The organism is Pseudoalteromonas sp. T1lg21, assembly GCF_002964625.1.
In the GTDB taxonomy this organism is placed as follows: Bacteria; Pseudomonadota; Gammaproteobacteria; order Enterobacterales; family Alteromonadaceae; genus Pseudoalteromonas; species Pseudoalteromonas gelatinilytica.
In genome coordinates, this window is sequence record NZ_PQBX01000061.1 from 403698 (window position 1) to 495761 (window position 92064).

At 41.1% G+C, this 92064-nt stretch carries 86 protein-coding genes and 3 pseudogenes (1 of these 89 cut by a window edge); 45 read left to right on the forward strand and 44 right to left on the reverse strand.

Annotated features, from left to right (window positions below):
- From glgC to rluF, 6 genes are all read left to right on the forward strand, one after another.
- Positions 1 to 267, forward strand: partial view of a glucose-1-phosphate adenylyltransferase gene (gene glgC / locus C2M25_RS18495; RefSeq protein ID WP_105181826.1) — the final stretch only. 1035 nt of this gene lie to the left of the window's left edge; only the last 267 of its 1302 coding nucleotides appear in the window; its start codon lies off the left edge, out of view; its stop codon occupies positions 265 to 267.
- A 122-nt stretch (positions 268 to 389) separates the two neighbouring features.
- A complete protein-coding gene (locus tag C2M25_RS18500) occupies positions 390 to 1928 on the forward strand; it encodes a glycogen synthase (RefSeq protein WP_105181827.1) in 1539 nt (512 codons plus the stop codon).
- A gap of 91 nt (positions 1929 to 2019) precedes the next feature.
- Positions 2020 to 3234, forward strand: coding sequence for an EAL and HDOD domain-containing protein (locus C2M25_RS18505; RefSeq protein ID WP_063707588.1), 1215 nt, complete (start codon positions 2020 to 2022; stop codon positions 3232 to 3234).
- Between the two features lie 7 nt (positions 3235 to 3241).
- Positions 3242 to 4324 (forward strand): DUF418 domain-containing protein, encoded by a 1083-nt coding sequence (locus tag C2M25_RS18510; RefSeq protein WP_082874131.1) that lies wholly within the window; start codon positions 3242 to 3244, stop codon positions 4322 to 4324.
- Positions 4325 to 4367: 43 nt separating this feature from the next.
- Positions 4368 to 5459, forward strand: coding sequence for an ABC transporter substrate-binding protein (locus C2M25_RS18515; protein ID WP_234003610.1), 1092 nt, complete (start codon positions 4368 to 4370; stop codon positions 5457 to 5459).
- A gap of 89 nt (positions 5460 to 5548) precedes the next feature.
- Positions 5549 to 6493 carry a 23S rRNA pseudouridine(2604) synthase RluF gene (gene rluF, locus C2M25_RS18520; protein WP_105181828.1) on the forward strand — a complete coding sequence of 315 codons (945 nt, stop codon included), beginning with the start codon at positions 5549 to 5551 and terminating at the stop codon, positions 6491 to 6493.
- Between the two features lie 72 nt (positions 6494 to 6565).
- Here the strand turns inward: rluF and C2M25_RS18525 are convergent, their stop codons facing one another.
- The 3 genes from C2M25_RS18525 to C2M25_RS18540 form a co-directional block, all read right to left on the reverse strand.
- Positions 6566 to 7108 carry a hypothetical protein gene (locus C2M25_RS18525; RefSeq protein ID WP_063707579.1) on the reverse strand — a complete coding sequence of 181 codons (543 nt, stop codon included), beginning with the start codon at positions 7106 to 7108 and terminating at the stop codon, positions 6566 to 6568.
- A gap of 602 nt (positions 7109 to 7710) precedes the next feature.
- Entirely contained in the window at positions 7711 to 10782 is a 3072-nt protein-coding gene (locus C2M25_RS18535) for an efflux RND transporter permease subunit (protein ID WP_105173533.1), read from the reverse strand.
- Entirely contained in the window at positions 10782 to 11867 is a 1086-nt protein-coding gene (locus C2M25_RS18540) for an efflux RND transporter periplasmic adaptor subunit (protein WP_063707563.1), read from the reverse strand. The genes C2M25_RS18535 and C2M25_RS18540 overlap by 1 nt, the downstream gene beginning before the upstream one ends.
- A gap of 117 nt (positions 11868 to 11984) precedes the next feature.
- On the opposite strand from C2M25_RS18540, the gene C2M25_RS18545 reads away from it, so the two are divergent.
- Both C2M25_RS18545 and C2M25_RS18550 read left to right on the forward strand, forming a co-directional pair.
- On the forward strand, positions 11985 to 12896 hold the full coding sequence (locus C2M25_RS18545) for a LysR family transcriptional regulator (protein WP_063707562.1): 912 nt from the start codon (positions 11985 to 11987) through the stop codon (positions 12894 to 12896).
- The gene (locus C2M25_RS18550; RefSeq protein WP_063707554.1) at positions 12880 to 13188 is read left to right on the forward strand and encodes an MGMT family protein; all 309 of its coding nucleotides are present in this window, start codon (positions 12880 to 12882) and stop codon (positions 13186 to 13188) included. Before C2M25_RS18545 ends, C2M25_RS18550 begins: the two co-directional genes overlap by 17 nt.
- On the opposite strand, the gene trhA is transcribed toward C2M25_RS18550, so the two are convergent.
- A complete protein-coding gene (trhA, locus tag C2M25_RS18555; protein ID WP_105181829.1) occupies positions 13185 to 13814 on the reverse strand; it encodes a PAQR family membrane homeostasis protein TrhA in 630 nt (209 codons plus the stop codon). The genes C2M25_RS18550 and trhA overlap by 4 nt on opposite strands.
- Positions 13815 to 14072: 258 nt before the next feature.
- On the opposite strand from trhA, the gene C2M25_RS18560 reads away from it, so the two are divergent.
- The 15 genes and pseudogenes from C2M25_RS18560 to C2M25_RS18630 all read left to right on the forward strand — a co-directional run bounded on the left by C2M25_RS18560 (position 14073) and on the right by C2M25_RS18630 (position 25284).
- A complete protein-coding gene (locus C2M25_RS18560; protein WP_063707548.1) occupies positions 14073 to 14351 on the forward strand; it encodes a hypothetical protein in 279 nt (92 codons plus the stop codon).
- 220 nt (positions 14352 to 14571) lie between these two features.
- A complete protein-coding gene (locus C2M25_RS18565) occupies positions 14572 to 15150 on the forward strand; it encodes an LON peptidase substrate-binding domain-containing protein (RefSeq protein WP_063707545.1) in 579 nt (192 codons plus the stop codon).
- A 62-nt stretch (positions 15151 to 15212) separates the two neighbouring features.
- Positions 15213 to 15836, forward strand: a complete 624-nt coding sequence (locus C2M25_RS18570; protein WP_063707542.1) for a sigma-70 family RNA polymerase sigma factor — start codon at positions 15213 to 15215, stop codon at positions 15834 to 15836.
- Positions 15829 to 16479, forward strand: coding sequence for a ChrR family anti-sigma-E factor (locus C2M25_RS18575; RefSeq protein ID WP_105181830.1), 651 nt, complete (start codon positions 15829 to 15831; stop codon positions 16477 to 16479). Before C2M25_RS18570 ends, C2M25_RS18575 begins: the two co-directional genes overlap by 8 nt.
- 10 nt (positions 16480 to 16489) lie before the next feature.
- On the forward strand, positions 16490 to 17443 hold the full coding sequence (locus C2M25_RS18580) for a YbgA family protein (RefSeq protein ID WP_105181831.1): 954 nt from the start codon (positions 16490 to 16492) through the stop codon (positions 17441 to 17443).
- A complete protein-coding gene (phrB, locus tag C2M25_RS18585; protein ID WP_105181832.1) occupies positions 17443 to 18834 on the forward strand; it encodes a deoxyribodipyrimidine photo-lyase in 1392 nt (463 codons plus the stop codon). The genes C2M25_RS18580 and phrB overlap by 1 nt, the downstream gene beginning before the upstream one ends.
- A 1-nt stretch (position 18835) precedes the next feature.
- Complete coding sequence (locus tag C2M25_RS18590) at positions 18836 to 19282, forward strand: nuclear transport factor 2 family protein (protein ID WP_105181833.1); 447 nt, start codon at positions 18836 to 18838, stop codon at positions 19280 to 19282.
- A complete protein-coding gene (locus tag C2M25_RS18595; protein WP_054562359.1) occupies positions 19282 to 19992 on the forward strand; it encodes an SDR family NAD(P)-dependent oxidoreductase in 711 nt (236 codons plus the stop codon). The genes C2M25_RS18590 and C2M25_RS18595 overlap by 1 nt, the downstream gene beginning before the upstream one ends.
- On the forward strand, positions 19989 to 21245 hold the full coding sequence (locus tag C2M25_RS18600; protein ID WP_105181834.1) for an NAD(P)/FAD-dependent oxidoreductase: 1257 nt from the start codon (positions 19989 to 19991) through the stop codon (positions 21243 to 21245). The genes C2M25_RS18595 and C2M25_RS18600 overlap by 4 nt, the downstream gene beginning before the upstream one ends.
- A complete protein-coding gene (locus C2M25_RS18605) occupies positions 21238 to 21987 on the forward strand; it encodes a DUF1365 domain-containing protein (RefSeq protein WP_105181835.1) in 750 nt (249 codons plus the stop codon). Before C2M25_RS18600 ends, C2M25_RS18605 begins: the two co-directional genes overlap by 8 nt.
- Positions 21988 to 21991: 4 nt before the next feature.
- A pseudogene (locus C2M25_RS18610) lies at positions 21992 to 23253 on the forward strand (class I SAM-dependent methyltransferase).
- Entirely contained in the window at positions 23231 to 23725 is a 495-nt protein-coding gene (locus C2M25_RS18615; protein WP_105181836.1) for a DUF2878 family protein, read from the forward strand. The pseudogene C2M25_RS18610 and the gene C2M25_RS18615 overlap by 23 nt, the downstream one beginning before the upstream one ends.
- A 55-nt stretch (positions 23726 to 23780) precedes the next feature.
- Positions 23781 to 24278 carry a chalcone isomerase family protein gene (locus C2M25_RS18620; RefSeq protein ID WP_105181837.1) on the forward strand — a complete coding sequence of 166 codons (498 nt, stop codon included), beginning with the start codon at positions 23781 to 23783 and terminating at the stop codon, positions 24276 to 24278.
- Positions 24271 to 24804, forward strand: coding sequence for a DUF3833 domain-containing protein (locus C2M25_RS18625; RefSeq protein ID WP_063707507.1), 534 nt, complete (start codon positions 24271 to 24273; stop codon positions 24802 to 24804). Before C2M25_RS18620 ends, C2M25_RS18625 begins: the two co-directional genes overlap by 8 nt.
- 204 nt (positions 24805 to 25008) lie before the next feature.
- A complete protein-coding gene (locus tag C2M25_RS18630) occupies positions 25009 to 25284 on the forward strand; it encodes an HU family DNA-binding protein (protein ID WP_036972004.1) in 276 nt (91 codons plus the stop codon).
- Between the two features lie 82 nt (positions 25285 to 25366).
- On the opposite strand, the gene ilvN is transcribed toward C2M25_RS18630, so the two are convergent.
- The 9 genes from ilvN to C2M25_RS18675 all read right to left on the reverse strand — a co-directional run bounded on the left by ilvN (position 25367) and on the right by C2M25_RS18675 (position 36784).
- Positions 25367 to 25864 (reverse strand): acetolactate synthase small subunit, encoded by a 498-nt coding sequence (ilvN, locus tag C2M25_RS18635; protein ID WP_063707505.1) that lies wholly within the window; start codon positions 25862 to 25864, stop codon positions 25367 to 25369.
- A complete protein-coding gene (locus tag C2M25_RS18640; RefSeq protein ID WP_105181838.1) occupies positions 25864 to 27588 on the reverse strand; it encodes an acetolactate synthase 3 large subunit in 1725 nt (574 codons plus the stop codon). Before C2M25_RS18640 ends, ilvN begins: the two co-directional genes overlap by 1 nt.
- 825 nt (positions 27589 to 28413) lie before the next feature.
- Positions 28414 to 29388 (reverse strand): transposase, encoded by a 975-nt coding sequence (locus tag C2M25_RS18645; RefSeq protein ID WP_105181839.1) that lies wholly within the window; start codon positions 29386 to 29388, stop codon positions 28414 to 28416.
- A gap of 278 nt (positions 29389 to 29666) precedes the next feature.
- Entirely contained in the window at positions 29667 to 30674 is a 1008-nt protein-coding gene (locus tag C2M25_RS18650; protein ID WP_063707498.1) for an isocitrate dehydrogenase, read from the reverse strand.
- Between the two features lie 215 nt (positions 30675 to 30889).
- A complete protein-coding gene (locus tag C2M25_RS18655) occupies positions 30890 to 32575 on the reverse strand; it encodes a hypothetical protein (RefSeq protein ID WP_158679748.1) in 1686 nt (561 codons plus the stop codon).
- A gap of 18 nt (positions 32576 to 32593) precedes the next feature.
- On the reverse strand, positions 32594 to 32977 hold the full coding sequence (locus tag C2M25_RS18660; RefSeq protein WP_063707493.1) for a DUF3192 domain-containing protein: 384 nt from the start codon (positions 32975 to 32977) through the stop codon (positions 32594 to 32596).
- Between the two features lie 71 nt (positions 32978 to 33048).
- On the reverse strand, positions 33049 to 33822 hold the full coding sequence (xni, locus tag C2M25_RS18665) for a flap endonuclease Xni (protein ID WP_105181841.1): 774 nt from the start codon (positions 33820 to 33822) through the stop codon (positions 33049 to 33051).
- Positions 33823 to 33833: 11 nt separating this feature from the next.
- Entirely contained in the window at positions 33834 to 35177 is a 1344-nt protein-coding gene (ppnN, locus tag C2M25_RS18670) for a nucleotide 5'-monophosphate nucleosidase PpnN (RefSeq protein ID WP_105181842.1), read from the reverse strand.
- Positions 35178 to 35248: 71 nt separating this feature from the next.
- Positions 35249 to 36784 (reverse strand): GGDEF domain-containing protein, encoded by a 1536-nt coding sequence (locus C2M25_RS18675; RefSeq protein WP_105181843.1) that lies wholly within the window; start codon positions 36782 to 36784, stop codon positions 35249 to 35251.
- A gap of 201 nt (positions 36785 to 36985) precedes the next feature.
- Here C2M25_RS18675 and C2M25_RS18680 point away from each other — a divergent pair, with 201 nt between their 5' ends.
- Positions 36986 to 38767 (forward strand): M61 family metallopeptidase, encoded by a 1782-nt coding sequence (locus tag C2M25_RS18680; RefSeq protein WP_105181844.1) that lies wholly within the window; start codon positions 36986 to 36988, stop codon positions 38765 to 38767.
- A gap of 20 nt (positions 38768 to 38787) precedes the next feature.
- Here C2M25_RS18680 and C2M25_RS18685 read toward each other — a convergent pair whose 3' ends face one another.
- The 4 genes from C2M25_RS18685 to C2M25_RS18700 all read right to left on the reverse strand — a co-directional run bounded on the left by C2M25_RS18685 (position 38788) and on the right by C2M25_RS18700 (position 41276).
- Positions 38788 to 39582 carry a glycosyltransferase family 25 protein gene (locus C2M25_RS18685; protein ID WP_105181845.1) on the reverse strand — a complete coding sequence of 265 codons (795 nt, stop codon included), beginning with the start codon at positions 39580 to 39582 and terminating at the stop codon, positions 38788 to 38790.
- A gap of 64 nt (positions 39583 to 39646) precedes the next feature.
- Positions 39647 to 39832: a DUF1289 domain-containing protein gene (locus C2M25_RS18690; RefSeq protein WP_063707487.1), complete on the reverse strand. Its 186-nt coding sequence runs from the start codon at positions 39830 to 39832 to the stop codon at positions 39647 to 39649.
- Positions 39833 to 39874: 42 nt separating this feature from the next.
- Positions 39875 to 40387, reverse strand: a complete 513-nt coding sequence (locus C2M25_RS18695; protein ID WP_105181846.1) for a hypothetical protein — start codon at positions 40385 to 40387, stop codon at positions 39875 to 39877.
- A 151-nt stretch (positions 40388 to 40538) separates the two neighbouring features.
- Positions 40539 to 41276, reverse strand: coding sequence for a DUF4097 family beta strand repeat protein (locus C2M25_RS18700; protein WP_105181847.1), 738 nt, complete (start codon positions 41274 to 41276; stop codon positions 40539 to 40541).
- 185 nt (positions 41277 to 41461) lie between these two features.
- On the opposite strand from C2M25_RS18700, the gene C2M25_RS18705 reads away from it, so the two are divergent.
- The 3 genes from C2M25_RS18705 to C2M25_RS18715 all read left to right on the forward strand — a co-directional run bounded on the left by C2M25_RS18705 (position 41462) and on the right by C2M25_RS18715 (position 44631).
- Entirely contained in the window at positions 41462 to 41884 is a 423-nt protein-coding gene (locus C2M25_RS18705) for a (R)-mandelonitrile lyase (RefSeq protein ID WP_063707484.1), read from the forward strand.
- 11 nt (positions 41885 to 41895) lie between these two features.
- On the forward strand, positions 41896 to 43077 hold the full coding sequence (locus C2M25_RS18710; RefSeq protein WP_105173517.1) for an NAD(P)-dependent alcohol dehydrogenase: 1182 nt from the start codon (positions 41896 to 41898) through the stop codon (positions 43075 to 43077).
- 165 nt (positions 43078 to 43242) lie between these two features.
- Positions 43243 to 44631, forward strand: a complete 1389-nt coding sequence (locus C2M25_RS18715) for a serine hydrolase domain-containing protein (protein ID WP_105181848.1) — start codon at positions 43243 to 43245, stop codon at positions 44629 to 44631.
- A 13-nt stretch (positions 44632 to 44644) separates the two neighbouring features.
- Here the strand turns inward: C2M25_RS18715 and C2M25_RS18720 are convergent, their stop codons facing one another.
- From C2M25_RS18720 to C2M25_RS18730, 3 genes are all read right to left on the reverse strand, one after another.
- Positions 44645 to 47809 carry a glycoside hydrolase family 2 TIM barrel-domain containing protein gene (locus C2M25_RS18720; RefSeq protein ID WP_105181849.1) on the reverse strand — a complete coding sequence of 1055 codons (3165 nt, stop codon included), beginning with the start codon at positions 47807 to 47809 and terminating at the stop codon, positions 44645 to 44647.
- A gap of 259 nt (positions 47810 to 48068) precedes the next feature.
- A complete protein-coding gene (locus tag C2M25_RS18725) occupies positions 48069 to 48416 on the reverse strand; it encodes a cyclophilin-like fold protein (RefSeq protein ID WP_105181929.1) in 348 nt (115 codons plus the stop codon).
- Between the two features lie 14 nt (positions 48417 to 48430).
- Entirely contained in the window at positions 48431 to 48922 is a 492-nt protein-coding gene (locus tag C2M25_RS18730; protein ID WP_105181850.1) for a (R)-mandelonitrile lyase, read from the reverse strand.
- Between the two features lie 176 nt (positions 48923 to 49098).
- On the opposite strand from C2M25_RS18730, the gene C2M25_RS18735 reads away from it, so the two are divergent.
- Positions 49099 to 50013 carry an AraC family transcriptional regulator gene (locus C2M25_RS18735; RefSeq protein ID WP_105181851.1) on the forward strand — a complete coding sequence of 305 codons (915 nt, stop codon included), beginning with the start codon at positions 49099 to 49101 and terminating at the stop codon, positions 50011 to 50013.
- 107 nt (positions 50014 to 50120) lie between these two features.
- On the opposite strand, the gene C2M25_RS18740 is transcribed toward C2M25_RS18735, so the two are convergent.
- The 9 genes and pseudogenes from C2M25_RS18740 to hisG form a co-directional block, all read right to left on the reverse strand.
- A complete protein-coding gene (locus tag C2M25_RS18740) occupies positions 50121 to 51083 on the reverse strand; it encodes an alpha/beta hydrolase (protein WP_105181852.1) in 963 nt (320 codons plus the stop codon).
- Between the two features lie 172 nt (positions 51084 to 51255).
- Positions 51256 to 51870, reverse strand: coding sequence for a bifunctional phosphoribosyl-AMP cyclohydrolase/phosphoribosyl-ATP diphosphatase HisIE (gene hisIE / locus C2M25_RS18745; RefSeq protein ID WP_054552013.1), 615 nt, complete (start codon positions 51868 to 51870; stop codon positions 51256 to 51258).
- A complete protein-coding gene (hisF, locus tag C2M25_RS18750; protein ID WP_054552014.1) occupies positions 51861 to 52640 on the reverse strand; it encodes an imidazole glycerol phosphate synthase subunit HisF in 780 nt (259 codons plus the stop codon). The genes hisIE and hisF overlap by 10 nt, the downstream gene beginning before the upstream one ends.
- A complete protein-coding gene (locus C2M25_RS18755; RefSeq protein ID WP_063707479.1) occupies positions 52622 to 53356 on the reverse strand; it encodes a 1-(5-phosphoribosyl)-5-[(5-phosphoribosylamino)methylideneamino] imidazole-4-carboxamide isomerase in 735 nt (244 codons plus the stop codon). The genes hisF and C2M25_RS18755 overlap by 19 nt, the downstream gene beginning before the upstream one ends.
- 27 nt (positions 53357 to 53383) lie before the next feature.
- Positions 53384 to 53974: an imidazole glycerol phosphate synthase subunit HisH gene (hisH, locus tag C2M25_RS18760; protein ID WP_105181853.1), complete on the reverse strand. Its 591-nt coding sequence runs from the start codon at positions 53972 to 53974 to the stop codon at positions 53384 to 53386.
- Positions 53971 to 55031: pseudogene (gene hisB / locus C2M25_RS18765) on the reverse strand (bifunctional histidinol-phosphatase/imidazoleglycerol-phosphate dehydratase HisB). The gene hisH and the pseudogene hisB overlap by 4 nt, the downstream one beginning before the upstream one ends.
- Positions 55028 to 56125, reverse strand: coding sequence for a histidinol-phosphate transaminase (gene hisC, locus C2M25_RS18770; RefSeq protein ID WP_105181854.1), 1098 nt, complete (start codon positions 56123 to 56125; stop codon positions 55028 to 55030). Before hisC ends, hisB begins: the two are co-directional and overlap by 4 nt.
- Positions 56115 to 57416 carry a histidinol dehydrogenase gene (hisD, locus tag C2M25_RS18775; RefSeq protein ID WP_105181855.1) on the reverse strand — a complete coding sequence of 434 codons (1302 nt, stop codon included), beginning with the start codon at positions 57414 to 57416 and terminating at the stop codon, positions 56115 to 56117. Before hisD ends, hisC begins: the two co-directional genes overlap by 11 nt.
- 6 nt (positions 57417 to 57422) lie before the next feature.
- Entirely contained in the window at positions 57423 to 58322 is a 900-nt protein-coding gene (gene hisG / locus C2M25_RS18780; RefSeq protein WP_054563881.1) for an ATP phosphoribosyltransferase, read from the reverse strand.
- Positions 58323 to 58666: 344 nt separating this feature from the next.
- Between hisG and C2M25_RS18785 the strand changes: the two genes are divergently transcribed.
- A complete protein-coding gene (locus tag C2M25_RS18785; protein ID WP_105181856.1) occupies positions 58667 to 58900 on the forward strand; it encodes a hypothetical protein in 234 nt (77 codons plus the stop codon).
- A gap of 90 nt (positions 58901 to 58990) precedes the next feature.
- Positions 58991 to 59956, forward strand: coding sequence for a sensor domain-containing diguanylate cyclase (locus tag C2M25_RS18790; RefSeq protein WP_105181857.1), 966 nt, complete (start codon positions 58991 to 58993; stop codon positions 59954 to 59956).
- Positions 59957 to 59983: 27 nt separating this feature from the next.
- On the opposite strand, the gene C2M25_RS18795 is transcribed toward C2M25_RS18790, so the two are convergent.
- From C2M25_RS18795 to C2M25_RS18815, 5 genes are all read right to left on the reverse strand, one after another.
- Positions 59984 to 61267 (reverse strand): cation:proton antiporter, encoded by a 1284-nt coding sequence (locus C2M25_RS18795; protein WP_105181858.1) that lies wholly within the window; start codon positions 61265 to 61267, stop codon positions 59984 to 59986.
- Positions 61268 to 61492: 225 nt separating this feature from the next.
- On the reverse strand, positions 61493 to 62572 hold the full coding sequence (locus C2M25_RS18800) for a mechanosensitive ion channel family protein (RefSeq protein WP_105181859.1): 1080 nt from the start codon (positions 62570 to 62572) through the stop codon (positions 61493 to 61495).
- A 65-nt stretch (positions 62573 to 62637) separates the two neighbouring features.
- Positions 62638 to 64170 carry a DHA2 family efflux MFS transporter permease subunit gene (locus C2M25_RS18805; protein ID WP_105181860.1) on the reverse strand — a complete coding sequence of 511 codons (1533 nt, stop codon included), beginning with the start codon at positions 64168 to 64170 and terminating at the stop codon, positions 62638 to 62640.
- A gap of 7 nt (positions 64171 to 64177) precedes the next feature.
- Complete coding sequence (locus tag C2M25_RS18810) at positions 64178 to 65218, reverse strand: HlyD family secretion protein (protein WP_105181861.1); 1041 nt, start codon at positions 65216 to 65218, stop codon at positions 64178 to 64180.
- A 13-nt stretch (positions 65219 to 65231) separates the two neighbouring features.
- Complete coding sequence (locus C2M25_RS18815; protein ID WP_063707468.1) at positions 65232 to 65657, reverse strand: MarR family winged helix-turn-helix transcriptional regulator; 426 nt, start codon at positions 65655 to 65657, stop codon at positions 65232 to 65234.
- 362 nt (positions 65658 to 66019) lie between these two features.
- Here C2M25_RS18815 and C2M25_RS18820 point away from each other — a divergent pair, with 362 nt between their 5' ends.
- From C2M25_RS18820 to C2M25_RS18840, 5 genes are all read left to right on the forward strand, one after another.
- The gene (locus C2M25_RS18820) at positions 66020 to 68215 is read left to right on the forward strand and encodes a M4 family metallopeptidase (protein WP_105181862.1); all 2196 of its coding nucleotides are present in this window, start codon (positions 66020 to 66022) and stop codon (positions 68213 to 68215) included.
- A gap of 69 nt (positions 68216 to 68284) precedes the next feature.
- On the forward strand, positions 68285 to 70147 hold the full coding sequence (locus C2M25_RS18825; protein ID WP_105181863.1) for a M28 family metallopeptidase: 1863 nt from the start codon (positions 68285 to 68287) through the stop codon (positions 70145 to 70147).
- A gap of 104 nt (positions 70148 to 70251) precedes the next feature.
- On the forward strand, positions 70252 to 72168 hold the full coding sequence (locus tag C2M25_RS18830; protein WP_063707466.1) for an ATP-dependent DNA helicase: 1917 nt from the start codon (positions 70252 to 70254) through the stop codon (positions 72166 to 72168).
- Positions 72169 to 72178: 10 nt separating this feature from the next.
- Entirely contained in the window at positions 72179 to 72871 is a 693-nt protein-coding gene (tsaB, locus tag C2M25_RS18835) for a tRNA (adenosine(37)-N6)-threonylcarbamoyltransferase complex dimerization subunit type 1 TsaB (RefSeq protein WP_063707465.1), read from the forward strand.
- A 76-nt stretch (positions 72872 to 72947) separates the two neighbouring features.
- Positions 72948 to 73271 carry a hypothetical protein gene (locus C2M25_RS18840; protein ID WP_062565644.1) on the forward strand — a complete coding sequence of 108 codons (324 nt, stop codon included), beginning with the start codon at positions 72948 to 72950 and terminating at the stop codon, positions 73269 to 73271.
- Between the two features lie 88 nt (positions 73272 to 73359).
- Here C2M25_RS18840 and C2M25_RS18845 read toward each other — a convergent pair whose 3' ends face one another.
- Positions 73360 to 74649, reverse strand: coding sequence for an alkaline phosphatase (locus tag C2M25_RS18845; protein WP_063707462.1), 1290 nt, complete (start codon positions 74647 to 74649; stop codon positions 73360 to 73362).
- Positions 74650 to 74759: 110 nt separating this feature from the next.
- Between C2M25_RS18845 and C2M25_RS18850 the strand changes: the two genes are divergently transcribed.
- From C2M25_RS18850 to rnd, 3 genes are all read left to right on the forward strand, one after another.
- Complete coding sequence (locus C2M25_RS18850; protein WP_063707459.1) at positions 74760 to 75611, forward strand: alpha/beta fold hydrolase; 852 nt, start codon at positions 74760 to 74762, stop codon at positions 75609 to 75611.
- Positions 75612 to 75728: 117 nt separating this feature from the next.
- Positions 75729 to 77390: a long-chain-fatty-acid--CoA ligase FadD gene (gene fadD, locus C2M25_RS18855; RefSeq protein ID WP_063707457.1), complete on the forward strand. Its 1662-nt coding sequence runs from the start codon at positions 75729 to 75731 to the stop codon at positions 77388 to 77390.
- Positions 77391 to 77438: 48 nt separating this feature from the next.
- Complete coding sequence (gene rnd, locus C2M25_RS18860) at positions 77439 to 78569, forward strand: ribonuclease D (protein WP_063707455.1); 1131 nt, start codon at positions 77439 to 77441, stop codon at positions 78567 to 78569.
- Positions 78570 to 78610: 41 nt separating this feature from the next.
- Here rnd and C2M25_RS18865 read toward each other — a convergent pair whose 3' ends face one another.
- Positions 78611 to 79057: a hypothetical protein gene (locus C2M25_RS18865; protein WP_063707452.1), complete on the reverse strand. Its 447-nt coding sequence runs from the start codon at positions 79055 to 79057 to the stop codon at positions 78611 to 78613.
- A gap of 387 nt (positions 79058 to 79444) precedes the next feature.
- Between C2M25_RS18865 and C2M25_RS18870 the strand changes: the two genes are divergently transcribed.
- The 6 genes from C2M25_RS18870 to C2M25_RS18910 all read left to right on the forward strand — a co-directional run bounded on the left by C2M25_RS18870 (position 79445) and on the right by C2M25_RS18910 (position 83891).
- A complete protein-coding gene (locus C2M25_RS18870; RefSeq protein WP_158679749.1) occupies positions 79445 to 79789 on the forward strand; it encodes a hypothetical protein in 345 nt (114 codons plus the stop codon).
- A gap of 209 nt (positions 79790 to 79998) precedes the next feature.
- Positions 79999 to 80784, forward strand: a complete 786-nt coding sequence (locus C2M25_RS18875; RefSeq protein WP_105181865.1) for a DUF2071 domain-containing protein — start codon at positions 79999 to 80001, stop codon at positions 80782 to 80784.
- Positions 80785 to 80897: 113 nt separating this feature from the next.
- Positions 80898 to 81233 (forward strand): hypothetical protein, encoded by a 336-nt coding sequence (locus C2M25_RS18880; protein ID WP_105181866.1) that lies wholly within the window; start codon positions 80898 to 80900, stop codon positions 81231 to 81233.
- Between the two features lie 1094 nt (positions 81234 to 82327).
- Positions 82328 to 82825, forward strand: coding sequence for a hypothetical protein (locus C2M25_RS18895; protein ID WP_158679751.1), 498 nt, complete (start codon positions 82328 to 82330; stop codon positions 82823 to 82825).
- A 311-nt stretch (positions 82826 to 83136) separates the two neighbouring features.
- Positions 83137 to 83403 carry a type II toxin-antitoxin system TacA family antitoxin gene (locus C2M25_RS18905; RefSeq protein WP_055199007.1) on the forward strand — a complete coding sequence of 89 codons (267 nt, stop codon included), beginning with the start codon at positions 83137 to 83139 and terminating at the stop codon, positions 83401 to 83403.
- Positions 83394 to 83891 carry a GNAT family N-acetyltransferase gene (locus C2M25_RS18910; RefSeq protein ID WP_058584181.1) on the forward strand — a complete coding sequence of 166 codons (498 nt, stop codon included), beginning with the start codon at positions 83394 to 83396 and terminating at the stop codon, positions 83889 to 83891. Before C2M25_RS18905 ends, C2M25_RS18910 begins: the two co-directional genes overlap by 10 nt.
- Before the next feature lie 128 nt (positions 83892 to 84019).
- Here C2M25_RS18910 and C2M25_RS18915 read toward each other — a convergent pair whose 3' ends face one another.
- The 8 genes from C2M25_RS18915 to C2M25_RS18945 all read right to left on the reverse strand — a co-directional run bounded on the left by C2M25_RS18915 (position 84020) and on the right by C2M25_RS18945 (position 91548).
- Positions 84020 to 84850 carry a sugar phosphate isomerase/epimerase family protein gene (locus C2M25_RS18915; protein WP_105181871.1) on the reverse strand — a complete coding sequence of 277 codons (831 nt, stop codon included), beginning with the start codon at positions 84848 to 84850 and terminating at the stop codon, positions 84020 to 84022.
- A 68-nt stretch (positions 84851 to 84918) separates the two neighbouring features.
- Entirely contained in the window at positions 84919 to 85674 is a 756-nt protein-coding gene (locus C2M25_RS18920; RefSeq protein ID WP_105181872.1) for a gluconate 2-dehydrogenase subunit 3 family protein, read from the reverse strand.
- Between the two features lie 2 nt (positions 85675 to 85676).
- Positions 85677 to 87356: a GMC family oxidoreductase gene (locus C2M25_RS18925; protein ID WP_105181873.1), complete on the reverse strand. Its 1680-nt coding sequence runs from the start codon at positions 87354 to 87356 to the stop codon at positions 85677 to 85679.
- A gap of 1 nt (position 87357) precedes the next feature.
- Positions 87358 to 87687, reverse strand: a complete 330-nt coding sequence (locus tag C2M25_RS22095) for a 3-keto-disaccharide hydrolase (RefSeq protein WP_325051049.1) — start codon at positions 87685 to 87687, stop codon at positions 87358 to 87360.
- On the reverse strand, positions 87642 to 88049 hold the full coding sequence (locus C2M25_RS22100; protein WP_234003611.1) for a 3-keto-disaccharide hydrolase: 408 nt from the start codon (positions 88047 to 88049) through the stop codon (positions 87642 to 87644). Before C2M25_RS22100 ends, C2M25_RS22095 begins: the two co-directional genes overlap by 46 nt.
- 24 nt (positions 88050 to 88073) lie before the next feature.
- On the reverse strand, positions 88074 to 89294 hold the full coding sequence (locus tag C2M25_RS18935) for an MFS transporter (RefSeq protein ID WP_105181874.1): 1221 nt from the start codon (positions 89292 to 89294) through the stop codon (positions 88074 to 88076).
- 34 nt (positions 89295 to 89328) lie between these two features.
- The gene (locus C2M25_RS18940; RefSeq protein WP_105181875.1) at positions 89329 to 90381 is read right to left on the reverse strand and encodes a sugar phosphate isomerase/epimerase family protein; all 1053 of its coding nucleotides are present in this window, start codon (positions 90379 to 90381) and stop codon (positions 89329 to 89331) included.
- 6 nt (positions 90382 to 90387) lie between these two features.
- On the reverse strand, positions 90388 to 91548 hold the full coding sequence (locus C2M25_RS18945) for a Gfo/Idh/MocA family protein (protein ID WP_105181876.1): 1161 nt from the start codon (positions 91546 to 91548) through the stop codon (positions 90388 to 90390).
- 163 nt (positions 91549 to 91711) lie between these two features.
- Here C2M25_RS18945 and C2M25_RS22105 point away from each other — a divergent pair.
- Positions 91712 to 92064: pseudogene (locus C2M25_RS22105) on the forward strand (PAS domain-containing protein); the annotation flags it as partial.

Below are 92064 nucleotides of genomic sequence, written 5' to 3' on the forward strand. Positions count from 1 at the left end.
GTGTATGTACATTCATTTTGTGAAATTCAAGAGTCTGTGATTTTACCTGGTGCAAAAATACAGCGAAACTGCCGAATTAGGCGTGCTATTATTGACCGCAATTGTGAGATCCCAGCGGGTCTTGAAATTGGTTACGATCACAAAGCCGACAAAGAAAATGGCTTTAGAGTTTCGAAAAAAGGGATTGTATTGGTAACTCGTGATATGTTGAATGAACTTGCAAAGAAGTTAAAGCAACAAGAGCAAGATAATAAACGACTTGCTTAAGCAATTACGCTAAATGAAAAAGGGAGGGCATGTCCCTCCCTTATTTATATTTGAATAATACCAATTCGTTAATTAAGTGGTAGTGCGGATTGGTATAACAGTTTTATGGAGTACTGCAAAGCATGCATGTATTGATGGTAGCTGCAGAGAATGATGCATTACCGAATGCAAAAGTCGGTGGTGTAGCGGATGTTGTTAGAGATTGCCCTAAAGCGTTAGTTGAAAAAGGCCTTAGTGTTGATGTAGTGATCCCTGATTATGGCTTTGATTATTTAGAGCGTCATCACATAGGTGTAGTGCATGTACCATTTGCAGGTCAAATGCAAAAACTGGATGTGTGGAAGCTTGCTAAGAGTGATGAAGGTGTAACGCAACTGCTTATATCTCATTGGGAATTTAGCCGCCATAACGGCGCTGTTTATTGTAATGATGAACCAGGTCGCCCGTTTGCTACAGACGCAAGTAAGTTTGCGCTTTTCAACGCTGCTGTTTGTGAGGCACTGCTGCAAGGACTTATTCGCACTCCTGATGTTGTTCACTTACATGATTGGCATAGTGCCTGTGTTGCTTTGTTACTTAAAACAGACAACCGCTATAGAAAGCTAGCGCATTTATTTTTAGCCTACACTGTTCATAACCTTGCATTGCAAGGGATACGACCTTTTAAAGGGGATAGCTCAAGCCTAGAAGCCTGGTTCCCAAGCTTAGGCTATAACGGCGAACGATTATGCGATCCGCGTTATTTTGATTGCTTCAATCCAATGCGTACAGCAATTAATCTGGTTGATAAAGTACACCTCGTTTCGCCAACCTATTGCCAAGAAGTATTGCGTCCAAGTGATGCTGAAAAGGGCTTTTTTGGTGGTGAAGGGCTTGAAGCTGACTTGCAAGCAGCCTATGAACAAGGCCGCGTAGTGGGCATTCTTAATGGTTGCGAATACCCAGGAATGAAGCTTGATGACATTAGCTTCGCGAGTCTTTATCAACATGCCGAAAATGCGTTATTTCAATGGATGGCAAAAAGCCCGGTATTAGATTCAAGCTATTACATCGCGCATCAACGCTTACTTAAATTTAAAACTCAGCCGTTTTCAGGGCCATTAGTAACCAGTGTGGGTCGTTTAACGGACCAAAAAGCACTGTTACTTCGCCAGCCTTATGATAAAGGACTGGTGTTAGATGAGTTATGTCAGCGCTTAAAACAACATAACGGCTATATGATTATTTTAGGCTCAGGGGATGCTGAACTTGAGCAAATTATGACATCAGTTATGGCTCGTCAAGAAAACCTGCTATTTTTAAAAGGGTACGCACATTTTGTTGGCGAATACATGTATCACTTAGGCGATTTATTTTTAATGCCAAGTTCGTTTGAGCCCTGTGGTATCAGTCAGATGTTAGCGATGCGAGCAGGTCAGCCATGTTTAGTACATGGTGTAGGCGGTTTGCGTGATACGGTAGAGCATCATGTGAGTGGTTTTAGTTTCCATGGTGAGAGTTTAGCATCACAAAGCTACGAACTTGTTACTAGTTTTAGCGATGCGCTTGAGCTTAAGAAATCACAACCAGAGCAATGGTGTGCAATATGTGAACAGGCTAAAAATGCCCGTTTTACGTGGCAATCCGTTGCAGAAGGCTATTTATCAGGCTTATATCAATAAAAAATGCGTGATTCATGGTAATTAAGTGACTTTTTTGTCAATTTCAGCTATTAATTACTTAGTGTGAGATAAAATATAAAAAGTAGGTAAAGTGGCTGTATTTGTTGCTAGGCAAGCGGTCTTTAATCGTCGTCAACAAGTTGTCGCCTATGAGCTACTATTTAGAGATAGTTTACAGAATAGTTTTCCTGATGTGTCTGAGAGTACAGCAACAGCTCGACTCATTATGGAAAACCAGCTCAATTTAGGTACCCGTCATATTACGTCGGGCAAAAAAGCGTTAATTAATATAGGTCCAGAGTCTCTGAAGCTGGACCTTTGCGCGTTTTTGCCAACTCAAGATGTGGTGATTGAGTTACTCGAAACCATGGAGCCTACTGACGAAAATTACGAATATTGTCGTGAGCTTTTTCATAACAACTATAAGTTGGCACTGGATGATTTTGTTTACCAACCCGAGTGGGATCGCTTTTTAAAACTTATTCGTCTTATCAAGTTTGATGTTCAGCAGACACCCTTTGAAGAAATTGCCCCTGTTGTAAATAAGCTTAAAAAACATAAAAAAATAAAGCTTTTGGCAGAAAAGCTTGAAACAGCCGATGATTACGACAAAGCCTATAAAATGGGCTTTGATTTCTTTCAAGGTTATTTCTTTGCTAAACCCAAAATGATTCAGCATCGCGATATTGATTACAACTACGCGCTGGTATTATCAATTTATGCTGAAGTCATGCGCCCAGATCCAAATATAAGTGAAATTGCGGGCTTGTTCTCGTTAGATACCGCACTTGCTTATAAATTGCTGCGCTTAATTAATAGCGGCGTGTTTCCTATTAAAAGCAAAATTGGCTCTCTAAAACAAGCGCTTGTCTATTTAGGTCATGAACGACTGAAAAAGTTTGTTAGCCTAATTATTACTGCCCACAGTGCCCAGTCAAAACCCGCTGAGCTTACTCGGCTTTGTGTTGTTAGAGCGCGATTTTGTGAACTTATTGCGCAGCGTGTTGCTAAGCAACAATCAGGTGAGGCATTTTTAACGGGACTGTTTTCGTTGCTCGATGCCATCTTAGATCAGCCAATGGAAAAGCTATTGGATCGATTGCCGTTTCCTGACGAAATTCATGCTGCTCTCATGCAAGAAAAAAATATCCTCTATTACATACTTGAAACGGTTAAAGCTTACGAAACTGGCAGTTGGTGGGCACTTGAACAGGCTGTTGCCTATTTAAGTATTGAAAGTGCTGACCTTCCCAAGATATACGAAAATGCGGTAAATTGGAGCGATAGCTGCAGACAGAACCTATAAGGGATTTATGCGCAATATAAATATGGATGTTTTACGGGGTATTGCAGTACTCGGCTTGATGTTTATGAACATCTACACTTTTGCTGTGTTCGAGTACGATTATACCCCAAGTGCTACGCCACCATTTTCAGATTCACTAATATACATTTTTAATACTGCTTTTATTGATGGGCGCTTTAGGAGCCTTTTTTGCTTGTTATTTGGTGCGTCTTTAGTTATTCAATGGCAGCTTTGGCAAAGCGTCGAGAAGCAACATAAGCGACTAAAAGTTTTGGCTTTTATAGGCCTTGCCCATGGTTTTTTATTGTGGGCTGGCGATATTTTGTTTATTTATTCTTGTGCAGGCTGGTTAACGCTTAAATTTAGCCAGCAAGATGACGAAAAAATACTGCGTATGGGCATGCTGTTTTTACTTCTTGGTGCCTTCATTTCATTTTTACTCTCCTTTATAGAGCCAGAGTTTAGCCCTGTAACGAGAAGCTCTGAGAGCTTTTTAATGGCGTATGATGCAGCTTATTCTTCTTATTTTGCAGGATTCGTCAGCAATTTTTTGATGTTTATCATAATGCTTATTGCTGTGCCACTCATCACAATGTGGATGGCTGCAGGGTTAATGCTGGTGGGTGTTTATTTATATAAACAAGGGGTATTTGTTCATGGTTTAACACACCCTCAGCTTAAGTTGATTACTGCTGCAGCGATAAGTTTTACGGCTCTGAGGTTGCTGATAAACTCGGATCAGAGCGTATTTATGTACGCGATTTTAGAACCGATTAATTGGCTGGCAGCTTTAGCCATGGCCATTTGTTATTGCCACATCATTGTGAAAATAGTTAAAAACTCTCCCAGTAACTGGTTGCTGCTACAGCAGGCTGGACGCATGTCATTGACGTTATATCTAATGCAAACAGTCATATTTATCCTGTTTTTTAAAGTCGCATACCCAACCGCAGCAGTTAATTTTGATCGCATAGATTATTGGTTGGTCATTGCTGTTGTGCTTGTTTTTCAATTGTTTTTTTGTAAAGTGTATAGTCAGTACTTTACACATGGTCCGTGTGAATTAATTTGGCGAAAATTGTCTAGATAATTCCTCGTATACTACAATCAAAGAAAAACAAAGCGGGGTGGTAATGCGAGTTTGCTTGTTGGTTTTTACATTGCTTTGCTGTTCACCACTTTATGCTGGCGAGCAATTCTCTGTGCTGTTAGTTAATCCCTCAGTTAAAACTGATTTGTTTTGGCAAAAAGTGACTAATGTGATGCAGGTTGCTGCAAAGCAAAATAATGTTTCTCTCACAACAATTTATGGCGGTGGAAATCGCCACATTCAATTAGCCGAACTCAAACAATACCTGCAATATAACCCTAAACCTGATTACGCCATTTTAATTAATTACCCAGGTGGCGCAGAGCAGTCAATGAGCTTGCTTGAACAACACAAAGTGAATTTTATCACTCTCGAAGAAACGATTGTTGGCGTAGAGCGTGACGAAGTGGGTAAACCCCGTCAGCGCTTTAAGTATTGGTTAGGTGAAGTATTTCACGATAACTTCAAAGCCGGTGAGCAACTTGGTAAAGCCTTACTTAATGAGGCAATAAATGCAAAGCAAACGCCTCACTTTGTTGCGATTAATGGTCATTATGGCACAGAGTCAGACACCCGCAGTGACGGCCTTGTTCATTATTTACGAAAACAAGATGTTGAGCTTGAGCAAGTTGTGTATGCCAGTTGGAATAAGCAAGAAGCCGAGAATAAAGTGAGCCGATTATTACAACGATACCCAGATACGAATGTGATTTGGTGTGCGTCTGATTTGATGGCGCAAGGTGCCCTAGAAGCAGTAAAAGGTAAAAAAGATAAAGCCTATTTCATAGGTGGCATTGATTGGCTTGATGATAATTTAGACTTAATAGAACAACAAAAACTCACTGCCAGTGTTGGCGGGCATTTTATGATGGGAGCATGGGCTTTAATTAGCGTGGTCGATCATCATAATGGTAACCCTTATTGGCAAAATCACGATGAGATTAAGTTTCAGCTTGGGGTGATCACAAAGCACAATATTCAAAGTTACAGCTGGCTAAGAAACATCAAAGATTGGTCGGTTATCCCTTTTGAAACCTTCTTACTGCAAAACAGCAAAAGCACTGAGTACGCCTTCGATTTTGATACGCTACATAGTTTATTGAGCGAAAAGCCCAAAAACGCAGCGCAACACTAAAAGTGTAGTCAAAGAGCCTAGATTCTACCTAGCTTGGTAAAGGCTTCTGGTATAAACTAGCGGCTTTAAAATCCAGACAGAAGTGTGCCATGACAGAGTTAAAGCGATTAAATAAATTTATCAGTGAAACAGGTTTTTGTTCACGCCGTGAGGCAGATAAATATATTGAAGAAGGTCGTGTTACTGTTAACGGCAACTTGCCTGAAATGGGCGTAAAAGTTAGTGACGCCGATGATGTACTTATAGATGGCAAACCTTTAAAAGCAAAGCCTAAGCTGGTTTATATTGCCTACAACAAACCTGTTGGCATTACTTGTACAACTGAGCGAAAAATCCAAAGCAATATTGTTAAAGCTGTTAATTACCCAGAACGTATTTTCCCGATTGGACGCTTAGATAGACCATCAGAAGGCTTAATTTTCTTAACTAACGAAGGCGACATCGTTAATAAAATTCTTCGTGCTGGTAATAATCATGAAAAAGAATACGTAGTAACGGTTGATAAGCCGCTAAACCGCCAGTTCGTGAATAAGATGGCAAACGGCATTCCTATCCTCGATACCGTTACTAAAAAGTGTAAGGTTAAACAAACAGGCCCGCAGCAATTTACTATAGTGCTAACACAAGGCTTAAACCGCCAAATACGCCGTATGTGTGAATATTTAGGCTATGAAGTGGTGACTCTAAAGCGCACACGAATTATGAACGTGACCCTAAAGGGTTTAAAAGTAGGGCAGTGGCGCCACTTAACCGAACAAGAAATGGCTGAGATCAATAATTCAATTGCCGACTCAGGTAAAACGGAAGAGCGTTCAATTGATGAAAACAAACAGCCAACCCAAGCTCGTGCTAAGCAAAAGCCACGTAATGAAGAAGAAAAAAAGCGCGACTTTTCTAAATACGTAAAAAAAGCACGCAGTGATGCCAAGCAAGGACAATCAAGATCTAAGGCTGGCAATTCACACTCATCAAAACCAAACCAAACGAAGCGTAGCAGTACTAAACGCATCGGCACATTAAGCCTGAAAAAGTAAACTTAGTGCATTAGAGCCCTGACTAGTCTTTACTGGTTTGCTTCAGGGTTCTAAATGATACAGATTTCAACCTTAGCCTTTATTAGGGTAAATGGCATCATCTTCCAAAAGGTCTCTTTTCGGTTTAAATTCTTTTTTAGAGAGTTTTTTCGCGATAATATCGTTAAGTTGATGTTTGTTTACAAAGAACAGCTCTTTTGTATTGTTATCTTCAAATAGTAATAGTGCTACTTCATTGTTTTTAACGCTTGCTTCAATCAATTTGAGTCCATTCACAATCAAGTTAGGTCTAAAATACAGAGCAACCTGGCTGTGTTGTGGAAAGTCATAATGAGATTCAACAGTGCGGTTTGAAACAGAATCACACTCGAGCTCTAAATCGGCTGATTGTTGCCCTTCACAAATATCTGCGATTGGCGTGCCTATTTCCCCAAAAATCCATCTTGAGTTAAATATCAATCCATTTTGTCCTTCAATTGCTAAAACAGCATCAGATAAACTTTCAACGGCAACATGAAAAGCTACATTAGACTCATGCTGATAGTGTGTATTTTCATTGGCGCTTAAGGTACCACTGAATATTGCAATCAATAAGTAAAGTACTTTTCTACGCATCTTAGCCCTTCAAGTATTAAATCAGCAGCAATAGGTTAGCACACAAGCTGATAGATTAATCATTAAATAGACACCCACTTTAAAGATAATCATTAAACAGACACTCACTTTATTTAAAACCACAACCAGAACATCAAAAATGGACACCCACTTTAAATGGACACCCACTCTAAAAGTAACTAGACACCCATCTTAAATAAAAAAATTTATTTTAGACACAGGCGAGCTCTCTGCATTCGACTTTACCGAGAATTATAAATAAGTTAATAATTGATAGCTGACCAATTTTGCACGACTCATAAACAGGGTTATCAATGGCTAGCTTTCAGAATGTATTTATCTTTATCGCATCCCTATTGTTTGTTGGTTATGGGGTGTTGGGGTTATTAACGAATAAAATTCGTGTAGGTAGCCGAAGTTATACAGGGAGCATTAGCACCATTTATAAGCACCAAGAACCAGTGCGCTTTTATTTTTGGTGTTGCTTATTTTCATTTGCTGGCTGTGGCGGATTTTATTATCTTTTTGTTTATTAAAATAAAAGGTAATAAAAAAGCCCTAACAATTTGCTGATAGGGCTTTTGGTTGAGAGTCAATCTGTATTAATTAGCGTGACGCTGTTTAGGTACTTTGATCTTAAACAGCATGGTATAAAGCACAGGCACAACAATCAGGGTCAGCACTGTGGCAAAACCAAGGCCAAACATAATAGTTACCGCCATTGACTGGAAGAACACGTCAAATAGCAGTGGGATCATGCCTAAAATGGTGGTAATCGCAGCCATCGCTACAGGACGCACACGACTTACACCTGAGTCAAACACAGCTTTGTAAGGGTCTTTGCCGCTATCGAGTTCAAGGTTAATTTGGTCAACTAACACAATGCCGTTTTTGATGAGCATGCCGCTTAAACTAAGTAAGCCAAGCAGGGCCATAAAGCTAAATGCTGCATTCATTAGTAATAAACCTGCCGATACACCGATGATTGCCAATGGCACCGTCGCCCATATTACTAAAGGTTGTTTAACCGAGTTAAACAGCAGCACTGTGATTGCGAACATGGCTAAGTAACCAAGTGGTAATGAACCAAAAATCGCTTTTTGTGCTTTGCTTGATGATTCAAATTCGCCGCCCCATTGCAATTCGTAGCCATGTGGGAGCTCAATTGCCTCAATGTTCTTTCGTACACGGGCAAAGAGTTTAGCAGGTGTTTCATCGCCAATGACATCGTGGTCGGCCATCACTGTGATGGTTCGCTTACGGTCACGTCGCATGATCAAGCTGTCTTCCCATTCAACAATAAAATCATCAACTACTTGTGTCACCGGTACAAACACACCTAACACTGGGCTGTAAATTTGTAAGTCTCGCAGGCTTTCAACGTTTAAGCGCTCTTCAGCAGGCGAGCGAGCAATAATTGGCAGCATTTGTGTGCCGTCTTTATAAACACCCACTTGTTTACCCGATAAGCTAGTGAGAAGCAGCTGATCAAGGTCTGATTTAGCAATTCCTAAACGACGGGCTTTTTGCTCGTTAAATTGCGGACGAATTAACTTCGAGCGAGCACGCCAATCGTCACGAATATTAAATGCTCCCGCATCTTGATGCAGAATATCTTTCGCTTGTTTCGCTAATTGGCGAAGTACCACAGGATCAGCACCAGAAAAACGCGCTTCAATTTTTGCATCTGTTGATGGGCCAATTTCCATACGTTTAACTTTAAGCTGAGCATCAAGTACATGCTCATGTTGGTAATCACGCACTTTTTTGATCATGGTAGTAACAGCTTCGCGGTCTTTAACACGAATAATCAATTGCCCATAGGCTGGGTATGATTTTTCAGGTGCGTAAGTCAGCATAAAACGCGGTGCACCTTGGCCAACCGTTGTGGTTACCTCTTCAACCAGTGGGTCTGCTTGTAAGAACTTTTCAAGCTTTGCGACGCCATCCATTGTAGTATGAATATCAGCGCCTTGTGTATGCCAATAATCAACGTAAAACATCGGTGTATTAGATGCAGGGAAGAACGACTGCTTGATAAATTTAAAGCCAAACACAGAGCTTACAAGCATGATAACCATTAGCAGAAGTGTCGTTTTACGATAACGCATTGCTGCATGTAACACGCCTTTATAGACATTAAAGATAACCCCTTGATAAGGGTCTTCATCATGATGCGGTTGTTTCTCCGTTGCCTGTTTAAACATTAAATCAGCGAAGAACGGCGTTAAGGTAATGGCGGTGATCCAGCTAAGTAATAATGAAATAAACAATACCCAGAACAAGCTGCCAGCAAATTCACCACTGGCATCTGAACTCAAGCCAATTGGCGCAAAGGCCGTAACGGCTATAACCGTTGCGCCTAGTAACGGCCACTTGGTTTGTTCAACGATATTGGTTGCTGCTTGCAGTTTTGTTTGTCCGCGCTTTAGGTTTATCAATATGCCTTCGGTTACTACAATGGCATTATCAACCAGCATCCCTAAGGCTATGATCAAGGCACCAAGCGAAATTCGCTGTAAATCAATGGCAAACAACTTCATGAAAATGAAGGTACCTAGAACGGTCAGTAGGAGAATTACACCAATCAATACACCGCTTTTAAAGCCCATAAAGACTAAAAGCACAATAATAACAATGGCAACGGCTTCAAGTAGGCTGATAATAAAGCCACTTACTGACTTTTCTACTTCAGCTGGTTGGTTATAAACGCTGTTTATTTCCATACCATGTGGTCGTTGATATTCCAGTGACGCTAAGTGGGCATCAATATTTGCACCTACATCAACAACGTTAACGCCTGTGCTAAACGATACGCCTACCAGTAATGCTTGCTGCTGGTTATAGCGAATAATATTGTTAGGGACTTCTGCATACTCACGAAAAACGGTAGCAACATCACCTAAGTAAATAAGCTCATTTTCACCTGGCTTAGAAATAAGTAAGTTTTCGAGCTCTTTTACGTCTTTAAATTCACCGGTTGGGTGTAAGCGAATTGATTCATCGCCAACGCGGACTTTACCTGCGTTCGACACGCTATTTTGAGTTTGTAAAAGCTGATAAATACGATTAGGCGAAATACCTAACTGGGCAAGTTTGCGGGTTGAAATCTCAACCATGACTTGTGCTTGTTGCTCACCACCCACGGTTACTTTACTAACGCCATCAACCAAAACAAGCTCACGTTTTAAGTAATCAACGTAATCTTTAAGCTCATCGTAAGAATAACCATCGCCAGTGACTGCATACATCACCCCGTATACATCCCCAAAGTCATCCATAATCTTGCTTGGATAAACACCAGAGGGCATCGACGATGCTTGATCGTTAATTTTTCGACGCAGTTCGTCCCATATTTGGCGTAAGTCTTGTTTACGATAATTGCTTTTCATCTCGACGGTAATTTGCGATTTACCTGGTGATGAAATACTGGTTACGTAATCAACATACGGTAGTTGTTGAATTGCATTTTCAATAGGGAAGGTGACTTCTTCTTCAACCTGCTGTGGTGACGCGCCCGGATAAAGGGTGATTACCATGGCTTTTTTTAGGGTGAATTCAGGGTCTTCTAGTTGTCCTAAGCCAAAGTAAGCGACCGTTCCACCAATCAGTAAAAACAGCGCGAACATCCAGCTAATGACTTTTCTTTCAATAGCGAGTGCTGCAAAGCTCATTATAAGCCTCGCTCTTTTTGCCATGGACGCACTTTCATGCCTTCTTCTAAAAAGTGCACACCAGCAGCCACAACGATTTGGCCTTCTTTAATACCTGAGAGTACTTCAATGCCATCACGATGTAATTGGCCAACTTCAACAGCTTGTTTGTGCACTAAACCAGTGTTTTCGTCATAAAGCCATACATAGCTGTTGTTGTTTTCAGACTCAGTAGGCTCTGAGAATACCGCCTCAACTGGCAGCAATGTATAAGGTGATTGTGAGCTGGTGATTTTGCTTAAATCTATATCAACGCGGCCAGTCATACCGGCAAGTAGATTAAAATCTTCTGGCACAGGTAATGAAAACACAACTTTATACGTTAAAGTAATTGGGTCGGCTTGGGTATCGAACTCTTTGACCGTTAATTGATATGACTTGTTTGGGTAACCATCAAATACAACATCAGGTTGGTAGTGAACATCTTTATCGATGCGTGCAATGAGTTTTTCGGGTACTTGAATAACCACGTCCATTAGGTCACGGGTTTCAAGGCGAAGGATGTTTTGTTTTGCTTGAATGTTTTCAAAGTTTTTCACAAACACCTTTGCCACAGTACCGGCGAACGGCGCGCGTAATTCACTATTATCTAGGTTGGTTTTGGCAATTTTAAGCGCTGACTCAGCAACCTGTTTATTAGCAAGCGCTTGGTCTAACTCAGATTGGCTGGCAATTGAGCGGTTAAATAGCTTTTGCACACGCTCAAGTTGAGATTCTGCTAGTTCATAGCGTGCTTTGCGCTCATCATATTGCAGTTGAAAATCTTCAGGATCGAGTTTGGCTAAAAGCTGGTCTTTCTCAACGTGTTGGCCCGCAAGAGCAGGGAACTCAAGTAACTCACCATTCACACGAAAGGCAAGATAAGAACCTTGGTTAGCAACCACTTCAGCAGGAAAGCTGCGAATGCTTTGCTCTGAATTATTGCCAATATTAAAAAGTTTAACAGGGCGAACTACCGGCTCTGCTTCACTTTGTTGTGCTTGCTCTGAACATGCCGCAAGTAACAGAAACATGCTGCTCATTAACACGGCGGGTGCCAATCTCATTGTCTTCTCCATAGATAAGAAAGCATAAATTTGCTGCAGGATACGCTGCAAAGATATAAAATAAAAATTATTAAATTTTAGAAACAGCATAAATTTTATTTATATAGTTTGCCATTAATGAATTTAAATCAATTAATCATTCTAGATGCTATTGTGCAAAGCTCTAGTTTGAGCCAAGCCGCACTTAAATTGCATAAGACTCAACCCGCGCTCACGTTAGCAATCAAAAAGCTAGAATCAGAGCTAGGGTTTGAGCTACTAGACCGCAGTCAATATCGGTTACACTTAACAGAAAAAGGCCGTATTTTTTATCGTGAGGCCCGCTTATTACTTAATGCAAACAGTGAGTTAAGCTCACTTGCTAAAGAACTGGCACTAGGGAATGAAGCCAATTATAAAATTTGCTATGAACAACTTTGCCATCAAAACAGTTATAACCAAGTGATCAGCAAAACCTTTAAACGTTTCGCCAGTACAGAGTTTAGTATTTCCTCAGGGAAGCGCTTTGTATCTCTTGAGCAGGTTAATAGTCATCAGGCTGATTTAGGAATTGGCCCTTGGTTTGATTTGTTTCATGCAACAGGGGATCTCGAAAGTTTACCGATTGGTAAATTTGATATCGGTATTGTCAGTGCACCTGATGTGGTGCCTAGTGAAATCAGCTTTTCAGATATTCAAAATTACCCGTGTTTGGCCATGTTTGAAAGCGACTTGAGTTTTGACAGTGATAGGCTTTCGTATACGCTAGGCTCTGCATTAATGAAAATTGACGATATAACCAGTGTTAAGTCGTTTTTACTTTCTGGTGCGGGCTGGGCAATGATCAGTTTGCAACATTGCCAAGCCGAAATCGACGCTGGTTTATTGCAGCAAATTAAAATTGTCGATCGTGAACACCAGTTTGGCGCAGAAATTCGAGTTTTTAGACAGCACTCGGTTCATCATGGCCCTGTTGCAAGAGCTATTTGGCAAGATTTTAGCGAGGTCAGTAAACACTATTTGGAGTCGAGTCGTGCAGCAGGCAACTAAAGAAGATTTAATTTATACCATTATTTGTGCCATTCCTGAGGGGAAAGTTGCCAGTTATGGGCAAGTAGCAAAGCTTGCAGGATACCCTAATAACTCAAGGTTAGTGGGCAGGTTATTAAAAGTAATGCCCGAAGGCTCAAACATTCCTTGGCATCGGGTAGTTAATAGCCAGGGTAAAATATCGTTTCCTGAAGGCAGCAATAAGCATCTGGAGCAACGACAAAAACTACTCAGTGAAGGTGTTACCTTTAATAAGGCTAAAATTAATATGCGCCTGCACCAGTGGGACTAATAAACATACAAGCTAATTGATAGATAATGACAAACACAGCCAACTAACACGAATACGTGCCAAATTGCATGGCTGTAATGGCGGGTTTTAGCGCTGTAAAACACTGTGCCTAAACTGTACGCAATCCCGCCAGCTAGCAGCCACCATAAAGCGCTTAAATCAAGGTTCAAATAAAGTGGATAAACAAGTGCTAATGCAAACCAGCCCATTAATAAATAGGTAGCGAGAGAGACTTTTTTATTCGTGTTTTTGACCAGTAATTTATATGCAACACCACCAAGCGCTAAAGACCAAATAAACACTAAAGCAGCAATTGCCCAAGCCCCAGATAACGAAATAACCAAATAAGGCGTGTAGGTTCCGGCAATAAGCAAGTAAATCGCACAGTGGTCACATTTTTTATAAATGGCTCGTATACGCTCTCTGGTACTAGCGTGATATAAGGTCGAGGCTAAAAATAATACCAGTAGGCTTGAGCCATACACGATAGCACTCACCGTAGCTGACAAAACTTTAGATTGTGAAATTAAGTCCCACAGCACATATACCGCAAACAGGACTCCCATACCGTGAGTGAGCACGTTAAGTTGTTCTTCTTGGCGTGAATAAGGGAGTTGTTGTGTCATATCTATCTACTAAAAATGAGTGAATAAAACAGTTTCAGTGTACAAGTGTGCGCTGAAGTTAGCAATGCTTATTTTTTCACTAAATGTTGGTCAAAATATTTAAATTCGTTGGTTTTATTAACCAAACCTGAATGCGGTTGAAAATTTAATTTATTTTTAAATCGTTAAAAATCAATAAATTAAAAAATATTTTCAGGGTGGCACAACCTTTGATTAAGTAATTACGACTAATTACTTAAAGAGACAAGGAATACCACTATGAATAACTCACTTAAATTAACTACTGCTGCGTTACTTGTATTAGGGTCAACTCAAGCAAGCGCTACTGACTTTGAATTAGATATCAGCAACACAATTACACAATCTGTTAAAAGCTATGTTCAACAAGCAAGCATTGAGTTGAAAGAAAGCGTAATGAACAGCATTGAGTTTGATGCTCAAAAGTTACTAGATACTTACATGAGTGAAGATGCAATTGCTTCGAAAGAAGACGAAGTAAAAATTGCTCAAGCTCCTAAAGCAACAAACAAGCAGTAAGGAAACAAGACAATGAGTAGTGAAATCAGCTTATTTTTACTTATGGTTGCACCGGTTTTGAGTTTACTCAGTGCGTATGCATCAATCGAATTATTTCGTAACGTTGCGCAATGGTTCAACTTCTAGAGTACAAAGTAGATATTAAGATTTCATGAAATATTGATCGGCGGATTAAAAACGCACGTAATTAAAGGCATGTGGTTTTAGAATAGTAGACTTTATGAAGCGTGCGATTTTTCCTTTACCGGTTTTTATTTTACCTGAAGGGTTCACCAAGCTAAGAATTTTTGAGCAGCGTTACTTAACGATGGTCAAAGAAGCTGTACAAAATAATACAGGTTTTGTGCTGTGCACTTACCAACACGACACAGATCTTAACTTGCCAGAAATGGGTTGTTTAGTGCAAATAACCGACTTCAATCAAGATGATAGTGGCCAATTATTAATTGATGTTTATGCTGAACATGCAGTGTCTATGCATAACGCATATCAAGATAAGCAGCAACTACGCCATGCCGACATCGAACTAATTACGTCGCCTTCATGGTATGTAAACACACCAATCAATGACGAAAACACCTTACTAAGCGACACGCTTCGTGCTGTGTTTGCAAATCAGCCTGATTTAGCAGGTCTATATAAAACCCCACAATTTGACAACCTTGCTTGGGTTGTTGCCCGCTGGCTTGAAATTTTGCCTATTTCATTAGTTAAAAAACAACAACTTGCCTTTAAATCTAATTTTGAAAATTTGCTAAGTTTCCTCCATACTCTAATTAACAACGAATTTACTGATTAATGTGATCTCACATCAACTTTTTGGCGTATAAATTCTTACGACAATAATTGGATGACACAAAGATGGTAAGTCAACAACTTCAAACAGGTTGTAAACCTAACACAGGTCAATACTCTGCCATGCCAGATACACCAAGCAAAGAGCTTGCTGATGCCTTATTTGCTGTTGCTGCGCACCGTGATAAACGTGCGTTTGCAGTGCTGTTCCAATATTTTTCGCCAAAAATAAAACGTTTTGGGATCAAACAATTTGGTTCTGAAGCGCAAGCGATGGAATTAGTTCAAGAAACACTAACCTCAGTTTGGCGTAAAGCGCATCTTTATCACAAAGAAAAAGGTGCGGCGACAACATGGGTATACACAGTAATGCGTAATGCTTCTTTCGATATGCTAAGAAAAATGAAGAGCAGCAAAGAAGAGTGTATTAGTGAAGATATTTGGCCATTGATAGATGAAGCCGAGCCGGGCCAACACGAATTTAGTGACCATTTAGAAGATAAACAGATTAAGCAATACCTTGATAAATTACCCCTTGCGCAACGAGAAGTTGTGCGCGGCGTATATTTTCAAGATATGTCGCAAGAACAACTTGCTGAACATTTAAACATTCCCGTAGGCACAGTGAAATCTCGTCTTCGCTTAGCCTTGCAGAAGTTACGCAATGAAATGGGAGATCACCATGATTAAGCACCATCCTAGCAATGAATTACTTGCCAAGTTTAGCGAAGGTAATTTACCTGCCACTTTGAGTGTTGCAGTCGCTATTCATGTTGAAATGTGCCCTGTGTGTCAAAAAGAGCTCGCTGCGCTTGAAGCCAAAAATGCAGAGACTTTATTTGCAGAATCCGCTATTGATATGGATGACATGTTTGATTCTAGTATGTTTGATGCGATCACAGCTGATGAAACTATTGATGAAGTTTACGAGCAATCACAGGTGTCGGTAGATGTTAAAGACAAAACTTACACATTACCTAGAGCGCTTACCCGGATTGGTCATAGTAAGTTTATGCAAATAGGTAAACTTGCCCGCTCTCGCATTGATTTAGAAGATGGCGCGTTACGAGCAAGCCTGCTCCATATTGATGCGGGTGGTGAAATTCCTGAGCACACACATACGGGTTTTGAGCTAACGTTATTGTTAGATGGTGAGTTCAGTGATGAAGACGGACACTATGCACCGGGTGATTTTATGATGCTTGATGGTCGTCATAATCACACGCCAAAAACTGAACAAGGTTGTTTATGTTTTACCGTAGTTAGCAGTGCGCTGCACTTCAACAAAGGTATTAGCAAACTCCTGAATCCAATTGGTAATCTTATTTATTAGTAGGGTTTATATGCAGCAATCAACAATAAAAATTGGTTTAAGTGCTTGCTTAGCAGGCGATAAAGTACGCTTTGATACAGGCCATAAAAAATCAAATTTCTGTATGGATGAGCTTGGCAAGCATGTCGAATATAAAAAGTTTTGCCCTGAAGTAGCGGTAGGGCTACCAATCCCCAGACCAACTATTCGTCAAGTGCGTGTTGGCGATACCATTAAAGTGTGTCGTCCAGATGGCACTGGCGATGTTGGTCCAAAACTTACTGAATATGGTAAACGAGTTGCGACAGAACAAACTGCAGAGTTAAGCGGCTTTGTATTTTGCGCCAAAAGCCCTAGTTGCGGAATGGAACGCATTAAAATTTATAACGAAGCGGGTACTGGCAATACCTCAGAAGGTATCGGCTTTTTTGCAGAGCAAATAATGGTACATAACCCATTGTTACCATGCGAAGAAAACGGTCGTTTAAACGATATGCACTTACGTGAAAACTTTGTGATGCGTGTGTATACCTACAAACATTGGCAAACACTCAATGAGCAGCCATTAACAGTTCATAGATTGACCCAGTTTCATGCCCAATATAAGTACTTATTGATGGCGCATAACTACGAAGCTTACCGTAGTCTAGGAAACCTACTTGGCACTTTTGATGGCGAAGATATCCAAACTTTGGCTGATGAATACATTTTAGGGTTAATGACAGCCCTTAAAAAACCAGCTTCTCGTAAAAATAACGCCAACACCTTAATGCATTTGCAAGGCTATTTTAAAAAATCGCTTTCTAAGATTGAAAAGCAAGAACTGCGAGATGCCATTGATGAATACCGTCAAGGTTTAGTGCCACTTTACGTACCTCTTACGTTAATTAAGCATCATTTAAAAGTGCATCCAAATGAGTACCTTGCGAAGCAAGTGTACCTTGACCCTTATCCGAACGAATTAAAACTACGCTACGGAATTTAATGAACACATTATTTTGGTTTAGGCGCGATCTGCGCCTTTTTAATAACGATGCCTTGTATCAGGCAATCGAAAATGGCTGCCGAAATGCAGTGTTTTTTATTACTGAAAAGCAATGGCAAAAGCATGATGTAGCTGCTATTCAGCTAGATTTATTAAAGCGTAGGCTTCACTTTTTAGGTGAGCTTTTAGCCAGTAAAGGCATTCAATTACATATTATTGATGCAGCCGATTACGCTGGTTGTGTTGAAAAATTAGCGTCATTTTGCGAGCAACATCAAGTAAAAAAAGTCTACGCCAACAACGAATATGAGCTTAACGAAGTAAACCGAGATAAAGCCTTTTTACAGCACGCTGACAGCAATGGGATTGCTTTTTACGCATACGACGGTGATGTGATTGCGCCGCCGGGAAGCATTAAAAATCAAAGTGGTGAGATGTTCAAAGTATTTACGCCATTTAAAAATGCATGGCTAAAAGTTTATCAAGATACCCACTTTTATTTTGCTGAACCACCGCAGATGTTCGAGCCCATTGAGTGGCAGCCAAGTGAGTTATTAGCTTCAGATGGCTGCTCAGAAAAATGGCCCGTTGATGATGACACGCTCAGCCACGTTTGCGCGCGGTTTATTGAAGAAAAACTCGTAACATATCAAGACCAACGAGATATCCCAAGCATTAAAGGCACCTCGGGTTTAAGCCCTTACTTAGCCCTTGGTATTGTCAGCGTTCATCAATTATTGGCACTGATCCAGCAGCGTCACCCTGATGTACTACGCAGCAGTAAAAGTAACTTATTTTGTTGGGTTAATGAGTTGATTTGGCGTGAATTTTACCGCCATCTTATCGCGATTTATCCAAACCTAAATAAATACGATAACTTTAATGAGAAATACAACGCCGTGAAGTGGCGTGATGATGAAAGCGACTTTAAGGCATGGTGTGAAGGTAAAACAGGCTACCCATTAGTTGATGCTGCAATGAGGCAGCTTCTGCAAACTGGCTGGATGCATAACCGTTTACGCATGGTGGTCGCGAGCTTTTTAACTAAGCACTTATTAATTGATTGGCGTAAAGGCGAGCGCTTTTTTATGCAGCATCTTATAGACGGCGACCTTGCCTCTAACAACGGTGGCTGGCAATGGGCTGCAAGTACGGGGTGTGATGCTCAGCCGTATTTTCGAATTTTTAATCCTATCACCCAAAGCGAGCGATTTGATCCAGATGGTGAATTTATCCGTAAATATTTACCAGAGCTGGAAAAAATACCTGCTAAACAAATCCATTTTCCGCATGGTTATTTAGCGAAACAGGGTAAGTCGAGCAGTTATTGGCCAGCAATTGTTGATCATAAAGCCGCGCGAGAGCGAGCGCTAAACGCATTTAAGGTGTGACATGGACAAGGCGATCCTTGATAGGTTTATTGATGTTTATCAATCACTCAATAAAGACAATTTACAGTTATTGGATGAAATTTATCATCCTGATATTCAGTTTGCAGATCCCTTGCATGCGGTAAATGGTCTTGGGGAGCTGCGTGACTATTTTAAAAACCTTTATGCCAATGTGCTTTCTTGCGAATTCGCTATCGAAGACAGCTATGTGACTGAAAATATTCAGAGCAAAGATGACATCGCGTTTATTTATTGGACCATGCATTATCGCCATCCAAAGCTCAATAAAGGCCAAGCAATCTCGGTTGCGGGTCATAGCCGTTTAAAATTTGCTGGCGATAAGATAATCAATCATCGCGATTATTTTGACGTAGGCGCTATGCTTTACAGGCATATTCCAGTACTCGGCTCAGCTGTGAAATACATCGACAAAAGAGCGAGTGCATAATGACGACATTAATTACAGGTGCTACCTCAGGTATTGGCGAGTCATTAGCAAAGCTTTATGCAGACAATAATGAACAGGTCATTGCATGCGGTAGAAATACAGAAAAGCTTGCTAAATTGAGCCAGCATCAAAATATAGAGTCTTGCCAGTTTGACGCAACCGACCTTCAAGATATTCGTTCGAGCACAGTCGCCTATACACAATTTGACCGGGTTATTCTAAATGCTGGCAATTGTGAGTACATTGATGATGCTCGTAATTTTGATAGCAGTTTGTTCGAACGTGTGATCACCACTAATCTACTCAGTATGGGCTATTGCCTTGAGGCATTACTACCAAAAATAAAGCCCGGTGGTCAGCTGGTGATCGTAAGCTCTAGTGTGACTTATTTACCCTTACCGCGCAGCCAAGCTTATGGCGCGTCTAAAGCCGGTGTAAGTTATTTAGCTAATAGCTTAGCGGTTGATTTAAAAGATATCGATGTCACTTTAGTTCACCCAGGTTTTGTTAAAACGCCGCTTACAGACAAAAATGACTTTCCTATGCCTATGGCTGTGAGTGCAGAAAAAGCGGCAAATTATATTTATAAAGGGGTCGCGAAAAGGCGCAAAGAAGTGCACTTTCCGCACCGTTTTACCTTCATTTTAAAATTTTTAAGAATGCTTCCTACGCCACTTTGGCTGAAGCTTGCAAAAGGATTATCACGTTGAAAAAAGTGGCTGTTATTGGATCTGGCATAGCGGGTTTAAGCTGTGCGCACCTATTGCATAAGCACTACGATGTAACCGTATTTGAGAAAAACGACTACATAGGTGGCCATACTGCAACCATAGACGTAAAAGTTGATGGCGTTGAGTACGCTGTTGATACAGGCTTTATTGTCTTTAACGACCGAACTTACCCATATTTTGAAAAACTACTTAAGCGCTTGGGCGTTGAGCGTCAGAAAACTCAAATGAGCTTTAGTGTGCATAACGAACAAACCGGCTTTGAATATAACGGCCATACTTTTTGGAGTTTGTTCGCACAAAAGCGCAATATCTTTCGCCCTAAATTCTGGAAACTTTTAAAAGACATTGTTCGCTTTAATGATGTATGTAAATCATTGCATGCTGAACAAAATTACAAGGAAAATCAAACCCTAGGTGAGTTTTTAGACGAGCATGATTTTAACGAGTTCTTCCGTTTTCATTATATCTTGCCGATGGGCGCTGCTATTTGGTCAACAAGCATTAAAGAAATGGCGCAAGTTGGCGTAGAGTTTTTTGTTAAGTTTTTTTATAACCACGGTTTGTTGGATATCACTAATCGCCCGCAGTGGTATGTTATTCCGGGTGGCTCTCGCGAATACATTAAACCTATGATCCAAGGTTTTGCTGATAAAATTCGTTTAAATAGTAATATCAGCTCGGTATCTCGAAAAGATGATAGTGTGCATGTCCATTTCGATGATGGCCATAGTGAAACATTCGACAAAGTTGTGTTTGCTTGCCACTCAGATCAAGCTTTAAAGCTGTTATTAGACCCTAGCGAAGACGAAAAAAGTGTTCTATCAGCGATACCTTATACGGCTAATTCAGTGGTACTACACACTGATACTACACTGCTACCAAAACGCAAAGCAGCATGGGCGAGCTGGAATTATCTGTTAAATAACAACACAGACAAAGCTGCTGTTGTGACTTATCAGATGAATATTTTGCAAGGCATTAAGGGCGACACGCAATTTTGTGTCACGCTTAATCACCTTGAAGGCATTAAAAAAGACAAAATTCTGCGTGAGTTTACTTATCATCATCCGGTATTTAATAAACAGTCGATTGCCGCTCAGCAGCAAAAGTCTCTTATTGACGGTAAAAATAATAGCTATTTTTGCGGTGCGTACTGGTACAACGGCTTCCACGAAGACGGTGTAAGAAGTGCTGTAAATGTGGCAAAGCAACTCGGAGTCGAGTTTGAATAGCGCCATATATGTAGGTGATGTTCGCCACAGGCGCTTTGCCGTCAAAGAGCATCACTTTAAATACCCGCTTTATATGATGTGGGTTGATTTAGCTAAGCCTGATGAACTTAATGGTGTTCACCCTTGGCTTGGCTTAAGTGGCTTTAAGGCGCTTAAATTTAATCAGAGCGACTATTTTAATTATCAAACCGATATGCAACTGCCACTCAAACAGCGTGCACTTAATAAAATTAAAGAGCTTGGCATTGACGATGAATTTACCCATGTTTTTATGCTCGGACAGGTGCGCTGTTTAGGAATTTATTTTAGCCCGGTTAATTTTTTCTTCTTTCAAACTAGTCATGGCGAGTTCACTCACATGCTTGCTGAAGTCAGCAACACGCCTTGGAATGAACGTCATTATTATGTCGTACCCCTTGAAAAAAAAGTGAACTTTAAAAAGGTTTTCTCCGTATCACCTTTCATGAACTTAGATATGAACTATCATTGGCATATTAGAATGAATTCTGATAACACCATGATTCATATTGAAAATAAAAAAGACGACACTCTTTTGTTTGATGCAACCCTGCGTTTGCAAAAGCACCCTCTCACGAAAGAGCAGGTTAGTGCCGTGCTTAAACAGTTTCCGGCTATGACGTTAAGTATTTTTAAAGGTATTTACCTTCATGCTTTGAAGTTGTTTTGCAAACGTGTGCCATTTATTGGCCACTCGGGTAAACAAGAGAATTCAACTAGGTGATGTGATGGAAAAAGTATCAAATTTAACACAAGCCCAAACGACCGGCTGGATGACAAAGCTATATAAAAAACTGGTGATTGGTGCATTCAACAGTATCAACATCGGTTGCATTACTCTTAAAGAGGGTAACCAAACAGAGCAATTTGGTGACATTAGCAGTGATTTACATGCAACGGTTACGGTAATGATCCTGCTATGTATAAGTCATTTGCGTTATCTGGCAGTGTGGGTGCCGGAGAGGCTTATATTCTCGGCTATTGGGATTGTGACAACCTCACTAAACTTATTGAAATATTTGCCCTTAATCAAGATCAGCTAGATGCATTCGAGAAAAAATTCGCTTTCTTAAGTGGCATTGCGCACCGAGTTAATCACATTAAAAATAAAAACTCAGCAAGCGGTTCAAAAAAGAACATTGCGGCGCACTATGATTTAGGCAACGATTTATACAGTGCATTTTTAAGTGACGAAATGTTGTATTCATGTGCTGTTTATCCGTCGAAACAAGCTAGCCTTGAACAAGCCCAAGAGCACAAACTAGCATTGATTTGTGAGCAGGTTGATTTACAACCCGGTGATTCGGTGATTGAGATTGGTACAGGGTGGGGCGCCTTTGCGATTTATGCCGCAACGCATTTTGACTGCCATGTAACGACGACCACCATTTCTGACGAGCAACATGCTTATGTGGAACAAAAGGTCAAGGAGCTTAATCTTGAGCATAAAATCACGTTATTAAAGCAGGATTATCGTCTTTTAGAAGGCAAGTACGATAAGCTTGTATCAATCGAAATGATTGAAGCTGTCGGTCATGAGTATTTGCCTGGCTTTTTTGCAAAATGTAAGTCTTTATTAAAAGACAGTGGTGCAATGCTTATTCAAGCAATCACCATAGCTGATCAGCGTTACAGCCACTACCTTAAAAATTCCGATTTCATCCAGCAGTACATCTTCCCGGGTGGTTGTTTGCCTTGTTTAGATGAAATGAATAAGCAAATAAAGCAGCAAACAGACATGGTTGTGCATAGTGTAAAAGATATTGGCGTTCACTATGCAAGAACATTGGCTGATTGGCGCGAGCGCTTTGTCGCTAGCTGGCCTGAAATAGATAAAGTCAAATTTGACCAGCGATTCTATCGTTTATGGTTATTTTATTTAGCTTACTGTGAAGGTGCGTTTAGAACCCGTGCTATCAGTACCGTTCATTTAGTTGCCCGTAAACCTCGTTTTGGCCATTCTGGCGATGATATCGCGCTCGATTATTAATTTCGCTTTGTTTCAAGGAGTCTGGTTTATGGCCTTACTCCTTGAACATAATTCTCTGATACCCGCTTTAGCTGTTGTCGCTTTGATGATTTACCTATCAAAGCAACGCCAGCAAGATAGTTGGCTACTCTTATGTGGCTTGCCTCTCGCACTGGGCTATGAATGGCTTGCCAGCAGCTTAAACTTACTTGCCTTTAAAGTTAGCCCCTTTCCCTTATGGCTTGCTGTACTTTGGGCTGCACTACTTTTAACCATTAATACTTCGATGCAATTCCTACAAAAGCTGCCTTGGTATATTGCTTGGGGTGTTTGCGCGTTATTTGCTCCTGCTAGTTACTGCGCTGGAATGCGCTTTGGAGTGCTTAATACTGAACTTGTTCTTTGGCAGTTTTGGTTTGTGTATGGCTTAGGTTGGGCAAGTATGTTTATGAGTATTATCGCTATTAATAAGCGATTTTTAGCGGCTAAATGATCAGGTTTAAGTGGTTTTTCGTAGTGTTTAATAATACAACTTTAAGGGTTATTTGATGAAACAATCACTTAATTTAAGTTTATTTGCTGCGTTATCGTTCTGTGCAGGTGTGTATGCAAATGGCTTTAAAACAGTGGGCCAGGCCAAGATGGAGTATCTGTTTTGGGATGTGTATAACGCCAAATTAGAGACCCCATCGGGCTCGTATCAGTTTGGCCAACACCCAAGCAAACTTACACTAACCTATTTGCGAGATTTCGATGCCAAAGACATCGTTAAGGCTACCAACGAGCAATGGCAACATTTAAAGCTTAATGACATGGTAGGCGCATTTGACGAACAATTATTAGCTCTTTGGCCTGATATCAAAAAAAACGATTCGCTGTCGTTTCAAACAAACGAGCAAGGAATTGGTACTTTTTACTTTAATGACAAAGAGCTAGGTCAGATCGATGATAATAAATTTGCTGACAACTTTTTAGCAATTTGGTTAAGCGCCGACACGTCTGAACCATCACTTCGTAAACAGCTTATTGGAGGGAAACATGATTAAGCTCAAAGCATTCTTTATTTTTGCTATGGTACTGTTAATTACCAGCTGCTCTGCACCAGATGTTGATTATTATCAGGGCACAGAGCCGAAGTTTGACTTTAAGCAGTTTTTTAGCGGTGAGCTCAAAGCCTACGGCGTTGTACAAGACCACAAAGGTGAATTAACCCGTAAGCTGGTAGTTGATATGCAAGCGTCTTGGAACGGCAATCAGGGAGTGATTGACGAGCAATTTGTTTATGATGACGGCGAAAAGCAAACGCGTACTTGGTATATCACCATTAATGATGATGGCAGTATCACAGGGACTGCATCTGATGTGATTGGCGAAGCAAAAGGTGACAGCAATGGCAGTGTGTTCCATTGGACATATTCTGTCGAGCTTCCGTACGATGATAGTACTTTAGTGGTAAATTTCGATGATTGGATGTACTTGGTAACACAATCACGCTTGATAAACCGTACCGCTATTGATAAGTTTGGCTTTGAGGTCGGGGAAGTTACCTTGGTTATCGAGAAAATTGAATGATGGTTTGGCTATCATAAATTTTTGTGATGGTAGTTAAATTAAGTCTTTATTAATACTGATGTCACTAACCTTGTGATTGATAGTTAAATAGTAGTCATTTTTGAATAAATTACGTAAAAATAGCAATTTGCTGTTGCTAACTTCTCAAAAATGCATAAAGATAGGTTTTGCGAAGGCAAAATAATAACGAATAGGAATCTAACAATGAATAAAGCTCAATTAGTTGAAAAAATTGCTACTGATGCAGAAATCTCAAAAGCGGCAGCAACTCGTGCACTAGATGCATTCACTGGCGCAGTTACTAACTCTCTTAAAGAAGGTAACTCAGTAGCATTAGTTGGTTTCGGTACTTTCTCAGTAAAAGAGCGTGCAGCGCGTACTGGCCGTAACCCACAAACTGGTGCAGAAATCCAAATCGCAGCAGCAACTATCCCAAGCTTTAAAGCGGGTAAAGGTCTTAAAGACCAAGTTAATCCTTAATAGGGTAACTTACTAATTATTGAAAAAAGGGCTTATAGCCCTTTTTTTGTATCTTGCGTTTTGTCGCGTTAGCGAAAAAGGCTTATGCCTTTAACGCTTTATCACCACGACCAATACCAACCGCACCTGAACGTACAACTTCAATAATGTCTGATTCGTGACGCAGGGTATCAAGGAAAGATTCAACCTTTTCTGTGCTCGCTACAAGTTGCAGTGTGTAACTGTGGCGACCCATATCTAAAATAGCACCTTGGAACACATCAGCAACACGCGTTACCGCTGCTCGAGTGGTTTCATCTTGGGCAAAAACTTTCACCAATAATAGCTCACGCTCGATATGCGCCATTTCGGTTAAGTCAATAATCTTAAGAACATCTACCAGTTTGTTAACTTGCTTAGTAATTTGCTCAACGATGCGATCATCACCCATAGTTGTAATGGTAATACGCGAAAGAGAATGATCGTCAGTCGTGCCAACAGTTAGGCTATCGATGTTGTAAGCGCGCTGTGAAAATAGGCCTACAATGCGCGATAACGAGCCAGGTTCGTTTTCTAATAAGATTGATAAAATACGGCGCATTATGCTTTTACTCCTTTACGTAACCACATATCATCCACTGCCCCTAGCTTGATTTGCATTGGGTAAACATGTTCTTTTTCATCTACACAGATGTCTAAAAATACCAGTCTGTCGTTAATAGACATGGCTTTTTCAATAGCAGTCTGAAGCTCATCAATATGATCAACACGAATACCTACGTGGCCATAGCTTTCTACTAGTTTTACGAAATCAGGAAGTGATTCCATGTAAGATGATGAGTGACGACCTGAATACATCATATCTTGCCATTGGCGTACCATGCCCAGTGAACGGTTATTCAACGACACAACTTTCACAGCCAAATTGTATTGTAAGCAAGTTGATAGCTCTTGAATGTTCATCTGAATTGAACCATCACCCGTTACACAGATAGACTCTTTATCAGGGAAGGCAAGCTTAACGCCCATTGCTGCAGGTAAACCAAAGCCCATGGTGCCTAAGCCACCAGAGTTGATCCATTGGCGCGGATGTTTAAACGGATAATACTGAGCAGCAAACATTTGATGCTGACCTACATCAGAGCTAATGTAAGCATCCCCATTGGTTGCTTTGTAAATGGCCTCGATAACCGCTTGTGGTTTGATTTTATCGCCATCCGTGCTGTAACTTAGGCATTTTTGTTCACGCCAGCTAATAATTTGACGCCACCAGTCTTCTTGTGCTGAGCGATCAATTGAAATAGGGCTCTTATCAATCGCCGTTTGTAACTGTTCAAGCACTGTTTGTAAGCAGCCAACAACCGGGATGTGCGCTTTAATTGTTTTAGAAATTGAAGTTGGGTCAACATCAACATGAACAATCGTGGCATTAGGGCAGAATTTTTTAACATTATTCGTTACCCGATCATCGAATCGAGCACCTAAAGCTAAAATAACATCAGCGTTTGCCATGGCTTTATTTGCCTCAAGGCTACCATGCATACCTAACATACCAATAAAGTTAGGGTGAGTACCGCTGATACCACCTAGACCCATTAAGGTGTTAGTGATAGGCGCGTTTAATGATTCAACCAAGTGAGTTAGTTGCTCAGAGGTATTTGATAGAATAATGCCGCCACCTGAGTAAATAACCAACTTTTTAGCTTCTAAAATAGCGTTCACTGCTTTACGAATTTGTTTTGAGTGACCTTTAGTATTCGGGTTATAAGTTCGAAGCTCAGTGGTTTTTGGAAATTCGAATGGGAACTTTAGCTCAGGATTAAGCATATCTTTTGGTAATTCAACCACAACCGGACCAGGGCGGCCTGTGCTGGCTAAGTAGAAAGCTTTTGCTAAGATGGCAGGGATCTCTTTTGCACTTCGACAGTTATAGCTGTGTTTTACGATAGGGCGAGAACAACCAACAATATCAGTCTCTTGGAATGCATCATCACCAATTAAACCAGTAGGAACTTGGCCAGATAACACCACCATTGGAATAGAATCCATATAAGCAGTCGCGATACCAGTAATACAGTTTGTAGCCCCAGGGCCTGAAGTTGCAAGCACCACACCGACGTCACCAGTAGCACGAGCATAACCATCAGCCATATGAGTTGCGGCTTGTTCGTGACGTACTAGGATATGTTCAATATCTTCTTGTTGAAATAACGCGTCGTATAAATCAAGAACTGACCCACCTGGGTAGCCAAAAATATATTTAACATTCAATTCTTTAAGTGCCCGAACAACTAGTTCGGATCCATTGTATTCAGTTGTACTCATCCTCATTCCTCTGTGTGTGCAAGCATAAATGCATAAAAAAACCCCCGCATATGGCGGGGGTTTTTTAAAAAGCGTGCTTTCACCTTTTAATAGCCTCCCGCTGGGCTTGTAACTAAGACCAGTACGAGAACGTTGACGACTAAAAGGTGACGGCGAATATTCATTATTTTTTAATTTTCTTCTAAAAAATGCACAGCCGACTAGATAGCTGCTGTTTAAAAAATGTTAGGAGTATTTTTAAGCGTTTTGGAAACTGATGTCAACCGCAAATGTGGCTTTTTGCATTAATTTTTCTTTATTTCGATTTTTTGATATTTTTGTTGCATCTACATGCTTAATTGTCATTGTTTTTAGGTGGAACTATGCGTTGAATTGTTCGTGTGGCAAATTGCTAACTATACCAATAGATAATGCATTTACATTACTGCCTTGCATAACTTAGCTACTATCAGAATCGGTTTTTTTTATAATTAGACACTCACTTTATTTTTAATAAGAATCAGATAAAGGAGATATTTAGACACCCACTTTAATACCTCGGTACAATAAGGTTTGGCTTTTTTAAAAAGACAGCCAACTTAAATTTAACCAGACACCCATCTTATTTTTAATATGATGCAGCTTAATATAGATGTGAATTATTGCGAACAAGTTGAATTGCTAGGAAAGTAGTGATTTTTCATTGTCATCAATTAAATTTCAGCCTTATGTGCTGAAATATTCTTGAGTTTTGCAGATTGGATATCTCTAGTTGCATAAGTCATTTTGCCTCTCGAATGAAAAGGATTGGATCTGTAAGATTGATTTCTAGTGTCGAATGCTCAATTAAGCAAATAAGGCTAAGCTATTTGCTATAGAGCTTCTTCGTTTTCGTTTCATGTGATTTGTATAAGCAGTTATAGCTTGCTCTTTACCCGCTGTATTTTTAAATGAACGTGTAAAAGAGGTGGTGAGTGTAAGCCAGTTATCAGTACAAATATTTAGTCTTTCAAGAATTGGTAACGCATCTTCTGGGATTTTACCTGGCTTATCTTCTCGTATTGAGCGGCCCGTCCAATCAACAAGTTTTAGATATGTTTTGAGCTCAAATGGTAGCCCTCTAGGCATGTGTTTGCGTGGTTTACCTGCAAAGCGCATTAGTGATTTTGGTTGTTTATTATTTTGTGCTGCATTAATTCTAGATTTAATACTGGTGTAGTCAGATTCTTCTGGTAAATCAGCCGCTTTTGCTCTTACGGGGTTTAAGTCAACATAGGCAAGGCAAGCAGCTAGTGCTGCTTCATCAAGCAAAGCTTGTGATTTAAAGCGACCTTCCCAAAACCGTCCTTTGCATTCATCTTCTAGATTCGCTTTTCGTGCAATGCTTTCATTAAGCACACGCATAAACCAACTAATACTGCTGAGTCGTTCTCGATATAAATCAACTCTGGCATTAACTACAGCGAGTTCGGCTTGTGTTAGCAATTCGCCATTTAAGAATCGTTCACATAAGAATGTACTTTTAAATAACTTGTGCCACCTAATCAGAATCGCTTTATTATTCAAGCGCTTTGCTTTTGCTATATCGATGTGAAGGACCAAATGCGTGTGGTTACTCATAACGGCGTAGGCGCAAATATCAATACAAAATATCCTGTCAAGTTGAAGAAGTTTGTTTTCAACCCAATCGCGCCGGTGTTCATATGAACGGCCAGTTAGTGGATCTAGTCCGCACAAATAAGCGCGACGAACACAGCGTGAAATACAGTGATAGTAAGGGGTGTTTGAAACGCTAATTAAGTTTCTACGAGGGGTTGCCATGCTCTTCTCCTCCATGAGTTGAACAGTATAAGTTTAGTCATAGTTTTGAGAAGTGAGAAATATTAAGTTGGATGTCTATTTAGTTTTGTGGAAGAGCAAAGGGTAAAGTGGGTGTCTAGTTATGTTTTAGATCTTGTTAGAAAAAAGTGGATTAAAAGTGGATGTCCAAATAAGAATCCAATAATGTAGGGCAACAAAAAAGCCAGTCGGAGACTGGCTTTTGATAAAGAGGTGTTTAAGGGTTATTTGCTTCTAATAAGCCTTAAACAAGAGTTCTCTTATAGACGCTCAATTACAGCTTGAGTGAAGTCTGTAGTACCGTGGCTGCCGCCAAGGTCGCGAGTTGTACGGTCGCCTGTTTTGATAACATCAGCAACAGCGCTGCGGATACGCTCTGCAGTGTCAGCCATACCTAGGTGCTCTAGCATTTGGATAGATGCTAAGATCACTGATGTTGGGTTTGCAAGGTTTTTACCAGCGATGTCTGGTGCGCTACCGTGTACAGCTTCGAAGATAGCTGCATCTTCACCAATGTTTGCGCCAGGAGCCATACCTAGACCACCAACAAGACCAGCACATAGATCAGATAAGATGTCACCGAATAAGTTTGTAGTAACGATTACATCAAACTCATCAGGAGTCATAACTAGTTTCATACATGTTGCATCAACAATCATTTCAGTTGATTCGATTTGTGGGTAACGCTCAGCGACTTCACGTGCAACTTTTAAGAATAAACCAGATGTTGATTTAAGGATGTTAGCTTTGTGTACAGCCGTTACTTTTTTACGACCTTCACGAACCGCTAGTTCGTATGCAAAAGTGACGATTTTTTCAGCACCTTCACGGGTGATTTTTGACATTGCTTCTGCTTCGTTACCATCTTCAGAAACAACTTGGCCAAGACCTGAGTACATACCTTGCGTGTTTTCACGAACTGTAATGATATCGATATCGTCGTAACGAGCTTGCGTACCTGCGAATGATTTAACAGGACGAACGTTTGCATAAAGGCCAAACTTTTTACGTAAAGTTACGTTGATTGATGTAAAACCTTCACCTACTGGTGTCGTTAATGGACCTTTTAAAGTGATCTTGTTACGCGCGATTGTGTCGATTGTTTCTTGCGGAAGTAACTCACCAGTTTTTTCTAGGGCAGCAAGGCCAGCATCAACGAATTCATAATCAAAATCGCAACCTGCAGCTTTAAGGATCTCAAGTGCTGAATCAATAATGCTAGGACCAATGCCGTCGCCTTTGATCACTGTGATGGTTTGTTTAGCCATTTACTTTTCCTATTTATGAGTAGATAAACACGTAAACTCGTCGCGAAATAGCATGCGATTTACTTGTTAGAAGGTTTACGTGGATGTGTTTGAAAATTTAAGCGGCTTTTATAGCAATTTATTCAGCTTTTTGCCAGTTTATCCTGTGAATACTGACTATAAACAGACTAAAGTTCATATTTATTTAACGTTTTCGCACTTTTTAACAACACATTCTAAAAATTGTCTGCAAATTCACAGTTTTTCAGATATGCATAAAAATCTGCTTTTGAGTGCCAACCAGCAGCCGATAAACTGTCGAAAATAATCTGTTCTTGCCAACTACTAAACAGCGCCTTAGGCTGAAAAACGTAATAGGTAAATAGCTTAATCGCGACCCAATGCTTTTCATTGATATCAAGCTGTTGTTTCTTTTGTTGCTCACTGCCAAGTAAATGCTGTGTCCAGCTATTATCACCAATCAGTTGATTTAAATACTCTGTCAAAGGAGCCTGATCTAGGTGGTTTACTCCAAATAAACAGGCAAGTGGTGGGCTTATTACCTGCTCTTCGGCCTGCTCAAATACGGTTTTGCGAGAAAGGCTCGTTGCTTGATGCTCACAAAGGTATAAAACATAAGCATATAAAGGTAAAGCAACCTGCTCAAATTGAACGGTCTCTGAGTGTTTAAATAGCGCCTGAATAATTCGCACCATATTTTCTAGGCGTTTAGAAATATGCTGAAAAAGCGGGTGCGATGTGGTTGCAACTAAACGCTGAAACAAGACTTTTTGGATAATTGCAGGGGCGTTATCGTATCCGACCATTGATAAACAATGGCGTAAATCTTTGGCTCTTTGCTGTTCTTTATTGTATGGCTTCACAGCAATTGTAAGTTGCGTAATCAATTCAGGGTAGGGGCTCAAAAGCTTATTTAAGCCACTGTAGCTGTATTCTTTTGATACTTTTAGCGCACTTATTAACGTTAAATAGTGCTGCCTGCGCTGCTGATTAAGTGGTTGTGACTCAGCAAAGTTAATGTTTTCACTAAACCATACTGTGTATAGCAAACGAGTGTCTTGGCAAGGTCTTTGTTTATCAAATATGGTTAGATTTGCTTTAAAGCGATGCCAGCGAATCTTTTCAGGGCGGCTGGCATCAACCAAAATATGGCGACCATGTTCATCAGTGGTTAAATAGATAAGCACTTGTTCCGCATACTTTACTTCACTGGCTGGAATATAAGGGCCAATATGCGCAATCAGTTCTTTTATTGCATTTTGAGCAAACTCGTTTGGTGTCCGCAAATAAATATCAGCTAAGGCTTTATGCACACTAATGTGACCACCTGATTCGCGATAAGTCGTATTCATGGCAATAATATTAGCCAAAGCAACTAGGGTTGTTGCGCCATCGTAAATCATAATTTTTGGCGCGCTTAATAGGGCTTGCTTATATTTATTTAAACGCGCTAATAAATGCTGAATCGAGAGTGTATGTGGGCCTGAGTCTTTTAGCAATTTTGCTGCTAACTGATGGCGACACTGCCAAAGCTTTTTATCTTGATGCGTCAGTGCCTGACCTGCGGCCAATTTATTACTTTGGGATTGCACGCAAAGATAGTTTGCTAAACAGCAGCTAATAATTTGTTCACTAATAGCTTGGTTGTAGTTAAGACTACGACACAATATACAAGCTATAACACATTGGTTTACGACTAAATTTGTGGTGTAGCCGTGGTTTGATACATACAGGCTTAGTTGCGCTTGCATCCCTTTTGGGCAAGCTTGGTATATTAGGTAATACCGCTCAGCAAGGTTACTTAATAAAGGGAAAATTTGTGACCATTTTTGCTTTTGATGATAAAGCTTAAGTAGCTGGTGCGTACTATCAAATAAGCGTGCCAATTCCCGTGGCGTCACGTTTTCCATCATAAGCGGTTAGGTTTCTTGTTGATAGCTTTCATAGGCACTTGGCCCCCATAATACCAGCTGACCATTTTTAAAAAGTAGGCCTGTGCATTCATCTATGGTGGTTATCCCATCAGATTTAACATGCTGAGTGCGGTAAAAAATAATCTGCCAAACATTGTCTTTGACTCGTTTAGCATAGGTTAGATCGGGGCTGCCTAAATAATCAAGCACCGCATTAAGGTTTTCAGGCTTATCAATCGTTAGTTTTGCGATGTAGCGTTTATTAAAAGCTTCACGGTCTTGCCAGATCATGGCTTGCGGATCATCTTTATAAAAAGTGATCACAAGGGTTGCTATCAGTGCATAAACACCTAACCCAAGTACCAGATATTGGAAAACCTTTTTAAACATGTGTAACTCTATAAAACTAACGCGAATTTTCAGTATACGCTCAGTTAGCAAACTGTGCTACGAGATTGCGACTAATTGAGTCTTAACTGCTTTAAACTAAAGCCTAAGTTAATATCGGTACGCAGCATAACGAGGTTTTTTGATATCACAAACATGTCCATTTCTGAACTCAGCTTGCGTTTTAGAGTTGGGTTGAGCTCATCATCGTTAATGGCTGCTTCTATTGATTCATAATCATTTATTAGTTGCTGCGCCGACTTATTACCTATCCCTTTAACGCCCGGAATATCGTTAGTTTTATCACCAGCTAAAGCCCAAAAATCAGCAAGTCGATGCTTTGGTACATCAAAGCGTTGCTTGATATCTTCAAGCTCAATGTATTGCTTTTTGAAGTAATCAAAAATGGCAATTTGCTCAGATAAAAACGGTAAAAACCCTTTGTCGGTAGATACAATCGTCGAAGCTACATTGTTAGTCGCGGCTTTGTGAGCAAGGGTGGCAATGATATCGTCGGCTTCATCGTTATCAGGTGAAAACACCACAATGCCAGTTTCTTCAATTGCTTGTTTAAAGCGTGATAAGTTTTGCTTGAGGGTGTCAGGCATTGGTGAACGTGTACTTTTGTATGCCTCGAAGTAATGATAGCGCCAGCTTTTCTCGCCATCAAACACGGCAATAGCATGAGTCGCATTACACTGCTGGCGTAATTTTTTACAAGCATGTGCCACTCGGGCACAGCTTGCTTTTATCATATGTTCTTCACTGTGATGACTCTGATTACTATCAACAGCATAGATGCGCCTAATAAGATTTAGCGCATCTATTAAAAGTAATTGGGTTGTCACATTGGCTCCTGTTAGGCTTTGATCTCATAGCAAGGAATGTACTTACTGCCAGGTAACTTCATACGGCCTTGCTCAACAAATGCTGCCAGCAGTTTGTCCATATCAGCCATAAGCGCGGGTTCGCCACTTAGCACAAAGCGGCCATGTTGCTTAATGGCTTGTAAGCCTTCATCTTTAACATTACCAGCCACGATGCCTGAAAACGCACGGCGTAAATTTGCTGCGAGTTGCTGAGTGGGTTGATCTAAATGCAAATCTAAGCCCGACATATTAGCATGTGTTGGAGCAAACGGCTGTTGGAAATCATGATCGATTTTAAGTGTCCAGTTAAAGTAATAAGCATCACCTTGGCTTTTACGGTATTCACGTACTTCAGCCATTTTGGCTTTAAGCGTTTTACCAACGCGTTCTGGGTCATCAATGATCACTTCAAACTTATCAAGTGCAGCTTTACCCAATGTTTTCTCAACGAATTTACACAGCTCAATAAAGTAATTTTCACTTTGTTTAGGGCCAGTTAAGATCACAGGTAAACACTGCTTTTCGTTATCTGGGTGAAGCAAAATACCTAAAAGGTATAACAGCTCTTCTGCGGTACCCGCACCACCAGGGAAAATAATAATACCATGGGCAGTACGAACGAATGCTTCTAAACGCTTTTCGATATCTGGTAAAATCACTAGCTCGTTTACAATCGGGTTAGGCGGCTCAGCAGCAATAATACTTGGTTCAGTTAAACCTAAGTAACGATTATTCGTAATACGCTGCTTGGCATGACCAATGGTGGCACCTTTCATCGGGCCTTTCATTGCCCCAGGGCCACAGCCAGTACAAATATTTAAGCCACGAAGGCCAAGCTCATAACCAACTTGCTTGGTGTATTTGTATTCAACTTCGTTAATGGAGTGGCCGCCCCAACAAACTATCATGCTTGGGTCGCTATTTACTCTTAGCGCACCTGCGTTTCGCAGCATATCAAAGACCATATGAGTAATGGCTTTTTGCTCTGTTAAATCTTTTTCGTACTTTTGACAAATAAACAGTATATCGCGAATAACCGAGAAGATATGTTCATGAATACCGGTAATAATTTCGCCATCAACAAAAGCAGATTCAGGTGGGTTTTCAAGTTCGATTTTAATCCCACGTTCGCGGCTTAATAAGCGAATATCAAAGTCTTCGTATTTATTGTAAATTTCAGAGCTTGAGTCGGTGTGGCTGCCCACATTGAGAACCGCGAGCACACAGTTCCTAAATAATTTATAGCGCTCGCTGGTGGATGATTGTTCGAGTAGATCAACTTCTAGTTGCGATAGTAAATCCAGTACACCTGTAGGATTCAGTTGTTTTAACATAAGCACTCTCCCGGCTCGTCAATGAGCCTTTATCATTGTGTGTCAAAGACCTCACTTAGTAAATGAGGCCTTTATTTGCTAATGCAAACTTTATTTCGTCCCTCGTTCTTGGCTTTGTATAGTGCTTCGTCTGCACGGTCAAAGGCAATCAGCGGGGTATCACCTTTTTTCAATTGGGTTGCACCAATAGAAATGGTGATTTCTACTTGCTTATCTTTAAATTTAAACGGAATGCCTTGAATTGTTTTGCGCAGTTTTTCAAGCGGCATAGCGGCATTTTCAATCGACATTCCTGTCATTAATAACACAAACTCTTCGCCACCGTAACGGGCAATAAAGTCTGATTTACGAATTGATTTTTGTAGTGCTTTAGCAATCACTTGCAGCGTTTTATCACCAGCACTGTGGCCATATTTGTCATTGATTGATTTAAAGTGGTCAACATCTATCACCACAAAGGTAATGTCTGATTCTTGCACATTAAATAAGTTAAATTCATGACTAAAACGCTCATCAAAGGCTGCACGGTTTGGCAACTTAGTTAGGCCATCGAGTAAGCTTTTAAAGCGCTGCTCATTGAGGCGCTGTTTGTAGGTCGAAAGCTTGGTTTCTAAATGACTAATGCGGCTATTAATATCGTTAAAGCTTGCAAGTAAGTTCTCGCGTTCTGCTTGTTCTAGTTTTTCTTTCGCAATTAAATCATCACTTAATGATTTTAACTCTTCTTCTACTAGCTCTTTAAGTGACGAAATAGACGTGGCTTGCTGCGTTTGCGTGTGCAAGTTTTTAATTTTAGCTTCAATTTGTTTGTTAAGCGTTTCGTATTCAGCGCTGAGTGATTCTGAATGCTTACTGGTAGAAACAATAGAATGATGTAAATCTTCGATTGTTTGATTTAAAGAGATCAAAAAGCTTTGAGCAGATTGGCGCTCTTTACTCATATTACGCGTGACAATGCTGATAATGTTCAGCGCCGAATCAAGCAGGTCGTCAACACTATCATTATGAGTAATTTGACTTTTGATAGTCTTAATTTGCTCGGCACTTTCATCTTCAAGCACTAAGTCATTTGCTAGGGTTAGTAGCTGTCTAGCAAGTTCAGGTTTGATTTGCGCCTCAGCTGAACTTGTTGCTGCAAGCTTAGCTTGTAGGGCTTGATGATAGATAACCACTAGCTTTGAAAGTAGTGGTACAAAGTCATGATTAGACTGAATATTATTTAATTCGTGATCGAGTAAATAGCGTAATGAGCGACGGGCATCATCAGGTAAGCCTTTTACTTTTTGTAGCTGTTTACCTGCATCTGTAACGCTTTGGTTCAATTCGCGTTGCAATGTCATCTGCTTGGTTTCTTGTTGCCTTAATAGGCCAAGCACGTCATCGATAAATGGCGTTAGCAATTCAAACTTAACCCCTTTCTTAAGGGCATTTCTGAATTTAGCTAAACGATTGTCTAACTCAATGTCTAGTCCTTTACAGCTGAGCGAGAGTTTCGCTGCGAACTGAGAAAGTACATCAACTTGATGCTTGCGCGCGTCCTCGACCACTGTTCGAGCGTCGATCGCTTGCTTTAACTTTTTATTAAGAACATCATGCTGCTGCTGCACCTAGTAATACCGCCATCAAGATTCAAATTGCTATACGCTAAGTTTACAACAAATTAATACGAAATGTAGGTTCCAAGTCAAAAACTTAGCTATTTTGTCTATCAAACTTGTTGCAATGGCAGTTTATCGGTTTTTAATTCACATTTTTTCTCGCAATTGTTAGGCTATTTCGCAATTTTGATAGTAATAAAAAGAGTTGTTATGAAAAAGTTTTTGGCAATGTCTATTTTGGCGGCCTGTTCTAGCAGTGCGTTTGCAGATGTAAACTACTCACTGTCTATTACTCAGCCTGAGCATCATCTAGGTAATGTGAGTGTTGAATTTCCCCAAACTGCTCAAGCACATTTAGATATTAAACTACCTGCATGGCGAACTGGTCGTTACGAAATTTTAAACCTTGCCAATGGCGTACGCTTTTTCGAAGCAAAAGACGATGACGGTAAACCACTAAAGTGGGAAAAAATTGATCACAGCACTTGGCGTGTTCACCTAAATGAGCCAACTCAAGTTAATGTGGATTACCAAGTGTACGCAAACGAGCTAGGTAAACGTGCTCGTCACATTGATGACAGCCATGCATTTATTGATGCATCGGGCTTTTTCATGTTCAGCGAATCATTTCGTCAAGACCCGGTAACCGTAAAACTAAATGTACCAAAAGCATGGCGTTCAGTATCGGGAATGGAAAACGCGGGTTCTAAACACAGCTTTAAAGCCGCTGATTACGATATCTTAGTCGATTCACCAATCGAAAGTGGTATCAATGAGCTACATAAGTTCACCGTTGATGACCGTGAATACGAACTCGTTATTTGGGGTGATGGCAATTACGACGTAGATAAAATGCTAACCGACCTTAAAAAGCTAGTCACAACGGGTAATGTTATTTGGGATGGTTACCCGTATGAGCGTTATGTATTTATGGTTCATGCTACGTCAGGTGCCGGCGGTGCCACCGAGCATTTAAACTCAACAATTATCCAGCGCCCACGTGACCGTTTTGGTTCTCGCAAAGATTACCTTGCGTTTATCAGCACCGCAGCACACGAATTTATTCATACGTGGAACGTGAAAGCGTACCGTCCTAAAGGTATTGCACCTTACGACTACACCAATATTAACTACGCAAAAACATTATGGATTGCAGAGGGCTCAACCAGCTACTTTGAAGATCACTTAATGGTGCGCTCGGGTATTGAAACAACGGATGAGTTCTTTGGTACGTTAACAAAAACGATTAATCGTCACTTACAAACACCAGGTCGTGAAGTGCAAAGTGCAACCGAAACAAGCTTTGATAAGTGGATCAACCAAGGCGGCGACCACGCTCGTAACTACAGCACCAATATCTATTTAGAAGGTTCATTGATCTCAATGGCACTTGATATTGATTTGCTAGAAAAAAGCGATGGCAAAATCAGTTACCGCGATGTTCACCGTGCACTTTACAACAAGCATCGTTTACCAGATGGCTTTACCCCTGATGATGTAAAAGCGATTTTAAAAGAGCTAACAGGTCGCGATTACAGTGCTTGGTGGCAAGCGAATGTGGATGAGCCAGCTGCTATCGACTTTGATTCGCTACTTGCAAAAGTCGGTTTAGGTTTAACTCGCCCAGAAGGCGCAAAATCAGTACCGAGTATTGATTCTATGGCAAAAGATAGCGGTGAGTTACTAACTCTGACTCATGTTCGTCGTGGTGGCGCTGCATGGCAAGCGGGCTTAACGACAGATGATAAAATTGTCGCGTTCAACAAAAAGCATGTGGGTAAAGATTTAACAGCCAGCCTTGAAACATTCAAAGCAGGCGACACAGTCACTGTTGATTTCATTAGACGTGATGCACTTCAAAGCACGACACTGACACTGAGCGAAGATTTTGATAAAGAGAAAAAGGTCAAAGCATTAAAAGATGCAACACCAGCTCAAATGGCATTGTTTAAAGCATGGATGGGTGTTGACCACCCAAATCAAGCTAAATAACAGCCAAGCAAAATAACTCGTTAATGATTTTTGATTGGTAAGAGAGGAGCTGCGGCTCCTTTCTTTTTGTTCGGTGTTTGCTGCGCTTTTACAAACTGCTTTGTGTATTGTGCGTTTAATAGTGCACTGTGAAGTTGCTGCTTTTTACGTCGCCAAAACGACTTTTTAACTTTGCTTGATCTATCACGAATATCGCTTTGTGAATTATCGGGTTGTGATACCGGGTAGGGCAGTAAAGAGTATCCATATACGCCAGTTTCCCAAACGTGCTGTAAATCGCAGTCTACGGGGCGGCCAAATGTGGCAGTGGCTTTTAATAGCGCTTTTGCTCCGGCCAAACTAACAGCCGTTGCACAGCAGCCAGACATAAGCTTTTTATGAATAACTAAATGTTGCTCATCAGCAAGGGGTTTTGTAAAAGCAATGTCGCGATTACGGTCTTTATAAGCTGCCAACTTTATTAGTTGCCAAGGCTGTTTCAAAGTATTTATGTTTTCAATTGCACTGTGAATTGAGCGGTCGAGAACAAAGTCATCTTCTAAAATAATCGCGTATTCTAACTCCCTATCGACAATAGTTTGCCATGCTTTTCTGTGACTCAGGTAGCAGCCAATTTCACCCTTACTCAAGGGCTTATGATATTTTTTCAGGTTTAAATCAGCACTGTAATGCTGGGCAATCGCTGAATCCGACAGTGTCCTGCCATCAATTGCATCAAGGCGTTCAAATGCCAAATTTTGTGCGTTGAGCTCATGGCTTACACGGTTTAATCGTTCAGTAGAGCTTGCTAAGTTGATTACAAAAATAGCGGTCATTATCGTTACCTGATGGTCAGTTTTAATCAGGCTAACAAGCTTTAATGACGCTTGGGTGTCAGAACTATTTCGCTTTTATGTCAGGACGGGGAGTGTTTAAAATCGCTTGTTTTTCTTGCTCGGATAAAATGATCCAATCAAAAATTTCATCATTACTGCGACCACAGCCAGTACAAAAGCCGTTTAGGCGATGACATTGACCGATGCAATCTGTTTTAAAGTGGCTGGTTGGTATTTTTGATTTTGTCATAGTTAATGTGAAGGCTAATGTCTATTAGCCTTCCAAAGTGTATTACTTACCTTCAACTGGCTTACCAATTTCAAGGGTGGTAGACCAAGGCTGTTTACGCGACAGGGTTTTACCCGAGTGAATTGAAATAACAGGGTTGTTTTCGTCAAGTACAAACGTGGTGCGTAACGATTCAGCAGATTCTTTTTGTGTTTGATGCCAATTATTACCTGCTAAACACGCTTGGGTAAAGTTAACCGCACGGGTGTGATCAGCGACAGCTTGCTGCTGTTGCTCATAGTTGCCTAAACAGCGGTAGGTGACATTGTCTTTATCAAGCGCTGTGATTTGACAGTTATCGGCAATAAGGTTGTATTTTGCTGTCCATGTTTCCATGTATTTTGTATTTACACGGCTACGTTTTAAGCCTTCAAAGCGGTTGTCGTAAGCACCTAATAGGGCATTGATTTTCTCGCAAGGGGTTAGGTTATCAATGGCCGCTTGTTGTTCAGTTGTTAGTCCTGTACAACCCGTTAAAACAAGGCCAGTTAGTAAGGCGGCGAGTGGCTTTTTCATATCAGGCTATCCTTTTAAATAGCAGTTCCTTAAACGTTTCCTAAAGGATACCTAAGCCCTTGTAAAAATGCTAATAAAGATTGGTGATTACAATTTAAAATGCCTTCGCAAAGGAAGGCATTTTAGTTGCTAATAACGGTGAAGCGTGGGCTTAAATCTTAGTTTTACCAGCAATGTTGGTCACTTTTACTGAGCCAGAACCATCACTTAGTAACTCAAAGTTTGCTGCGGTATCAACGCGAATGCTGCCCGAACCATCTGAAACGACAACATCACCCGAAATATCATTTAAGTCGATACCGCCTGAGCCATCGTGTACTTCAATATTGCCCTGTGCTTTAGCAACATTAATATTGCCAGAGCCGTCATGAATTTTAATATCATGGCTTACATTACGGACATCAATGCTACCCGAACCATCATTGATTTCTAATGTGCCTGTAATGTCATTCGCGGTAATTGAACCAGAACCATCGTTGATCACTGTATTAGCGACTTTGCTGATAATAATTTCACCCGACCCATCGTGCACATCAACATTAAATGAACGAGGGATAGAAACAGTTAAATCAATGCGAGTTTGTTTGTTGGTTTGATATTCACATTGGCCTGCACTTAGCGCAGCACGCTTATCTTTAGCTTCAAGCGTTAAGCAATACTCATCATGTGGCTTTTCTTGATAAATCTCGGCTTTAACGGTCACTTGATCACTGTCACTACCGGTAATGTGTAAAAAGCCTGAGCCTGCCTCTACTTTTAAAGCACTTAATGATGCTGCATCTAGCGTTAGGTTTTTAGTTGCTTGTAGAGGCATTTCACCCCAAGCAAATGTCTGTGCTGATAATAAGCCTGCGGCAATGAGTGAGAGTGTTTTTACTGTACTTAACATGGTTCTTCCCTTTCAAATGTGTGGTGTTATTAGCTTAGTCGCAGGTGCTGATAAAAAGGTTTAAAGGGTTTAAAAATTCTTTACACAAATAGGCAAGAATGCGCGAGCTTCAGGCATTTATGGTTTTTCGCGATGCTTTAGACTGAAATAGTAGACCATAACCTAAGCAAGCCAAGGAGAAACACATGAGTGATTCAGCGCAAACAAACGATATGCAAGTGATTAAGTCAGGTTCTCAAGATCCAATTGCAGGGCCAGCCGAATGTTTCACAGGTAAAGTGCAAATTAGTACTTTATTTAATGCCCCTGCACCTGCACGCGTTGGTGTTGCTGTGGTGGAGTTTTCAAAAGGTGCTCGCACCAATTGGCATTCTCATCCACTCGGCCAAGTTTTATTAGTTACAGAAGGTCAAGGTTGGACACAGTGCGAGGGTGGTGAGAAAACAGTCATCAATCCAGGTGATTTAATTTGGTGTAACTGCGGAAAAAGGCACTGGCATGGTGCAACAGCTGATAGTGCAATGAAGCACGTAGCAATTCAAGAAGCACTGGATGGTAAACCTGTTGATTGGTTCGAAGCTGTTTCTGATGAAGATTATTTAGCATAAGGTACATTGGAATGTGTGACAAACATGAAACGCAAGACTTATCACGTCGTAATTTTATTAAAACGAGTTCGGCTTTAGGCGCAGGCCTGTTATTAGGTGGCTTTGCGGCGCCTTCGTTTGCAGCATCATCTGAGCAGCTTGCAAATGGCAATATAAAATCTCGAGGCTATGCGGCTTTTGATAATTCAGGCTTACTAAAACCATGGGAGTTTGAAAGACGCCCAGTTGGTGATAACGATATTTTAATCGAAATTAAATTCGCCAGTATTTGCCACTCAGATATTCATCAGATGAAAGGCCATTGGGGCGCACAGCAATACCCTCAAGTACCGGGTCATGAAATTGCAGGTATCGTAACTGCGGTCGGTAAGAATGTGACTAAGTTTAAAGTGGGCGACCGTGCTGGTGTAGGTTGTATGGTTGATAGCTGTCTTGACTGCAATAGCTGTAAAGATCAAGGCGAGCAATATTGCCCAGTAACAAAATTCACTTATGGATACCCTGATGAGCGCTCACCGACGGGTATCACACAAGGTGGTTACTCGAATAACATTGTTGTTCGCGATCATTTTGCAGTGCATATTCCTGAAAACATGAGTTTAGAGCATGCTGCTCCTTTATTATGTGCCGGCATTACAACGTATTCTCCGCTGCTTAAATTCAACTTGAAAAAAGGCGATAAAGTAGGTGTTGTTGGTATTGGTGGGCTTGGGCACTTAGCTGTTAAATTGGCTGCGTCGCAAGGTGCTGATGTCTACGCGTTCACTAGCTCTAAAGACAAAGTAGCCGATATTAAAGCCTTTGGCGCTAAAGTGGTTGTTGTGGACGGTGAAGACGCTTACAACGAACATAAGTCGCAGCTTGATTATTTAATTAATACCTTGCCAGTTAAATATGATGTCGCTAAATATGCTTCATTAGTAAAACCATTTGGCACCTACACCCAAGTGGGGATGCCAGAAGAATTTTCATTAAACATGAATGCATTAGCATTGGCTGCAAGCCGCGTAAACTTTAATGCTTCGTTAATTGGTGATATGCAAGAAACGCAAGACGTTGTTGATTACTGTGCTAAGAATAATATTCTGCCAGCAACCCAGTTAATCAAAGCCTCTGAAATCAATAATGCATGGCAAAGCGTGGTGGATAAAAAAGCGCGCTATCGTTATGTCATTGATGCCTCAACATTTTAAATAATTTTTAGATTGAGTAAGCCAAACGCCATACCCAGTATGGCGTTTTTTGTTGTTCCTTTTTTATTCGGCGATTTGTCGCTTAAAGAGCGAATACTGCCGTAAAAACATATCATTATTTTTTTCTTTTGCTAATTTAAACTCTTTGGCCCCCAAGGAGTAATAATGAAAAGAATAACCTTCCTAAGTACGTTGTTGTGCACCAGCTTTTTTGTTTGTAGCGAAGAAACAGATACAACCTTAAAAGCCTATGCCGCTGGGTACGTCGCCAATTTTACCTGTAGTGCCACGTTTAACGCTGGTAAAAGCAAAGATCAAATCGATATTGATGAACTTACCGGTATTTACCCTTTAATCGCAGACACCGTAAAAACACTGCAAGCGAACATTGATACTGAGCACAAGCGAGTCATTGTTGATTACGATAAAGATAAACAGCGCATATCGGTGTGGCGTCCTCGTTTAGGCTGTGTTGATTTACCCGTAGGGGCAAGCCTTAAAGCTGCAACACTCGTGCAAGCACCGTTTAAAGAAAATTTAGCCTACCAAAAGGATGATGGTAAGCCTTGGCAAACGTTAAATGGTGTTAATAAAGCAACGGGTAATAAGGCGCTTGATGAGGTTATTGCTCAGGCTTTTACTCGTCATTATGGTGAAGGCGCACGCACTTCAGCAATTTTAATAGCAAGCCCTGAGGCGATTTTAGCAGAGCAATATAAAGCAGGCTTTACCCCAGAAACCGCACAGCGTACTTGGTCTGTTGCAAAAAGTATTGGCGCGAGCATCATTGGTGTGGCGGTAGCACAAAAACGACTTGATGTTACAAAGCCTGCGGGGCTTGAAAGCTGGTCTCACCCGCTTGACCCTCGTGGCGAAATTACCCTTGAAAATTTGCTTCACATGGCATCAGGCTTAGACAGTAATAAAGCGGGCAACCGGACAGACCGTGTGTATATGGGCGGCGGTTTAGTGTCTGATACTGCAACGCATACCGCATTAGAAGTAAAGCCAGGTAGCCGCTGGAAATACGCCAATAATGACACCATGTTAGCGCTACGTGCCTTACGAGAAACGTTCAACGATGAGGCGAGCTATTTGCGTTATCCGTATGACAATTTACTCGATAAAATCGGTATGCAGCACACATTTTTAGAGTCAGATTGGCAAAGTGACTTTATTTTGTCATCGCAAGTGTGGACTACCTCAAGGGATCTTGCTCGCTTAGGGCTATTACACCTCAATAATGGCCGCTGGCAAGGGGAGCAAATATTACCAAAAGACTGGTTAAGTTATATTAGTAAACCTGCCCCAGCTCAACCCCCAGAAACAGCACCAGGGTATGGCGCACAGTGGTGGCTTTATAACGGACGTTTCCCTGAATTACCAAACGACACCATCGCAGCGCGAGGCAACCGTGGTCAATATTTGGTTATTATTCCAAGCAAGCAGTTAGTGATTGTTAGGCGAGGGTACGACCTTGCAGGACTTAAAGGCTTTAGTGAACATGACTTTACCCGTGATGTTTTAAAAGCACTGGGTAAAGTCAGTCACTAATTTAGATTTGAGGTTAATGGCTAAGTGGCGTTAACCTCAATTGCAAGCGGTAGTGTTGCTGAACACTTGGCTCTAAACGGTAATTGTCATAAGGCTTAGCTCCCCAACTGTTATCACCACCGACACCACGTTGGCGTAAATCAATATTTAGCTCAGTCAATGGTCTTGGAGTGATATCGGTAGCATGACGGTTTGAGCCAGTTTTAGGATAGTCAAAGTCGGCAACCGTATTATGGTGTGCAGTAAAGTCGAATTTTGGCTCTCCCTGAACTTTTAAACCAACCCCTTGCGAATTACGAATTTCAAGCCAGCGGGTATCGCTGCGATTTCCATTTTCTTGTGGACGAATATACTGGGTGTATAAATCGGCTACTGAGCTTGAGTATATACCTAAATCCGCTGCATATTTACGGTCCTGATAGTTTTCCCATGGTCCTCGACCATACCACTTTACAAAATCAAAGCCGTCAGGCATTTGTAGCTGTAACCCAAAGCGAGGCATTTCAGGTAGCCCTTTATCAAGGGTTGCTTGGTAATCAATGTCGACTTGGCCAAATTCGCCAACAGTGTAACTTATTTGGGCATCACTATTTAAACTTGGAAAATGAAGCGTGAATGTCACCTTTGCTTTACCTGCTGATGAGACAACATCTACATGCGTAACCTCAGCAAGTTGCGATGCATTTTTATAAGCTGCAGCAGATTTTTCCCATAACCGGTTGCCATTATCTTTGTCGGTCATCGCTCGCCAAAAATTTGGAAATACACCTTGCTTGATTAGCTCTACTTCGTTTGAACGATAGCTCGAAAGTCGCCCTGTCTCTTTATTAAATATCAGCTTAGTTTTAGCTGTACTAACTGTGACCTGAAGGTCAGATTCTGCAACTCTTAGGCTGTCATCAGCTTTTAAGTGGGCAAGAGACAAACTACTTTGTAAAATAAATTGCTCGCTTGCGACGACCAGCCCTTTATTTCTAACGCCTTCTTCTTGTTTTAGTTTGAATTGAATATTGAGAGTATATTCTGCATTTTTTAATCGCGTGTAGTCATTGAGTTCACTAAGAGTAATCAACTCACTTTGTTGAGCGGGTGTACTTAATTGCTTTAATGAACCTTGCTTAACAACTAAGCCATTTTCAAGTAGCTGCCAGTGTGTATCTAGATAGCTTAAATCACGGAAAAAGTTTCGATTGCTGATCTTAAATTGGCTTGCTGAAACCATTTTTACAGCGACATTCTGATAAAGCTTTTTAACTTCAAATAAGACTGGGTGAGGTACTCGGTCTGCACCAATTAGACCATTTGCCAGATAATTATTAGCATTTCGTGTACCTTCAGGTTCAAAATCACCACCATAAGCGAGTATACGTTTGCCTTGCTCATCCGTTTTATAGAGACCTTGATCCACCCAATCCCAAATGCTACCACCTTGAACTTGCGAATGCTGGTAAACGAAATCCCATAATTCTTTTAGATTGCCACCGCTATTTCCCATGGTGTGGGCGTATTCAACCCAAATGAAAGGTTTATCAGGGTAATTACCTAAGTATTGGCTGGTAATTTCATTTCGGTCAGCATACATCCATCCAACAACATCAGTCATGGTTTCTTTATACCAGTTAGCTCGGGTTTCGTATTGTACAATGCGATTGCTGTCTTTTGATTTGGCAAGAAGATAAGCCTCACGAATACTCGAGCCTGGGCCTATCTCATTTCCTAAAGACCACGAAATAATAGAAGGGTGATTTTTATCTCGTTCAATCATGCCATTTACGCGATCTAAAATGGCTTCTTTAAATTGTGGATCATTACCTAGGCTATCTTCTTCAAAGCCATAACCATGAGATTCAACATTTGCTTCATCGATGACATATAGACCATATTTGTCGCATAAACGGTACCAGTAAGGATCATTGGGGTAATGTGATGCTCTTACGGTGTTGATGTTATTAAGCTTCATTAACTCAATATCTTTACGCATGCTTTCACGACCAATTGCTTGGCCATTTTCAGGCTCATGCTCATGACGGTTAACACCTTTAATCACAATTGGTTGGCCATTTACTAACAATAAGCCATCTTTTATTTCAACATTTTTAAAACCAATAGCTTCGCGAACGACTTGTTGCTCTTGCCCATCTTGTGTCAAAGTAAGCTGTAAGTCATACAGCTTAGGGACTTCAGCCGACCAAGCCGTGATGTCTTTCAATGTTGTATTGAAGCTAATCGTGTGTTTTTCTCCAGCTTCGCTTTTTAGTTTTTGTGTGTTTTGCCAAAGTAGGGTGTCACCATCGAAAATAGCACTATGTAATGTTGAGCTGCTAGCATCATCGTTCGTATTTTCTACAGTGACGTCTAAATTAAGCAAACCATCTTTAAAATTGTTAATTAGCGATGTTGCAGCATGGAAATCCCATAATTGAGTTTTTGGCACAACTTGCAAGAAAACGTCACGTTGAATACCACTAATTCGCCACATATCTTGATCTTCTAAATAACTGCCGTCACTCCAACGGAATACTTCAACAGCAAGTGTGTTCTTACCAGGCGAAACAACCTCTGTTATATCAAACTCGGCGGGGAGTTTACCGTCTTGGCTATAACCTAGTTTTTTACCGTTCACCCAAACATAAAAAGCAGAGCGAACTGCACCAAAATGAAGGATAATACGCTTATCTTGCCAATCGTCAGCTATCGTGAAATCTCGTCGGTACGAACCGACAGGGTTATAGTCAGGCGCATAAGGCTTATTTTTTTTAAAGCCATAACCATGATTAACATAAATAGGGTAGTCGTAACCTTGTAATTGCCAGTTCGAAGGAACTGGTGTGGTAGGCCAATCAGAAACGTCAACACTCGGTTTAAAGAAATCCATAGGACGTAAACTTGGTTTCTCAGCAAAATTGAAGTGCCAGTCTCCATTGAGCGTATGGTATTGTGATGATGCTTTGTCATCAGCAAGTACCGCAGCATTCTCTGAATTGTAACTTGCAAAATACGCACGATCTGCGAGTGTCCCGACAGAAAAAACAGCCGGGTTTTCCCAATCGTTTTTAGGACTGCTTGATACATTACTTTTATTTACTTTGGTTGAGTTTTGCTGACATGCAGTGAGTAGGAATGAGCTGCTTAATAAAAGTAGCGGAAGTTTAAACTTGCCAAAAAGAGAGCGGTTCATTGTAAGTCCTTTAATTGTGTGTTCTTTTTATTGTTAATACAATATTACTTTTTAGCGTGATTTGTAAAGATGAAGCAAAAATACCAAGACTGATTGGCTTTTGTTTTTTATTCATAAAATTCAGTTGGTTATGGTTGTGTAGGATGCTGTATGAAGAGAGCTCGGACAAACAGGCAAGAAAATGAGAGTATTAGGCAAGATAAAAGCTGCTTTTAGAATGCATAAAAAGCAGCTTTGCTAACTGGAGAGTTAGTATCTACTACAAGGGCTCTATAGTGACATCCGCTTGGCCTAAACTTTTAAAAAATTGACTATCGCCCGTTATTTTACCAAGTTTTATCAGACCATTTGCATAACTTTGCTGCTTATAAAAGAGCGCAAGGTTACCCCAAGGTGCGTAATAAGTAATGTCTCCTGCGTTAGCATCGGTGCCAGCAGGTAAGCCTTGTAGATTTAATTTCTCTGGTAAAGTGGCAATTTTCTCAGCATTGGCAAAGTCTTCTACTTTTAGAGTCAGTGGTAGAAGTTGATAAAAATGCTTAGCGGCATTGTTACTTTCTAGAGTCGCTTGCATAGTTTTGCTGTTACTGGTGAACTTTATTTGCATTTCACTTACCATCTTTACTGCTTTTTTAAATATTGCTTATCTGTTACTGGCTCTAACCAATCAACAACCTTACCATCTTTTGATTCTTGAATAGCTAAGTGCATCATGGCTGTTTTATCTGTAGCACCGTGCCAATGTTTAACATTAGCAGGAATATGTACAACGTCACCTGGTTTTATAACCTGAGGTTGTCCATGCCACTGATTAACCCAGCCCATACCTGATGTAACAATTAAGGTTTGGCCAACAGGGTGGGTGTGCCAGTTTGTGCGAGCGCCGGGCTCAAACGTTACCATGGCACCAGCGGCTTTCGCTTCGCCATGAGCTTGGAAACTAGGCTCGACGCGTACTTTGCCCGTGAAATACTTGTCGAGCCCAGTCATTGGGTACTGAGTGCCATTTTTTTGCACTGTGATTTGCGGTAATTCTAAACGTTGTGAAGAGGCGTTTTCTGCATGACTAAATGCACTCATCGTTAAGATAAGGGTACCGATAATATACTTCATACTTTTCTCCATGTGTTTGTAACCGAACGAATCTTCATTTTGGCTAAAAACTGTGCCTTTAAAAAGCACAATGCACGCAAGTTATTGCCTATTAGTCCGAGGCGGCAAATTTACCACTGGTCAATATTGTATAACCGAGCGTATAGTTAAGTATCTTGAATTTAATTGGGTTGGTTATGCATTCAGATTATGATGCTATTGCTAAAATGAGCGCTGCTTTAGCAGATAAGATTGCGCCGCTTATTGGGCAGCAAGAAACCGCTGATAGCGTGATTGAGGATTTGTTTTTTTATCGACAAACACAGGCCGCCACCTCTTGTTCAATGTGTGTGGTTGAACCAAGTATTGCACTGGTGCTACAAGGGGCAAAAAGCATGACCTTGGGCGAAGATGTTTTCAAGTATGACCCACACAAATATTTGATTACCTCTATTGATTTGCCTGCAAAAATGCAAGTTCTTGAAGCAAAAGACGACGCACCTTATTTAGGCTTAGTGTTAAAGCTTGATTTGGCTATGTTAGGTGAACTGATTTCGCAAATACCGCTCGACAAATTAAACAAGCAATCACTGAACAAGGGGATGACCTTAGGCAAAATGACAGAGCCGCTACTTAACGCTTTTACGCGATTAATTGAGCTGGTTGATGATCCTGAGTCTATGCCTGTGCTGGCACCATTAATAAAGCGCGAAATTTTTTGGCGTGTACTTAATAGTGAGCATGGGGCGGAGCTTCGCTATATAGTATCGACAGGTAGCCAAGGGCTGAGAATTGCACGTAGTGTTAAATGGTTAAAAGAAAACTATGATCAACCCTTGAGTGTAGAGGACTTAGCGGGTCTTGCGAAAATGAGTAAATCGACTTTTCACCATCATTTTCGAGATCTAACTTCAATGAGTCCGTTACAATATCAAAAGCGTTTAAGGTTAATGGAAGCAAGAAGGTTGATGGTTGGCGAGAGTATGGATGCGTCAGGTGCTGCTTTTAAGGTTGGCTACGAAAGCCCCTCACAATTTTCTCGTGAGTATTCTCGGTTTTTTGGTTTATCACCAAAACGAGATGTTGAGGCGTTTTTAGCAACGGCTAAATAGCCCGTTACTTATAATACCAATGGGCAATAATAGTTAGTTAAACGAATTGGTATAAAAAACGAATGGGCATATCCCTATGTCCCATTCGTTACCATGACACGCTTTACTTAAAGACTTGCTGTGAAAAACTCAGCAATCTTAGTGAATGGAATTAAAGCCACATCATCATATAAATCAACATGACCTGCATTTGGCACAACCAATAATTGCTTAGGCTCAGCAGCTAAATCATAGGCTTGTTGGCTAAACTCAAATGAGTGAGCTTGTTCACCAGCAACAAACAGTAATGGACGTGGTGAAATAGTTTCAATATCGTTAAATGGATAAAAGTTCATAAAACGCAGATTGCTGCTTAATGTTGGGTGTGTAGTTAAATCTGCTGATGAGCGCTCTGGTGTATATTCGCCACGCTCAGTGCGATAAAAGTCATAAAACTCTTTTGCAATTGGGTGTGAGCTTTCATCAATGTGATGCGGACAGCCACCTGTGTACTGCACTTCGCCACCTAGGTACTCAACATTACGTTGCTCAGCGGCTTCATCAAGCATACCTTTACGCATATCAAGATCGATAGAGTTACCTAAACCATTGCGCGTCGCGCCACCCATGTCATACATACTCACTGTTGCTACAGCTTTGATACGTGGGTCAATTTTAGCGGCACTAATGATGAAACCACCACTACCACATACACCTAAACCACCAATGCTTTCTTTGTTGACGTATGAACGGCTAGCAAGGTAATCGACACCAGCACTGAATGACTCTGCGTATAAATCAGGCAGCACAGTATTACGTGGTTCGCCGTCACTTTCGCCCCAGAAGCTAAGATCAATTGCCAAAGTTACAAAGCCTAGCTCTGCAAGTTTAGTTGCATATAAAGTAGCACTTTGCTCTTTTACCGCACCCATAGGATGACCAATTACAAGTGCCGGATGGTTCGCGCCTTTCTCAGCATTTTTTGGTGTAAAAAGATTACCGACTACATTCATCTGTAATTGGTTTTTGAAAATTACTTTTTCAAAGTTAACAGCATCGCTTTGGTAAAAATTATCCGTTGAGGTAGTCATAACACTCTCCTATTTTGTGATTAACAGGGACTGCAATTTGTTTTCACAATGCAGCTTTGATGAGGTTATTGTCGGATATTTATGCAGTTTGGCGTTATATTAGAACAGTCGATTTATTGCCTAAAAGTGTCGAATGTATAAAAAGCTGCAGCAAGCGCTGCAGCTTATTCATTTACTTGTGGCGGCCTTGTAAACAGCTCACCACATCAGCCAGCGATAGGCCTTGGCGCTGCAATAACACAGTTAAATGATACAGTAAGTCTGCCGATTCATTGGTTAATTCATCGTTATCATGTTTCATGGCTGCAAGGGCAACTTCAACACCTTCTTCACCCACTTTTTGGCAACTACGGCTTAAGTCTTTTGCAAACAAAGACGCTGTGTAGCTTTTGCTTGGATCATCGTCTTTACGCGAAACAATCACTTGTTCAAGCTCAGCTAAAAACGACAAGCTAGGTTTAGCATCATCGCCAAAGCAGCTTTGTGTACCTAGGTGGCATGTTGGCCCAAGTGGGTTTGCCAGTACTAATAGTGAGTCGTAATCACAGTCGGTGTGCACAGAAACTACTTCAAGGTAGTTTTCTGATGTTTCGCCTTTGGTCCATAAGCGCTCTTTAGAACGCGAGTAAAAGGTTACTTTTTGCTTGTCGAAAGTGGCAGCTAATGCATCTTGATTCATAAAGCCTTGCATTAAAATTACCCCAGAGCGTGCGTCTTGCACGATAGCTGGGATCAATTCGCTTTTGGCAAAATCGACTTGAGAAAGAGTATCTTTGGTTAATTGCATAGTCTTGCCGCTACATTATTATCAGTTAAAAATTGTTTTAGTTCGCCAATATCAATGACGTTCTTGTGAAATACGCTTGCAGCGAGCGCGCCATCAACTTGGCTTTGTTGAAATACATCAACAAAGTCTTGCATCGTCCCTGCGCCACCTGAAGCAATCAGAGGAATATCGCACAGTGCACGCATTTTTGATAGCTGAACATTGTCGTAGCCTTTACGCACGCCGTCTTGGTTCATGCAGTTAAGTACGATTTCACCAGCGCCTAGATCTTGCACACGCTTAACCCATTCTTCAGTTTTATAGCGAGTACGGCTTGATGCATTTGGGTCGCCAGTCAGCTGATACACTAAATACTCGCCAGTGTTTTCATCATAAAAGCTATCTATTCCCACAACCACGCACTGTTTACCAAACTCATCGTGTAACTCTTTGATAAGCTCAGGGCGTGCGATAGCAGGGCTGTTAATACTGATTTTATCTGCGCCACGTTCTAAAACACGTGCTGCATCGGCAACAGATTTAATGCCGCCAGCAACACAAAATGGAATATCAATGTGGCGTGCAATATTCTCTACCCAATTAACATCAAGTAGGCGTTTTTCGACGCTGGCACTGATTTCATAAAACACCAGTTCATCCGCACCGGCATCGCTGTAGGCTTTGGCAAGCGTTAAAATATCACCAACCACTTCATGGCCTTTAAATTTAACGCCTTTAACGACTTGGCCGTCTTTTACATCTAAACAAGGGATTATGCGTTTTGATAACATGCTAGCGCCTCCTCAACATTAAAGGCACCATCAAGCAATGATTTACCTAAGATAACACCGCCAACGCCCAGTTTTTTCAGCTTTGCAATATCATCCAGTGAGCTTACACCGCCTGAAGCTTGAACTTTAATCTCGCTGTTGTGGTTGGTTAAATCTTCATAAAGTGCAAACGAAGGACCAGTCATGGTGCCGTCTTTACTGATGTCAGTACACAGAAAATCAACCACGCCCAGTGCCACGTAAAAATCAACAAGTTCGAACAAACCAAACTCAGATTCACTTAACCAACCATGTGTTGCGGGTGCCCAGCCGTTGTCAGTTTTATTAACATCTAGTGCGATAACAAAGTGAGAGCTGCCAAATTTTTCAATCCACGCCTTTACTTGTTCGCGCTTTTCAACGGCCATTGAGCCGATCACGACTTGATTAGCACCGGCTTCAAGCCAGTCAGCAACATCTTGCTCAGAGCGAATACCACCGCCCACTTGATAAGGCACATTAAGCGCTTTAGTCGCAGCTTGAATATGCTGCCACTGTTTTTTATTTGGATCGCGCGCGCCTTCTAAATCAACAAGGTGCAGCTTACCTGCGCCGCTATTTGCGTACTCTTGTAAGCGTGCGCCAAGTTCGTAAGGGTAAAATTGTGCTGTATCATACTTACCTTGGTATAAGCGCACAATTTGGTTTTGTAATACATCGAGTGCTGGAATAATCACGTTTATTTCTCTTATTTTTTGCTGCGCTTACAGCTGCCAATCTAAAAAGTTTTGTAAAAGTCGCGTGCCTACTTTGGCGCTTCGCTCAGGGTGGAACTGCATGCCTGCGTAGTTATCTTTGGCAACAATCGCAGAAAAAGCTTGCCCGTATTCACCGCTAACTAGGGTGGCATCGTTTACTGTGTGCGCAAAGCTATGCACAAAGTACACTTGATCTTGCGCAGATAACCCTTTGGTAAGGGCATGCTCTTTTAACACTCTTAGGTCATTCCACCCCATGTGTGGTGAGGTTAATGTGCCCACTTCTAAGTGCTTAACAACACCCGGAATTTTGCCAAGGCAATCAACATTACCTTCTTCTGTGCTGTCGCAAAGTAATTGCATGCCTAAACAAATGCCCATTAGCGGGCGCTGATATTCATCAATTGCTTGCTGCCAACCACCGTCTTTTAAGCGTTTCATCGCAACAGATGCATGACCTACGCCAGGTAAAATGGCACGTTCAAAGCCTTTTAGTTGCTCAGGTGAGGTGATCACCTCAGGCGTTTTCCCTAAGCGCTCAAAGGCAAAACGAACTGAGTTAATGTTGGCACAACCGGTATTAATTATGGCAATCATAAACACCCCTTAGAGCTGGCAGTTTGTTGTGAGGCATCTTTTGCAATCGCAGCGCGAAGTGCTCTTGCAAACGCTTTAAAAAGGCCTTCAACTTGGTGATGACAATTACCATCGCTAACCGACAAAATAAGGCTCATGGCGGCATTATCACTTAAGCTTTTAAAGAAGTGTTCAACCATTTGCACGTCTAAGTCGCCCACTTTTTCACGGCTAAAATCGGCATTTAATACAAACGAGGCGCGGCCCGATAAGTCAATTTGCGCTTCTGCTTTACATTCATCCATAGGGAGTGCAAAGCCATAGCGACCAATTTGCGTTTTTGTTCCTAGCGCTTGTTTAAGGGCAAGGCCAAGTGCAATGCCGATATCTTCAACTAGGTGGTGTTCATCAATGTGTAAGTCGCCAGTGGCTTGAATATTAAGTCCGATATTGGCGTGTGTACGAATTTGGTCAAGCATGTGGTCGAAAAAGCCAAGGCCAGTGCTAATTTCGCCATTTTTTGTTTGGTCTAAATTTACTTGCACATCGATTTGCGTTTCTTTGGTATTGCGAGTGACGCGGCCTTCACGGTTCGCGGTTGTCAGCTTAGTGACAATGGCATCCCAACTGCCATCATACAAAATACCTTCGCAGCATAAGTTATTGGCAAGTCCGATGTCTGTTTGGCGGTCACCAATCACAAATGAGCGTGCTAAATCGACTTTACCCGAGCGCATCAGCTCAGTAAGTAAGCCTGTTTTTGGTTTACGGCAGTCACAATTTTGCTCATCAAAGTGCGGGCAGATCAGAACGTCATCAAATTTAATCCCTTGGCTGTTTAAGATATCCATCATCTTGTCTTGGGCAATATCAAAATCAGCGGTTGGGAAGCTATCAGTGCCTAAACCATCTTGGTTTGAAACCATCACAAGGCGGTAACCTGCCGCTTGAAGTTGTAATAGAGCAGGGATCACATCGGCAAGAACACTAATTTTTCTAGGCTATCAACCTGTTTGTCGGTGATAGGCTCTTCGATAATCGTGCCATCGCGGTCAATAAATAAATACGGGTTGCTCATGATAATTCCTGTTCTACTGTATTGCTGGTCAGTGATAAGCCATCTAACCAAATTTTTACTTGTTCTAGTTCTTGCTCGTTACCGATAGAAATTCGTAACCAATCATTTTCGCCATATAAAGTGAAGGCACGCATCACGAGTCCTTGCTCAAGTGCGATATTAAATGATTGTTTGTCTTTTAGTTTTAAGGTGACGAAGTTACCTTCACCGCTCAGTACTTTGATAACAGCAGGTGATTGCTCAAGCCAGCTTTTCAGTTTGGCTTTTAAGCTATTTAGAATAGTCACCTGACGGCGCATTGAAGCGATGTTGTCGCTACTTAATGCATCTGCGGCAATGCTCGCCACCACCGTAGATACAGGGTAAGGCGCAATCACTTTACGAATAGGTGCAAGTAGCTCGCTGTTGGCTAGCGTGAAGCCTGTTCTTAAACCCGCAAGTGCAAATGCTTTTGATAAGGTTCTTAATACCACAAGGTTACTAAACTCGTTGATCAGGCTTGCCGCTGTTTGTTCTGGGCAAAATTCTATATAAGCTTCATCCACCACTACAATCGCTTTACCCACAAGTTGTTGGGTGATTTTTCTGATTTTGTCTAGGCTTGTCATGCTGCCGGTAGGGTTATTTGGATTACAAATAAACACCAGCTTTGAATCAGCAACCGCAGTGACAATCTCATCAACGGTGCCTTTTAATAACAGCTCTTGACTTAAACCGTTAATCGCAATGTTGTGGGTATCAGCAGTGACTTTGTACATGCCGTAAGTTGGTAAAAAGAGTGAAATGCCATCTTTAGCAGGGCTACAAAAAGTACGTACTAATAGCTCAATACCTTCGTCAGCGCCACGAGTCATCAGTACTTGCTCTGGCTCTAAATTAGCATAGCAAGCGTAACGAGTGATCACTTGCTGAGGCTGCGGATCAGGGTAGCGATTTAAATCAGTTAAATTGATATTTGGCGTACGTGAATACGGGCTTTCATTGGCATTTAACCACGTTGTGCCTGTTAGTTTTTCACTTTTCGCTGAACTATAGGCTGTAAGCGCTGCAATGTTATCTGGCAACAGCGTTTTTATTTTTGAATTATCGCTCATTGTTCATAGCCTCAAGACGAATTGAAACAGCATTAGCGTGAGCATCAAGCCCCTCTGCTGCAGCTAAAGGTAAAATTGCTTTAGATAATTCACGTAAGCCATTTTTACTGATGGTTTGCACTGTGTAAGTTCTAAAGAAGTCCAGTAAGTTTAAGCTCGAATAAGTCGCACTGTAACCATACGTTGGTAGTACGTGGTTCGTACCCGATGCATAGTCTCCGGCAGACTCCGGAGTGTAATCACCCACAAATACTGAACCGGCATTTTTCACTAAGTTTAAATAAGGCTGCGCATCAGCAAGCTGTAGAATAAGGTGCTCAGGACCATATTGCGCAGACACCGCAAAGGCTTGCTCAACCGAGTCGACTAATATCAAGCTTGAGTTAGCAAGGGCTTGCTCGGCAGTTTCTTTACGACTTAATTTTGCTAGCTGCTCTATTAATGCTTGCTGTGTTTTTTCAATAATGCGCTCGCTGTTACACAGTAAAATAACCTGTGAATCGGCACCGTGCTCCGCTTGCGATAATAAATCTGCCGCAATAAATTCAGGGTTTGCACGCTCATCAGCGATCACTAGCACTTCAGAAGGGCCCGCTGGCATATCAATCGCCATGCCCGGTATAGTTTGCGCAACAAGTTGTTTTGCCATGGTGACAAAGCTATTTCCCGGGCCAAAAATCTTGTTCACTTTAGGCACTGACTCTGTACCGTAAGCCATAGATGCAATCGCTCCGGCGCCGCCACTTTCTATAATGGTTTTAATACCACATAGTTTTGCCGCATATAAAATGGCAGGGTTGATAGTTTCATCGGCTTTCACAGGTGTAGTAAGCACAACGGTTTGTGCACCACTTAATTGTGCAAGCACCCCTTGCATGATCACTGACGATGGCAATGGCGCACTGCCACCTGGCACGTAAATACCTACCGCTTCAATGGCTTGATATTTAAGTTCACACAATACGCCTGGTTGTGTTGTTAACTTAATGTCTTTAGGTAATTGTGCTTGGTGAAAACGTTTTACATTGGCGTAGGCCGTTTCGATGGCGGTTTTTAACTCGTTTGATAATAAGTGCTCAGCTTGGTTTATTTCTTCAATTGGCACTAATAAGCGCGGTGTTTCGCGCTTATCAAACTCTGTTGCCATCTTTAATAACGCTGCGTCACCTTGTGTTTTAACTGCATTTAAGATGTCGATGCAAATTGCTTCAACCTCTTTACTTGCCGTAACAGCAGGGCGGGTAAGTACCGCCTGCTGTGCTTGTTGACTTTCCTCATTCCAGCGAAACATGGATATTTACTCCATCATTTTTTCAATTGGCATAACAAGAATTGAGTTGGCACCCAGTGCTTTTAACTGTTCCATAGTTTCCCAGAAAAGGGTTTCGCTGCTAACCATGTGTAGTGCAACATAATCGTCGCTACCAGCAAGCGATAGTAAAGTAGGTTGGCCAGTACCCGGTAGTAAGTCGCACACTTCATCAAGCTTTGCTTTTGGTGCGTGTAACATGATGTATTTACTTTCTTTTGCTTGGCGTACACCACGTAGACGCGGCATTAACGTGTTGATTAAATCAAGTTTGCTTTGATCAGTAAGGTCTTTGTTTTGAATTAAACATGCATTTGATTCTAAGATGGTGTCGCCTTGCATTAAGCCGTTTGCTTCTAACGTTGCACCAGTAGACACTAAGTCACAAATTGCATCAGCTAAACCAGCACGCGGTGCGACTTCAACAGAGCCCGTTAACATGACTGTGCTTGCGTTAATGCCTTCGCGTTTTAGATATTGGCTTAAGATTTCTGGGTAAGTAGTGGCAATGCGTTTACCTTCGAACCAGCTTTTATCTTGCGGGCCAAGTTCTTGTGGCCATGCAAGTGCTAGGCGGCAGTAACCAAAATCAAGTTTAGACAGTTTATTTACTTCAAATGCCACACCTTGGCGTTCGCGCTCGGCTTGTACTTCGACAAGTACGTTTTCACCAACGATACCTAAGTCACACACACCGTCCATTACAAGACCCGGAATATCGTCATCGCGTACACGAAGTACATCAATTGGCATGTTGGTAGAGTGTGCGATTAAACGTTGTTCACGAAGATTTAATTTAACACCAAGTTGTTTTAGTAACTCTTGGCAGTCTTTTGATAAGCGGCCGCCTTTTTGGATGGCGATTCGTAAACGGTTGGTATTGCTCATTATTCATTTTCCTTTAATTCAAAAACTAAAAACCCCGAGGGAACCTCAGGGCGAAAATAAATAATTTGGTTGATTGCTCGCCAGAGGTTCCTTTTAGGAATAACCTCTCAGCGAAAAACCTGACAGGCTATTCCGGTGAATGATGGTGATGATGGATAGTTGTCAGATTGAAGCGCATAATTTTTCCTGTATTGCACTCGTTTGTGTAAACCAGTGCGTAAATCTGTTTAAATAAGTTACGTATATAGATAAACATGCTTTGCTAATCTTTGGCAAGCATTTTTTTGCGAAATTAAAGTATATGCTATAACTGCCGATAATAAATGGATAGATAGGAGGTACAAATGGATATCATGATCCCCTTTTTAGGTCGAATTACGCGCTTACAGTTGGAAAGTAAAGGTGCGTTTCATATTGCGGGCGTAAAAGATGCGAACGTGCAGCGAATTGAGCTTGAAAAGCGTCAAAAACGTGAAATAGAACGCCGTAAAAAAGCCGTAAAAAAAGAAGATAAAGGCAACAAAAGTGTCATAGAAGAAGATGAAGAGGGTAATAAACACCTAGATACATGGGCTTAATACTCAATATAAAATTTGTTTTTATGCAACTGTGCGGTTTTTTCTGCTAACGTTAAGAAACACTTGTGTTGTAACTTACAAGGCAATTCAATGGAACGACCCTCAGTACCATTAAATGAGCAAGCTAGGCTTGAAGAGCTTCGCTCATTAGATGTTTTAGACTCTCAAAGTGAACCCGCCTTTGACCGAATCACTCGCCTTGCCCAGCAATTTTTCTCTGTACCTATTTGTGTTGTCAGCTTAATTGATGAGCATCGACAGTGGTTTAAGTCATGTGTGGGGCTTGATGTAACAGAGACCGCAAGAGACATTTCATTTTGCGCCCATGCTATTTTATACAAAGACCCGCTAGTGGTTGAAAATGCCTTAAACGACAAGCGCTTTGCACACAACCCACTGGTAATGGGTGACCCAAATATTCGCTTTTATGCGGGCTGCCCAATTACACTTAAATCAGGAAATAGGATAGGCACTTTGTGCCTTATCGACCATCAACCGCGTAGTTTTAACGAACAAGAAACTAAAGCGCTAATAGACTTTGCTGCAATCGTTGAACGAGAGTTTGCAATCATGCAGTTAGCAACTACCGATGAGCTTACTTTATTGCCTAATCGTCGCGGCTTTATTGGCACTGCAGAGCATTACCTTGATTTATGTATTCGCCAGCACTTAAAAGCAAAATTAGTGTTTATTGATTTAGATAACTTTAAAACAATTAACGATAAATTTGGTCATGCCGCTGGCGATAGAGTACTGAAAGATTTTGCAGGATTACTTGAAAACTGTTGTCGCAAGGCTGATTTATATGCACGTTTGAGCGGTGATGAGTTTGTGATTTTATTTACAGATTTAAATACCAGCGAATGCGACACCATAATGCAACGCTTATTGTTGTCATTCAGTGACTTACCTAATAGCTTTAATAACCAAGTTGAACTTGGCTTTTCTTATGGCATTGCCGATTTTTCTGATCAGCAACCTTGTTCACTGACGAAGTTACTCGCTGTTGCAGACGCGCGAATGTATGCCGATAAAGCACAAAAAAAGGCTCGATAATCGAGCCTTTAAAGTAAAAAGCAGTGCTTAATTTTTCGCTTCTGCGGATTGAATACTACTTTGGATCAGCGGCGAAATTGTTAAACCTTGTACGATAATCGAGAAAATCACTACCACGTAAGTGACAATAACAATTAGGTTGTGAAGGTCTGAGCCTGCAATCATTACTTGATCGCGTGGGATAGCAGCTGCCATTGCCAGCGCTAAACCACCCCGTAAGCCACCCCAAGTGAGTATTTTCACTGAGTGCTTATCGTATTGGCGATACTTTTTAAAGAATACAAATGGCGCACCTACACTTAAAAATCGCGCTAGCAACACCACAGGTACCATCAGTAAACCTAAGCCAATTTCTTCAAGAGTAATCGGCATAGTGACGATGAGCATACCGATAATCAAAAACAGCAAGGCGTTTAAAAAACTATCGGTGGCATGCCAAAAGTCTTTCACGTAGCGAGTATCTTCAGGTCCCGTACGCTCTGTTGCTTTTGAACGAGTAATATTGCCAAGTAAAATACCACTGGTGACCATAGCAAGCGCACCTGAGATTTCCCAAATATTCGCTGCTGCAAAGCCGGCTGTTGGAATGGTCAAGGTTAGTAGCAAACGAATGTTCACATCGCGGCTATTAATAATTAAAAAATGCCCGACTAGTGCAATCACGAGACCAAACACGATACCGCCAATTGCATCAACTAAGAACAATTCAGCAACGTCAGTAAAGGTGGCTTCGGTGCCATAAAAGGCCACTGAAAATATCGTTGTGAAAATCACCAAACCAATACCATCATTAAACAAAGACTCACCTTCAACTTGCACAGAAATACCTTCTGGGGCTCGCATTTGTTTAATAATGGCTAACACTGCAATCGGGTCGGTTGGGCTGATTAAAGCACCAAACAACAAGCAGTAAATAAACGGTACAGGCCAGCCTACAAAAGCAAACAAATAATAGCTTAAGTAACCAACAATGACCGTTGAGGTTATGGTTGAAAATAACACTAATGCGGTAATTTCCCAGCGTTGCTTACGAAGGGCTGCTAAGTTGATTTCCAGCGCACCTGCGAACAGTAAAAAACCGAGCATGCCTTTTAATAGCAACTGATTAAAGTTGATACTTGAGACAATTTGAGTCATTTCGAGGGCCGTGCTATCACCGAGCATTTTAACCGCAAGTATAAGAAGTAAAGAAATAACAACAGAGCCTGTTGTTATAGCAATCGTGGTTTGCATTTTGAGGATATATTGGTTAGCAAAAGCAATAAAAATAGCTAATGCTGAAAGAAAACAAATGAGGTACCAAGCATTCATTGTTTGACCTTAAATATTTGTATAACAAGACGCAGAAAGCTGTCACTTTCTGGCCGCATATAGTACGCCTCTAATATAGGTATGTCACAGTGTTTATGCGATTTTTATGACATTTTAGAGTAAAAATTCAAGGGGTTGATTGCATATGTATAATCGCTGTTAATAATGTCTCAAAAGAGACAAAATAAACCTGATAAAAGCGCAATAGTGATAACCTCAGTTAGGTCAATCAGCCTGTTTAAATTGAGCTGATTCTTGGCTGGTATTAATTGCCCTAATTGGATAAGGGATCACAATTCCTTCTTCTGCGTAACGTTGATGTAATGCTTTGATAAACGCAGATTTCACCCAAAAGCGATTAAAATACTCTTTTACTCTTAACATGACTGTAAAGTTGATACTTGATTGATCAAAGGTATGAAAGACCACAAAGGTCTCGTAATCGTCGATGCCCCATTCATGGCTTTTTAAAATCTGTCTTGCTACATCCAAAGTCACTTGCTCAACTTTTTCAAGGTCTGAGCCATAATGAACACCCACCTCAACGGGAACGCTGAGCTCTTTTTCGGGATAAAAGTAGTTAATGATGCGTGATTTAGACAGCTGACTATTGGGGATCACTATCATGTTGTTCGGCAACATTTTTACCCAGGTTGAGCGCCAACCAATTTTTTCAACAAACCCTTGGTCGCCACTTTCAAGTTCTATAAAGTCGCCGACCCGAATCGGTTTATCAATGACCAACTGCACGCCAGAAAAGAAGTTTTCGAGTGTCGGTTGCAAAGCCAAAGCGACGGCAAGAGAGGTAATGCCCAAAGAGGCAATAATTGGAGTGATTGATATGCCTAACGTACCTAATAACACCAATAAGCCAACACACACAATTGCACAACGGATCAAGCCCTTAATAATGCTATGACTATTCGAAACCACCACTGAGCGAGCACTGTAATAATCAACGGTACCAAATAAGAAATGGTCTAAAAATAACACTAAGGCAAAAATACAAATGGCTTTAGCGGTGGCCGCAATAGGTAAGGGGTGTTCGGCCATAAAGCCGGTGGTGTTTAATAACTGACCAAAAACGATCACAAGCACCATCATTGTGCATAAGGTTAATGGTGTTGAGAGTGAGTCAACCAGTAACGAGTCGAACACAAAGTCAGTACGTTGCGTCCACTTTTTTAGGCAGTAGATGATTACAAACTTTAATAAAAACAAAGTTATGGCAGCTAAAACTGTGCCGCCAATGACGATTAACCAAGGCTCATTTAGCCACTCGCTTTGTATCAGTTCAGTAATCATGCTTAGTCCTTAAACCCTAGGTACTTAGCTTTGCTGCAAGTTATGTACCTAGGGAAAATATAAGGCTACGCGGGTTGTAAACTTGGTTTTTTACTGCTGAATAATAAGATTAACGGCGTGGCAGCTAAGGTGATCCACATCATTAATCTAAAGTCTTGCAGGTAGGCTAATGTTGCAGCTTCTTGATTAACCATGGCGTTGAGTTGGCTAAGTCCTTTTGCAGAATCAGTATTGACCAGACCAGCATTCGCAGCCTGTTGTAAAGATTGATTAAATGGCGTTATAAACTCGCTGAAAAATGCATGATTGATCTGCATTCGCTGCGCTAAGTAAGTCATCACAATCGAAATACCAATACTACTGCCAATGTTACGCATCAGACTAAATAAAGCGGTCCCTTCATTGCGGTATTTTGGCTCTAATGTCGCAAAGCTAATAGTTGATAGAGGCACAAATAAAAAGCCTAATCCCATGCCTTGTATCACCCCAGTACTAATAATATCGAATGAACTACTATCACGGGTAAATAACGTCATTTGCCATAGCGAAAAAACGGTTAAGCCAAGCCCGAGTAAAAGTTTGTAACGAATGTCGACTTTACCCGAAAGCTTACCTACGATGATCATCGCAACCATGGTGCCCATACCGCGTGGAGCAAGCAGTAGCCCAACATCGATTACTGGGTATCCCATGAGTGATTGCATAAATGGGGGGAGCAACGCCATAGTCGCAAGCAAGATAATACCGATGATAAAAATGAAGATAATACCAATGGTAAAATTACGGTCTTGAAAAATGGCCGGGTCTATAAACGGGTGTGATTTAGTAAAAATATGTGCAACAAACAAATAAAATGCACCTATTGCTAAAATGGCTTCAACGACGATTTCTGAACTCGCAAACCAATCTTCTGATTGGCCTCGGTCTAGCATCATTTGTAAAGCACCAATCGCGATAGCTAAAAAGGCAAAGCCCAGGTAATCAAAGCGCCTTGAATTATCAATCGCAGTTTCCTTAACAAAACTTGAGATACCTAACCACGCCAAAATACCAAACGGTAAATTGATATAAAACACCCAGCGCCAGTTATAGTACTCAGTCAACCAGCCACCTAATGAAGGGCCTAAAATTGGCCCAAGCATCACACCGACGCCCCACATCGCCATGGCTGAACCATGTTTTTCTACAGAGTAGGTATCGAGTAACACTGACTGAGAAAGCGGGACTAAACTGGCGCCAAAGACACCTTGTAATAATCGAAATAAAATTATTTGGTCAAGATTTTGCGCCGCACCGCAAAGCATTGAGGCCACGGTAAAACCAATTACCGACCAACTAAACACGCGTTTTCGGCCAAATTTAGCTGTTAAAATACCGGTTAAAGGCATGCATATTGCGGCTGCAACAATATAAGACGTTAAAACCCAAGAAATTTGGTCTTGGCTTGCCCCCATGGCACCTTGCATATGGGGCAAGGCGACGTTGGCAATAGTGGTATCGAGTGCTTGCATAATCGTTGCAAGCATTACTGAGATGGCAATCAGTCCTTTGTGGCCATCAGCGTTCTCGTTGCTATCTGCTGTGGTTGATTGCGTCATGGTAGGCCTACAGCGTAATACCGAAAAGGCTGCGTTTATGACCTGTTTCAATATGTGGAATTGCGCTTAAACCTGCTCTTAACTCAGGTAAATCAGCCGATTGCTCAATACTAATGCGAACAGGAACACGTTGCGCCACTTTTACCCAGTTACCAGTACCATTTTGCGCCGGTAAAATTGAAAACTCTGCGCTGGTGGCTGGACTTAAGCTATCAACAACCCCATGCCAATGCAGATCTGGGTAGGTATCAATCTCAATATCAACAGCTTGCCCTTGACGAACATAAGTAAGCTCTTTCTCGGTTAAGTTAGCCTCTAGCCAAAGATGCTGACGAGACACTTGTGTCATCGCTGCATTACCGGTCGCAAGGTATTGGCCATGCTTAGGCGGCTCGCTAACAATCCCCGTCAATGGTGCATAAATGTTTGTTCGCTTAAGGTTTAACTTAGCTTGATCGAGTTGAGCAATCGCGGCTTTGTAATCCGGGTGTTGTTCAACGGGTGCATCGACTGAGCCACCTAATGATTGAGCGATACGCTCAAGATCCGCTTGTTGTGCTACAACACCTAAGCGGGCTAGATCACGGTTTTGATCTGCTTCATCGTATTCAGAGGCTGAAACATAATGTTTTGTCAGTAGGTCTTGTTGACGCTTTTGCTCTTTTTCAGTGAAATTTAAGTGGCTGTTAGCTAACGCTATAATCGCTTCTTTTTGATGGTAACTCGCTTTAAGCTCAGCAAGGGTTGTTTTTACTTGCGCAACTTTTGCTTCTGCTTGTGCAACAGCCATTTTATAAGGCGTTTGATCTAAACTAAATAACAGTTGGCCTTGTTCGACAACTTGGTTTTCTTTGACAAAAACTTGATCAACCACGCCCGAAACTTCTGGGCTTACACGCACTATATCAGCCTTTACATAGGCATTATCAGTTTCGACGGTTTGACCTCCAGCTAAATATAGATAGCCACCAATAACAGCCATTACTGCCGGTATTCCAACTAACAGAAAGGCACGTTTTAAGCCATTGCTTTTGCTCGACGCTTGCATAGTTACTCCTGCATTATTCTTTGTTTAGCAAAGTGTTACGGATAATTTGTAGGGCGTGTTTAAACTCGTCAGCTTGCTGTTGGCTCAAATCACCAAGAGCATGTTCGATGACCTTATTACCCGCTAGCTCAATTTCTTTTAGATGATCATCAGCGTGCTCGGTTAAATAAATAAGGTAGGCACGACGGTCACTCGGATCAGGACGACGCTCAACTAATTGTTGTTGCTCAAGTTGGTCTATTAGCCTTGCCAGAGTCATAGGTTGTACTTCGAGTTTGTCGGCTAATTCAACCTGTCTAACACCTTGTTGTCGGGCGACGTACTTGAGTGCTTTTGCTTGCGCGAGGGTTATTGATGAGCCTTCTAATTGCTGGATAAAGTTTCGGCGCATTAATCGCGTAACATCCGCGAGTAAAAAGCTGCAGTTGTAATTAGACATAGTAAACAAACCATATAGTAACGTTTGCTTATTATATGCTTGGCTTTGCTTTTTTCAATACTTAATGATGATCTATTTTGTTGTAGCTAAAAATAAAACAGGTACGAATGTATCTAATTTGTTAACGATCTGTAATTATATTTTTACATTTTAAGGTTGTTCAGTTAACAAAATAATCACAAATATATATCTAACTCATTGTTTTTTAATAATATGCATGGTTTTTTGAATGATTTAAATGTAAATTTTTTGTTTCATTTTCAATTTCGCTCCATTCAATCTAGGCTGGTCACTAATCGGGAACAGTGCAGTCCGGTTACTAGGAAAATATTAAATACATAACAATCTAACGGAGCGTAAACGTGAATTTATCTAAAATCACATTAGCAACTCTTGCTGCTTTTGCTTTGACTCAAGCAACAAGTGCAGTAGCTGCGAACAAGAAATACCTAAACGAACAAACAGGGATCAACCAAGCTTTGCAAACCAATGCATCATCAGTATTGAGTGCAAATCCAAATCAGTTAGTTGGTTTAGGTGCAGGGAATGATTTAGTTGTATTAAAAGAAATCAAAACCAGTAACGGCAACACCACGCGCCGTTATCAACAAATGTATCAAGGTCTACCTGTTATCGGCGATACGGTTAGCCTTACATTTGATGGTAATGGCCAATTAAAACGTGCACATGGTGCTGCGGTGTATGACATTGCGGCAGACATCGACTCAGTCTCTCCGGCACTTAACAAGAAAAAAGCAATGGCAAAAGGCCTTGCTAATTCACCTGCTGCAATTAAATCGGTAGGGTTAAAAAAGCATAATGAACAGTCACGTTTAGCTATTTGGCTAGATGAAGACAGCGTTGCACACCTAGTGTATGAAGTATCTTATGTGACTTATGGCGATAACCCATCTCGTCCGTATCAGATTATTGATGCCAACAGCGGTGAAGTTTTATTTAGCTTCGATAACTTACAACATGCTAGTGCAACAGGCCCAGGTGGTAACTTAAAAACTGGTAAATACATCTACGGTACTGACTTTGATAGTCTAGATGTTACCCAATCTGGCAATACTTGTACGATGAATAACGCCAATGTAAGAACCATTAACCTAAATGGTAGTACAAGTGGTTCAACAGCGTATTCGTTTACATGTCCTGAAAATACTTTTAAAGAAATTAACGGTGCGTACTCGCCTTTAAATGATGCGCATTATTTCGGTAACGTAATTTTTAATATGTATAACGATTGGGTAGGTACTGCACCATTAACTTTCCAATTAAAAATGCGTGTTCATTACGGCAGTAATTACGAAAATGCGTTTTGGGATGGTAGTGCTATGACCTTTGGTGATGGTCAAAATACCTTCTATCCACTGGTAAGTCTTGACGTATCAGCGCATGAAGTAAGCCACGGTTTTACCGAGCAAAATTCTGGGCTTATTTATTCTGGTAAATCAGGTGGTTTGAACGAAGCGTTCTCTGATATGGCAGGTGAAGCGGCCGAGTTTTACATGAAAGGCTCAAATGACTGGTTAGTGGGTCAGGAAATCTTTAAAGGTAACGGTGCATTACGTTACATGAATAACCCAACCCAAGATGGCAGCTCAATTGATCATCAAAACAACTATTACTCTGGTATGGATGTACATTACAGCTCAGGTGTATTCAACAAGGCATTTTATAACCTTGCAACCACACCAGGTTGGGATACGCAAAAGGCGTTTGTTGTGATGGCGCGCGCTAACCAACTTTACTGGACTGCCAGCACAAACTGGGATTTAGCAGGTAACGGCGTGATGGATGCGGCGTGTGATTTAAGCTATGACCCAGCCGATGTTCAAGCGGCACTTGCGGCGGTTGGTGTGACTTCAAGCTTAAGTGCGGGTAGTAGCTGTGGCACAACTGAGCCACCTCCGGGCGGTGATGAAGAGCTAACCAATGGCGTTGCACGCACTGGGATAAGTGGTGCGGCGAAAGATCAAATGTTCTTTACTCTTGAAGTACCAGCAGGTGCAACGAATTTACAATTCAATACAACTGGTGGAAGTGGTGATGCAGACCTTTACGTTATGTACGGCGCAAAACCAACACTGAGCAACTTTGATTGTAAAAGCACTTCATCTACTAGCACAGAAAGCTGCGCTATTAGTAATGTGCAAGCGGGTACTTACTACGTAATGGTAGAAGCGTGGAATCAAATTTCAGGTGTATCACTTACTGGTAGCTTTGATTCGGGCAGCGGTGGTGGTGTAACACCAATTAACCGCACTGAGTCTAACTTAAGTGTTGGCACAAATAGCTGGACTCGTTTCACGCAAGACCTAGATGCTGGTTATTCATCACTTGATGTGACTATTTCTGGTGGCTCTGGTGATGCTGACTTGTATGTGAACTTTGGTTCTCAATCGACAACATCGAGCTATGACTGCCGTCCTTATAAAAACGGCAATAGCGAAACTTGCACATTTACAAACCCACAAGCGGGTACTTGGTATATCGACCTTCGCGGCTATCGCGCTGCAAGTGGTGTAACACTCACCATTTCGGCTAACTAGCCACCCTTTTAGGGAGCTTCGGCTCCCTTTTTTATTTTCATTAAAATGCAAATCATAAAAGGATTGATTATGACAACCCGCCTAACACAGTGCTTAGTGGGCTTTGCCACACTGTCACTGAGCCAACTAAGTAATGCAGCGCAAGACGAAACAATTTGGGTCACCATTGATGCCCTGGCTGCAGAGCACTTTCAACAAGATACACTGAGTAAACGTAAATTAAACAGCAATTTTGCGATGCAAAAATCGGCTTTGAATCAAGTTAATTTTATGCGCGTTAACAAGCAGGATATAGCTGGGTTAAGTGAGTTTATGCACGATAACTATCATCGCTGCGGTGGTTTTGTAGCCCATGATTCATTAGTAGATGCAGAGCTCTATACTCAGCAATTAAATGCTGTAGCTCAGACAGCTATGAATGCGAGCCTAGTAAACTACAGTATTGATAATGCCGCGACAGTTAACGCGCTACTATCATCGATTGATAGTAGCGAACTGAGCGATACGGTTAATAGCATGATGAACTTTCATAACCGATATTATTCAGTGCAAAGTGGTGTTGATGCAGCGGATTGGTTAAAGAGCCATTGGCAGCAAATAGCCAGTAGCCGCAGTGATATAAGCGTTGAGTATTTTAACCATAGTTTTTCGCAATCATCAGTTATTGTGACCATTCCTGGTGCAGAAAAAGCAGATGAAATCGTCGTTATTGGTGGTCATTTAGACTCAATCAATCAGTCTAATCCAAGTAATGGTCGTGCTCCTGGTGCAGATGATAATGCCTCTGGTATTGCAGTGCTCACACAAACCCTCAAAGCAATTGTGGAAAATAACTACCAACCTCAGCGAACCATTCAAATTATGGGGTTTGCCGCTGAAGAAGTGGGTCTTAGGGGCTCAAAAGATATTGCTCAGAGTTATAAAACTCAGGGTAAGAATGTTGTAGGTATGGTGCAGTTTGATATGACTGGCAATAACGGCAGCAGCACAGATATTGTGATGATGACAGATTACACAAACTCTTCGCAAAATCAGTATTTATCGCAGTTGCTCGATGCTTACCAGCCCACAGTGAGCTATGGCTTTGATCAATGTGGTTATGGCTGCTCAGATCATGCCTCTTGGTATCAACAAGGGTTTGCCGCCTCAATGCCATTTGAATCAACAATGAGTGATATTAACCCATTGATCCACACATCAAATGATGCTCAATTTGATGCGGCTCACGCGAGTAAATTTGCAAAATTGGCAATGAGCTATGTTGCTGAAATGGCAAAGAACGCTGGTGATGTGGTAACTGAGCCGACTAATCAGCTTGAAAATGGCGTAGCTAAAACAGGTTTGTCGGGCGCAGCAAAAGAGCAGCTATTCTTTACGCTTGAGGTACCTGCAATGAGCAGTAACCTTGAGTTTGTAACCGAGGGCGGTTCGGGCGATGCCGATTTATACGTTAAATCTGGCAGTAAGCCGACCTTACAGGATTTTGATTGTAAAAGCACAACCTCTACAAGTAATGAAAGCTGTGTGATGTCGTCAGTTCAAACTGGCACGTATCATGTCATGGTTGAAGCGTGGAATGAGATTTCGAATGTGTCACTCACGGGAAGTTATAGCACCTCAGGTGGCGGCGAAAACGTTGACCGAACTGAGACAAACGTGAGTGTGGCTACCGGAAGTTGGCAGCGCTTTACTCAACAAATACCCACAGGCCTCAGTAATTTAACGGTGACTATTTCAGGCGGTAGTGGCGATGCAGATTTGTATGTTAATTATGGCTCAGCGTCAACAAGTTCAAATTATCTATGTCGGCCGTACAAAAATGGTAACGAAGAAAGTTGTCAATTTGATAACCCACAAGCTGGCACTTGGTACATAGATTTACAAGGTTACCGAGCAGCATCGGGCGTTACATTAACGATTCAAGGACAATGATTTAAACCCAATCATACTTTTAACCATGAGGAAGCCTTGCTTCCTCATTTAGTCTTGCCCTTGGCAAGTCAGTTACGTAAAATCTGCCCATCACTTTTAATCTATTGGCGAAGTTTATCAAACAACTTTTCAGTGCCACTGGCCCCCTTGCACTTTCTCTTGATGGATATACTCCTCGGCAGCCACAAATTGACATGGCTGTTGCAGTTGACGATGCCTTAAAAAAACGTCACCAATTAGTGGTTGAGGCGGGCACAGGCACGGGTAAAACCTATGCTTACTTAGCGCCTGCGTTAAAATCAAAAGGCAAAACCATCATCTCAACGGGTTCAAAAGCACTACAAGAGCAGTTGTTTCACCGTGATTTACCCAACTTAGTCAAAGCACTGAGCGCAACTAAAAAAGTCGCCCTTTTAAAAGGCCGCGCGAATTATTTGTGTACCTATCGCTTAAGTCAGCATGTTGCGCATGTACCAACAGATGATCCAGATGTAATGCATCAACTCGCGATGGTGGCAAAGTTTGCAAGTGAAACCCGTTCAGGCGATTTAGCAGATTGTATTGGCATAGAAGAAGACGCCAAGGTACTGCCTTATGTTAGCTCAACCGCTGATAACTGTTTGGGTAAAGAGTGCCCCGATTTTCAAGATTGCTATATTCGTAAAGCCCGCTTAAACGCCATGGAAGCTGATGTGGTGGTGATCAACCATCATTTATTCTTTGCCGATATGGCTGTAAAAGACACAGGCTTCGCTGAATTAATGCCTACGGCAGATGCCTATATTTTTGATGAGGCGCATCAGCTTAGTGAAATTGCCAGTGACTATTTTGGTGAAAGTGTTAGCACTAAAAAGCTGGTGGATTTAATTAATGACTTACGAGCAATATACCGTGCAGATATCCCGGATATGCTGCAATTAGGTAAAACCCTCAACAAGTTAGAAACCAGCGTGGCAGATTTACGCTTGCAGTTTGGGGTTGATGGTAGCCGTGGTGATTGGCGTGAAAAACTGGCCGATAAAGAGATTTGTGCAGCACTGCACCGGGTCATTAGCGACCTCGACTTTTTATACCAAGTTTTAAAGTTATGCTTAGACCGTAGCGAAAAAATAGAGCATCCGTTTGAGCGTACACTGGCCTTTAAAGGTCAGTTAGAGCGGGTATTTGATACCGCACAAACGGGCTATAGTTATTGGTACGAAACCACTCGCCGATACCTAACGGTAAACATTACACCACTTAATGTATCGGCTAAATTCGCACAAATGATGAAAGACACTGGGGCAGGTTTTGTGTTTACATCGGCCACTTTATCGGTCGATAACGACTTAGCGCACTTTAACGCTAGCCTTGGCTTAAAGCCAACGCAAAGCATGATTGTTGAAAGTCCGTTTGATTATCAACAACAAGCGCTACTTTGCTTACCACGCTACTTACCTGAGTCTCATGCGAATAATATGCCTCATGCTATTATCAAGCTGACCCTTGAGTTGATTAAATCAGCAAAAGGTCGCTGCTTTGTGCTCTTTACTAGCTATCGTATGATGCACTTAGTGGCTGAAGGTTTAACCACACAAATGGATTATCCGGTTTATATGCAAGGGCAAATGTCTAAACGCATTATCCTTGAGAAGTTTACCCGTCACGGTAATGCCGTTTTACTCGGCACAGCCTCATTTTGGGAAGGCGTAGATGTTAGAGGCAGCACATTAAGTTGTGTTATCATTGATAAATTGCCGTTTGCCGCACCAGATGACCCATTATTGCAAGCAAAAATGCAAGATTGCCAGTTACAAGGCAAAGACCCATTTGCGCATATTCAATTACCCCAAGCGGTCATTGCATTAAAGCAAGGGGTAGGGCGACTTATTCGCGATAGTAAAGATAAAGGTGTGCTGGTTATTTGCGATAACCGCTTAGTAACACGCCATTACGGCCAAGTATTTTTAAAAAGTTTGCCGCCCATGCGCCGCACACGCGATTTAGCAATGGCAAACGCGTTTTTAGAACAGATCAATTAGAGTAACTTAGATGATTAAACACAATATTCTTGCCTTAGATGCATCAACTGAAGCGTTATCGCTGGTGCTACATTATCAAGGGCAAACATTTCATCATTTTGAAGAGTGCCCACAGCAGCACAGCCAAAAGATTTTGCCTTTAATTGATGAGTTACTGGCAAAGGCGCAATGTAAACTAACCGACTTAGATGTTATTGGCTTTGGTCAAGGACCGGGTAGCTTTACTGGCGTGCGTATTAGTGTTGCGATTGCTCAAGGTTTAGCGTATGCCGCACGCTTACCTTTGGTTGGCGTATCAACATTGCAGATGATGGCGCAACAAGCGTTTGAACAAGACCAAGCCAGCGATGTGTTTTCTGCCATTGATGCACGTATGGGTGAGATTTATTACGCTCATTATAAAGCTGATGATAATGGTTTAATGCTGCTTGTTGATGAAGAGCAAGTCATTAAACCTGAGTTGCTTACGCTACCTGAAATAGCGGCAACTGCGGTGGGTACGGGTTGGCAGACCTATCCTGCACTTGTTATAGAACTTGCAAATGTAAGTCTAAATGAGAACATTTTATTGCCTGATGCAAAGTACATGCTGGCCTCGATTGCAACTGCCTATGCTCACGGTGATACAGTGACTGCAGCGAATGCGCAGCCTAAATATGTTCGTGATACAGTGACTTGGAAAAAGCTACCAGGCCGAGAGTAACAGAGAGAGTAACGGGACTTGCGTGCCCGTCAGTTATGGCACATAATTTAGTCATGTTTGATGTGGAATTACGAGTTTGACTTTACCTATTGGCTCAGGCTTTTATACTGGTGACATTCCCGGTCAATATAGCCGTAAAAATACCGTTACTGATAAGCCTAAAGCGATATCAGACCAAACGGCTGAGCAAAAATCGTCAACAGAGTATGTTAAATCAAGCCCTCAAGCTGTTGCTATTGCTGATGAGTTTAAAGCTGAGTCGCAAAGCTATCAGCAAACAATTTATGACAAACCAAGCAACCCAAAAACCAGTCGCGCTATTTCAACCTATACGGAATTTGCTAACTTAGAGCGTCGCGCCGAAGTGCAAAGCCTTATTGGCGTTGATGTATATGCTTAGCTAATTGCTAATACTGAATTCACAAAAAAGCCTAAACAAAATGTTTAGGCTTTTTTTATGATTGGATTGGATTACTAAGGTATATAAATTACTGCTTAATAAAATCAATCAGCTTGTCGGCAATCGCGGTATTGTTTTGCGAACCGTAGAAATCTTCTGCACGTTTACCATAGGCAAACACTTGCACATCAATAGCGGTGTGGCCGCCAGTAGTCCAACCCGTGAAGCTGGCATGATTGATGATATCTTTTACAGCAAGTAGCAGTGCTTTCTCGCCCATTTTCTTAGCTTCGCTTAGCTTAATGCTGTTAGCATCAGTGAATTCGATATCAGAATACTTTTGCCATACTGCTTTTAAGTCATCGCTTTCAAGTAGATCTTTTGTGATAGTGCCAGCTGTTGCTTTAACACCTTTAATTACGTCAGTTTCCCACTTATATTGACCATGAGCACCAAGTGTTAAGCCACCTGTTGAGTGGTCGGCAGTGATAACAAGCAGAGTATCAGGGTTTTTATCAACATACGCTTTTGCTTGTTCAATCGATTTAGCAAAGTCGTCCATTTCGCCCATAGCACATGCGATGTCGTTTGCATGACCACACCAGTCAATTTGGCTGCCTTCGATCATCACAAAGAAACCTTTGTCGTTTTGACCATCAAGTAAATCAAGCGCTTTAGTTGTCATTTGCGTAAGGCGCGTTGGATTTTCGTCAAGCGCAAACGGTAAACCTACTTCAGCGAATAAACCAAGTGCTGGAACCTGTTTTAAGTCACTCATTGCTGCAAAGTCATCGCTGTACTGATAACCTGCTGCTTTAAACTCTTCCACTAGGTTACGGTCTTCACGAACGTAATATTTCGTGCCGCCACCTAACATTAAATCAACCGGTAATTTACCCGCGATTTTGTTATCGATATAGTCGTTAGCAATCTCGTCGTAGTTACGGCGTGATTCGTTATGTGAAGCAAAGCTTGCTGGTGTAGCGTGGTTAATTTGCGAAGTAGCTACGAGTGCTGTTGTCATACCGCGCTCTTTGGCAACTTCAAGCATGGTTTTTACTGGTTTTTTATCAGTATCAACAGCAATTGCACCATTATAACTTTTATGACCACTGCTCAGTGCTGTTGCACCAGCAGCGCTGTCTGTTACATAGGTATGATCGTCTGGGTAGGTATGAGCCATACCACGTAAAATCGTATCGAAAACAGTTGGGTCAACAACTTTAGTATTTGGATCATCTTTAAAGTAACGATATGCAGTTGTGTACGCTGGGCCCATACCATCACCAATCATATAAATGATGTTTTTTGGTGCTGATTCAGCCATTACTGAGCCTGCTGAGCATAATAATGCTAAAAGACTTAATTTTAATTTCATTGATGTAACCTTATTATTGTGCCCTTATTTATACTGCGAGGATTATTGTATACTAGCCAGACGATAAATAAACGCCTTTAAGTTGAAACGCTTAATAAATAGGAGCAATTGTGCAACCTTTTTCTTTTCAAACTGGCACTCAGGCAATGCATGGCCTAACCTTTGGTCATGGCGAAGAGGTTGTGATTGCCTTACATGGTTGGCTTGATAACGCACATAGTTACATACCTATGTTACAAAATGCGCAGCTAAATCAGCGTTGGTATTGTCTTGATTTTCCTGGCCATGGTTTATCTGATTGGCGAAGTAGTGACGCCCATTATTACTTTATTGACTACATTGATGACGTCTATAAGTTTATTGAGTCGCTTGATGTAACGAAAGTGCATTTAGTTGGTCATTCTATGGGCGCCATGGTGGCTGGCGTTTTTGCTAGTTGCTTCCCTGAAAAGGTCGCATCGGTAAACTTTATTGAGGGGATCGGCTGCGCTACAACTAACAGCAATGAAGTGAGCAGCCAACTTCGAAAAGCAATATTAAATAGAGCGCGGGTAAACAGTAAAGGCCCTCGCGCATTTGACTCAATAGCGCACATTATTAGTGCAAGGCTTGCAAGTGGTGACCTTGAATACCCACAAGCAGAGCTTTTAATGACACGAAATAGTTACGAAAAAGCAGGTAAGTGGTATTTAACAACCGATCCTAAGCTTAAAAATCACTCAGGATTTCGCTTTGATGAGGCGCAATGTATTGCAACCATCAAACAAATTAACGCACCATGTCAGCTTCTCTTAGGAGATAAGGGTTACCCTTTCGTTAGGGATAACCTAGAGGCATATGGTAAATATTACAAGGAGTTAAAAATTCATGAGATACCTGGAGGTCACCATTGCCATATGCAAAGTCCTGCATTAACCTTAGAGCACATTCATGCATTTATTGGGCAGTATAAAGCAAGTTAATTGTATAATTGCACCAAATGTGGGATTATCTGCACCATTAGAGTATTTACTCCATTGAGAAACGGCCTTAGTTAGATTAAGGTTATTAAAAAATATAATTATAAACAGGAGCTAAGAGTGGAAAAAATCTGGCTTAAACGCTACCCAGAAGGTATGCCTGAAACAATCGACCCTGAGCATTATCACTCGCTACTCGACTTGTTTGAAAAAAGTTTTGCTGACTATAGTGACCTTCCAGCCTTTACCAACATGGGTAAAGTGTTGACCTATAGTGAGTTAGACAGTGCAACAAAACGTGTTGCGTCGTACATTCAAAATGATCTTGGTCTGAAAAAAGGCGACAAAGTAGCGGTTATGATGCCGAATCTACTGCAAACGCCTGTGACTATTTTAGGTGTTCTTCGTGCAGGCTGTGTAGTGGTAAACGTAAACCCACTTTACACCGTGCGTGAATTAGAGCATCAGTTAAATGACTCAGAGTCATCAGCAATTTTCATTCTTGCTAACTTTGCCGATACCCTAGAAAAAGCATTACCAAAAACCAACGTTAAGCACATTGTGGTTACCCAAGTGGGTGACATGGTGGGCGGCCTTAAAAAGCACATCGTTAACTTTGTGGTTAAGCACGTTAAGAAAATGGTGCCTAGCTACACATTGCCAAATGCAATCAAATTTGCAGATACGCTTGCTGGTAACGAAGCAAGCTATAAAAAGCCAGCAGTTGATTTAAATGACTTAGCATTCTTGCAATACACAGGTGGTACAACGGGTGTATCTAAAGGTGCAATGCTATCGCATGGCAACATGGTTGGTAACCTTGAACAAGTATCAGGTTGTTTAGACAAAGTATTAGAGCGCGGAAAAGAAGTGGTTATTACGGCACTGCCGCTTTACCACATCTTTGCTCTGACTGCGAACTGCCTAACATTTATGAAATACGGTGGTTTAAACGTACTTATTACCAACCCTCGTGATATGCCTGGCTTTGTAAAAGAGTTAGCACAACACAAGTTTACCGCGGTAACGGGTGTAAATACGCTATTCAATGGTTTACTAAATACCCCAGGTTTTGCTGAGCTTGATTTCTCAACATTAAAAATGTCACTTGGCGGTGGCATGGCGGTACAACGCCCAGTTGCTGAAAAATGGCAAGCTGTAACGAAAACCAAATTAATGGAAGGTTATGGCTTAACTGAGTGTGCACCACTTGTTACGGTCAGCCCTTACGACCTTGAAGGTTATAACGGTTCAATTGGTTTACCAGCACCTAGCACTGATATTAAGCTTATGCTTGAAAATGGTGAAGAGGCAGCAAAAGGTGAGCCAGGCGAGCTTTGGGTTAAAGGCCCACAAGTTATGCAAGGTTATTACAACCGCCCAGATGCAACAGCCGAATGCTTAAAAGACGGTTGGTTTGCAACGGGTGATATTGCAACTTACGATGATGAAGGTTTCTTCTATATTGTTGATCGTAAGAAAGACATGATTATTGTATCTGGCTTCAACGTGTTCCCAAATGAGATCGAAGAAGTTGTAGCTATGCACGAAGGCGTGCTTGAAGTGGCAGCTATTGGTATCCCTCATGAGGTCAGTGGCGAACAAGTTAAAGTTTTTGTCGTGAAAAAAGATCAATCTTTAACTGAAAAAGATATAATAAAACACTGTCGTGATAATTTAACGAACTATAAGGTGCCTAAACTCGTTGAGTTTAGAGATGAACTACCAAAAACAAACGTTGGTAAGATTCTAAGAAGAGCCTTAAAGGACGAAAAGAAATAATTAAAGCCGGCATTAGCCGGCTTTTTTATGGTATAGAAAGGGGTATAAGTGCAATATCAACTGATCGAAACACAAAATCAATTAAATGATTTTGTAGAAAAAATTACAGGTAAACCGGTACTGGCAATTGATACCGAGTTTATGCGTCGTCGTACGCTTTACCCTGAAGTTGCACTTATTCAAGTATATGATGGTGAGCATTTAGCGTTAATTGACCCTCTGGCTGAGTTGTCGCTTTTTGATTTTTGGCAAGTACTCAAAAACCCAGAAGTGTTAAAAGTATTGCATTCACCGTCAGAAGATATTGAAGTGTTTCAAAAATACGCTGGCTTTGTACCAACACCACTGTTTGATACTCAATTTGCACTGCAAATATTAGGTCATGGTAACTGCATGGGCTTTGCGCACATGGTTAAAGAGTTGCTTGATATCGAAATTGATAAAAGCGAATCACGCACTAATTGGCTACAGCGCCCACTAACAGAAAAGCAACTAGATTACGCCGCTGCCGATACGTATCATTTACTGCCTTGTTTTGAAATTATTAAAAAACAAATTGATGAAGCTGGCTTTTTTGACATCGTGATCAGCGAAAGCGAGTTAGTTGCGCAAAAACGTGCTTACCAAACACCTGCAGAGCAGCTTTACAAAGACATTAAAAATGCTTGGCAATTACGACCGCACGACTTAGCTGTATTACGCGAGCTTGCTGCATGGCGCCGTGAAAAGGCAGAGCGCAAAAACCTCGCTCTTAACTTTGTAGTAAAAGAGCACAACATGGTTGAAATTGCTAAGCGTAAGCCTGCAAGTTTAAATGCGTTACGCAGAGTGCCGGGTGTTGAGCCAATGGAAGTGAACCGTTCGGGCGTTGAAATTTTAAAATGTATTGAGCGTGGTAAAGCTGTTCCTGTCAGCGAACAACCTGCACAATTAAAACGTTTAATTGATTTTCCGGCTTACAAAAAAGCCGCTAAAGATATTAAACAAAAAATTACTAAAGCTGCAAAAGAGCAGGGCATTCCTGAAGATGTATTGGCCTCTAAAAAACAGATTAACCAGCTTATCAGCTGGAATTGGAAGCTCGATGCTGATGAGCGTAAAGCTGCATCAAAGCCAGATCTGTTTAACTCATGGCGCTATGAGTATGTGAAAGACGTACTTAAAGAGTGGCAAAACTAAGTAACTAACTTTTTAAAGGGCTTTTTATGCTTTGACTTGCATTAAAAGCCCTGAAACTTACTGCGTTTACGCGTAACCTCTAACCAATGCAGTAAGTTATTATCATATCGTTTTAATCGTTGTTTTTGTTTCGACGTTAAATAATAAAATGGCGCGAATATAAAGTAGCCATGACCAATGATTACTACACAATTAAAACCATATTTAGAAAATTGTTTAATTTGTTTAGTTTTGTTTGGCTCAATATGAACATTACCAAACGCTGAGCTATAAAAAATACCGTGACGACATATAGTCAGCTCATTTTTACTGCTCAATACCAAAAAAGTAATGACTAACGATGTAAGCATAAAAGCCAGCAAAAGTAGCTCATAGAGCGGATGCTTTTGGGATGTCGCTTTTAGAATAGACAATGTTAAAACAGCTAAAGTCACGAGGATCGCAAGTGTGCTTTTCTCTGAACTCTTCCTTAAATTCAATACGTTCATTCTCAGTCCTTGAGAGGCTTTTTTAATATAGTACTTCGCTACTTAGATAAAACAATCTGCCGAACAAATGAAAGTAAACACTACTTTTAATGTTTTATTATTATTTTTTTGCAGTGTAATTTATTTAGCTTGTTGAAATTAAATGAGATATTAAAAGGTAAATGGTTAGATATAAGAATAAATAAAATAGAGTAATAAAAACTCTAAATCCTGTTTCTGCATGTGTTTGAAGATTAAGTGTTCAATAGTCCATCTTCCTTTTAGCTGGCAATTAGTTATTGACTCTGGTAGTAATATCTTATTCAGAAAAACGAGCCGTACTACGGCAGAAGACTACGAAATTCGTTCACTATAAAATGTTTTATTATTGGAGGCTTTATCGACACGTTGGCATTAATCATCGGCTCAATAATATTCTTTGTTTTGGTCGTAAAATTGGAATCTTTGATACCTATTAACTTTATGGATAAGGCGCAGAGAACGTTCGTTGATTTAGGTGATGCCGTAAAAGTGAGGGCAGGTGCGAACGCTCGCTTTTTTAACACCAAAGGGCAATTGATTAAAAAGCAGGATATTGTGAAGATTCAGAAAGCAGGCTGTCTTTCTTTGTTCACTTACTCAAATAATGCAATCGATATCACAGTACACCCCCTGAACAGGAATTCTGTGTTTGACGAGGCTAAACGATTATTTCCAAAGGCTAAAATTGTTGAAATTGACATGGAAAACTAACAAGTTAAAACGTTATGTGCAGGGAAAACGAAGTGAATCAAGGTCCAAAAATCAGTAGCTATTCTATAAGTTAAATATACTTCATAACTCAGTGTGTTTGGTATAAATCGTTTTAAGAGACAGGATTGCTAGCGCTAGATTAGGCTCTTCTTCGCTTCACAGCATTATTAGCCCTCATATGGGCGTTAAATTTTAAGGAAGATTCGGCATTGGAATCACTAAAGTTAAAAGACTTTCTTCACCCAAGACCTTCTCCAAAGGGGATTGATGTTCTATGTAAGTTACAACATTTTGCGATTATCACTTACGCTGTAGAACCTTCGAGGTTTTGTGGGATTTTTCCAAATCGATTTAAACTTGATACTTTAACAATTAATGGTCAAGAAAAAGCTTTAATATCTGTCGTTCCTTTTATTGATGTTGACTTTACATCAGCGGTATTCCCATTTCCTAAATTCACTATGGGGCAAACAAATTACCGAATTTATATCATCGATAAAGAAACAAATGAGCGATGCGTTTGGTTTTTGGGTACGACGTTAGATTCATGGACACTGGCGGTGCCAAGATTTTGTTGGGACTTACCTTGGTATAGCGGTAAAGTAAAATTTGATTGTGAATATGATGAAACACAACAAATATACCGTAAATACAAAATGACCACGGATGCTAAATGGGCTCCTGCCAGCGTAGAGTTATCTCAAAAACAGGGAACAACTATAGATTTAGCTGGTTTTCCTGATACAGAAACAGGGCTCGTCTATTTAACCCATCCATTAGCTGGGTTTTATCATCGTCGAGATGGCAAGCTAGGAACTTATCGAGTATGGCACAAGCAATTAGAGGTTTCTTCAGCAAATCTTGTATCCGCAAATTTTGGTTTGTTAAGCAAAACAGGGTTAGTAACTATTGAAGAGCAGCAAGTTGCGCATAGCGTACTTATTGAACCTATTAATGAATTTGCTATTTATTTACCGCCTAAAGTGTTGAAATAGAAATATATAAAATTAGTAACTGGAAGTTTGATATTTGACTAACACTCGTTCTTCGCTATTTTTGCCATACTTAAAACGCGCCATATTGTGGTGCTATGCATAAAGGTGTACTTTTGAGATTGTTTATTCTCTCTTTTATTATTTTTTTTAGTAGTACATCAATCGCACAAGAGAATGTATGCCCTGTATCAGATAATGAGTCTTTGGATAAATTGAAAGAAAGTGACTTTTCAAAGGAATCATTGGAAAAAACACTCGGGGACCTCCAGAAGTTATTTGATGGAAAAATCGATGTCGCTGATGAATTTATATGGCAAAGCCAGTTGATAATTGAAGGTGCGTACTATCGGATGGAAGTGGATAAATGGAAGGATGAACCCACCAAATATAAATATTCGGTGGAACGTTTTTGTAATTTCATGAAAGAAAGAGCTTACTACGTACATTAATACGCAGAACAAGCTGCTGAAGCCATGAAGGCGAAAGTAAGTTGTCTTTTAGCAAACGGCGTTGGTACAGAAAATAGTGTAATTATTAAGAATGAAGACACTCGACAAATATATCAAAATTTATCTCGAGCTTTGAGAAAAATTTCCAAACCTTATCATAGCCAACTACTAATTAGGGTTTGATCTGTCAGTGTAATGTTTCAACAATTAATGCACTTAATTAGCAGTAACGCAAAGAAGAGAAGAAAATATGGAAGTTTACGAATACGATTTAGTAGCACTAGTACTTCTTATCATTGGGCTTTATGTTCTAAGCAAGAATGAACTTGAATTTACTCTGTCTGTAGGCCCAACGAAACTGAATGGGTCTGTGGATGATAACAGTAAGTACACAAAGAGTAGCAAAGGCAATTTGGGAAAGGTTCAGACTAAAATTATTGGCTGCACGTTTATTGCTACTAGCTTACTAATATATTCCACCGTTAAAGGCGAGCTAGTTTTTTTACTGTGAATCAAGAGTCTATTTGTTATTGAAAATATCCAACTATTAAATTTCCACAATGAAGGAAAAGTAAAGGTTGGCTTGTTGCTCGTTTAACCTGGCATTATATTCTAGAGGTTCTTTCATATTTGTCGGTCTCATAGGGGTTGAAAAAAAATTCCTAAGAAGTGGCATGCATTCGAGGCAAGTTTCTATGTAAATTCAGATCAGGAAAAAGTGATACAACTTTACCTCATATAGCAAACTTGGTTTTTTGGCGTTGGTATTTTTAAAATATAAACAGATGCATTGAACGGAAATTTAGGAGTGCTTTTGTGAAAGGGACTGCATTCATTCTTCTCATCGTAGCAGTTTTCGGTATTCTTAAACTCATTGCTCCGAAGATTGTGGCGTTTTTGCCTGAGTGGGCAAATGGGCTCATTTTTCTCATTGTATTTTTAGTTTTATGTTTTCAATTTGGACGATTTATCTTTAGACATCGAAGAAAGGACGATTAGCTGTTTGTTTTAAAGCGTATAACAAACAATTTAAGCTGTCGTTCAGTCGTTTCCACAGCGTGTTTACAACACTTTAGAAATAGTAAGGAATAAATTTGCGTATTAATTTTCCAAAGGTGAGTCCGACTCTGCGGACTTTGTTTTCTTTAAGTGTGCTGCTAATTTTGGCTGCGCAGTTTTACTACGTGGGTCAATTTAACGTTATAAACTCAATATTGTTAAGTTTATGCTGTGTATTTCTAGTAGCTTGCTTTTTAGTTTTATCGCGTTGGAAAGCATATATTAATTTTTTGAAGCAGATCGGTGAGAAAATCGAACGTGATAGGTTTTATAAAAATGAACACACGGTATCGGCAGTGCCATTCAAAAGCTTACCAATAGCAGTTCATGCTTGTATGGATGATTCGGCCTTATTAATCAAAAAGGCAAATAGCTATATAGCTGTTAATTTTGAAAATATTCACTCGTTTCAGCCAACGGAATATTGTGGGCATCCAATTGCAAAAGTAGTTTTAGTTGAGCAAAAAGATCTGGAGTTTCCATTGTATGTACCTTGGAATGAAGAAATGGCGCAACATGTTATTTCTGACTAAAGCGTAGAATAGAGCAATCTCACAGTACGTTTGCTATTAAACTATCTAATACCAACCCGCAATAATACTTAATCATTTTGAGGGATTAAACCTGTCGCTAACTGCGTTAAAAATTTCTCATTTAGAACAACTAAATAACGAAATTTTTGCCTTGTTATCAACGAGGTTTTATTGCCTCAAAATAGACTACATAATTAAACGGGTTGGTATAAGGAAACAGATTATTAGAGTTATATGCAATAAGTAATAATTGCGTGTATCTAACAGCTACACTACAATATGTGTATCAATCAGATACACAGGAGTTCACAATGGCTACTAAAACAGCACCAATTAATATGCGAGTAGAGCCATCAGTTAGAGATATAATAGATGCTGCAGCAAGTTTAATGAAATTAGACAGAACCGTGTTTATCCAAAAAGCTGCATTAGCTGAAGCACATGAAGTTATTTCTAATCATAGAGACTTTATTCTGGCTGAACAAGCGTATGATGCTTTTGAGCAGGCGCTAACTGCTGAGCCAATAAAAGACAAAGGAATGAATGAGCTATTGAATAGGAAATCACCTTGGGAATAAAGGCCCCAGAATTACTGACAGATGAGCATGTGTTAGATGTGTTTAGTTGCGGTAAACCAGAATTAGACGACTGGCTTATAAAAAAAGCGCTAAAAAACCATAAAAGAAATAACACTAGGGTGTATGTGGTTTGTGATGACAATAATAAAGTAATAGGATACTACGCCATTGCTATGGGGTCAGTGCAAAGAGAAAGCGCTTTGTCATCTCTTAAAAGAAATAGCCCCAATCCAATCCCTATGGTTGTTCTGGCAAGGCTAGCAGTTGATGAAGGATATAAAGGTCGTGGGATAGGTGTGGGCTTATTGAAGGATTGTGTCTTACGCTCTGTACACGCGATGAATGTTGTTGGTGGAGCTGGAATCTTAGTTCACGCTCTCGATGACGAAGCAAAGGCATTTTATAAAAGGTTTGGATTTAATGAATCGCCGATTGATGCTATGACTCTAATGGCGAGAGTTATTGATATCGAAGCTTCACAGACATAAAAATATGTTTTTATATAGCGCGGAGTAGTGAAACTGTAATATTAAAAATCAATGCTTTAACTCTCTCCTTCAAATTAAATCCAAGTCATGAGCTCACGTGTTTAAAGCGAGCTCATTCCTAAATAACCTTATAAACCAAGTAAGATCTTATCTAAGTTTTGTTTTGATTTAGCAACGCTTTGTAGTGGGGTTAACCCGTTTGGATATTCTTCTTGCTCAAGTACTAACCATTTTGTGTTGCCGTGCGACTCTAAAGTATCGATGATGGCAGGCCAATCAATGTTGTTTTCGCCGATTATCGGGCTCATGTTGCTACCCTCAATCGTACGAACTTTAATGTGCGTAGCAAGCGTGCGGTTAGGGTACTTTTTAATAAAGTAGATTGGATCTTTAGCTGCGTAATTAACCCATCCAATATCTAACTGCAATGGCATGGTCTTGGGTGTGTTACTGGCAATATAATCCCAAAATGTAGCGTTATTAAATGCATTAAACTCTTTATTATGATTGTGAAAACCGATCTTCATATTAAAGCGAGTTGCATAATCACTAACTTTAGTAAGCTCTTTAACCAGAGATTTAACTCCTTCAGGGTGCCATGCTCTTTCATCCCAAGGTACATAAAGTGTAGTAACGCCAAGGGTCTTGTAAAACAGCAGGGTGCTATCAATAGTGTTTTCACTGAGTGCATCAAAGCCGATGTGGGCACTACTGGCAACTAAACCTAATTCAGAGAGCTTTGCTTTTAAGGCCGCTGGGTTATCAGAATAAGGGCCAAAATCTCCGGCAAACTCAACGCCGTCAAATCCCATTTCGGCAAGTGATTTAAGCGTACCATTAAAGTCATTTTTTAAGGTGTCTTTGACTGACCACAATTGCACACTCACTGGCAGTTTAGCGAATAATTGACCACTAAATACAAGGCTAATAATGAGCAATAAAATGCGGGTTTTAAACATTCTTCAATCCTAAAAAAAGCAGGGGGCTGACCCCCTGCACTGTGTTAAAAATAACACAAGGGGGAAAGTTAATCGATATAGGCGTACTCGCTTAAACCAAGCTCAGCTAAAACCTGATCTAAATGGGCTTTTGCTTCATCAGAAGGCCCAGGGTAATCACCTGCAATAGGCACATTGCCAAGGTAACCAATGTCTTTACAGCCTTCAGGCGTACAAAAAAATGCTGCCAGCACTAATTCTTTAAAGCGTAAAAAGGCTTTACCAATGCGCTGAAATTGAGCAGGTGTTTGCTCGTTTAAAAACGCAATATCGTCTAAAATCGCGCGATGTTGCTTTTCGTTAAGTGCAACAAATTGCTTTTTAAAACGAAGCTGTGCCTCATCGTTAAGCCACGCTAATGAATTTAAAATTTTAATTCTATCGCGTTGTTGGCCTTCATACGGTGCGCTCACCCATTCATTAATAACAGCCGGTACTTGTAGCTCACTGGCTGAAGGAATAGCGCCTTCGCGCGGTACAATGTAATCAGATAAAAGCGCTACTAACGTGAGTTCGTCTGCGGTTAAGGTCAGTGGCCAAGGTGATTCTGGTGGCATAACCAAATTAGGATCTTGACCATAGCCTTTAGCGGTTACAGGCTTGATATCTAAATCAGGCCAATGCTCTTTTGCAGAGACTGCAACGTCATCTTCCAGTGCGTTTGTGCAGCCAGCAGTTAAACCAATCGCCGAGCCCGCAGCTAATAGACCAAGCCATTTTAAAGACTCACGGCGGCTCATGTTTGAAACATAGTTATATGAGTCGTGTTCGTTACGATGATGCATAATTAAAGTACCCCGTTATCAATTTGTTGAGCAAGCCAAGTTGAATTACGCATTGCCAGTGTCATGATGGTGAGCGTACAGTTTTTATGAGGGTTAGAAGCAAATACACCGGCATCCATTACAAATAGGTTATTACAATCCCATGTTTGACCCCATTGATTGGTGACAGAGTCTTTCTTTGAGCTGCCCATTCGTGTGGTGCCCACTTCGTGAATGATTTCGCCACCTTTTGAAATTGCTTTTTCAGCAGGTGGGAGTTCGCCAACGGTCGCACCCATGTTTTCTAGAATTTGCTTCGCAGTTTTTAAACCATGTTCGATTTGCTTTAATTCTCTGTCAGACCACTTAAAGTGGAACTTTGATACCGGAATACCCCATTTGTCTTTAACGTTTTCGTCAATTTCCATGTAGGTATCTTTGTTCGGTAACATCTCACCACGCAGAGCAAAACCAACGTAAGAGCCATATGCATCACGAATTTGCTGTTTAAGGGCAGGGCCATAGCCTTGTTTATCACCCGATACACCCGAGCCTGGTTGTCTAAAGCCACCGCCAATTTCAAAGTGATAACCACGTGGGAAATCTAATTCATTGTTAGCTTGTGCTTGATGACCCCACCAAGGAATAAATAAGTGATTAGCGGTATGTCCATCTTCGTTATAACGTGGGCGACCTTTAAGTGCCGGAATTTGCGCACCTAACCATGCACCCGTCGAATCCATCAAGTTTCGACCTACTTGGCCACTTGAGTTAGCAAGGCCTTTTGGGTGCTTTTTATTCTTTGAGTTTAATAAAATACGTGCTGATTCACAGGCGCTGGCGGCTAAGATAACCACATCGGCATCAATAGCATGTTCGGTTATTGTGTGTTTATCAACATAGGTGACGCCAGTGACTTTACCTTGCTCATCAACTTTGACTGATTTAACCATGGCATCGGTAATAACTTTTAAGTTGCCGGTGGCTTTTGCCATAGGTAATAGCGATGTAGTAGTTTGAAAAGCAGCACCAATTGAACAACCAGAGCCACAAGGCGTTGCATAAAAACAGGCCATGCGATCATCTTTCGGGCGGGTTAATACCGCACGGTGCATAGGCACTGCTTGAATGCCCATTTTCTTTGCAGAAGCGGCAATTAAAAGCTCAGGAACACGCGGCTTTGGTGGTGGCTGTAAAATACCCGGTGACGAATCAGGCATATCTTCATGGCCAGTATTGGTGCCACATACACCCACAAGTTCTTCGGTTTTATCGTACCAAGGTGCTAAGTCAGCGTATTCAAATGGCCAGTCGGCACCATGACCATCACGGCTTTTGCCTTTAAAATCGTGTTCACTAAAGCGTAATGAATAGCGGCCCCAGTGGTTAGTTCGACCACCTAACATACGTGCGCGCCACCAATAAAAGTCGCTTCCTTTGGCGCTGGTATAAGGCTCATCAGGTACTTGCCAGCCGCCATCAACGGTTGCGTCGTAAAAGCCAAAGTTTTTGTCTTTGTTACCTGCACCCATAAGTGGGGCTTCGTTGTTACGACGAAACATCGGGCTTTCTGTTTTCGGGTCATAATTACAGCCCGCTTCAAGTAATAACACCTTGTGACCAAGCTTGGTTAACGTGTATGCGGCCATTGCACCGCCAGCACCAGAGCCAACAACTAATACCTTATGTTTAAAATCAGACATCTTATAGCTCCTTGATTTTTATATTTTTAAACCACACTTTGTCACCATGGTCTTGAAGCCCGATATGACCTTGTTCAGCCGTTGCAAAGTTTTTCCAGGTTGCAAACTTACTGCCTTTAACAAGGGTGTTCCATGTTGTACTGCCAATTACAATGCTGGTGGTGCTAATACCGTTTTGCCAAACTTGTAAGTGGTTGTCTTGCATTTTAATGCGTACATGGTTCCAGCTATTTGCTGGTTTGTGCGCCGCAACTGGCGCAGCAAATAAATCGTAAATTGACCCTGCTAAGTGCGAGTCAATTTCGGTATCTGGGTGTTCTTCGTTATCGATATTTGAATTTCAGGTGCATGAGAGTAAATCATCTGTCCGGTTTCATCAGCTAATACAAAAATACCGCTATTGCCTTTAGTAGAGATTTTCCAGTCAATCTGTAATTCAAAGTTTTGGTACTGCTTTTTAGTAAGCAGATCACCGCCACCTTTGGTTAATGTCATAGCGCCATCTTCAACGACCCATGCAGGATTTAAAGATTCGCTTTTAAAATTACGCCACTGCGACATATCTTTGCCGTCAAACAACAACTGCCAGCCAGCTTGCTTTTCTTGTTGTGTTAGCTGATTGTCAGCCGCATTAGCGAGTGCACAGCTACTAACGGTGAGCATTAAAGTCAGTGCTTTAAGAGATTTAAACATAGTGTTCCTCGACGATTTACTTGCTTAAGACGCACATTTTTCGGTGCGTTTGTTTTTATCAATTACTAAATGCAACCCAATGAATGCGACGATTAAAATAATTGGGAAGATCAGTAGGTTTTGTAATACAGCCTGTCCGGCTAAAATTTCAATTTGTTCAGCGCTTGCGCCACTTGCTTCTGCTGATGAGCGTGCCGTATCTATCCAGCTACCAATTACAGGGTTCCAGATGCTCATAGCAAACATGCCTGCACCGCCCATTAACGACATACCCAGCGCCCCTGACTTTGGAATGTATTCAGCAACGCAGCCAAGCATGGTCGGCCAAAAGTAGGTTACGCCAAGTGCAAAAAGCATCGCTGCTAGATAAATCATGCTGCCCTCGGCTTGGCTCATCATAAAGATACCTAAGCTTGCACAAATGGCAGATCCAAGTAATACACCAGTAGGGTTGAGCTTATGCACAATGGGGCCTGCAAAGAAACGACCAACCGCCATTAAGCCGGTGATCAGGGCTAATACCACCATAGGAGAGGCACCCGATGAACCTAAAATACGCTCAATCCATTGTTGTGTGCCAAATTCAGTGGTTGCGGTAAACGTCATACAGGCAATTAAAAAGATGTATAACGGCGTAAATAAGTGGCGAATATTGCTGCTGGTAGAGTGAGTACGCGTATCAAAGCGTGGAAATTGTGCTTTGATCAGCATAGCGCCATAGATAACCGTAGGAATTAAAATTAACGCTACTTGCCATTGCCAGTTTAAACCTGCTCCCGACATAAAATTCGAAGCAAGTGCGCCAATCACAATGCCACCTGGGAACCAAACATGAAAACGGTTTAGCATAGTGGTGGTGTTTTTAGGGTACATTTCTGCAATTAGTGGGTTACAGCCAGCTTCAACAGCGCCGTTGGCAAAACCAATTAAAAAGGTAGAAACTAGTAAGCCCCAAAAACCATCAGCTGTTATTGTCAAAACAAGACCAAGTAAATGACAGATAAACGCTAACGCCACTAATTTTTTCGCGCCAATGGCATTATAAATAATACCGCCGACCATAGTCGCGACCGGAAAGCCTAAAAATGCCATGGCATTAACCCAACCTAATTCGGTGTCGGTTAAGCCAAACTCACTGCCAAGTTGACCCAAAATACCAGCACGAATGGCAAAGGTCATGGAGGTCACAATCAGTGCTATACAGCAAAGCCGAAAGACAATGCGGTTATAATTATTGTTGTCCATATTGTGTGTCCTGTGTGTTCTATTGTTGTCGGTTTTATAAACCTAAAATTCGATTATTACGCTCAGTGTTTGTTGCGCCACTGGCAAAATCGTCAAAGGCTTTGTCGGTTGGGTTTATTAAGTGTGCTTTAATAAACTCAGCGCCTTCTCTTGCCCCATCCTCTGGGTGCTTTAAGCAACATTCCCATTCAAGTACAGCCCAGCCATCAAAACCATATTGAGTTAACTTGCTAAAGATTTGCTTAAAATCTACTTGGCCATCACCTAAAGAACGAAAACGCCCTGGTCGGTCTTGCCAGTTTTGAAATCCGCCATAAACACCTGAGCGGCCATTTGCGATAAATTCGGCATCTTTGACATGAAACGCCTTAATGCGCGAATGATAAATATCGATAAACGCTAAATAGTCGAGCTGTTGCAATACAAAATGGCTCGGATCATAAAGAATATTAACGCGTGGGTGATTATTGGTTGCTGCTAAAAAGCGCTCAAATGTCACACCATCATGCAGGTCTTCACCCGGATGTAATTCATAACACACGTCCACGCCATGCTCGTCAAAGCAATCTAAAATGGGTAACCAGCGCTTAGCAAGTTCACTAAAGCCTTGTTCAACAAGTCCTTGTGGACGCTGTGGCCAAGGGTAAAAGGTATGCCATAAAAAAGAACCCGAGAACGTCGCATGGGTTGTTAAACCAAGGTTTTTACTTGCTTTAGCAGCCATCATCAGTTGCTCTGTTGCCCACTTTGTTCGCGCTGCTGGGTTACCTTTTACATGCTCTGCGGCAAAGTTATCGAACATTTCATCGTAGGCAGGGTGAACAGCAATTAACTGGCCTTGCAAATGTGTTGATAGCTCTGAAATTGTAAGTCCATACTCTGTAGCAATACCAGTGACTTCATCGCAGTAATGCTGGCTTTGAGCTGCTTTTTCTAAATCAAAAATAGTCGGGTTTGAGGTTGGCACTTGAATCGCTTTGTAACCTAAACCGCTTGCCCACTCACATAAACCACGAAAGCTATTGAAGGGGGCTTGATCTGAAATAAACTGCGCCAAAAATATTGCTGGCCCTTTGATTTTATTCATTCTTTTTTATCCAATCTGTAATTTGTGCCATTTAGTATCTTGCTTCGATGAAGCAACAACATGCTCAATAAACGCCATACCACGCACAGCCTCATTGATGCCAGGCACATCAAATGCTGAATTTGTTGCGTTATCGCCTTGCTTAAATGCGTGGATCTGCGCTGCAAAATTGCGGTAAATATTGGCAAATGCCTCAAGGTAGCCTTCTGGGTGACCGGCAGGGGCGCGTAGGGCATTTTGCGTGTCAGGGTGTAATTCACCCACGCCCGCTCTAAGTAATGTTGCGGCTTGATTGTGGCCTCTTAGCCATAAGCTATTCGGCTCAAGTTGCGACCACTCAAGACTGGCTTTATCGCCATAAATACGCAGGCGTAAGTTGTTTTCATCGCCAATAGCAATTTGGCTTGCCAGTAAAACGCCTTTACAACCATTATTGAATCTAAGAAGCACGGTGCCATCATCATCAAGGGCTCGGCCTTCAACCACATGATTTAAATCGGCGCAAAGCTCGGTGATTTCGAGATCAGAAACATACTCGGCTAAGTTAGCTGCATGCACGCCAATGTCGCCCATACAACAACTAATGCCAGACTTACTGGTGTCTAAACGCCAGCTTGCTTGTTTTGAACCTTCGTCTTCGCTGTGTGCTAACCAGCCTTGAGTGTACTCAACAATGACTTTACGTATGCTGCCGAGCTCGCCTGCTTTTACGCGATGCTTGGCTTCTTTGACCATAGGGTAACCGGTGTAAGTGTGGGTTAACCCATATAAAACCTGCTGTTTTGCAATAATGCTTTGTAATTGCTCTGCTTCTGCGAGAGTAAGCGTTGCAGGTTTATCTGAGAGCACATGAAAACCATGTTCAAGCGCCATTTTCGCGACCGGAAAATGTAAGTGGTTTGGGGTGACAATAGCCACAAAATCAATACGCTTATCAGTAGGTAATTTTGCTTCTTCGGCAAAAAGCGTTTGGTAGCTGTCGTAGCAACGGCTGCTATCAAGCCCAAGTAGTTCGCCAGTTGCTTTACATTTTTTTGCGTCTGAACTGAATGCGCCTGCAACAAGCTCTATCATTCCGTCTAATCGCGCTGCAATTCGATGAATAGCGCCAATGAAGGCACCATCGCCACCGCCTACCATTGCCATGCGGATCTTAGCTTTGCTCATCTTAAGAGCTCCTAAATTTAAATAGCGTCTGCTACTGTTAATGTCATGTTATTGATAATAGGAAAGCTTAGCCAATAAGCGCTAATAAAAATTCGGTTGACAATGCAACAAAATCGGCGTTTAAAATATATAGGGCTGTTATTTATTGAGACAAAATTAAGCGATGGATATTCAAGAAATAATAAAAAAAGCTGGCGTAAATCAGCTAATTGCTGCATTTGATTTACTGCCAGATATCCTCTTTTGGGTAAAAGACACAGATAGTAGAATCTTGCATTGTAATCAGCATTTTATTGAGCATCAGGGTTATAAAACACTGGAGCAAATATTGCTAAAAACAGACTTCGATTTTTCACCAAAGCACCTTGCGTTTCAATACGTCAATGACGATAAACGGGTGATGGAAGGCTACATAGTAACTGACCGTTTAGAGCTGAACCAAACCCAACAAGGTGAGCTTGGTTGGTTTTCTACATCAAAGCATGCTTTAAAAGATCACGATGGCAATGTGATTGG

Coding starts and splice junctions, on each gene's coding strand:
- C2M25_RS18500 (WP_105181827.1), top strand. CDS start 390: ATGCATGTATTGATGGTAGCTGCAGAGAATGATGCATTACCGAATGCA.
- C2M25_RS18510 (WP_082874131.1), top strand. CDS start 3,242: ATGCGCAATATAAATATGGATGTTTTACGGGGTATTGCAGTACTCGGC.
- C2M25_RS18515 (WP_234003610.1), top strand. CDS start 4,368: ATGCGAGTTTGCTTGTTGGTTTTTACATTGCTTTGCTGTTCACCACTT.
- rluF (WP_105181828.1), top strand. CDS start 5,549: ATGACAGAGTTAAAGCGATTAAATAAATTTATCAGTGAAACAGGTTTT.
- C2M25_RS18525 (WP_063707579.1), bottom strand. CDS start 7,108: ATGCGTAGAAAAGTACTTTACTTATTGATTGCAATATTCAGTGGTACC.
- C2M25_RS18535 (WP_105173533.1), bottom strand. CDS start 10,782: ATGAGCTTTGCAGCACTCGCTATTGAAAGAAAAGTCATTAGCTGGATG.
- C2M25_RS18540 (WP_063707563.1), bottom strand. CDS start 11,867: ATGAGATTGGCACCCGCCGTGTTAATGAGCAGCATGTTTCTGTTACTT.
- C2M25_RS18545 (WP_063707562.1), top strand. CDS start 11,985: ATGAATTTAAATCAATTAATCATTCTAGATGCTATTGTGCAAAGCTCT.
- trhA (WP_105181829.1), bottom strand. CDS start 13,814: ATGACACAACAACTCCCTTATTCACGCCAAGAAGAACAACTTAACGTG.
- C2M25_RS18560 (WP_063707548.1), top strand. CDS start 14,073: ATGAATAACTCACTTAAATTAACTACTGCTGCGTTACTTGTATTAGGG.
- C2M25_RS18565 (WP_063707545.1), top strand. CDS start 14,572: ATGAAGCGTGCGATTTTTCCTTTACCGGTTTTTATTTTACCTGAAGGG.
- C2M25_RS18570 (WP_063707542.1), top strand. CDS start 15,213: ATGGTAAGTCAACAACTTCAAACAGGTTGTAAACCTAACACAGGTCAA.
- C2M25_RS18575 (WP_105181830.1), top strand. CDS start 15,829: ATGATTAAGCACCATCCTAGCAATGAATTACTTGCCAAGTTTAGCGAA.
- C2M25_RS18580 (WP_105181831.1), top strand. CDS start 16,490: ATGCAGCAATCAACAATAAAAATTGGTTTAAGTGCTTGCTTAGCAGGC.
- phrB (WP_105181832.1), top strand. CDS start 17,443: ATGAACACATTATTTTGGTTTAGGCGCGATCTGCGCCTTTTTAATAAC.
- C2M25_RS18590 (WP_105181833.1), top strand. CDS start 18,836: ATGGACAAGGCGATCCTTGATAGGTTTATTGATGTTTATCAATCACTC.
- C2M25_RS18595 (WP_054562359.1), top strand. CDS start 19,282: ATGACGACATTAATTACAGGTGCTACCTCAGGTATTGGCGAGTCATTA.
- C2M25_RS18615 (WP_105181836.1), top strand. CDS start 23,231: ATGATATCGCGCTCGATTATTAATTTCGCTTTGTTTCAAGGAGTCTGG.
- C2M25_RS18620 (WP_105181837.1), top strand. CDS start 23,781: ATGAAACAATCACTTAATTTAAGTTTATTTGCTGCGTTATCGTTCTGT.
- C2M25_RS18625 (WP_063707507.1), top strand. CDS start 24,271: ATGATTAAGCTCAAAGCATTCTTTATTTTTGCTATGGTACTGTTAATT.
- C2M25_RS18630 (WP_036972004.1), top strand. CDS start 25,009: ATGAATAAAGCTCAATTAGTTGAAAAAATTGCTACTGATGCAGAAATC.
- ilvN (WP_063707505.1), bottom strand. CDS start 25,864: ATGCGCCGTATTTTATCAATCTTATTAGAAAACGAACCTGGCTCGTTA.
- C2M25_RS18640 (WP_105181838.1), bottom strand. CDS start 27,588: ATGAGTACAACTGAATACAATGGATCCGAACTAGTTGTTCGGGCACTT.
- C2M25_RS18645 (WP_105181839.1), bottom strand. CDS start 29,388: ATGGCAACCCCTCGTAGAAACTTAATTAGCGTTTCAAACACCCCTTAC.
- C2M25_RS18650 (WP_063707498.1), bottom strand. CDS start 30,674: ATGGCTAAACAAACCATCACAGTGATCAAAGGCGACGGCATTGGTCCT.
- C2M25_RS18660 (WP_063707493.1), bottom strand. CDS start 32,977: ATGTTTAAAAAGGTTTTCCAATATCTGGTACTTGGGTTAGGTGTTTAT.
- ppnN (WP_105181842.1), bottom strand. CDS start 35,177: ATGTTAAAACAACTGAATCCTACAGGTGTACTGGATTTACTATCGCAA.
- C2M25_RS18680 (WP_105181844.1), top strand. CDS start 36,986: ATGAAAAAGTTTTTGGCAATGTCTATTTTGGCGGCCTGTTCTAGCAGT.
- C2M25_RS18685 (WP_105181845.1), bottom strand. CDS start 39,582: ATGACCGCTATTTTTGTAATCAACTTAGCAAGCTCTACTGAACGATTA.
- C2M25_RS18690 (WP_063707487.1), bottom strand. CDS start 39,832: ATGACAAAATCAAAAATACCAACCAGCCACTTTAAAACAGATTGCATC.
- C2M25_RS18695 (WP_105181846.1), bottom strand. CDS start 40,387: ATGAAAAAGCCACTCGCCGCCTTACTAACTGGCCTTGTTTTAACGGGT.
- C2M25_RS18700 (WP_105181847.1), bottom strand. CDS start 41,276: ATGTTAAGTACAGTAAAAACACTCTCACTCATTGCCGCAGGCTTATTA.
- C2M25_RS18705 (WP_063707484.1), top strand. CDS start 41,462: ATGAGTGATTCAGCGCAAACAAACGATATGCAAGTGATTAAGTCAGGT.
- C2M25_RS18710 (WP_105173517.1), top strand. CDS start 41,896: ATGTGTGACAAACATGAAACGCAAGACTTATCACGTCGTAATTTTATT.
- C2M25_RS18715 (WP_105181848.1), top strand. CDS start 43,243: ATGAAAAGAATAACCTTCCTAAGTACGTTGTTGTGCACCAGCTTTTTT.
- C2M25_RS18720 (WP_105181849.1), bottom strand. CDS start 47,809: ATGAACCGCTCTCTTTTTGGCAAGTTTAAACTTCCGCTACTTTTATTA.
- C2M25_RS18725 (WP_105181929.1), bottom strand. CDS start 48,416: ATGCAAATAAAGTTCACCAGTAACAGCAAAACTATGCAAGCGACTCTA.
- C2M25_RS18730 (WP_105181850.1), bottom strand. CDS start 48,922: ATGAAGTATATTATCGGTACCCTTATCTTAACGATGAGTGCATTTAGT.
- C2M25_RS18735 (WP_105181851.1), top strand. CDS start 49,099: ATGCATTCAGATTATGATGCTATTGCTAAAATGAGCGCTGCTTTAGCA.
- C2M25_RS18740 (WP_105181852.1), bottom strand. CDS start 51,083: ATGACTACCTCAACGGATAATTTTTACCAAAGCGATGCTGTTAACTTT.
- hisIE (WP_054552013.1), bottom strand. CDS start 51,870: ATGCAATTAACCAAAGATACTCTTTCTCAAGTCGATTTTGCCAAAAGC.
- hisF (WP_054552014.1), bottom strand. CDS start 52,640: ATGTTATCAAAACGCATAATCCCTTGTTTAGATGTAAAAGACGGCCAA.
- hisH (WP_105181853.1), bottom strand. CDS start 53,974: ATGATTGCCATAATTAATACCGGTTGTGCCAACATTAACTCAGTTCGT.
- hisC (WP_105181854.1), bottom strand. CDS start 56,125: ATGAGCGATAATTCAAAAATAAAAACGCTGTTGCCAGATAACATTGCA.
- hisD (WP_105181855.1), bottom strand. CDS start 57,416: ATGTTTCGCTGGAATGAGGAAAGTCAACAAGCACAGCAGGCGGTACTT.
- hisG (WP_054563881.1), bottom strand. CDS start 58,322: ATGAGCAATACCAACCGTTTACGAATCGCCATCCAAAAAGGCGGCCGC.
- C2M25_RS18785 (WP_105181856.1), top strand. CDS start 58,667: ATGGATATCATGATCCCCTTTTTAGGTCGAATTACGCGCTTACAGTTG.
- C2M25_RS18790 (WP_105181857.1), top strand. CDS start 58,991: ATGGAACGACCCTCAGTACCATTAAATGAGCAAGCTAGGCTTGAAGAG.
- C2M25_RS18795 (WP_105181858.1), bottom strand. CDS start 61,267: ATGAATGCTTGGTACCTCATTTGTTTTCTTTCAGCATTAGCTATTTTT.
- C2M25_RS18800 (WP_105181859.1), bottom strand. CDS start 62,572: ATGATTACTGAACTGATACAAAGCGAGTGGCTAAATGAGCCTTGGTTA.
- C2M25_RS18805 (WP_105181860.1), bottom strand. CDS start 64,170: ATGACGCAATCAACCACAGCAGATAGCAACGAGAACGCTGATGGCCAC.
- C2M25_RS18810 (WP_105181861.1), bottom strand. CDS start 65,218: ATGCAAGCGTCGAGCAAAAGCAATGGCTTAAAACGTGCCTTTCTGTTA.
- C2M25_RS18815 (WP_063707468.1), bottom strand. CDS start 65,657: ATGTCTAATTACAACTGCAGCTTTTTACTCGCGGATGTTACGCGATTA.
- C2M25_RS18825 (WP_105181863.1), top strand. CDS start 68,285: ATGACAACCCGCCTAACACAGTGCTTAGTGGGCTTTGCCACACTGTCA.
- tsaB (WP_063707465.1), top strand. CDS start 72,179: ATGATTAAACACAATATTCTTGCCTTAGATGCATCAACTGAAGCGTTA.
- C2M25_RS18845 (WP_063707462.1), bottom strand. CDS start 74,649: ATGAAATTAAAATTAAGTCTTTTAGCATTATTATGCTCAGCAGGCTCA.
- C2M25_RS18865 (WP_063707452.1), bottom strand. CDS start 79,057: ATGAACGTATTGAATTTAAGGAAGAGTTCAGAGAAAAGCACACTTGCG.
- C2M25_RS18905 (WP_055199007.1), top strand. CDS start 83,137: ATGGCTACTAAAACAGCACCAATTAATATGCGAGTAGAGCCATCAGTT.
- C2M25_RS18915 (WP_105181871.1), bottom strand. CDS start 84,850: ATGTTTAAAACCCGCATTTTATTGCTCATTATTAGCCTTGTATTTAGT.
- C2M25_RS18920 (WP_105181872.1), bottom strand. CDS start 85,674: ATGCATCATCGTAACGAACACGACTCATATAACTATGTTTCAAACATG.
- C2M25_RS18925 (WP_105181873.1), bottom strand. CDS start 87,356: ATGTCTGATTTTAAACATAAGGTATTAGTTGTTGGCTCTGGTGCTGGC.
- C2M25_RS22100 (WP_234003611.1), bottom strand. CDS start 88,049: ATGTTTAAATCTCTTAAAGCACTGACTTTAATGCTCACCGTTAGTAGC.
- C2M25_RS18935 (WP_105181874.1), bottom strand. CDS start 89,294: ATGGACAACAATAATTATAACCGCATTGTCTTTCGGCTTTGCTGTATA.
- C2M25_RS18940 (WP_105181875.1), bottom strand. CDS start 90,381: ATGAATAAAATCAAAGGGCCAGCAATATTTTTGGCGCAGTTTATTTCA.
- C2M25_RS18945 (WP_105181876.1), bottom strand. CDS start 91,548: ATGAGCAAAGCTAAGATCCGCATGGCAATGGTAGGCGGTGGCGATGGT.